At 62.8% G+C, this 115,343-nt stretch carries 91 protein-coding genes, 1 tRNA gene and 3 pseudogenes (1 of these 95 running past the window's edge); 55 read left to right on the top strand and 40 right to left on the bottom strand.

The window, feature by feature from the left end; all coding sequences use genetic code 11:
* The 12 genes in view from ACCQ08_RS04550 to ACCQ08_RS04495 are tightly spaced (at most 54 nt apart) and all read left to right on the top strand, a layout consistent with a single transcriptional unit that may run on beyond the window.
* On the top strand, window positions 1-325 hold the 3' portion of the coding sequence (locus tag ACCQ08_RS04550; RefSeq protein ID WP_312530490.1) for a hypothetical protein. The gene continues 110 nt to the left of window position 1, outside the view; 325 of the gene's 435 nt are visible here — the last part of the coding sequence; its start codon lies off the left edge, out of view; the stop codon is at window positions 323-325.
* 11 nt (window positions 326-336) lie between these two features.
* Window positions 337-1,350: a hypothetical protein gene (locus ACCQ08_RS04545; RefSeq protein ID WP_373449028.1), complete on the top strand. Its 1,014-nt coding sequence runs from the start codon at window positions 337-339 to the stop codon at window positions 1,348-1,350.
* Entirely contained in the window at window positions 1,347-1,643 is a 297-nt protein-coding gene (locus ACCQ08_RS04540; RefSeq protein ID WP_312530494.1) for a hypothetical protein, read from the top strand. The genes ACCQ08_RS04545 and ACCQ08_RS04540 overlap by 4 nt, the downstream gene beginning before the upstream one ends.
* Window position 1,644: 1 nt before the next feature.
* On the top strand, window positions 1,645-2,814 hold the full coding sequence (locus ACCQ08_RS04535) for a tail fiber domain-containing protein (protein WP_373449027.1): 1,170 nt from the start codon (window positions 1,645-1,647) through the stop codon (window positions 2,812-2,814).
* A gap of 5 nt (window positions 2,815-2,819) precedes the next feature.
* On the top strand, window positions 2,820-3,386 hold the full coding sequence (locus ACCQ08_RS04530) for a hypothetical protein (RefSeq protein ID WP_373449026.1): 567 nt from the start codon (window positions 2,820-2,822) through the stop codon (window positions 3,384-3,386).
* Between the two features lie 21 nt (window positions 3,387-3,407).
* Window positions 3,408-3,791: a hypothetical protein gene (locus ACCQ08_RS04525; protein WP_312530502.1), complete on the top strand. Its 384-nt coding sequence runs from the start codon at window positions 3,408-3,410 to the stop codon at window positions 3,789-3,791.
* Between the two features lie 54 nt (window positions 3,792-3,845).
* The gene (locus tag ACCQ08_RS04520) at window positions 3,846-4,214 is read left to right on the top strand and encodes a hypothetical protein (protein ID WP_373449025.1); all 369 of its coding nucleotides are present in this window, start codon (window positions 3,846-3,848) and stop codon (window positions 4,212-4,214) included.
* Window positions 4,207-4,842, top strand: a complete 636-nt coding sequence (locus ACCQ08_RS04515) for a glycoside hydrolase family protein (RefSeq protein ID WP_373449024.1) — start codon at window positions 4,207-4,209, stop codon at window positions 4,840-4,842. The genes ACCQ08_RS04520 and ACCQ08_RS04515 overlap by 8 nt, the downstream gene beginning before the upstream one ends.
* Window positions 4,839-5,429, top strand: a complete 591-nt coding sequence (locus tag ACCQ08_RS04510) for a hypothetical protein (RefSeq protein WP_373449023.1) — start codon at window positions 4,839-4,841, stop codon at window positions 5,427-5,429. The genes ACCQ08_RS04515 and ACCQ08_RS04510 overlap by 4 nt, the downstream gene beginning before the upstream one ends.
* Window positions 5,430-5,432: 3 nt before the next feature.
* On the top strand, window positions 5,433-7,961 hold the full coding sequence (locus tag ACCQ08_RS04505) for a hypothetical protein (protein WP_373449022.1): 2,529 nt from the start codon (window positions 5,433-5,435) through the stop codon (window positions 7,959-7,961).
* Window positions 7,954-9,840, top strand: coding sequence for a DUF1983 domain-containing protein (locus ACCQ08_RS04500; protein WP_373449021.1), 1,887 nt, complete (start codon window positions 7,954-7,956; stop codon window positions 9,838-9,840). Before ACCQ08_RS04505 ends, ACCQ08_RS04500 begins: the two co-directional genes overlap by 8 nt.
* Window positions 9,837-10,235: a tail fiber assembly protein gene (locus ACCQ08_RS04495; protein WP_373449020.1), complete on the top strand. Its 399-nt coding sequence runs from the start codon at window positions 9,837-9,839 to the stop codon at window positions 10,233-10,235. Before ACCQ08_RS04500 ends, ACCQ08_RS04495 begins: the two co-directional genes overlap by 4 nt.
* Here ACCQ08_RS04495 and ACCQ08_RS04490 read toward each other — a convergent pair.
* Window positions 10,225-10,524: a hypothetical protein gene (locus tag ACCQ08_RS04490; protein WP_373449019.1), complete on the bottom strand. Its 300-nt coding sequence runs from the start codon at window positions 10,522-10,524 to the stop codon at window positions 10,225-10,227. The genes ACCQ08_RS04495 and ACCQ08_RS04490 overlap by 11 nt on opposite strands.
* Window positions 10,525-10,645: 121 nt before the next feature.
* Here ACCQ08_RS04490 and ACCQ08_RS04485 point away from each other — a divergent pair, with 121 nt between their 5' ends.
* The 4 genes from ACCQ08_RS04485 (at window position 10,646) to ACCQ08_RS04470 (ending at window position 15,407) form a co-directional block, all read left to right on the top strand.
* The gene (locus ACCQ08_RS04485) at window positions 10,646-11,278 is read left to right on the top strand and encodes a hypothetical protein (protein ID WP_373449018.1); all 633 of its coding nucleotides are present in this window, start codon (window positions 10,646-10,648) and stop codon (window positions 11,276-11,278) included.
* Window positions 11,279-11,315: 37 nt separating this feature from the next.
* Complete coding sequence (locus ACCQ08_RS04480) at window positions 11,316-12,065, top strand: hypothetical protein (protein ID WP_373449017.1); 750 nt, start codon at window positions 11,316-11,318, stop codon at window positions 12,063-12,065.
* Window positions 12,066-12,070: 5 nt separating this feature from the next.
* Window positions 12,071-13,462 carry a methyltransferase domain-containing protein gene (locus ACCQ08_RS04475; RefSeq protein WP_373449016.1) on the top strand — a complete coding sequence of 464 codons (1,392 nt, stop codon included), beginning with the start codon at window positions 12,071-12,073 and terminating at the stop codon, window positions 13,460-13,462.
* A gap of 61 nt (window positions 13,463-13,523) precedes the next feature.
* Complete coding sequence (locus ACCQ08_RS04470; protein WP_373449015.1) at window positions 13,524-15,407, top strand: transglycosylase SLT domain-containing protein; 1,884 nt, start codon at window positions 13,524-13,526, stop codon at window positions 15,405-15,407.
* A gap of 520 nt (window positions 15,408-15,927) precedes the next feature.
* On the opposite strand, the gene ACCQ08_RS04465 is transcribed toward ACCQ08_RS04470, so the two are convergent.
* Entirely contained in the window at window positions 15,928-16,398 is a 471-nt protein-coding gene (locus tag ACCQ08_RS04465) for a hypothetical protein (protein ID WP_373449014.1), read from the bottom strand.
* A 157-nt stretch (window positions 16,399-16,555) separates the two neighbouring features.
* On the opposite strand from ACCQ08_RS04465, the gene ACCQ08_RS04460 reads away from it, so the two are divergent.
* Both ACCQ08_RS04460 and ACCQ08_RS04455 read left to right on the top strand, forming a co-directional pair.
* On the top strand, window positions 16,556-22,462 hold the full coding sequence (locus ACCQ08_RS04460) for a hypothetical protein (protein WP_373449082.1): 5,907 nt from the start codon (window positions 16,556-16,558) through the stop codon (window positions 22,460-22,462).
* Window positions 22,463-22,549: 87 nt separating this feature from the next.
* On the top strand, window positions 22,550-24,793 hold the full coding sequence (locus tag ACCQ08_RS04455) for a PLxRFG domain-containing protein (RefSeq protein WP_373449013.1): 2,244 nt from the start codon (window positions 22,550-22,552) through the stop codon (window positions 24,791-24,793).
* 290 nt (window positions 24,794-25,083) lie between these two features.
* Here ACCQ08_RS04455 and ACCQ08_RS04450 read toward each other — a convergent pair whose 3' ends face one another.
* The 4 genes from ACCQ08_RS04450 to ACCQ08_RS04435 form a co-directional block, all read right to left on the bottom strand.
* Window positions 25,084-26,145: an IPTL-CTERM sorting domain-containing protein gene (locus ACCQ08_RS04450; protein WP_373449012.1), complete on the bottom strand. Its 1,062-nt coding sequence runs from the start codon at window positions 26,143-26,145 to the stop codon at window positions 25,084-25,086.
* A gap of 193 nt (window positions 26,146-26,338) precedes the next feature.
* On the bottom strand, window positions 26,339-26,566 hold the full coding sequence (locus ACCQ08_RS04445) for a hypothetical protein (protein ID WP_373449011.1): 228 nt from the start codon (window positions 26,564-26,566) through the stop codon (window positions 26,339-26,341).
* Window positions 26,567-27,799: 1,233 nt separating this feature from the next.
* Window positions 27,800-28,294: a hypothetical protein gene (locus ACCQ08_RS04440; protein ID WP_373449010.1), complete on the bottom strand. Its 495-nt coding sequence runs from the start codon at window positions 28,292-28,294 to the stop codon at window positions 27,800-27,802.
* A gap of 242 nt (window positions 28,295-28,536) precedes the next feature.
* Entirely contained in the window at window positions 28,537-28,758 is a 222-nt protein-coding gene (locus tag ACCQ08_RS04435; RefSeq protein WP_312530544.1) for a hypothetical protein, read from the bottom strand.
* A gap of 545 nt (window positions 28,759-29,303) precedes the next feature.
* On the opposite strand from ACCQ08_RS04435, the gene ACCQ08_RS04430 reads away from it, so the two are divergent.
* Window positions 29,304-29,380, top strand: a tRNA-Arg gene (locus ACCQ08_RS04430).
* Between the two features lie 193 nt (window positions 29,381-29,573).
* On the opposite strand, the gene ACCQ08_RS04425 is transcribed toward ACCQ08_RS04430, so the two are convergent.
* The gene (locus tag ACCQ08_RS04425) at window positions 29,574-31,115 is read right to left on the bottom strand and encodes a M14 family metallopeptidase (protein WP_373449009.1); all 1,542 of its coding nucleotides are present in this window, start codon (window positions 31,113-31,115) and stop codon (window positions 29,574-29,576) included.
* Between the two features lie 58 nt (window positions 31,116-31,173).
* On the opposite strand from ACCQ08_RS04425, the gene ACCQ08_RS04420 reads away from it, so the two are divergent.
* Window positions 31,174-31,422 carry a hypothetical protein gene (locus tag ACCQ08_RS04420; RefSeq protein ID WP_373449008.1) on the top strand — a complete coding sequence of 83 codons (249 nt, stop codon included), beginning with the start codon at window positions 31,174-31,176 and terminating at the stop codon, window positions 31,420-31,422.
* A gap of 176 nt (window positions 31,423-31,598) precedes the next feature.
* Here the strand turns inward: ACCQ08_RS04420 and ACCQ08_RS04415 are convergent, their stop codons facing one another.
* Window positions 31,599-32,711 carry an endonuclease/exonuclease/phosphatase family protein gene (locus ACCQ08_RS04415; RefSeq protein ID WP_373449007.1) on the bottom strand — a complete coding sequence of 371 codons (1,113 nt, stop codon included), beginning with the start codon at window positions 32,709-32,711 and terminating at the stop codon, window positions 31,599-31,601.
* A gap of 115 nt (window positions 32,712-32,826) precedes the next feature.
* Window positions 32,827-34,605, bottom strand: a complete 1,779-nt coding sequence (locus tag ACCQ08_RS04410; RefSeq protein ID WP_312451330.1) for a DEAD/DEAH box helicase — start codon at window positions 34,603-34,605, stop codon at window positions 32,827-32,829.
* Between the two features lie 254 nt (window positions 34,606-34,859).
* On the opposite strand from ACCQ08_RS04410, the gene ettA reads away from it, so the two are divergent.
* The 6 genes from ettA (at window position 34,860) to recD (ending at window position 49,597) form a co-directional block, all read left to right on the top strand.
* Window positions 34,860-36,521 (top strand): energy-dependent translational throttle protein EttA, encoded by a 1,662-nt coding sequence (gene ettA / locus ACCQ08_RS04405; RefSeq protein WP_230778157.1) that lies wholly within the window; start codon window positions 34,860-34,862, stop codon window positions 36,519-36,521.
* 63 nt (window positions 36,522-36,584) lie between these two features.
* Window positions 36,585-38,612 carry a DUF1631 family protein gene (locus ACCQ08_RS04400; protein ID WP_373449006.1) on the top strand — a complete coding sequence of 676 codons (2,028 nt, stop codon included), beginning with the start codon at window positions 36,585-36,587 and terminating at the stop codon, window positions 38,610-38,612.
* A 195-nt stretch (window positions 38,613-38,807) separates the two neighbouring features.
* Entirely contained in the window at window positions 38,808-39,830 is a 1,023-nt protein-coding gene (locus ACCQ08_RS04395; RefSeq protein ID WP_312451336.1) for a tripartite tricarboxylate transporter substrate binding protein, read from the top strand.
* 136 nt (window positions 39,831-39,966) lie between these two features.
* Window positions 39,967-43,560, top strand: coding sequence for an exodeoxyribonuclease V subunit gamma (gene recC, locus ACCQ08_RS04390; RefSeq protein WP_373449005.1), 3,594 nt, complete (start codon window positions 39,967-39,969; stop codon window positions 43,558-43,560).
* A complete protein-coding gene (recB, locus tag ACCQ08_RS04385; protein WP_373449004.1) occupies window positions 43,557-47,378 on the top strand; it encodes an exodeoxyribonuclease V subunit beta in 3,822 nt (1,273 codons plus the stop codon). The genes recC and recB overlap by 4 nt, the downstream gene beginning before the upstream one ends.
* An 11-nt stretch (window positions 47,379-47,389) precedes the next feature.
* Complete coding sequence (gene recD, locus ACCQ08_RS04380; protein WP_373449003.1) at window positions 47,390-49,597, top strand: exodeoxyribonuclease V subunit alpha; 2,208 nt, start codon at window positions 47,390-47,392, stop codon at window positions 49,595-49,597.
* A gap of 122 nt (window positions 49,598-49,719) precedes the next feature.
* Here recD and ACCQ08_RS04375 read toward each other — a convergent pair whose 3' ends face one another.
* Window positions 49,720-50,070: a hypothetical protein gene (locus ACCQ08_RS04375; protein ID WP_373449002.1), complete on the bottom strand. Its 351-nt coding sequence runs from the start codon at window positions 50,068-50,070 to the stop codon at window positions 49,720-49,722.
* On the opposite strand from ACCQ08_RS04375, the gene ACCQ08_RS04370 reads away from it, so the two are divergent.
* From ACCQ08_RS04370 to ACCQ08_RS04360, 3 genes are all read left to right on the top strand, one after another.
* Window positions 50,069-50,398 carry a hypothetical protein gene (locus tag ACCQ08_RS04370; protein WP_239812190.1) on the top strand — a complete coding sequence of 110 codons (330 nt, stop codon included), beginning with the start codon at window positions 50,069-50,071 and terminating at the stop codon, window positions 50,396-50,398. The genes ACCQ08_RS04375 and ACCQ08_RS04370 overlap by 2 nt on opposite strands.
* A 134-nt stretch (window positions 50,399-50,532) precedes the next feature.
* On the top strand, window positions 50,533-52,074 hold the full coding sequence (rlmD, locus tag ACCQ08_RS04365; RefSeq protein ID WP_373449001.1) for a 23S rRNA (uracil(1939)-C(5))-methyltransferase RlmD: 1,542 nt from the start codon (window positions 50,533-50,535) through the stop codon (window positions 52,072-52,074).
* 128 nt (window positions 52,075-52,202) lie between these two features.
* Window positions 52,203-52,610 (top strand): heme-binding protein, encoded by a 408-nt coding sequence (locus ACCQ08_RS04360; RefSeq protein WP_312409210.1) that lies wholly within the window; start codon window positions 52,203-52,205, stop codon window positions 52,608-52,610.
* Window positions 52,611-52,700: 90 nt separating this feature from the next.
* Here the strand turns inward: ACCQ08_RS04360 and ACCQ08_RS04355 are convergent, their stop codons facing one another.
* From ACCQ08_RS04355 to ACCQ08_RS04325, 7 genes and pseudogenes are all read right to left on the bottom strand, one after another.
* A complete protein-coding gene (locus ACCQ08_RS04355; RefSeq protein WP_239812188.1) occupies window positions 52,701-53,786 on the bottom strand; it encodes a metallophosphoesterase in 1,086 nt (361 codons plus the stop codon).
* A 137-nt stretch (window positions 53,787-53,923) separates the two neighbouring features.
* The gene (locus tag ACCQ08_RS04350; RefSeq protein ID WP_239812187.1) at window positions 53,924-54,448 is read right to left on the bottom strand and encodes a dihydrofolate reductase; all 525 of its coding nucleotides are present in this window, start codon (window positions 54,446-54,448) and stop codon (window positions 53,924-53,926) included.
* Complete coding sequence (locus tag ACCQ08_RS04345) at window positions 54,445-55,524, bottom strand: acyltransferase family protein (RefSeq protein ID WP_373449000.1); 1,080 nt, start codon at window positions 55,522-55,524, stop codon at window positions 54,445-54,447. Before ACCQ08_RS04345 ends, ACCQ08_RS04350 begins: the two co-directional genes overlap by 4 nt.
* A 113-nt stretch (window positions 55,525-55,637) precedes the next feature.
* Window positions 55,638-56,306, bottom strand: coding sequence for a glutathione S-transferase (locus ACCQ08_RS04340; RefSeq protein WP_373449081.1), 669 nt, complete (start codon window positions 56,304-56,306; stop codon window positions 55,638-55,640).
* A 42-nt stretch (window positions 56,307-56,348) separates the two neighbouring features.
* A pseudogene (locus ACCQ08_RS04335) lies at window positions 56,349-57,263 on the bottom strand (rhodanese-related sulfurtransferase); the annotation flags it as partial.
* A gap of 284 nt (window positions 57,264-57,547) precedes the next feature.
* Window positions 57,548-58,078 carry a DUF3617 family protein gene (locus tag ACCQ08_RS04330; protein WP_239812185.1) on the bottom strand — a complete coding sequence of 177 codons (531 nt, stop codon included), beginning with the start codon at window positions 58,076-58,078 and terminating at the stop codon, window positions 57,548-57,550.
* A gap of 162 nt (window positions 58,079-58,240) precedes the next feature.
* Window positions 58,241-59,116, bottom strand: a complete 876-nt coding sequence (locus ACCQ08_RS04325; protein ID WP_312451357.1) for a LysR substrate-binding domain-containing protein — start codon at window positions 59,114-59,116, stop codon at window positions 58,241-58,243.
* Window positions 59,117-59,273: 157 nt separating this feature from the next.
* Here ACCQ08_RS04325 and bla point away from each other — a divergent pair, with 157 nt between their 5' ends.
* Window positions 59,274-60,122: a class A beta-lactamase gene (gene bla, locus ACCQ08_RS04320; protein ID WP_373448999.1), complete on the top strand. Its 849-nt coding sequence runs from the start codon at window positions 59,274-59,276 to the stop codon at window positions 60,120-60,122.
* Between the two features lie 84 nt (window positions 60,123-60,206).
* Here bla and argA read toward each other — a convergent pair whose 3' ends face one another.
* Window positions 60,207-61,553, bottom strand: a complete 1,347-nt coding sequence (gene argA, locus ACCQ08_RS04315; protein WP_312409205.1) for an amino-acid N-acetyltransferase — start codon at window positions 61,551-61,553, stop codon at window positions 60,207-60,209.
* 264 nt (window positions 61,554-61,817) lie between these two features.
* On the opposite strand from argA, the gene ACCQ08_RS04310 reads away from it, so the two are divergent.
* From ACCQ08_RS04310 to hrpA, 4 genes are all read left to right on the top strand, one after another.
* The gene (locus ACCQ08_RS04310) at window positions 61,818-62,813 is read left to right on the top strand and encodes a tripartite tricarboxylate transporter substrate binding protein (RefSeq protein ID WP_312409204.1); all 996 of its coding nucleotides are present in this window, start codon (window positions 61,818-61,820) and stop codon (window positions 62,811-62,813) included.
* Window positions 62,814-62,879: 66 nt separating this feature from the next.
* The gene (locus tag ACCQ08_RS04305) at window positions 62,880-63,485 is read left to right on the top strand and encodes a flavin reductase family protein (protein WP_373448998.1); all 606 of its coding nucleotides are present in this window, start codon (window positions 62,880-62,882) and stop codon (window positions 63,483-63,485) included.
* 48 nt (window positions 63,486-63,533) lie between these two features.
* Window positions 63,534-64,292, top strand: a complete 759-nt coding sequence (locus ACCQ08_RS04300; RefSeq protein ID WP_373448997.1) for a hypothetical protein — start codon at window positions 63,534-63,536, stop codon at window positions 64,290-64,292.
* A gap of 80 nt (window positions 64,293-64,372) precedes the next feature.
* Entirely contained in the window at window positions 64,373-68,443 is a 4,071-nt protein-coding gene (hrpA, locus tag ACCQ08_RS04295) for an ATP-dependent RNA helicase HrpA (RefSeq protein ID WP_373448996.1), read from the top strand.
* Between the two features lie 55 nt (window positions 68,444-68,498).
* On the opposite strand, the gene ACCQ08_RS04290 is transcribed toward hrpA, so the two are convergent.
* From ACCQ08_RS04290 to ACCQ08_RS04270, 5 genes and pseudogenes are all read right to left on the bottom strand, one after another.
* The gene (locus ACCQ08_RS04290) at window positions 68,499-69,164 is read right to left on the bottom strand and encodes an isochorismatase family protein (protein WP_373448995.1); all 666 of its coding nucleotides are present in this window, start codon (window positions 69,162-69,164) and stop codon (window positions 68,499-68,501) included.
* 40 nt (window positions 69,165-69,204) lie between these two features.
* Window positions 69,205-70,047 carry an ABC transporter permease gene (locus tag ACCQ08_RS04285; RefSeq protein ID WP_239812177.1) on the bottom strand — a complete coding sequence of 281 codons (843 nt, stop codon included), beginning with the start codon at window positions 70,045-70,047 and terminating at the stop codon, window positions 69,205-69,207.
* Between the two features lie 2 nt (window positions 70,048-70,049).
* Entirely contained in the window at window positions 70,050-70,838 is a 789-nt protein-coding gene (locus ACCQ08_RS04280) for an ABC transporter ATP-binding protein (protein ID WP_312451375.1), read from the bottom strand.
* Between the two features lie 9 nt (window positions 70,839-70,847).
* Complete coding sequence (locus ACCQ08_RS04275; protein WP_373448994.1) at window positions 70,848-71,855, bottom strand: ABC transporter substrate-binding protein; 1,008 nt, start codon at window positions 71,853-71,855, stop codon at window positions 70,848-70,850.
* A gap of 267 nt (window positions 71,856-72,122) precedes the next feature.
* Window positions 72,123-72,761, bottom strand: a pseudogene (locus ACCQ08_RS04270) (Tn3 family transposase); the annotation flags it as partial.
* Between the two features lie 194 nt (window positions 72,762-72,955).
* Between ACCQ08_RS04270 and ACCQ08_RS04265 the strand changes: the two are divergent.
* The 5 genes and pseudogenes from ACCQ08_RS04265 to ACCQ08_RS04245 all read left to right on the top strand — a co-directional run bounded on the left by ACCQ08_RS04265 (window position 72,956) and on the right by ACCQ08_RS04245 (window position 77,318).
* The gene (locus ACCQ08_RS04265) at window positions 72,956-73,519 is read left to right on the top strand and encodes a TetR/AcrR family transcriptional regulator (protein ID WP_373448993.1); all 564 of its coding nucleotides are present in this window, start codon (window positions 72,956-72,958) and stop codon (window positions 73,517-73,519) included.
* A gap of 210 nt (window positions 73,520-73,729) precedes the next feature.
* Complete coding sequence (locus ACCQ08_RS04260; protein WP_373448992.1) at window positions 73,730-74,149, top strand: cupin domain-containing protein; 420 nt, start codon at window positions 73,730-73,732, stop codon at window positions 74,147-74,149.
* 345 nt (window positions 74,150-74,494) lie between these two features.
* Window positions 74,495-74,872, top strand: a pseudogene (locus ACCQ08_RS04255) (recombinase family protein); the annotation flags it as partial.
* Between the two features lie 170 nt (window positions 74,873-75,042).
* On the top strand, window positions 75,043-75,525 hold the full coding sequence (locus tag ACCQ08_RS04250) for a hypothetical protein (RefSeq protein ID WP_373448991.1): 483 nt from the start codon (window positions 75,043-75,045) through the stop codon (window positions 75,523-75,525).
* 71 nt (window positions 75,526-75,596) lie between these two features.
* Window positions 75,597-77,318 (top strand): long-chain-fatty-acid--CoA ligase, encoded by a 1,722-nt coding sequence (locus ACCQ08_RS04245; protein WP_373448990.1) that lies wholly within the window; start codon window positions 75,597-75,599, stop codon window positions 77,316-77,318.
* A gap of 342 nt (window positions 77,319-77,660) precedes the next feature.
* Here the strand turns inward: ACCQ08_RS04245 and ACCQ08_RS04240 are convergent, their stop codons facing one another.
* Together ACCQ08_RS04240 and ACCQ08_RS04235 are read right to left on the bottom strand one after the other, a co-directional pair.
* A complete protein-coding gene (locus ACCQ08_RS04240) occupies window positions 77,661-77,975 on the bottom strand; it encodes a cupin (RefSeq protein WP_239812171.1) in 315 nt (104 codons plus the stop codon).
* A 16-nt stretch (window positions 77,976-77,991) separates the two neighbouring features.
* Window positions 77,992-80,043 (bottom strand): ABC-F family ATP-binding cassette domain-containing protein, encoded by a 2,052-nt coding sequence (locus ACCQ08_RS04235; RefSeq protein WP_373448989.1) that lies wholly within the window; start codon window positions 80,041-80,043, stop codon window positions 77,992-77,994.
* A gap of 241 nt (window positions 80,044-80,284) precedes the next feature.
* Between ACCQ08_RS04235 and ACCQ08_RS04230 the strand changes: the two genes are divergently transcribed.
* The gene (locus ACCQ08_RS04230; protein ID WP_373448988.1) at window positions 80,285-81,163 is read left to right on the top strand and encodes a ferritin-like domain-containing protein; all 879 of its coding nucleotides are present in this window, start codon (window positions 80,285-80,287) and stop codon (window positions 81,161-81,163) included.
* Window positions 81,164-81,193: 30 nt separating this feature from the next.
* Here ACCQ08_RS04230 and prmB read toward each other — a convergent pair whose 3' ends face one another.
* The 9 genes from prmB to ACCQ08_RS04185 form a co-directional block, all read right to left on the bottom strand.
* Entirely contained in the window at window positions 81,194-82,105 is a 912-nt protein-coding gene (gene prmB / locus ACCQ08_RS04225; protein ID WP_373448987.1) for a 50S ribosomal protein L3 N(5)-glutamine methyltransferase, read from the bottom strand.
* A gap of 82 nt (window positions 82,106-82,187) precedes the next feature.
* Window positions 82,188-83,336, bottom strand: coding sequence for a succinyl-diaminopimelate desuccinylase (gene dapE / locus ACCQ08_RS04220; RefSeq protein ID WP_239812167.1), 1,149 nt, complete (start codon window positions 83,334-83,336; stop codon window positions 82,188-82,190).
* A 104-nt stretch (window positions 83,337-83,440) separates the two neighbouring features.
* Complete coding sequence (locus ACCQ08_RS04215; protein ID WP_373448986.1) at window positions 83,441-84,601, bottom strand: PilT/PilU family type 4a pilus ATPase; 1,161 nt, start codon at window positions 84,599-84,601, stop codon at window positions 83,441-83,443.
* Window positions 84,602-84,890: 289 nt separating this feature from the next.
* Window positions 84,891-85,715 (bottom strand): 2,3,4,5-tetrahydropyridine-2,6-dicarboxylate N-succinyltransferase, encoded by an 825-nt coding sequence (gene dapD / locus ACCQ08_RS04210; RefSeq protein ID WP_312409189.1) that lies wholly within the window; start codon window positions 85,713-85,715, stop codon window positions 84,891-84,893.
* A gap of 3 nt (window positions 85,716-85,718) precedes the next feature.
* The gene (gene dapC, locus ACCQ08_RS04205) at window positions 85,719-86,927 is read right to left on the bottom strand and encodes a succinyldiaminopimelate transaminase (RefSeq protein ID WP_239812165.1); all 1,209 of its coding nucleotides are present in this window, start codon (window positions 86,925-86,927) and stop codon (window positions 85,719-85,721) included.
* Window positions 86,928-87,030: 103 nt separating this feature from the next.
* Window positions 87,031-87,762: an RnfABCDGE type electron transport complex subunit B gene (locus ACCQ08_RS04200; RefSeq protein WP_373449080.1), complete on the bottom strand. Its 732-nt coding sequence runs from the start codon at window positions 87,760-87,762 to the stop codon at window positions 87,031-87,033.
* 38 nt (window positions 87,763-87,800) lie between these two features.
* A complete protein-coding gene (locus ACCQ08_RS04195; RefSeq protein WP_373448985.1) occupies window positions 87,801-89,129 on the bottom strand; it encodes a polyhydroxyalkanoate depolymerase in 1,329 nt (442 codons plus the stop codon).
* 286 nt (window positions 89,130-89,415) lie between these two features.
* Window positions 89,416-90,486: a GTP pyrophosphokinase family protein gene (locus ACCQ08_RS04190; protein ID WP_239812163.1), complete on the bottom strand. Its 1,071-nt coding sequence runs from the start codon at window positions 90,484-90,486 to the stop codon at window positions 89,416-89,418.
* 53 nt (window positions 90,487-90,539) lie between these two features.
* Window positions 90,540-91,625: an AI-2E family transporter gene (locus tag ACCQ08_RS04185; protein WP_373449079.1), complete on the bottom strand. Its 1,086-nt coding sequence runs from the start codon at window positions 91,623-91,625 to the stop codon at window positions 90,540-90,542.
* A gap of 247 nt (window positions 91,626-91,872) precedes the next feature.
* Between ACCQ08_RS04185 and ACCQ08_RS04180 the strand changes: the two genes are divergently transcribed.
* From ACCQ08_RS04180 to ACCQ08_RS04140, 9 genes are all read left to right on the top strand, one after another.
* Window positions 91,873-94,752, top strand: coding sequence for a 2-oxoglutarate dehydrogenase E1 component (locus ACCQ08_RS04180; protein WP_239812162.1), 2,880 nt, complete (start codon window positions 91,873-91,875; stop codon window positions 94,750-94,752).
* Between the two features lie 39 nt (window positions 94,753-94,791).
* Window positions 94,792-96,054, top strand: coding sequence for a 2-oxoglutarate dehydrogenase complex dihydrolipoyllysine-residue succinyltransferase (gene odhB / locus ACCQ08_RS04175; RefSeq protein ID WP_312530614.1), 1,263 nt, complete (start codon window positions 94,792-94,794; stop codon window positions 96,052-96,054).
* An 18-nt stretch (window positions 96,055-96,072) separates the two neighbouring features.
* Window positions 96,073-96,582: a hypothetical protein gene (locus ACCQ08_RS04170; RefSeq protein WP_373448984.1), complete on the top strand. Its 510-nt coding sequence runs from the start codon at window positions 96,073-96,075 to the stop codon at window positions 96,580-96,582.
* Window positions 96,583-96,584: 2 nt separating this feature from the next.
* Entirely contained in the window at window positions 96,585-98,012 is a 1,428-nt protein-coding gene (gene lpdA, locus ACCQ08_RS04165; RefSeq protein WP_230778264.1) for a dihydrolipoyl dehydrogenase, read from the top strand.
* Window positions 98,013-98,125: 113 nt separating this feature from the next.
* Window positions 98,126-99,229, top strand: a complete 1,104-nt coding sequence (gene zapE / locus ACCQ08_RS04160; protein WP_373448983.1) for a cell division protein ZapE — start codon at window positions 98,126-98,128, stop codon at window positions 99,227-99,229.
* A 14-nt stretch (window positions 99,230-99,243) separates the two neighbouring features.
* Window positions 99,244-99,951 carry a hypothetical protein gene (locus ACCQ08_RS04155; RefSeq protein WP_373448982.1) on the top strand — a complete coding sequence of 236 codons (708 nt, stop codon included), beginning with the start codon at window positions 99,244-99,246 and terminating at the stop codon, window positions 99,949-99,951.
* A 119-nt stretch (window positions 99,952-100,070) separates the two neighbouring features.
* Window positions 100,071-102,695, top strand: coding sequence for an alanine--tRNA ligase (gene alaS, locus ACCQ08_RS04150; protein ID WP_373448981.1), 2,625 nt, complete (start codon window positions 100,071-100,073; stop codon window positions 102,693-102,695).
* A gap of 195 nt (window positions 102,696-102,890) precedes the next feature.
* Entirely contained in the window at window positions 102,891-104,309 is a 1,419-nt protein-coding gene (locus ACCQ08_RS04145) for a short-chain fatty acid transporter (RefSeq protein WP_373448980.1), read from the top strand.
* 133 nt (window positions 104,310-104,442) lie between these two features.
* On the top strand, window positions 104,443-105,186 hold the full coding sequence (locus tag ACCQ08_RS04140; protein WP_373448979.1) for a DUF3011 domain-containing protein: 744 nt from the start codon (window positions 104,443-104,445) through the stop codon (window positions 105,184-105,186).
* Between the two features lie 30 nt (window positions 105,187-105,216).
* Here the strand turns inward: ACCQ08_RS04140 and ACCQ08_RS04135 are convergent, their stop codons facing one another.
* The gene (locus ACCQ08_RS04135; RefSeq protein ID WP_373448978.1) at window positions 105,217-106,635 is read right to left on the bottom strand and encodes a glycerate kinase; all 1,419 of its coding nucleotides are present in this window, start codon (window positions 106,633-106,635) and stop codon (window positions 105,217-105,219) included.
* Between the two features lie 111 nt (window positions 106,636-106,746).
* Here ACCQ08_RS04135 and rlmB point away from each other — a divergent pair, with 111 nt between their 5' ends.
* The gene (gene rlmB, locus ACCQ08_RS04130) at window positions 106,747-107,508 is read left to right on the top strand and encodes a 23S rRNA (guanosine(2251)-2'-O)-methyltransferase RlmB (protein ID WP_116925577.1); all 762 of its coding nucleotides are present in this window, start codon (window positions 106,747-106,749) and stop codon (window positions 107,506-107,508) included.
* Between the two features lie 95 nt (window positions 107,509-107,603).
* On the opposite strand, the gene ACCQ08_RS04125 is transcribed toward rlmB, so the two are convergent.
* A complete protein-coding gene (locus ACCQ08_RS04125; protein ID WP_373448977.1) occupies window positions 107,604-108,254 on the bottom strand; it encodes a PepSY domain-containing protein in 651 nt (216 codons plus the stop codon).
* 141 nt (window positions 108,255-108,395) lie between these two features.
* Between ACCQ08_RS04125 and ACCQ08_RS04120 the strand changes: the two genes are divergently transcribed.
* Genes ACCQ08_RS04120 through ACCQ08_RS04110 form a run of 3 tightly spaced genes read left to right on the top strand, consistent with a single transcriptional unit; the run spans window position 108,396 to window position 111,277 of the window.
* Window positions 108,396-109,136: a PepSY domain-containing protein gene (locus ACCQ08_RS04120; protein ID WP_373448976.1), complete on the top strand. Its 741-nt coding sequence runs from the start codon at window positions 108,396-108,398 to the stop codon at window positions 109,134-109,136.
* Between the two features lie 6 nt (window positions 109,137-109,142).
* On the top strand, window positions 109,143-109,808 hold the full coding sequence (locus ACCQ08_RS04115) for a response regulator transcription factor (protein ID WP_373448975.1): 666 nt from the start codon (window positions 109,143-109,145) through the stop codon (window positions 109,806-109,808).
* Between the two features lie 20 nt (window positions 109,809-109,828).
* A complete protein-coding gene (locus ACCQ08_RS04110; protein ID WP_373448974.1) occupies window positions 109,829-111,277 on the top strand; it encodes a sensor histidine kinase in 1,449 nt (482 codons plus the stop codon).
* A 40-nt stretch (window positions 111,278-111,317) separates the two neighbouring features.
* On the opposite strand, the gene ACCQ08_RS04105 is transcribed toward ACCQ08_RS04110, so the two are convergent.
* From ACCQ08_RS04105 to ACCQ08_RS04095, 3 genes are all read right to left on the bottom strand, one after another.
* Window positions 111,318-111,680 carry a DUF1428 domain-containing protein gene (locus ACCQ08_RS04105; protein WP_239812148.1) on the bottom strand — a complete coding sequence of 121 codons (363 nt, stop codon included), beginning with the start codon at window positions 111,678-111,680 and terminating at the stop codon, window positions 111,318-111,320.
* A gap of 73 nt (window positions 111,681-111,753) precedes the next feature.
* Entirely contained in the window at window positions 111,754-112,221 is a 468-nt protein-coding gene (locus ACCQ08_RS04100; RefSeq protein ID WP_239812147.1) for an SRPBCC family protein, read from the bottom strand.
* A gap of 42 nt (window positions 112,222-112,263) precedes the next feature.
* Window positions 112,264-112,722 carry a VOC family protein gene (locus tag ACCQ08_RS04095; protein WP_239812146.1) on the bottom strand — a complete coding sequence of 153 codons (459 nt, stop codon included), beginning with the start codon at window positions 112,720-112,722 and terminating at the stop codon, window positions 112,264-112,266.
* A 183-nt stretch (window positions 112,723-112,905) separates the two neighbouring features.
* Here ACCQ08_RS04095 and ACCQ08_RS04090 point away from each other — a divergent pair, with 183 nt between their 5' ends.
* Complete coding sequence (locus tag ACCQ08_RS04090) at window positions 112,906-113,679, top strand: NAD-dependent deacetylase (RefSeq protein ID WP_373448973.1); 774 nt, start codon at window positions 112,906-112,908, stop codon at window positions 113,677-113,679.
* A gap of 19 nt (window positions 113,680-113,698) precedes the next feature.
* Here ACCQ08_RS04090 and ACCQ08_RS04085 read toward each other — a convergent pair whose 3' ends face one another.
* The gene (locus ACCQ08_RS04085; protein WP_373448972.1) at window positions 113,699-114,661 is read right to left on the bottom strand and encodes an aldo/keto reductase; all 963 of its coding nucleotides are present in this window, start codon (window positions 114,659-114,661) and stop codon (window positions 113,699-113,701) included.
* Window positions 114,662-114,859: 198 nt separating this feature from the next.
* Between ACCQ08_RS04085 and ACCQ08_RS04080 the strand changes: the two genes are divergently transcribed.
* Window positions 114,860-115,297, top strand: a complete 438-nt coding sequence (locus ACCQ08_RS04080) for a universal stress protein (protein WP_239812143.1) — start codon at window positions 114,860-114,862, stop codon at window positions 115,295-115,297.
* The last annotated feature ends 46 nt before the right edge of the window (window positions 115,298-115,343 follow it).

Here is a 115,343-nt window from a genome sequence, read left to right as displayed (position 1 = left end):
GTCGCTGCATACCGCTGACCCGCTCGCGGCCGGCACGCAGACCACCAGCGAGGTGAACTACTCGGGCTATACCCGCATCGCTCTGCAGCGCGGCCCGCTGGGCTGGACTGTCACGGGCAACGTGGTGAACCCCACTGGTACGGCCGAATTCCCAGAAATGACCGGCGGCGCAAACCAGACGGCCACCCACCTGTGTGTCGGCACAGCCGCAAGCGGCTCCGGCAAGGTCCTGGTGCGCATGACGATCAGCCCATCCATTGAGTGCAAGCTCGGTGTTGTGCCTCGCATCCGCCAAACCTCCACGCTCACGCTGGTCACCTCGTAAGGCATCTGCATATGGCCATACTGGCGGAGCTGGGCTTTGCGGAACTTGCAGTTCTGCAGATCGGTCAGGACGCACGCAACTATGTTGACGTGACGGCCTCGGCCGTGCTCGCTCTGCCTTCGGCTGCATTCGGTCAAGCGGTGGCCAATGTAACAGCACTCGCCTCAGCTGGACAGGCCAGCGACAACCGCCCCCAGGCCGTCAATAACACGACGGCGGAAGCAGTCCTATCTGTTCTGCAGGACTGGAGCACTACAGAGGCATTCCTTGCATCTGCCGGCGGCACGCTGCGTATGGCGCCGCTCACAAGCTCCGGAGTGGGCCTTACGGCCACAGCCTCGGCCACTTGGATGCTGGCCAGCAATATCCAGCCTTTGCTGGACGGTGGTTTCGACGGTCTTTGGCAGCTGGTCACCAACTTCTACACCTCTGTGTTCGCCCATGCCGTCGCTTCTGGAAATGCTTTGGCCATCGCCGCTGCACAAAGCAATTCGATCTTGCTGACGAAAGGCGCAGCATTCTTGACTTTGGCTGGAAAGCTCGACGCGGTTTCGGTGAGCCAGACCTTTAGTCAAGGATTTCTGAGGGGTAGCGCGCAGGCAACCGCTCAAAGCCTGGCTCTCTCAACGATGAGTGCAGATCTCATGGCAAGTGGCGAGGCGAAAGCAACTGCAGCGCTGCATGCCAGATTCAACCGGCAGCTTCTGCTGGTTGGAATTGCATTCGGCAACCCATTTTCCTATTCGCCCGGGGAGGTCGTGGCGGCTGCGCAGATGGTTGCGCAGGGCTACTCCAGCGTGATCGCCCATTCCAAGGCATCCGCTCCCTGGCGCGTCTCTGCGAATGCAATCGCTCACACAGCTGCTGTTGGAACTGCCACCGGATTGCTGCGCTTAAACGCCTCGGCAGAGCGAGGCACAAACCGCCTGAATTTCATGCCGCAGGGCTACGCCACCACGGCCCGCCCTTACGAAAACAGAACCTCTAACCGTCCTGCTGAAGCAAGAGAGGCGGTATCGACATGAGCCTAGAGAAATACAACAAGCAGCCTTGGGAGCGCAAGGACTATGACACCACTTTCCAGGATTGGCTCAATGGAGGCGACATCTTGGATGGGGTCACAGCCTCTGTGGTCTGCCTCACAGACCCCGATGACTCTTCATTGCAGGTCGACAAGGTGGAATTCACTGCTGATCGGGTGAAGCTCTGGATCTCCGGAGGCACTGACGGTCAGCGCTACAAGGTGACAGCGCGCGTCACGACAGAGTACGGCCGTCAAGACGAGTACGAGCTGGTTTTCAAGATCAAGGACGAATAGCATGGCGCAGAAATTCATTAACGCCGGCCGCTATGAGCTTCTAAGCTCCGTGACAGCTGCAGACACTACGCTGAACCTGCTTTCGAGCGGTGGCCTTCCTGTTGCTAATGTGGATGCTGGAGCCCTCACTAGCGGCGATTGGTTCCGCATGGTCCTGCAGGACACAGATGGTATCGAGGTGATCACGGTGCGGACCCGCCCCTCTGATTCGGATCAGCTTTCAAACGTGCTGCGCGGCCAGGAGGGCACGCCAGCTCGGGCATGGAACGCTGGAACTGTAATCGGTGTCCGCTGGACAGCAGCGGACGCAGCTGCTGCGTTGGCACCGGAAACAGTTGCTTCAGTACAGGGGCTGCAGGCAGCTCTTGACACGAAAGTCAGCCAGGAAACGGGCAAGGGCCTCTCGACGCAAGACTACACAACTGCTGAAAAGAACAAGCTCGCTGGCGTGGCAACCGGTGCGACAGTCAATTCCACCGATGCAGCTCTGCGAAGCCGCTCCACGCATACCGGTACACAGGAGATTGTTACGGTGGCCGGTTTGCAGGCCGCTTTGGACGCCAAACTGCCTCTGTCTGGCGGGACTATGAACGGTCAGCTGACAGGACAAAAGCGGAGCATGTCGATGTCGGGGGCTGCGGCTGATGGCGGCGATGGCAATGGCAGCTTCGTCGCGCGGTCGTCTTCGACAGGAGGCGACGCGAACCTTGCTGGAATGACCTTCTGGCACGACGCCTATGCCATACGCATGGGGGTGCGCAACGATGGCTATTTCGGCCTTGGAAGCTACTCGCGTGCGGCTTGGTCGTTGTATTCCGACCCCGCTGGAAACTTGGTCGCTGCGGGAAACATCCAGGCCTATTCCGATCCGGACCTCAAAGACAACGTAGTGCCTATCACCAATGCTCTGGAGTTGATCGCAAAGCTTGACGGTGTGCGCTTTGTTTGGAACCGCAAGACCGAACTGATCGGCAAGCCAGGCCAGGCTGATGTTGGTGTGCTCGCCGACCAAGTGGAGGCAGTTTTGCCCGAGGCGGTGGGCCGTTCGATACCTGATGAAGCAAATGACGGTTACCAATGGCGGACAGTTGATTACTCCAAACTCGTTCCACTTCTCATTCAAGGGCTTAAAGAAGTGGTAATGGAATTGCAAGCGCTCAAAAAGGAGTAATCAATATGGTTATGCCATCTTCTGGTCCCATTTCCATGCCGCAGGCACATGCTGAATTTGGCCTTGGTTATAGCCTTAGTGCATATTATGGCTGTGATTCTGGTGTGCCTACTTCTGGGGCGATTACCCTGGGTCACTTGTACGGCAAAGGTTATAAGCCTTATAGGTACTGGGAGTTAATGTTTGATAGCCTGTTGCCAGGTAATCATGTAACGCCTCAATTATATGAGCTTGAGCTGCATGAAGCATTCGGCGGGGCTGATATAACAACGCCGGCGACCCCGGTTTCGGCATCCTACGGCACATGGTATGGCAGCACTGCCAGCATCGTGGACAACAATACTGTTTCTTCCTGGTATCAGGGGCAGTACGCTGGGGATAACCGACTCGGTGGAACTATAACCATCGATTTAGCCACGCCTCGAATTGTTAAAGAGTTTGCCTTGTTTTATGGGCAAGGTTGCCCTGGTAATTTCAGAGTGACGGTGTATAACGATTTCGCAAGTAGACGCACTACTTCTTTTAGTACCGGCGTGTGGAGCGGTTGGCAAACATTCAGAATGAAACCGTAAATAAAAGCGATGGAGCCAGATATGAACCAAGACGAATTGAAACCCTATAAGCCTGCGATTAACCCTGGTGCAGCGCGCATCCGAGTGCGCACCGCGATGCTCGATAACACCTATGGCAAGGACCCTTCCATTCTCTGGCAGCGGGAAGAGCAAATCATGGGTGAGGACGGGGTGTATCGCTACGTGCCTATGCCGCCTATTTACACGGCGGTGACGCCGGAAATGCTCGCTTCGACAATCGACCTCATAGATCTGGACACTGGAGAGCCCCTCGGTCAAAAGCTGGCGTCGGTGATCCTGGTGGCCGGTCTTGGCTCGCTGTTCATCCGGGAGGACATCGAGAAGGCAAAGCAGACGCTCACTGACCCGGCTCAGCGGCCAGCCGTCGCTGTGGCAGCGCCATGAATATTCCAAGTCTGGTTTTGGCAGATCAGCCAGATCAGCAACAGAAGGACATTGATGTCTGAAATTTTCAAAGAAGCGGCTGAGTCCACTATCAGCACCTGGGGCCAGTGGATCGGCAAATCGATGACCTACGGGTCGGCAGGTGCCATGACATTTTTTGGTGCCCTCAGCTCGGACCTGGTATTCGGTGCCTTGGGGGTTGGCGTGGCATTGGCCGGCTACCTGCTCAACCGGTTCTACAAGCGAAAAGAGGACGCACGCGCAAGTGTGCGCGCGCGCCGGGACCAGATCAGCTGGGAAATGTCCATGATCGACCGCTACGGCGAGGAGACCATGGTCATCCGCTACGGCTCCAACTGGCGCAAGCTGGGCAACATGATCCGGACGGGCACCACCGACTTTGGAGCGCTGGCCGATGAGTGATTCCAAAGTGCCCAAGCTGCTGCAGAGCAGCCTCATGGCCCTGATGCTGCTGCTGGGCGCCGGCGGTGCCTACCTCGGTAACGAGGCGGCAATCAGGGAAGCCAACAGCAACGAGTATGTCCAGGCCGTGGCGGCCGACGAGACGACATCCATGGCCGTCAAGATCGCCATGGTCATGGGCAACTACTACGAGTCCAGCAACCGGCACATTGGCCGTCCTTACGTGGACAAGGCCGGCCGTGGCGAGCCGCTGACGGTGTGCAACGGCGTCACGGGGGCCGGTGTCGTGCCGGGCAAGTTCTACTCGCCCCAGGATTGCTACCAACTCGAGCGCGCGCGCTACATCATGACCGAGGCCGCAGTGGCGCCGCTGTTGCGCTACTGGGGCAGCTACGACCCCTTTGTGCAGGCCACCTTTATAGATTTCGGCTGGAACAAGCCTCTGTCTTCGTTCAGGACCAGCACCATGCGGGCCAAGGCCAATGCAGGGGACCTGCCGGGGTCTTGCGCAGAGAACCCCCGTTGGAACAAGGGCACCGTCAAGGGGGTGCTTACCGTTTTGCCTGGCCTGCAGACGCGTGGTGACTCCAACGCTGAGCTGTGCGCGATGTGGAGGGTGCCATCGTGATCGTTGACCAGGTGACGGCACCCATTCGCCTCTGGAGCTACGCGGCCGTGCTGCTGGCCGGCCTGGCCGCAGGTTCAGCAGCAGGCTGGCAGGTGCAGGCCTGGCGGCTGGGCAGCACCATCGCAACCCTCAAGCAGGACCGCAGCGACCAGGCAGCGGCCGACCAGCGCGCCACGCGCGAAAAAGAGCAGACAGACCGCAGGAAGGAGCAGCAGCATGCCACAGCCTCAAACACCAATGAAGCTCAGTTCATCGACGACCTCAAAAAGCTGGCTGGGTCAGAAGCTCGGCGAGCTGATGACGCTGATCGGCGTGCTGATGAGTATCGGCGGCTGCGCGACGGCGCCGCCAGCCGGGAGGCCACTACCAGGGCCTGGGCCAAGGCCGAGTCCACTGCCCGTGACGATCTCGCAAATCGACTCGTCACCCTCGAAGGCCAGCTTGAACGAGGCATCGGCGTGGTCGACAGAGGGCTCGTCGTGGTCGGCAGACTCCAAGGCGATCTTGAAAGGCGCGACGCTGAAGTCGCGGCCCAGCAGCGACAAATCCGCATCGAGCGGGAATTGAATGGATCTGAGAAGGATTGATCGATGGCAGTTCTAAAGGTTGGCAGCTTCCCGGGCCTGGTGCCCCGGGCAACCGCGCGCGGCATGGGCGGCGCCGGCGCACAGATCAGCCACAACCTGCTGCAGACCTCTGCGGACTTTCGGCCACTGATGGGTGATTCCCAGGTGGCCAGCTGCCCGGTGGGAGTGAAAAGCCTGTACCGCATGATGCGGGACGCCAATGGCGTGATCCAGCAAGGCGACAGCACGGGCTGGATTACCTCCCCTGAAGCCCGGCGCTACGTCCGCGGCCAGATCAACGATGACGCCACCGAGCGCACGGTGGTTTTCTCGCGTGACGGCAAGCAGGCGCCTCAGATGACCACGGTGGCCGGCGACTTCCGGCTGCTGGGCGTGCCCGCGCCCGCCAAGCCAGCGGTGAAGCTCAACGAAACCAGCCAGTTCACTGCGGAGGATGCTCGCACCTGGCTGTCCGGCACCATGGTGCCTGCGGTGCTGAAGGCGATCCAGACGGCCACCAAACCTGTCAACCAGGTAACCGGGCGGATCACGGCAGGTAAGCCCCGGGCCGGTGCCTATGAAATGTTCGGCCTCACGCAGTCCACCACTGAACAGTGGTTTGGCGAGCTGGCTCTCACGCTGGCCGACGCCAAGGACAAGGGCCTGAATGTCACGGGAACCAGTGGGTTTCAGTCCGGGGGGAACTGGGTTATCCGTCTGATGTGCCTGCCGTTTTGGGGTGAGTTGGACACCACGGTGTTGGCGGCCGAGCTGCGCAAGCTCGAAAGTCCCAAGGATGGGAGCCAGATCTTCAGCGATGCCCAGATCACATCCATCGTCAATGAGTTCGGCAAGTTCCTGGATCCCGCTGATGCCAGCATCAAGAGCTACCGCGACCAGATGGACGTGGTGGTGCGCAAGTTCAAGAAGGCCATCGATGAGGCGGTGCGCGCCTCTACCGCTGCAGCGCGGCCGACAGAGCCGACCAAGCCCACGGTGCCTGAGTTCGTACCCGACTATTCGGGCGAGACCATGTCTATGACTCGGGCGCCCGAGTGGATTGCCTACGATGCCGCCATGGCGCAGTACCGCAAAGATCTGCGGGCCTGGGAGGACCAGAAAACCGGCAGCGCCACCCAAAATACCGATTCGGTGGCCGTGATTCAGGAATGCCAGAAAGAGGCGACCCGCCTGACCAGTTCCGTGATTGAGGCCGAGTACCTCAAGCGGATGAACAACCTGCAAACCTACATTCAGGAGTGGGCCTCCGGAAAGTCGCTGTCGAAGAAGGATGATCCTAACGGGCTGCTCGACGTGGATCCGGACCGCATCATCGAGGACCGCTTTTACCTGGTGACCTTCAAGACCGATCGTGGTGAAGAATCCGCCCCGAGCGAGGTTACCGATGTGCTGCAGGTCGACCAAAACGACACAGTCGATGTGCAGCGGCCGCCCGTGCCCGCCGGGCGCAACATCTTGACCTGGTGCGTGTACCGGTTGGCCACCGGCAATGTGGCGGCCTCATGGCGCCTTGTCGATGAGGTGGTAATCACGCAAGGCCTGTTCGTTGACAAGGTGCCCAGCTCCATGCTGGGCCAGCAGTGCCCATCCATGACCTGGGCAGAGCCGCCACTGCGCCGCGATCCCAACAGCGCCGCGACCATCAAGCCGCCGAAGGGAGAGGATCCATACCTGCGCGATGGTGTGGCCATGCCAAACGGCATTGTGGCGGCATACCTGGACAACTTCGTGGCGTTCTGCGTGCCATACCGGCCGTTTGCCTGGCCCGTGGAATTCCAGATCACCACCGACACTCCTATCGTTGGGCTGGGCGTCTTCGGGCAATCCCTGTTCGTGGGCACCCGGGCTCACCCCTACATCATCAGCGGCTCCAGCTCCGGCTCGATGACTTCGGTAAAGCTCTCCCAGGAGCAGGCCTGCGTCAGCGCCGACTCGATTGTGTCGGCCGACGGCGGCGGCGTTCTCTATGCCTCTCCGGATGGTTTGTGTCTGGCCAACGCTTCCGGCGTGCAGGTCATCAGCGAAACGCTGTGGGCCCGCGAGGACTGGCAAAGCCTCAATCCATCCAGCATTGTGGCCGTCTGCCAGGATGGCGTGTACTACTTCTGGTGCGACGGCGGCACCTTCGCGCTCGACTTCAAGGCCATGCGCCTTGGCACGGTCGACCTGCCGCGCGGGCCCGTGCACAAGGACTACATCACCGATGCTGTCTACGTGGCACAGGCCGGTGCGGTCATGAAGCTGTTTTCGCAAGGGCGCCGCACGGGGCGCTACAAGACGGGCATCATGCTGCTGGCCGCGCAGGCGCCGATGGCCTGGGTTCAGGCGGAGGGCGAGCAAAGCCCCGCAGCGCCTGCCACTATTCGCTGGCTGGGAGAAGGCCAGCTGCGCCACACCAAGCAGCTGAGCAGCGTGGAGCCCAAGCGCATGCCGCCGGGCCGCTGGCGTGAGCACGTCCTGGAAATCGAAGGGGAGTCGCGTGTGGTGAGCGTGGTGATGGCCGGCACGACCGAGGAGCTGCGCAATGTCTGATGAGTTCCTGCTCACACCTGATACCGGAGCGGTCAAGCTGCCGGCCCTGGTGTTCGCGCCCACGGGCAACGCGGCCACCGACGAGGCGCTGGCCTTGTTCAAGGAGCACCTGGAAGTGCGCAACGGCGCCCGGGGCAATCCCTGGGACCGTGCAGTCACGGTGCGCGACATCCAAGGCATGCAAGAGGCCTTTGCCGCCCTGCAGCAGCCCAAGGAGGCCAAGGACAATGAGGTGGTGCTCGACCTGGGCAAGGCCGGCTCGATCCCGCTGGCGGTCGACAAGTTCATTGAGGAAATCAAGAAGACCAAGCTCTTCAAGGACCTGCTCAAGAGCCTGGACGATCCAACCCGCTTCGATGACTTGCCGGCCGAGATCCGCGACATCGTGAGCAAGAGCGTGGCCGAGGCAGCGCTTGAGCAGGGCACCAAGATCACCCAGGTTAAGAAGCTGATCGAGGACCGTTATCGCAAGCTGGCCTACCAGGTTGACGAGATGTTTGCGGCCCTGGACGGCAATGCCGCTGGCATCCGCGAAACCAAATGGGTGATCGCGGAGACGAATTTCGCCCAGGCCGGCTACATCAAGCAGCTGCAGGCATCGCTCGGGAACTACTACCAGGATGGCTCGCCTGGCCGTGCCAGCCTGGAAGAGCAGATGACCGTGACGGCCGACCGCGTGGCGGGCCTGCGCTCGCAGTACACGCTCAAGGTGCAAGCGGGCGGCGCGCTGGCCGGCTTTGGCCTGTCCGCTTCCGAGGCAAATGGTGTGCCGCAAAGCGCATTCATCATTTCGGCCGACAAGTTCGCCATCGTGGCGCCGACCTACAACGGCGGCATGACAAACACGCCGGCGCTCAGCATGGTGCCATTCAGTGTGGATGCCAATGGCATCTACATGAACACCAGCGTGTACATCAAAGGCAGCATGCGGGTGGACACCGGTGGCAAGACGCTGATTCAAGGGCTGCGGGGTTCGGTGAATATCGGCGTGTCCGGCGGCACCTGGAGCGACACCACAGCGCGCAATGCGGTCTGGCAGCAGCTGGGCAACGGCGGCAGCGCGGCAAACAACAACCACCTGGTCATCGGCGATCAGGTGATGATCTCCAACGGCTCCAGCTACTCCGAAGCCAGGATGTGGAACGGCTCTTCCTGGGCAAACCCGGGCGTCATCATCAATGGCGATATGGTGGTCAACGGATCGCTGGCCGCCGAGAAGATCGATACCCGGAATCTGACCATCCGTGACGCTTCCGGGAATGTGATTCTGGGCGCGGGTGCAAAGATGGATGTCGCCTGGTTGTCCAACCTGGGAGGGCTCGGGAAGAAAAACAACATCCAGGTGAACTGGGTGGACAGCGATGTCCGGCTACCTGACGGCAGCCAGATGAAGGCGACAGATTTTGTCAACAAGCTGTCCAAGATCGGCAGCGGCAATATAGGCGTCTTCATGGAGAACGCTGCCATTGGGAACGCCTACATTGGCAATGCCGCTGTGAGCACGCTGACCATCCAGGGCAACGCCGTTACGGTCCCTGTGTTTGCCTCGAACCCTTCTGGCAAGTCCGGCACGGGCTTTTCCAACTGGATAGACGTGGTGTCGCTGAACGTTGTCATGGACCAGGCCGGGTGGGTCTATGTGCATGCCACTGCCGTCATCACCTATGGCTCAGGGTTCAGGAAGGTGGGCACCAACCTGCTGGTGAATGGCGCATCCGTTGCGGGCTATGAAGTGGACACGGGCTATATCTCCGTCTCGCATGCCTATGCGTTCTATGCCAGCGCGGGATCCAACAACATCGTGACGCTGCGTTTCAAGGGGGACACCCCCAGCTCGATTAACGATGCCATGCTTTTTGCGATAGGCTCCAAACGATGAGCAGCACAGTCAACTACGCCCACGACGGGACCTATCTTCTGGGATTCGGAAGTGCGGGCGGCGCGGTCTATCCCGAGGGAAGCATTGTGGAGGCGGGATACCCGCCAGGCTGGCCCATCCCGCAGTGCCCGTCGGCGCGGCACCGCTGGAACATTCACACCGCTCAATGGGATGAGACGCCTCTTACCGATGAAGAGGCCTGGGCCCAGGTGCGCGCCAAACGCGACGAGCTGCTCGCGGCCTCAGACCGGGAGGTCATGAAAGCCTACGAGGCCGGTGTGCCGCTGGCCAAGAAATGGCGTGACTACCGGCAGGCTCTGCGCGACATTCCTGCTTATCCAGAACCTTCAGGTGTGGTTTGGCCAGAGCCACCGGAGAGTGGTGTCAGCTCTTAGGCGCGGCCGAACTGATGCAGCGGAATTGAACCTCTGCCGATGAATACTCCATTCCTGCGTCCTTGTGCGTGCTGTTCACAGGGATCATGGTTTGTTCCTTGGACGCGCAAAATTGCTGCGCCTGTTGGAAGAACTTTGCTTTCAGAGCGCTGCCCGAATGATCGAAGGTTCCACCCAATCCACCGATCATGTACAGGTCAGGGCCAATATTGACTGGGCCATCCGTGCCTGTTTTCGTGGCGCACCCCGCCGTAAGTGCTACAAAAAGTATAGCAATCAGACCGCGCATAAGTTTTTGAAGTTTAAGTTGTTTCGGGTTGATTCAACTTTACATCAACCGGCCATACCCACTCGCGTCTTGACATCCTTAAAAGTCCAAATAGGTATTTAGGCTTTCATAGGAGGTCTCCTTGGACGGACTATCGATGGAGCTTGCCAAGCGCGTGGGCCAAGTCCTGACCTTGGACGATGCCAAAGCAATCGCTCGCGCCGTTACGGGCGGGCATTCGCTCGCCCTGGAAAGCATCGCACCGGGATGGCACGCTGATGCGTTCACCCTCCAACCCATATGGCTTGATTCGGAATTTTCTGCCTTGGAGGCGCATCGCCTCAAAGGTCTCTGTGAGGTTCACCCAGGCGAACCGGTGGACGTTTGCTGGGAGAGGATCCGGGAGCTTGAGAGGCTGGGGCGATATGTCATCTTCGTTGCACGCTGGGCGGATGGGCGCTTGGCTGCGAGCCTTTGGTTGTATTTCACTCGCAGCCTGAACAACGGCACCCTTACGGTGACTGATGACATGTTGTACCTGGAGCCGGAGGTTCGGAATTCGCTGCTCGCAGTCGGCCTTTGTCGCTATGCAGAGGCTGTGATGTTCGGCCTTGGGGCCCGTGCATGCACCTTGCAGTCATACAACGTGAACAAGGCTGGTCGGCTGGCCAAGTTCCTGGGCTATCAAAAGGTCGCCGATTTGTACCGCAAGGCGAACTATTCAGGCGAAGCCTCCCTTACTCCAACCAGATACCAAGGATCCACCAATGGCTAGTACACCAGACACCTCAGGACAGCAGCAGGCTGCACTGATGAGCGCCCAACTCTCGAAAGAGCAGCTCGAATGGGCCAAGGAAATTTACAAGGAAACTGCGCCCGACCGGCAGGCCGCGCAAGAGCGGGCCAATCAAATTTCCGACCTGCAAATGAACCAGATGCAGCAAGCATCGGACATGAGCAAGGAGCAGTACGAGCGATATAAAACACGCTTCCAGCCTACCGAAGACCGAATTGTTGAAGAGGCAAACAACTACGACACGGTCGACCGGCAAAACTCCGAAGCGGCTAAAGCCGTCACGGATGTCCAAGCCCAATACACGGCTGCACAAGCCGCCCAGGATTCCGACCTTAAGAGCATGGGCGTCAATCCAAATGACGGCCGCTTTGCAGCCATGAAGCAGCAGGGCAGCACTGCTGCAGCGCTGGCTCAAGCCCAAGCAGCGAACACTGCCCGCCAAAACGTCCAGCAGCAGGGGTGGGCCCGCCGAATGGATGCTGCCGGATTGGGGCGGGGCGTCGTTTCTAACCAAGCAACTCAGGCAGGCATCGCTGCTCAGGCTGGTTCCGGTGCTCTCAATGCCAGTAACTCTGGGCTTGCAGCAGGCCAGAGCGGAGTTGGAATCATGCAGAACGGTTACTCGGGTGCCATGCAGGGCCAGTCTGTAGCCGGAAATATTTACGGCAACATCGCCCAGCAGGATGCCGCAACCAGTTCTGCAAACATGGGCGGAATTGCTGCGGGCATTGGTGCCGCAGGGACCGTGACCGCCGTGGTGATTTAAAAACCATGAACTTCCAAACTATCTCGGATGCGACATCTTCGGTTGTCAATATGGGGATTAAGCAGTTCCAGGCCTTCTTAACGGGGACTGATGAGGAGCATGCTGCTCACCTGCTGCAGTTGATGCAGCCGCCTGCCGGAGCGGTGGTAATTGATGCTGGCTGCGGTATTGGGGAGACGGCAGGCCAGATGCAGCGGCAACGTCCGGACCTGAAATTTGTGTTGGTGAACTTGTCAGCTGCGCAGCTGGCAATGTGCCCAAGCCACATGGAGCAGCACCTTGCAGACTACTGTGCCATGCCGGTGCTTGACGCTTGTGCGGACATGGTGATGTTCAACTATGCCGCATGCCATTGCGACGACTGGACTGCGATGCTGCAGGAGTGCCGGCGCGTGCTGAAGCCGGGCGGAAAGGTGTTCCTGCACGAGCCAGCAGACTATGGCGCAGACCAGGAGCTATGGCGCAGCCTTGGCTCCAACATCAAGACGCCAGACGAAATGGCACGACTGGCAAGACTGGCTGGGTTCGCCGTAGAAAGCGCATACCTGCTGGAGTCCAAGGTTTCGCAATTTCATGCATTGGTGCCCGCAGATCAGGCGGATGCCATCGTGGCGGGCGTTGAATCGTGTGTGCTGAGCTTGCGCATGCTGACGGATCCTGTGGCTCAAGCCTTTAACCGCCATGAGCGTGTAGGCCTGCAGTTTTCCGGCGGCCGAGATTCAACCGCTACGATGTACCTCTTGCGCGAATACTGGCCACTGCTGACCGTTTACCACGTTGACGTAGGCGATCAATTCCCAGAAACGCGTGCCATCGTGCAGAAGGTGCGTGCGGAGGTACTCGCCGCCGGTGGGCGCTTCGAGGTCATCGTTGCTGACGTGCACGAAAGCCGCCGTGTGCACGGGTGGCCCAGCGATCTTCTGCCGGCGGACAACACGCCGCTCGGGCGCCGTGTCTCCGGCGAGCAGATGCAGCTGGTTGGCCGGTACGAATGCTGTGCCCGCAACATCATGCTTCCCATGCACCAGCGCGTGCTTGCTGACGGCTGCACGCTGCTTATCCGTGGCCAGCGCGATTCTGACTATGCGGCTCCGCCGGCGAGATCCGGTGACTTTGCCGAAGGACTCGAGTTTTTGTATCCGGTGCAGAGCTGGACCGGTGACCAGGTCGAGCAATACCTGCGCGAGAACGGTCTGCCTATAGCCGACTACTACCCGGAAGGCATCAAGCGGGCATCGGACTGCATGACTTGCACTGCCTGGTGGGATGACGGCCGCGCGCAGTACCTGCGGCGGTTCTATCCCGAGCAGCACAAGATTTTTATCGACCGCGCCGTGTTGGTGCGCAACGCCATTGCCAAGCAGATGCAGTGGCTCAATCACGAATTGGAGGCTTGATATGGCAGCAGGAGGCTGGGGATATGCATTGGCAGCAGCCGTGAACGGTGGGCTCCGGGGTATGCAGCTGACCAAGGACTGGGTGCGGCAAGAGGAAGATGACGCGTTCCGTAAGGAAGAACGCGCACAAAAGCGCCAGGACTGGAACGACCTGGCGAATGAGCGACAAGCGCTGAAGGAGGCGGCACAGCCCGTGGCCGTCCAGCAATATACAGCTGGCCAGCAGGCTGTTGATGCCGCCGGCGGCGCTGATGCGGGACCGCCGCAGATCGACGTGGCGCAACTGCCAGCGAACCCTGCAGAGACTGTAGGGTGGAAGGCTGGTAAGCAGTCATTCACCGATCAGGCCGAAGCGCAAAAGGCGGCTGCTTCCATGAATACGCCTGTTGCCATGATGGAGCGTACCCGAGATGCCTACCTGAAGGTAGGTAAGCCGGAAAAAGCCATGGCGATCAGCTCGCAGCTGATGCAACAGCAGGAAGCCGATCAACGGCAGTCCGATCGACAGTGGCGCAATGACCTGGGCCGTGCCATGCAAACGGGACACGAAGGCCTGGCCAAGCTGGTCAGCGCATCGAGTATTGGCCCGATGTCCGGAATGACCGTGAAGCCCATGGACAACGGCGATGGCACCGTGTCCTATATGGCGGTGGGCAAGGACGGCACAACCAGTGCCATTCCAGGCATTCCCCCATTCAGGAATGACCAGGACGGCGTGACACAGGCAGCCTTCATGCTGGATCGCACCATCACTCCTGAGCACCGGTATTCGGCGATGATGCAGGACCGCCAGCATAAGCAGGCACAGAGCAATGCAGACCGCATGTATAACCTGCAGGTGAGCCAGGACCTTAGGGCGGGCAGGGCCGAAGAGCGTGCAGAGCGTGCACAAGGCCGTCAAGATCGGCTGGCCGACATGCAGCTGGAGGAGGCGAGCATTCGTGTGGAAGGCCTCAAGAGCGATGCCAAGATCCCATCGGCGGTCAAGCTGCAGGTACAGACGGCGCAGGAGGAGCTCAAGACACTGAATAGCGCAATCGTCAAGGCGCAGGCCGAGGGCACTTTCCAGCCTGATTCCGCGCAGGGCAAGGAACTGCTGGATCGTCGAAAGGCGCTCAGCAATGAGATCCGCACAGCCTTGTTCCCATATTCCACCAAAGACAAGGTGGGTGGCGATCCTGCCGGATGGCGCTCGGGCGGCACCGAGAAGGGCAGTGCGCCCAACAGCTACAAGGATGCGGCATGGGATAGCCACGAAGCGGAAGCCGCGAAGGCAGCTGGCATTCCAGCCGAGGTGCTGCGCTCGGTGCGCGTGAACGGTGAGCGCAGCAATGGCGATCAGGTGAGCCCCAAGGGCGCCAAGGGTGTCTATCAGTTCATCCCTGCAACCCGTGATGCTGTGCTGAAGAAATACGGCTACGACGCATACAGCAGCGATCCGAAAGAGCAGACCATGGCCGCTGCGATGCTGCTCAAGGAAATCAACGGCCGCAACGGGGGCGACTGGGGCAAGACCTTTGCAGGGTACAACGGCGGCATCTCGGGCGAGAAAGGGACCAATCCCACCACTGAGAACCGCGAGTACGTGCAGCGCACCATGACCGGCCTGGGCGCTATTGCTGCGAACAGGATGGTGCCCATGTACGGCAACACCCTGGAAGCGCCGGCAGGCACGGCGGTGCGCGCGGCGCAGCAGGCCGGCGCGGCACCAGCGCAAGTCGCAAGCGCCCAGGCTTCGGACCCCAACAACTTCTACAACGCTTCGCGCACCAAGCAGCGCAATGAAGAGCGCAAAGCAAGGGAGGAAGCCGAAGAGAAGGAGAAAGCCGCTCAAAAGGCCGTTGCCGAAGCGCAGGAGGCCCAGAAGAAGGCCGAGCAGGAGGCGCGCCGGCAGGCGGAGCAACAGCGCGTGGCCAACAATGCAGCCTCAATGTGGCAGAGGTAACCGCACTTTGACGATGCCTATCGACCTAGAAGAGCAAAATTTAACCGGACCTCGGAGGCCATTTCTTAATCCTGAGGATCTATCCAATCGCCGGAGGTGATAGGACTTGTTAGTTGCTCAATCTTGGCATCAATAAGTGTCAGTCGGGCCCGACGCGCAACGTCCTCAACAGTACTGCGAATTAGAAGTTCTGCCCCTTCAGACTTCAATTCGTTTAGATAGGAATCCGGCTGCTGTTCAGATTTAACTGAATTAGTCATTTCAGTCTCCACTCTACAAAGGATAGTACATGGTAGCAATAATTGTTCTTTCGGTCAATTTAATGTTTTAAACTATAAGAAAAGAAAAAGCAACAGTTTTTCTTATTTAGGTATAAACTTATAGTTTGTTCAATGAGGCTACATGTATGTAGAACAATCTATCTGTGATATAGAGTGAATATATTGAATAAGTTGAAATAAATATTAAAATCTATTTAAAACCCCTGGTTTCTAAAAATTCTAATGTATCCCGCGAGAACTTAAAACCAATTGATATCCAAGGTAATTAAATATGGAAGTTTTTTGCCATCTAGGCCGGTGCCGCCTTCTCCGATATGAGCGTTGCAGGACGTAGTAGAGAATAAAAGTTTTGCGTGCTGTAGAATAGAATAAAAACTTAAGGTATGTCTATTTGTCAAATGCCCAACAAGTAATCCATCAATATAAACACTAATATTTGGTCTTTTATCATCTTTAAGTTCAGGAATTAAAAAGGCAGCACAATTTCGATTGGCGTAATCCCCAAAAGTATTCCCTGCAACCTTTGTGATATTGGCAGTATAGGTGCCATCGTCAGTTATTTTGATTTTCTCGCCGGTAGGCCAGTGCTTTTTTGATTGGAGGTTTAAAAGAGGTTTGACTACTGTATTTTTAGTAAGCGATGTTCTTCTCTTTAATAATCTATACGTGGCATATGCGATACCGCCATAAAGACTTAGCAAAATTCTCATTCAAATCTCCGTTGTACTAACGCTTAAATATCTGTGAAATGCCAGATCGCTGACCCGGAAGAACGCAAGCAGGCTTTAACCTGCAACCCTTGTCGCCCGTGAAGTTTAGTGATATGAGAGGAGCAGTGATGTAGTTCAATGCCTCAACTTGTCCTTTGTGGAGGTAGGAAAAGATCTATCTTGCTTGAGGAGCACATTTTCTGAAGAAGCACGATCACGGCGAGAAACAGGCTTGACAGGTTCAGAAGTCCTCGTAGGTGTTAAGCCCTGCGAGGATTTTTTTATGGACATCAAAGAGGTCAAGAGCCGGTATCCCATGCTGGCTGGCATGGATGACGTGGATGCTGCCAAGGCGTTCCACCAGCATTTCTACCCTGATTTTTCAGAGGAAGAAGTCGCCAAGAGGCTGGGGGTCGACATGCGGCCCAAATTCCCGGAAGCGCCGGCGCCCGATGAGGGGCGCACTGTTCTTGGCACGGCCAAAGACATTGGCATCACGGCCCTCAAAGGTGCCATGGCGGTGCCAGAGGCTGCTGTGGGTTTGCTTGACATCCCTACAGGCGGCCGGGTGGGCAAGGCCTTGGAGGATGTCGGCCTGCGCTTCAAGGATGCCAATGCCATCCTGGATGACAGCTACAGCCCCGCCCAGAAGAAGGCCAACAAGGCGGTGGCCGACGCAGAAGGGGTCGGCGGCAAGTTCGTGGCCGCGCTGCAGAACCCGTCCACCATCGCCCACACCATTGGGCAATCGGTCCCCTCGATGCTGGCCGGTGGCGTGGTAGGCCGTGGTGTTGCAGCGCTCGCGCCTCGTATCGGTGCGGTGGGCGCTGCAGCGGCCGGTGAGGGCATCACGGCGGCGGGATCGGCCGCTGAGCAGATCCGCCAGGGCACCGACACCGGCGTGATGACCGCCGGGCAGTCTGGCATCGCGGCGCTGAGCGGAGCGGCCACCGGCGCATTTGGCCTGCTGGGCGGCAAGGTGGCCAAGTCCCTGGGCATCGCCGATCTGGATACCGCGATTGTGCGAGCCAGCGCAGAGCCCGCTGTGGCCAAGTCCCTGGTGCGCCGTACCCTTGAAGGCGCCATGTCCGAGGGCGTGCTCGAAGAACTGCCACAGTCCATTTCCGAGCAGGTGCTGCAGAACTATGCCCTGGGCAAACCTTTGGACGAAGGCGTTGACCAGGCTGCAGTCATGGGGCTGTTGTCCGGCGCAGCAATGGGCGGCGGCATGAATGCGCTGCATGGCACGCCAAAAGAGGGGCCACCAGCAGCTCCAGCTGCACCGGATGCGCCTGCTGTGCCCCTGCTGGGCTATGCAGGCACGGACCCGCAAGCAATCCAGGTGGATCCCCAGGGCAACGCTGCCACCTGGCAGGACCGCGCCACCGGCGCTCCCGAGGGCGCGCGCGGCTTCAACGATGTGACGGCTGTTCCACCTGCCCCACCAGGCAGCCCACCTCCTGCCGCTGCGGCGCCCCTGGGCCTGCCCGCGCCCACCATCACGGTGGGGCCTGATGGATTGGCCCGCACGGCCGAAGACCGGAATGATCGGATCCAGAGAATCGCCAACGGCGATGTCATATCCGAAGTTGGCCAGCCCGTGCCGCGCCCGCTGGGGCCGCTGGCCCGTGCGGCTGCCAAGGCCAAGCCTCAGGACATCATCGATGTGCCGGCGGTGGTCGCACCGGCCCAGCAGCAAACCACCATGTTCCAAGATCAGGCCAGCGACGCCGAGGGCACTCAGCCGGGCGCGGTGGACGAGCACGGGGTCATTGACAGCCCAGATAACACCAGCGGCATTGCCGGCTGGAGCGATGAGCAGCTGCGCGCCCAGCTCCAGAACGCGCAGGCGCCTGAGGTGCGCCGCGCGCTGTATGAGGAGATTGGCCAGCGCGAAGTGGCCACCGAGCAAAGCTCTTTGCAGGATGAGCTGGATGCTGAGCAGTCGGCAGTGGCCAACACCCAGGCCGACGACACCGCATTTGCCAAGTTGGATGTGGAGGATGCGGCCGACAGTCCGCAGCCATCGGATCTGCTGAACGCCGAGGGCAAGCCTTTCACCATTCGTGGCGCCGCAGCGCGCGCCGGCGCAAAGGCGGGCAGCGGCTATGAGCCGGTGAAGATCAAAGGCGGGTGGGTGGCGCGCAAGCTGGCCGCCACCGCCACTCCAGGAGACGGAAATGGCGCTCAAGCCACTCAAAACCAGCAGACTGGCTCGCAACCGCCGAAGGCTGGAGGAACGCCGGGCCAGGCGCAGCGCAATCCTGCAGAACCGAAAAAGGATGCACGGCAAGTACCAGCTGACGCTGGAATGACCGCCTTCCCTGCAGAGACTGGTACTTTGGGCATCCCTCGGTCTGAAATGCCGCAGGTGGCAACGCAGTCCCATGGTGGGCTTGTGAAGCATTTGAATGCCCAGGGCATCGGGCATGAAACCAAGATGGTGGACGCAGGAAACCTCAAGCCCACCCAGGCCGAGTATTCGCCCGCCAAGGTTGAGCAGGCCAAAAGCGCCACGGGCGACAGGGCAGTGATCGTGTCCGGCGACGGTCATATCATCGACGGCCATCATCAGGCTGTGGCTGCTGCAGAAGAGGGCAAGGATGTGAAGGCCATCGTCCTGGATGCTCCAGTCGCCGAGGCTCTGGATGCTGTCAAGAATTCTCCAAGCGCTGTTGATTCGTCAGGGAGTGCATCGCCGGCGCGCGAAGCCAATGAAGGAACAATTCAGGAATTCCCTATCAAGGAGGCATCTGCAAGCTACTCGGGTATCTCCCACAGCGGTAACCGCCGCGCCAAGGCAGATGCCGATGAATTTCAGGCCTATCTGGATGCGGCGCGCGCAGATGGCACTGAAGTGGCCAAATCCGAAGCTCAAAAAGCTGCGGTGGAACAGGCCTTGGACAGTCTGCGCAGCGACTACCTGAAGCAGTATGGCCGACTGATGGATGTTCGGGCTGCGACCTACAGCGGTTTTGTTGCCGGGCGCTCCGGGCTCAATAGCAACCAGGCAGCAAAGCGCAATAGCGCCTATGACAGGGCAATCGAAAGCTTTGTGTCTTGGCAGAAGGCAAACCGTGCGCGTGTCCGGCGGGCAGCGCTCGATGCGCGAACTGAGGACGAAAAGGCGGCCGATCGGCAAGCGGTCGTTCAGGCCAATGCGGAGAAGGCACAGCGCAAAGAGGAGGTTGACCGCCGTTTGATGCGAAAGGTCCTGGCTTGGAAGAAGGGGAGCGAGGTGGTTTCGTTCGTCAAGACGGCCAACCTCGCAGGTGTGAACCTTGGCCGAGATGGCTACCCAACCAGCATCAAGTTAGTTCCTACTGATGGTGTGGCACTTACTGACGACAAGTTTGATCTTGCAAGTCTCTTCCGCGCCAAGGGCATGAGTGTGGAAGACGCCAAGAAACGGGTTCGTGAATTGGTGGATGCCGTTCGAGCAGAGGATTTGCGCTCAAGCGATAACACACCTGCACCTGCACCTGCACCTGCACCTGCACCTGCACCTGCACCTGCACCTGCACTTGCAGCACTTGCAGCACCTGCAGCACCTGCAGCACCTGCAGCACCAGAAGTTCCTGCAGTTCCTGCAGTTCCTGCGCCGGCACCCGCTGGAGATGATTCCGGTGTGCCCTTCAGCCGTGCACCCAAAGACCCGACTGATTCACCTGCTTTCAAGCGCTGGTTTGGCGACAGCAAGGTGGTGGACGGTGAAGGTAAGCCGATGGTGGTTTATCACGGCTCCCCAGAGGTGTTCACTGAATTCAGCGACGAATTCAGCGGCGAGGGCGACGGCAACACAGACTGGGGCACTGGGTTCTATTTCGCCAGCGCGCGCGCGGCCGCAGAGACTTACACCCAAGGCTCGGGCAACGTGATGGAAGTCTATCTGTCCATCCAGAACCCGGCACCGCGCAGCGTGGTGGAGCGGGTCATGGACCAGCCAGGCGCGGAAATGGATACCGAGCATGTGCGCGACACGCTCTCCAAGATGGGCTACGACGGGATCATCATCGAGCACAAGGGCGGCGAAAAGGAAATCGTCGCCTTCCGCCCTGAACAGATCAAGAGCGCAACCGGCAATGATGGGTCTTTTGATCCGGCAAATCCTGACATTCGATTCAGCCGCACTGAGGCGACCCAGCAGCAGTATGAGAAGCGCATTCACGAACTGTTTGCCGGTGGCAAGGCCAACACTACGGGCGTGCGCGTGCTGGATAGCTCCGACATGCTGGGCCTGCTGGGCTTGGGTAACGGTCCGGTCATACTTGCCGAGGGCAAGGTGTTGGCAGGGCAGAGCAAGCACCCCAACATGACGGCGGCAGAGTGGAAGAAGATTCCCGAGTGGCTGGACAATCCTGCTGCGGTTTTTGACTCGGATACGGTGCCCGGGCGCTTGGTGTTGATCGCGCCTGACCTGGTGAATGGATCGCCAGTGCGCCTGATCGTGCAGCCCAATTCCACCGATTCGCGCGCGGGCACCACGGTGCATGTGCTGGTAAACGCCTATGACGCCGGTGGGCAAGCGCCATTTCTGCACTGGCTGCGCGCCGGGCTGGGCCGCTTCGTGGACCAAAGAAAATTCCCGGCTATCCTGGGACGGCTTGGGCTGCAATTGCCCAATACGGTACTCCAAAATAAACCGGGAACGAAACGGATTTTAACGGAAAAGCAGCTTGGTGGCTACCGTAAGGCGCAAGCCGCCGCAGCTCCTGACGGCCCGGCAATGAGCCGCTCGCAGCAAGAGAATGGTACAAGCGCCGAGGTAAAGCGCGTCCAGTCTCAGGTTGATGCTATCAAATCGCGTTGGTCCAACGCTCCGGAGGTTGTTGTTGCTGCGCACATGCAGGATGACCTCATTCCTGAGCCAGTGCGCCAGGCCGATGAGGCCCAGCGCAGCGCCGGCGCCGAGGGAGCGCCCGAGGGCTTTTTCTACAAGGGCAAGGTCTACCTGGTTGCTTCCGAGCTGCGGACGCCAAAAGATGTCACCCGGGTGCTATTCCATGAAGCCCTGGGCCATTTCGGCTTGCGTGGCGTGTTTGGCCAGGACCTGGCCAGCATCTTGAACCGTGTCGCCCTGAACCGGCGCGCCGAAGTGGTTGCCAAGGCCCGTGAATATGGGCTGGTGGGCGAGAACGTGGATCCAGAGACTGCCACCGACAACCAGGTGTGGCAATCCATGACCCAGCAGCAGAGGCAGTACGCTGCCGAGGAAGTTTTGGCCGTCATGGCCCAGGAGTCTCCCGGCCAGCCCTGGGTGCAGCGCACCATTGCCGCCATTCGTACCTGGCTGCGTGAGAACGTGCCCGCGTTCCGCCAACTGCGCCTGACCGACGCGGAAATCATCCGCGACTACATCGTGCCGGCCCGCCAGTTTGTGGCTGGTGGGCAGAAGGCCGGACGCCAGGCGGCCATCGGGCCCTTGCGCACAGCTGAAGCACCCATGTACAGCCGGGCACCATCGGTCATGCGTGACATGCGCAGCCAGGTGCGGGATTCCCTCAACAGCCGGTTTGCTCACCCGGGCACCTTGTCCTGGTGGCACAAGACCATTGGCACCATGTACAACCTGGCAGAGCAATCCCCAGCGTTCAAAAAGGTGTACCAGTCGGCCCAGGCCTATATCGATGACATCAGCCAGTACGCGCTGGACGCCGCTGATCGCGCGCCCAACCTGATCCCGCGTCTGGAGGATTGGCGCGATGCCGTGCCGGGCCTGAGCAAGAAGCAGCCCATTTCCACCGAGGACGCTGGAGCGATTGCCGCACCCATCTTCGAGGGCACGCTCAACTGGGTGCGTGACCTAAGCGGAAAACCTGTCCGGCTGGATGATGCGGTGAAGGAGGCTCAGGGCCTGGGCGTGGAGCAGAAGGTATCCCGGATGATGAAGGCCGGCACCATCGATCCCGGAATGCTCAACGCCTGGCGCGCTCTGCCTATCTCCCAGTACGAGAAGAATGTCGCAAGCCGCTTTGTATCCCAGCATTTGACCGGTGGAGTGGTGTGGAGCGATGCGGAGCTGCGCAGCCTGTTCAAGCTGAATGATCGCCAGGTCGGCTTGTAAAAGGAATACCGCACGGCAATCGACCGCAGCCTGGACACGACCACGCGCTCGGACATCGTCCGCATTGGCGGCACGCTGCTTGCCCCAGTGCGCGACATCATCATGGATGCGGCCAACATCGGCGATGCCATGATGGCCATCGACTCTTTCGTCAAACAGGAGGTGGCTGCAGATCCAGGCAAGGCGAACGCCTATGCGGATGTCCTGCAAGGGGTGAAACGGGGTGCTGATCGCCTGGCTGACCTGCAGGCGCGCGGCTACGCGCCGCTGCAGCGCTTTGGCGAATTCACCGTGCATGTGGCAGGCGAGAAGGAGGGCGATGCGAGCCGCTACTTCGGAATGTTCGAGACTAAGCAGGAGGCCAACGCCATGGCCGCCAAGCTGCGCAAGGAGTTCGGCGATTCCGTGGTGCAGGGCACCCTCTCGAAGGAGGAGTACAAGCTGCTGGCCGGCATTACGCCGGAAAGCCTCGAGATCTTCGGCGACATGCTGGGCCTGGCCGGTGCTGAAAACGGCACCGACCATGTGTACCAGGAGTTTCTGCGCAAGGCCAAGAGCGACCAGTCTGCGCTTAAGCGCATGATCCACCGCCAGGGTATTGCCGGGTTCAGCGAGGATGTGGGCCGGGGCCTGGCTTCGTTCATCTACTCCAATGCCCGCATGACCTCGGGCGGGCTACATATCGGCGACATCGGCAAGGCCGTGGCCGACATCCCCAAGAACCAGGGCCAGATGCGCGACGCGGCCGAGCGGCTGCGTCAGCATGTGCTGGAGCCCCAGGAGAAGGGCGCAGGTATCCGCGCATTCATGTTCGCGCAGTACCTGGGCGGCTCGCTGGCCAGCGCCGCGGTCAACCTGACGCAGCCGCTGACTACCAGCTTGCCGTACCTCAGCCGGTTTGGCGGGGCGGCCAAGGCCGGCCAGGCGCTGGTCCAGGCCTCCATCGACATGGCCAGCGGCGGCAAGGCCTACGGGCCAGAGCTGTCCGCCGCGCTCGAGCGCGCAGAAAAGGCGGGCGTGGTGTCTCCCCAGGAGATCCACTACCTGATGGGCCAGGCGCGGGGCTCAGGATCCCTGCGCTCGGGCGACGGCACCAAGGCCGGCCAGGTCAACGCCATGCGCCACAACGCCTGGCAGCGCACCAAGCTGCTTTGGGGCACGGCATTCGGCTGGGCCGAGCAGGTGAACCGCCGCATGACCTTCGTGGCGGCCTACCGCATGGCCAAGGAGAACAAGGTCGAGAACCCCTATGCCTTTGCCGCCAAAGCGGTGGATGAAACCCAGTTCGTGCAGAACAAGGCGAACAAGATGGAATGGGGCCGGGGGGCGGTGGGCGGCACGCTGATGACTTTCAAAGGTTTCAGCATCGCCTACCTGGAGCTGATGTACCGCATGTGGAATGCCGGCGAAGCTGGATCCCGTGAGCGCGCTGACGGTCGCAAGGCCGTGATGATCGCGCTGGGCACGCTGATGCTGTTCGGCGGTGGCGGAGGCATTCCTTTTCTGGAAGATGCCGAGGACGTGGCGACCGGCTTTGGCCAGATGCTGGGTTTCAACTGGAACGCCAAGAAGGCGCGCCAGGACTTCCTGGAGCGCACCTTTGGCCGCGAGCTGGCCCAGTTCATGGACAAGGGCTTGTCCGGCGTGCCGGGCGTGCCCATCGATGTGTCTGGCCGGCTGGGCATGGGCAACCTGATCCCGGGCACCGGCCTGCTTCAGGAGAAGACCAGCTACACCCGCGATTACATGGAGATACTTGGGCCAGCAGGGGACTTTGTCAGCCGCGTTGCGGAAGGTGGAAAGCAGGTGCTGGGTGGAGCGGTGACGGGGGACGCCTCCAAGGTGATGAGCGGCGTCATGCAGATGGCCCCCAAGGCGGTGGCCAACCTGGAGAAGGGTGTCGATATGGGTGCCTCGGGCACGTACAAAGACACGCGGGTCGGAAAGGTTTCAGATGTCAACATGACCGAGGCGATCATGAAGGCTATCGGTTTCCAGCCCAGTTCGGTGGCCGACATCCAGGAAGGGAACTATCTGCGTCAGCAGGCGAAGAACTTCTACAACATGAAATCCCAGGAGATTCGGGCACTTTGGGCCAAGGGTATTGCTGAGAAGGATCAGGACATCATCGCCCGCGCCCGCGCGGCGCTCAAGGACTGGAACACCAAGAACCCCGATCAGCCGATGGTGGCGAACCTGCCGGCCATCATCAATAAGTCCAAGGAGCTGCAGCGCGATAAGGCTGACCGAATCGCTGCCACCGCGCCCAAGGCGATGCGCACGCAAATGAAGCGTGAGATTCTGGAAGCCAAGGGGGAGCTACTGCACTGATCGCCTAAAGCTCCAAGTCCTCTTCAACCCATGCCTTGATAGCGATGCATGGGTTTCTTTTAGCAGGGCGAGACGCCGAAGTATCCGCGCTGTGCGACTAGGTGAACATCGAGCGCTGGCTGAGCGGTGACGACAGCGACCAGGCCTGCAGCCAGAAATAGAAAAGCCACCCAAAGGTGGCTTGTCTTGGATGAATCAACCTATGCGGTGATGCGCTTTTCTGTCGCCAGCGAAGAGCTTCAAGACATCCTCAACGCCAAGTCTGATTCATAACTTTCCGCGACCTTCTATTAATCGCGTCGGCCCATACGAATAGCGGCAAAACCCGCAATCAACAGTGCCATCGCTGCTACTCCCCATTGGCTGAGTGTGGGGACAGGAGTTGCAGCAGTAGCAGGAGGAGCAGTAATGGCCTTGAAACTCGCGTTAACACTACATTCAGCAGTGATAGGGGCTGTGGTGAAAGCTGTACCACTTAAGGTTCCGCCGCAGCCACTCACAGTGTCCACTTCATATCCTGCATCAGGGATCACTTGAATGATCAACGTCTCACCTTCGTTGACTGTCTGCACACCGGACGCGGGAGTTGTAGTGCCGTTTGCACCTGCATCAATGGTGACAGGGAACTGTTGCGGAAGCACTTCGAAATTGCTCTCCAACGAAGCAGCAGATCCGCTAAAAACTACATTGTCTGCTGCGCCTACAAATGCCCCGCTCCATCCCCCGGATCCAAAACCGATCTCCACGGCTCGAACTACCAGATCTTTATACCGATCATCTGTGGCTAGACCGCTAAAAGAACCCTCGTATGGAAGTTGATTTCTCATAGCGCGTACCACCCCGTTGGAGACATTCGCAGATGCCCAGGCACCAGTGGTAACTGTTATTCCATTCAGGGCGGGAGTCCACAGCAATGTTTCCACATGAGTATCTGTGCCTGGCTCAAACACAAAGATACGCATGATGGGAGTGCTATCCGTATCTGCGCCCTCGGCGCGCATGTAATCGAAAGATGCCTCTGTGATGCTAGACAGAGTGCCAAAGCCTTCGCGAGAGTCCGGATAATAGGCCACTCCAGCCTTAGCATTGACACCCCCGTTAGCCGCCAATTTCAGAGAGCCATTGCCGAGATGTGGATAGTCTGCAGTGACTTCTGCCGATCCGCCCCGGGTTAGCCCAATCTGGCCCCACTGGTTGTTGAAATCGTCGGACGTAAGATAGTTGCCATCTGCACCGGTTGACCAGTTGAAGGTGGCGTCCGGCACCACATCGGCAGGCAATACAGTGGCTGCCTGCGAACCCAAGGAAACTGCCATTGCGGCACAGACAGTTATCATAAACTTGAAACGCATCTGAAACTCTCCTAAATTTTAGTTACAGATCGATACTAATACACAATTGAGTGTTTAGCCAAAAATTAGGTTCTATCGAGGAAGCTAGCTTGATGAAAAAAGGTAAACTCCAAGCAAAAGCTCATCCGTGACAATAGCTGCCAAGCCTTCCAAAGACGGTTCAGGACGGCCTCAGATCGGCCGAGTAAGGACCCTATCTCGCGCTGCCTTCTATTCTGTGACGAAGTCCCTTTCGGGAGAGGTGTGCTCCGATCTCGGCTAGGGAGAACATTCTTTCTTCCGAGATGCTTCCTTCGATCTCGGCCATGAACTGCGCAAGGAGAATGATTGCAGCGTCCGGGTCACATGGTATGCCCAGCTCGTCCATGCGCTCGGCCTGCAGGCGGAAGGTCTCGATGTATGGGTCTGTTGGTTTTTTCATGAGTTCCTCCTGCGTTTTGGCAGGCAAAAAAAATGCCACCCAAATGGGTGGCGAACGTTGGAAAGAACAAAGCCGACCTGCAGTGCAAGACCGCGTGAAAAGAAAGAGGGATGTCGGAGGGTACGCACGACTTCGGCATAAAGCTATGGACACATCATAGACCGTCTGGCCCTGAGCGTTAGTCTCCAGTGCGTTGGTTTCGCAATTTCACGCATAAAAATCACGGTGTGCCAGTGAGCGGGATCAACTCGTGTTTGGTGAAGGCTATTCCCATAGCTGCATCGCTTAGTAAATGATTCGTGCGAACACGCGCTCAATCTCCCGAAGCTTCGTAGGTCCCAAGGCTTTGATGGAGAGCAGATCGTTGCGGGTAGTTGGGCGCAGTTGCTCGACTGTCGTGATGCCACCCCGGTCAAGGGTTTTGACAGTCCCAGGTGAAAGGACGCCGTGGAATGACCAGCCTGGAGCTTGCGGAATTGGAGGCGCGAACCGGGGCGGGGTGAAAGACCTCCCAGGGAAGAGAATTCGCTCCAGGTGCCTGAACCTGCTGATACCCATGCCATGGAGCTTAAGCAACTGATCTGGGTAGGCCCTGAACGCTGCCTCCACTGCGTAGCTCCCGTTGCCTTCAAGAACGTTCTTAAGGCGCGGCGGAAGCAGATTGCCCAGGGCAGTTCAGGTGGAGGTGAGGGTTCATCCAGCATCTCAACCATCATAGATGTCGTCGGAGAAGAACTCAAATGTTCTTTAACCGTTTGCCAGTGCTATCTCGTAGCGTCGGCGCCGGTTGCCGGACGCGCGGAGGCTCATACTTTTGACTAGGAAAGAATATTTTCTCGATCTCCCTGAGCTTTGCGATGCCCAAGCCCCTAATCTTCAACAGACCTGCAGGCTCCAAGTCTACAAGCTGTTCGGCTGCCAAGACGCCTCCACGAGCGAGGGCTTGAACAGTTGCAGGGGATAGAACGCCGTTGAGAGACGAGCCTTTAACTCGGCTTATCGGGTCGTAAATTCGCTCTGGCATGTAAAACTGACCTGGGAATAGAGCGGTCTCAATTTGCTTGAAGCGAAGCAATCCCAAACCCCATATCTTCAAGAGATCGTGCGGATAGGCCTTTCGAACACCCTCAACTGTAGTGATTCCGTTCCGCGCTAGCACTCGTGTCACATACTTGGGAAGCAAATCGCCCAATTGGGTCTCAGTTTTTGGTTCTTCGTTCAGTATTTTCGCCATCATCTAACCCTTCGGGAGGAGGTCGGCACCCCAATCGGTCCATTCGGAAGCATTGGTAGTGGCTTTTTACCAGAGGGAGATTCGTAGCGCTGCCCCGGAAAGAAAATACGTTCTACTTCGCGAAGTGAACCTATCCCAAACGAATTAATTCCCATAAGCCTCTCAGGGTAAGCGTCGCGAAGTTGCGTCTCGTTAAAAATTCCGTTTCTAGCTAAGAGTCTCACTAACGCCAGCGGTAAAAATGAGGTATTGAGGGCCGTGTCATGAACGTCCGGGAATTGAGGCGCAGCATATACAGGTTGGTAAATTTCGATAGGATTCAACATGGCTTCAATTTGGCGAAAGCGAACGATGCTAATACCCCGCATACGCAGAAGTGCTTCCGGGTACACTCGCTTAACCGCCTCCAAAGTATGAATATTGTTCTTTGCAAGCACTCGGATTAAACTAAGAGGAAGTTTGCCATCGAGTGGAGTTGCTGGTTCATCTGACATCTTCGTTAAATGCTATTACTTGGAGGCCTGCCTGTCCTCTCCATTAGGGAAATGCAGGTGCAGGGTTGTTTCAGCGTGAGGCGTCAGCCAATAATGCTATTTCTCTATACCCAAGACTACCCAAGGTGGAAAAAATCGTGCATCTGCTGGATAAGCCATCTGGAGTTGCTCCGGAGTGGCGATAGCTTGATCGGTGTCCTGCTGAAGTTGGCACCGATCAAATTGTTCGCGGCAGGACTGGCCTAACCCTCCATCTCCTCAGCAATCCACAGGTGGATAGTTTGGAATGCCTGACCTGGCATGTCCAGTAGGTGAGGGTGGCTGACCTGCAGATACTCATAGAAGAGATGGATCTGCTTGCCCGTGTCGTAGTACGGGAACCAGCCGTCGCTCAGGTCGCGCATGTTCTGGCGCCAGGCTTGCCAAAGACCAATGACTACACCGCGGCGTTCAAAAAGGGACATTAGGCTGCAAGCTTTCATAAAGTGCCACCGCATCAGAAGAGAGTGGCGAACTGTGCAAGATCATAGTGTCTAAACCAGGGATAGCTTTAGGAAAGTTCTGCTCGATGCCATCCCATCGTTCGTGTTCGGTGGTCTGCGACCACCCCTAATCGTCCATAACGTGCAACCACCAGTATCTTGATTGAACCATAGATACCTCCAGAAGACTGTATATTTATACAGTCTATGGAGCGAACTAAGGAAGCAGTCAGCGAAGTTGAGCGAGAGGTTCTGCCCGGATATTCCAGTGCCCTTGGCTGCCCTGGATCTCCAGTAGGTCTTGAGGGACGGCCCCGATTTGGGGCAATCAAGTTGCCTCTAATTGGCCGTCCACTTGTTGAGAGTTGGAGGTAATTTGCCATGGCCACGACACGGTTGGACTAGTAGATTCGGTGCATAATAACGCGCAGTCATAAAAGACGAATAATGGCATTTGCGGAGCGCTCCGCAAATTCGCAAATTCTGGACTTGCCGGATTTGCCAAAAAATCCATATAAATCAAGCATCTGCCCGTAGCTCAGTTGGATAGAGCAACAGCCTTCTAAGCTGTGGGTCACAGGTTCGATCCCTGTCGGGCAGGCCAAACTCCTCGGCTGTGTTGAGTCCGCTGCCAGACTGCAAAATTGCATTTCCCCCATAGCAGGGCAGTCACGTCGTATCGAGTCGTGCCTAGAATGCACAAAGCAATGCCCGCAGTGCGATCACACTGCGGGCATTGTCAATTCCGACCCAGCCATGCATCGATCCATGCATGGCCGAAGAGGGCAGGGCAGCGCTTACTCGGTCTCTTCGTAAACCAGCGAAGGGTTGTTCATCGACCGTGCCACATCGTTGAGGCCGGCAATGATGTGGTTGGCGAAAAAGCTGCTTTGGGTGTCTGGCTCCAGGGCCGCGATGGCCACATTGGCCAGCGACTGGTTCAGGGGCACGTAGTAGCTGCCCTCGGGCACATCGATGGCAACGCGCTCCAGGCCGACCTTGACCCGCTCCACGCTTTGCTGTCCCGGGCCCAGTACATCGCTTTTGGCGTTGCTGCTGCGTTCTTGCTCCTGGTAGGTGTCGGCCAGCAGGTTGCCCGGTTCGGCGACGCGCAGCACCTGCAGCCCCAGCGCGCGGAGCTTGTCGACCGCATCGGTGGCACTGCTGGCCAGCCAGTATCCGCAAGGGCGAGCACGCTTGGGGCCAGGGCTGAGCTTCACCGAGGAATGCCAGTCCACTTCCTGCTGCATGTCCTCACCCGTTTGCGGATCGAGGAAGAGGACGCGGCGCTTTTCGGTGGTCTGCTTCGCCTCCAGCGTGAACTCACCTCGGCACGCCTGGGAGGCGATGTCGCGGTTGACGAAGGTGCGCACCTGCTCGAGCTCCTTGGTGCGCTGAGCGGTGGTCTCCAATGCAGACGCCAGTGCCACATACTGCGCATGCACGCGGCGCTGGATGTGCGCGCGGCCAATTCCGACACCGCGCGTCTCGATCAGCATTGTGGTGGCGTTCTTGAGTGCGTTCACGTTGCGGCCGGTGTCGGGGCGTACGCCGCCCATCGACAGCGACAGGTCCTGCGGATCACGGGTGGTGGTGTAGTACCAGTTAGTCGCCATCCCTTGCTCGGTCAGCGCCTTTTGGATCGGCAGCAAATACCATTCGTTGGCCGCCTTGCTGACGAACTCATGGACATTCGCGGTCGTCGGGGGTTGGAGAAGGGCGTCATAGCGCTGCACGCCCTTGAACTTTTCCAGGTAGCGGCCGGCGACTGTGAACTCATGGGCATCCAACACTGCCAGGGGCCGGTAATTCCGGCTGAGCTTGGCAAGGGCCTGGGCTTCGGGCGTCTGCAGCAGCAGGTGGTCGCGGTTCATGTCCAGGCCGTTGGCAGTGGTGCGCCGTCCGGTGGCAGCCCCATCCGGATTGGCACGTGGCACCAGCAGTACGTTGATCTTGTCGAGGACGGCCGACAGCGGGCCTTGTTTCAAATCCTGCGCCAGGGCCAGCAGCGCTTCGCTGCCGGCGGGCTCATCACCATGCTGCTGGCCAATCAGCAGCACGGTAGGGCGCTGGCTTTGGTCCAGGTCGTGCAGGCTGGTGCTGGCAGCGCGGGTCAGCAGCAGCGCCAAAATGGGCTGGCCTTCCTGGGAGGTGCCGGCTGTGACCAGCTCGGTCTTGGTGCCGGACTGGTCTGGCGTCGCCAGCTGGCGCAGCCACTGGCCCAGTTCGGCATTGCTGGTATAGGTGGTGCGGCCCGCACTCAATCCAGGGGTGATGTAGTTGCGTTGGGGATCGGGAAATCGGGCAGCGACTTCGTCGCTCTCCTTCCATCCGCTCAAAGGACTGCCCTGCAGGGGCACCGTTTCAACTGGGGTTGACACCACGCCGGAGTTGCTGATGCCCGGAATCTGCACGGGGCTGGGACCACTGGCCGGCCTGGTTGTGACCGTGCCCGGCGCCGGTTGGCCGCCGGCTATCGGCGTGCTGTTCCAGGCAGGCAGCGGCGTGCTCGAGCACGCGCTCAGCGCAAGCGCTGCCGCAATCACGGTCACGCTGGTCCAGGCGGGCATCGTGCGCTGGGTGGATGGGGATGCTGCGTCGGATTTCATCATCATTGTCGTGCGTGACGAATCACGCCCCTCCTGAAAAATACGTTGCCATTATGCAAAGCTATGCACGGCTTTCACGTAGGATGGGTGCGAAACAATAAGTTTCCGTGCGTAACTGGCGCAGGCTGATCCGCCGCCGTAGTGTGCGCCGCAGTGCCGACCTCCAGCGAGAATCGGCGCGGTTTGCAGTCGTTTGCATTGGACGCTATGTTGCTAGGCCCCATCACTGGGCCGCTCGAAAGTGCCTGCCGTCTCCAAATCCGGGGCTACATCCCCGGGCGCGGCGCCAGGTACCGGCGCCTGCATGCGCAGCAATGCGCGAACAAATCCATGGTCGGAGCGGCTGCGGTCGCGCCCTTCATGCAGGTGGTCGTTGAAGTAATCCACGCGGCGCACATCGCCCACCGCATGGCGGCTGCGCGGATCGAACTCCTCGCTGACCAGCACCTGGTCCAGAACGGCCGGCGCCCCCTGGTGGATATGGGAGTAGGCCACGTCTTTTTTCAGCGCCGCATCGCCCAGCAGATCGAAGGCATTGAACAGCGCGCGATCACGGGCCTTGCGGTCATAGGCCACTTCGGCGCTGGCCGAGATCATCTGCGTGGTGACGCTATCGGGCGTGTCGTTGAAATCGCCCAGCACCACCAAGGGCATGCGGGTGTGACGCAGCAGGTCGATGACCAGGCAGCGCAGCGCCGTCGCTTCCACACCCCGCATCACCAGCGAGCGCAACGAAGCGAGTGCGGCAATCTTGGGGTTGTCGCGGTCTTCCAGAGGGTTGCCGTTGGCATCGAGCAGGAACTTCGGGCGCTTGGATTTGAGATGGCAGGTCAGCACCGTCAAGATCTGGCCGCGCTTCATCTGCAACGTGGCCACGAGCGGGGGACGCTCAAAACGCGTGTGGACGCCCAGCCCCGGAATGGGCTGGCCCAGCCCGGCAGGAAAATCGGTGAACGAGCGCGTGGCCAGCACCTTCAGGCGGGTGGCCAGTCCCACGCGCGGGGTGCCGCTGGCGCCTGACCGGCCCTCGCTGTTTTCTGCGCCGGGCACAGCCGCATAGTGGTAGTGCAGACCGCTGGCGGCCAGCGATTGAGCAAAGGCAGCCTCGTCCCAGACTTCCTGCACCGCCAGAATGTCGGCATTCAGCGCCTGAAAGCGGTCACCCAGCCATTGTGTTTTGCGCTCGTACTGGGCCCGGGTGTAGGGCGCCTGGTTGGCGTAGAACTCCCGCTCAGGCAGTGCCAGATTGAGAACATTGCAGGTGGCGACCGTCAAGGTGTCGGGTGCCAAAGAGGGCGCTGCAGGGTGGGCAGCGGAAGAGGGCATAGAAAAAGGCCGCATGAAACTCGCTTTCGAATGCGGCCTAACCCTAGCGGAAGTGGGCGTCCAAATCAACTGCCATCAGCAATGACAGTTGGGATTCGCCCCCACTTCACGCTGCTTATCGCGAGAACGAGTGGTTGCGGCCACCTCGGCCAGCACCACCACCGCCGCCATTGCGGTTGCCGCCGCCGAAGCCGCCACGGCGGCCGCGTTCGGCCATGCTGTCCACGCTGGTGCGCATCGGATCGGGCTGTGCCGCGCCGCTGCGGCGGTGGTCACGGCCATCGACCGTGCCGCCAAACTGCGTGCCCAGGTGGGCATCAGCGCGGGGCTGGCGTTCGCTGTCCTGGCGGGGGCCACGGGCAGCACCAGCGCCGCCTTGGCGCGGGCCTTGCGACTGGCGTTGTGGGCCGCGTGCCTCACCCGATGGGTGGCGTGGGCCTTGGCGGCCGTCGCGGCGTGGTGGGCGCTGCTCGCGGCGTGCCTGGTCCATGCCTTCGCCGCCAAAATCAGCACCGCCTTCGGCGCGTTCACCGCGTGGGCCGGGGCCGCGCTTGGCATTGCCGCCGCGCTGGCCACCACCTGCGTTACCGCCGCCGGGGCCGCGTGCCACCTTGTTGGTACGCACGCGTTCCATCATTTCCTGGCGCGCTGCCTTGGCCGCTGCCTGCATCACATCACGGCCAGGGGCCTTGCCCGCGCCGCCCCAGATCGTCTGGCGGCCCATGGCGATGGGCTCGGCCTTTTCGCCTTCTTCAGGGCCAAAGCCTTCGAGCACCTGCACAGGGATGTCCTGCTTCGTGAAGCGCTCGATGTCCATCATGAAGCCTTCTTCATCCATGCACACCAGGCTCACGGCGTTGCCTTCGCGGCCCGCGCGGCCAGTGCGGCCAATGCGGTGCACGTAGTCTTCCGAAACATTGGGGATTTCGTAGTTGACCACGTTGGGCAACTCGTCGATGTCGATACCGCGCGCTGCGATATCGGTGGCCACCAGCGCACGCAGGTCGCCCGACTTGAAGCCTTCCAACGCCTGGGTGCGGGCGCTTTGGCTCTTGTTGCCGTGCAAGGCCATGGCCGAGACGCCATTCTTGCTGAGGTATTCGGCCACGTTGTTGGCGCCGAACTTGGTGCGGGTGAAGACCAGCACCTGGCTCCAGTTGTTCTCCTGCACGATGTGCAGCAGCACCTGCTTTTTCTTGCCGCGGCCCACCGGGTGGATCACCTGCTTGATGCGCTGCACCGTGGTGTTGCGCGGCGTCACCTGGATGGACTGGGGATTCTTCAGAAGGCCGTTGGCCAGCTCGCGGATCTCATCGCTGAAGGTGGCGGAGAACAGCAGGCTTTGCTTGTCCTTGGGCACCAGAGCCAGCACCTTCTTCACGTCGTGGATGAAACCCATGTCCAGCATGCGGTCGGCTTCGTCGAGCACCAGGATCTCGACCGTGGACAGGTCCAGAAAGCCTTGTTGCTGCAGATCGAGCAAGCGGCCAGGTGTGGCCACCAGCACATCCACACCCTTTTTGATGCGGTCGATCTGGGGGTTCATGCCAACGCCACCAAAGATGACGGTGGACTTGATGTCCAGGTGTGCAGCGTAGAGGCGCACATTTTCTTCCACCTGGGCGGCCAGTTCGCGGGTAGGGGCCAGGATCAGGGCGCGGATGGCCTTGTTGCCCCATTTGTTGAGGCTGCCTTGGGACTCGGTCAGGCGCTGCAGCATCGGCAGCGTGAAGGCGGCCGTTTTGCCGGTGCCGGTTTGTGCGCCGGCCAGCAGATCGCTGCCTTGCAGCACCAGCGGGATAGCCTGGGCTTGGATGGGAGTAGGCGTGTCGTAGCCTTGTTCGCGCACAGCCTGCACAATGGCAGGTGCCAGATTCAGTTCTTCAAAGTTCATTGGATCAGATGCGTCCAACCTGGACGCTGGGTATCGGCCTCGTCTAAGCAATTTTTTGGAATAATTGCAGCCAGTCAGATAGGCAGATGGGTTCAAAGAGGGAGCCCGGAACTGTGTCCATCGTCCCCAGCATAAGCGCTGAAGTCCTAGGCAACTGGAGCCTTTGACTGCAGGTATTGTCGCATGCACCGATAATCCCAGGGTGGCCGCGATCAAAAATCGCATATTTTTTTACTGATTTACCAAAAGAACACATGGCTCAATACGTTTTTTCGATGAACAACGTCACCAAGACGGTTCCTCCGAAGCGACAGATTCTGAAGGGTATTTCTCTGAGCTTCTTCCCGGGCGCCAAGATTGGCGTGCTGGGTCTGAACGGTTCGGGAAAATCCAGCTTGCTCAAGATCATGGCAGGCGTCGACAAGGAATTCGAAGGCGAAGCGATCCCGATGGCAGGCCTGTCGATCGGCTATCTGCCGCAAGAGCCCCAGCTCAACCCCGAGCACACCGTACGCCAGGCGGTGGAAGAGGCGATGGCGGAGGTCAACAACGCCAAGGCACGCCTGGAAGAGGTCTACGCCGCTTACGCCGAAGAAGACGCCGACTTCGATGCGCTGGCTGCCGAGCAAGGCCAGCTGGAAGCGGTGATCGCCGCTGCCGGCACCGACTCCGAGCACCAGCTGGAGATCGCTGCAGACGCGCTGCGCCTGCCTGCCTGGGATGCCATCGTCGGCCAGCTGTCCGGCGGTGAAAAGCGCCGCGTGGCGCTGTGCAAGCTGCTGCTGTCCAAGCCTGACATGCTGCTGCTCGACGAGCCGACCAACCACTTGGACGCCGAATCGGTGGATTGGCTCGAACAGTTCCTGCACCGTTTCACCGGCACCGTGGTGGCCATTACCCACGACCGCTACTTCCTGGACAACGCGGCCGAGTGGATTCTGGAACTGGACCGTGGCCACGGCATTCCCTACAAGGGCAACTACTCCGACTGGCTGTTGCAAAAGGGCAACCGCCTGGAGCAGGAGCAAAAGGGCGAAGAAGCCCGTGCCAAGGCGCTGAAGAAGGAACTGGAATGGGTGCGCCAGAACGCCAAGGGGCGCCAGGCCAAGTCCAAGGCCCGTATTGCCCGCTTTGAAGAGCTGAGCGACTACGAATACCAGCAACGCAACGAAACGCAGGAAATCTTCATTCCTGTGGCCGAACGTCTGGGCAGCCGCGTCATCGAGTTCAAGAATGTCTCCAAGGCCTTTGGCGATCGTCTGCTGATTGACAACCTCAGCATGAACATCCCTGCGGGCGCCATCGTCGGCATCATCGGCCCCAACGGCGCAGGCAAGTCCACGCTGTTCAAGCTGATCGCCGGCAAGGAGCAGCCTGATTCGGGCGAGGTCGAAATCGGCCAGACCGTGAAGATGGCCTTTGTGGACCAGCACCGTGATGCGCTGGCCAACGACAAGACCGTGTGGGAGGACATCTCCGGTGGTCTGGACATCATCAACGTGGGCAAGTTCCAGATGGCCTCGCGTGCCTATGCGGGCCGTTTCAACTTCAACGGCCAGGACCAGCAAAAGAAGGTCGGCAACCTCTCCGGCGGTGAGCGCGGCCGCCTGCACCTGGCCAAGACCTTGATCCAGGGCGGCAACGTGCTGCTGCTGGACGAACCGTCGAACGACCTGGACGTGGAAACCCTGCGTGCACTGGAAGACGCGTTGCTGGAATATGCGGGTACAGTATTGGTCATTTCCCACGACCGCTGGTTCCTGGATCGCATCGCGACCCATATCCTGGCGGCGGAAGGGGATAGCCAGTGGGTATTTTTTGATGGAAACTATCAGGAATACGAGGCAGATAAGAAGAAGCGGTTGGGAGAAGAAGGGGCGGCACCCAAGCGGATGCGCTACAAAGCCCTGAAGTAAACCCACACCGTACGCCCGTCGCTTTACAGAAGCGGCGGGCGTTTTAACTGGGAGAGGTGAAGCGTGGAGCAACGGGCCGTATCGGTATTTGACACCTGTCTGGAGCAGGCATTGCAGGAGGCGGAGCCTTTGATGGCCGCCATGGTCAATGCTGCATTGGCTTCCCTGGCTGCGCAATTGTCGTCTTACAGCAACGCTGAAGATCAACAATTGTTGCGCCACGCGCAAGGCCAACTCGCCAGCAAGAAGGCACAGCTGCCGCTCGCGTATGCGCTGCGTCTGCGCCAGGCCGTGTTTGCCATTGCCGAAGGCAAACGTGAGGACTACCACGCCCAGATGAGCAGCCAGGGCCTGCCCGAGGACCGCAATGCGCTGCGTGCCCAGATCGAGTGGGGGCGCATGCAGATCAACCTGCTGCAGCAGACCGAGCAGAGCCTGACAGGCCTGGAGCGCGTCTACCGCCCGTTGCGCAAGATCACCCGTTACTGGCGCAATGGCAACCCGTTGCACCATACCGTCTACCTCGACAGCCTGCAGGCCACGTTGAGCGATGTGGAGATGTCTGCAGACGCCACGGCGCTGTTCTTGCCGGACATGGTGGGCGTCATGGCGGACCACCTGCAGACGAACTACCAGCGCATCATGACCTTGGCGATGAACAGCTATGCCGAACTGCTGGCCAGGGCCGAGCTCAAGCGCCGCGCTGCCAAGGACAACACCCGCAGTTTTGTGCAGCGGATCAAGACACTGTTCGACATCCCCGCGCATTGTCCTGTGGGTGCCGTCAGAGCCTACAAAACCCTGATCCCGGTGATGGAGCGCATGGCCGCCCAGGATGCATCGTTCTGGAGTGATTCCGACCACCCTGCGCGCGTGCTGGTGCAGACCATTGTCGACAAGGCCACCGTGCTCAAGGAAGAGGGGCGTGCGCTGTCCGACCCGCAGTTTCCCCAGCTGGTGAGCGAAACCGTAGAAACGCTGTCGGCTCTGGCCCACCCCAGGGCCGAGGATTTTGCCCAGGCGCTCAGCCGCTTCGGGGTGCGGCTCAAGCCCCGCTTGTCGTCTGCGCTGCAGGATGTCGATGACTCCGGTTACGCCAGCAGCATGCTGCTGGAGAGCCAGTGGGGCGCATCAGGGTTGATCAGCATCAGCCCCGAGTCTGACTGGGCGCAACTGGCCCAGATGCAGGCAGAGCGTGATGCCCCGGTACCGCCCACCCCGCAAGCCGTGCCACTTCAGGCCCCGGCGGCAGGCGCATCCGTGGCGTCTGCTGCACCGATTAAGGTCGCAGCCGCCACGGACGACAGCGCCTCGGCCAGCCTCGAAAAGATCGAGGCCGACGTGATGCTGCGACTGGCAACCAGTCTGCACAGTTTTGATGTAGACCCCGCGCTGCTGGCGGCATTGACAGGTGCCTGGCCCAAGGTGCTGCAGCAGGCGGCCGAGCGCTCGGGCATCTCGTCATCGCATTACCGCGCCTACCAGGAGGCGGTGGACGATGTGCTGGCACTGGCCGGCGCCAATGCCAGCGCAGGCATGCACCACGATGCGGACATGCTGATCCCCTCGCTGCTCACGCGCCTCAAGGCTGGGCTGACCAGCATCGGATGGATGCCGGAGCGCATTGCACCGGTGCTGACCGCCGTGGCGCAGATGGCGCCGAGCGCGCTGGTCGAGCTGCAGATGGTGCAGGAAGAGGGGCTGCACCCGGTGCCCGCTGTGGCACGCGCCCTGCCGGCTTCATCGGCGGCCGCCGGCGTGTCGCCTGCGCCGTCTCCTTCGGCATGGGCACAGCTGCCCGATGCCATCGATGCGATTGGCGAGGATGAGCCCGCGATCATCGTGACCGGCTCGATGCTGGATGCGCCCAAACCCGATAGCGTAGGGCTGTGGATTGGTGGCAAGCGGCTGGAAGCCGGTGTCTGGCTGGAGTTTTTGGGCCAGGGCGGTGGCTGGGTGCCCAAACAGCTGAGCTGGACCAATGCGCGCTCGACGATGTTCCTGTTTGTCGCCAGCGGAGGCGCGAGCCAGTCGATCACGCGCCGCATGCTGGAGAAGCTGGCGCAAGAGCAGGCCGTGCGGCCGGTCTGAGATCGTTGTACGGCTCTTCGGACCTTTGCACGCCGTGCAAAGGTCATAGCGTCTCAGGCGCACGCCGCCGTGGCACAATCTTGCGGTTTGGGGTGATCAGCCCCGAAGGTCTGCCGCCGCATCAGGCTGCAGCCGCTACAAGCCTATAAGCCAACCGCCTGGATGTGCTCAGCGTCCAGGTGCCAAGGAGACACCATGAGCCCCTCTTCGTGCAGCCGCATCGCGGCCGCCTGCATGCCCTCGCGCCGTCACGTGCTGGCCGCCACCCTGCTGGGTGCCGCCGCGCTGCTGCCCCTGGCCTCGCAAGCCGCAGACCCCAAGAAATACCCCGAGCGCGCCGTGCGCGTGGTGGTGGGCTTTTCTGCCGGCGGCACCACCGACGTGGTGGCACGCATCATGGCCAAGGAGCTGACCGCCGAGCTGGGCCAGTCCTTCGTCGTGGACAACAAGCCAGGCGCCGGCAGCAACATCGCCACCGAGCAGGTCGCACGTGCCGAGAACGACGGCTACACCTTGCTGTTTGTCGCGGTCACCAGTGCCATCAACCAGACCCTCTACCCGAAGGTGCGCTTTGACCTGGAAAAGGACTTTGCACCGGTCGCGCTGGGCGCCAAGGTGCCCAATGTGCTGGTCGTGAACCCCAGCGTGCCTGCCAACAACGTGCAGGAGCTCATCGCCTTTGCCAAGGCCAACCCCGACAAGGTCTCCTATGCCTCGTCGGGCAGCGGCACGTCGATCCACATGGCCGGTGAGCTGTTCAAGCTGCGCACGGGTCTCAAGACCCAGCACATTCCCTACAAGGGCAGCTCGCCTGCGCTCACCGATCTGATGGCCGGCCAGGTGCAGTTCATGTTCGACAACATGCCTTCGGCCTGGCCCCATGTGAAGGCGGGCAAGCTCAAGGCGCTGGCGGTTACCACCACCAAGCGCTCGCCCACCGCCCCCGATCTGCCGACAATGGAAGAAAGCGGGATCAAGCCTTTTGATGTTTCGTCCTGGTTCGGCCTGATTGCACCGGCTGGCACGCCACCTGAAGTGGTGGCAAAGCTCAACGCCGCGATGAACCGTGCCTTTGACAAGCCCCAGGTCAAGGAAGCCTATGAAAAGCTGGGCGCCGTGGCCGAGAAAAACACGCCCGAGCAGTTTGGCGCCTTCATCAAGTCCGAAGTGGCGGCCTGGGCGCCAGTCGTCAAATCCTCGGGCGCGACCGTGGATTGAGCCGGGCCGACTCCCCTTCCGCACAGGCAGCTTCGGCTGCCTTTTTTATCGGCCTCACCGACCTTTGCAATCGCGGTGGGCTGGGCCTGCGTTACAGTCCCAAGCTGGCACAGCCCGACCGATCTTTCCCCCTCTGATGCAATCTTCCCCCGTCCCAGCGATGACCCCCGGCCTGATGGTGATACACAGCAACCATCCGGAGGCTCTGCGTGACCTGGTCGTGGCCTGGATGCAGCGCTACCCGCTGCGGCCCCTGGAGAGCGAGACGATCCTGGTGCAGAGCAATGGCATTGCGCAGTGGCTCAAGCTGTCGATGGCGCAGCCGGTTGCGGAAGGGGGATGCGGCATCACTGCCGCCGTCGATCTGCAGTTGCCCGCGCAGTTTCTGTGGCAGGCCTACCGGGCAGTGCTCGGCAAGCATGAGGTCCCCGAAATCTCGCCGTTGGACAAGCAGCCGCTGACCTGGCGCCTGATGCGCCTGTTGCCCGGTCTGCTGGCCCAGCCAGCGTTCGCCGCGCTGCAGCGGTTTCTCGCCGAGGACCATGACCAGCGCCGGCGCTTCCAACTGGCCGAGCGCATCGCCGACCTGTTCGACCAGTACCAGGTCTACCGCGCCGACTGGCTGCGCGACTGGGCGGAAGGCCGTGACCAGCTGCGCAGTGCGCGCGGCGATGCGAAACCGCTGGAGCAGGAGCAGCGCTGGCAGGCACAGCTGTGGCGCAGCTTGCTGGACGACGTGGGAGCTGCCGGCATGGAGACCAGCCGCGCCGCCGTGCACCAGCGCTTCGTGCAGTACTGGCAGTCGCCCCAGGCCCGGCACATGCCCGGGCTGCCGCGCCGGGTGGTGGTATTTGGCATTTCTTCGATGCCGGCGCAGACCTTGCAGGCGCTGGCTGCCATGTCGCGCAGCAGCCAGGTGCTGCTGTGCGTGCACAACCCCTGCCGCCACCATTGGTCGGACATCGTTGCCGACAAGGATTTGCTGCGCCACCAGTACCGGCGGCAACAGCGCAAGGGCAGCATGCAGGGGCTCATCCACGACGATGACCTGCACCAGCATGCCCACCCGCTGCTGGCCGCCTGGGGCAAGCAGGGGCGCGACTATATCCACCTGATTGACGAATTCGACCAGCCTGACCAGTACGCCGCGCTGCTGAGCCCGGTCAACGGCGGGCGCATTGATCTGTTTGGCGAGGCCGAGCCCCGCCACATGCTGGCCCAGTTGCAGGACGACATCCTGGACCTGCGGCCGCTGGCCGAAAGCCGCGCGCTGTGGCCGGAGGTGGACCCGGCGCAGGATGGCTCCATCCGCTTCCAGACCGCGCATAGCCCGCAGCGCGAGGTGGAGGTGCTGCACGACCAGTTGCTCGCCCGCCTGGGCGCCGACCCGGGCCTGCGCCCGCGTGACATCATCGTCATGGTGCCCGACATCCAGGTCTATGCACCGCATATCGATGCGGTGTTTGGCCGCATAGCCCGCAGCGATGCGCGTTTTATTCCCTATTCGCTGGCCGACCAGAGCCAGCGCGGGCGCGAGCCGATGCTGGTTGCGCTGGAGCATGTACTGGCCATGCCCGAGAGCCGCTTTGCCGTCAGCGAAGTGCTCGATCTGCTGGCCGTCGATGCGGTGCGCCAGCGCTTTGGCATTGACCCGGATGATCTGGCCTTGCTGCACCGCTGGATTGAAGGCGCCGGTGTGCGCTGGGGGCTGGATGCCGCGCAGCGCGCACGCATTGGCCTGGCCCAGGCCGGGGAGACCAACAGCTGGCGCTTCGGCCTGCGCCGCATGCTGCTGGGCTTTGCCGTGGGGCGCGGTCAGGCGCTGGACGATATCCAGCCCTACGATGAGATTGGCGGTCTCGATGCCGCAGCACTGGGTGGCCTGGCGGCCCTGCTGCGCGCACTGGAGCAAGCCTGCAGTCTGCTGGACCAGGAGGTATCGCCCGGTGCCTGGGTGGAACGAGCACGAACGGTGCTGGAGCTGCTGTTCGATCCTCAGCAAGACCATGAAAAACTGCTGCAGATGCAGCTGCTGCAAGGCTTGGAACGCTGGCTGGGCCAATGCGAGGCGGCAGCGTTTGACGAAGCGTTGCCGCTGTGTGTGGCACGCGAGGCCTGGCTGGCAGGCCTGGATACCAGCAGCTTGAACCAGCGCTTCATGGCGGGGGCGGTGAGCTTTTGCAGCCTGATGCCGATGCGCGCGATTCCTTTTCGCGTGGTGTGCCTGTTGGGCATGAACGATGGGGCCTATCCGCGCCCGGTGTCGGTGCTGGACTTTGACCTGATGCGCCAGCAGTACCGGCCCGGCGACCGTTCGCGCCGCGATGATGACCGCTACTTGCTGCTGGAAGCTGTGTTGTCGGCCCGCGAGCAACTCTACATCAGTTGGGTAGGGCGCAGCATCCGTGATAGCACGGCCCGCCCGCCATCGGTGCTGATCGGCCAGCTGCGCGACCATCTTGCCCAGGGCTGGCAGTTGGCAGGCGCCCCCGCCGGGCTGTCGGGCCCTGCCTCGGGGCAGGCGCTGCTGCGCGCCCTCACGCAGGAGCACCCGCTGCAACCCTTCAGCCCGCGCTACTTCGCACAGCCCCCTGCGCAGGCGGGCAGCGATGGCCTCTATACCTATGCGCAGGAGTGGCATGGTGTGCACGGTGAAGGCCTGCCGACCGGGGCAGACGAAGACGCGTTGGAGGCCTTGCCGGAGATGGGGCTTGACGCAGCGCTGAACCTGCGCCAACTGCAGGACTTTGCGCAAAAGCCCGTCGCCGCATTCTTCCGCCAGCGCCTGCGCGTGTTTTTTGAAGACGAGGACCTGACCGGCCAGGACGAGGAGATGTTTGCCCCGGACGGCCTGCAGGCCTGGAGCCTGCAGGCTGGCTTGCTGAGCGCGCTGGAGCCCTGGGTGCGCGACAACCCCGGTGCGGCGGCCGATGCGCCCCAGCTGCGCGCGCAGCTCGATGCTGCGGCCCAGCGGCTGCGGCTGGAAGGGCGGCTGCCGCTGCGCGCCTTTGCCGATTGCGCGCTCGAGCCCGCCTGCGACGCGGCCCTGCGTGCGCTGCAGGTGTATGCGGCAGCGCTGCGCTATTGGCCGCAGGCGGGCAGCGATGCGCTGGAGCTGCGCTACAGCGGCGGCACGCAGGGCCCGGCGGTGGCCGACTGGCTGCGCGGTCTGCGCTGGACTGATGCCGCCGGCCAGCGGCATGCCGCCAAGATCAGCCTGTCCGCCGGCCGCTTGCATGCCGGCGAGCAGCTGCGCTATGACCGCCTGGTGCGCGCCTGGGTGGAGCACCTGGCCTGGCACAACGCCGGCCAGGCGCTGACGACCGTGGTCTGCACCGAATCGGGCATTGCAGTGTTTCCTGCGCTGGCCGCTGGCGATGCCCGGACGGCGTGGCGCCAGTTGCTGGCGCTGTGGCAGCAAGGCATGCGCGCGCCCTTGCCGGCAGCGGTTCGTACCTCCATCGCCAGCCTGTCACCGGCCGCATCGACCGGGCAGCTGGCGTCGCTGTACGACGACAGCTACCGGGGCACGGGCGAGCTGCAACGCTCGGCCGAGCTGGCCCGGGCGTTTCCGGATTTTGATGCGCTGCTGGCTGCCGGTCTGCTGGACGTGGCCCAGCAGCTGTATGGCGACATGCTCGCCCATGTGCAACTGGTCAATGGCCAGCATCCGCAGGCGCTGGCGCGCTTTGCAGAGGGTGGTGCGGGCGATGGGGAGGGGCCGCGATGAGCGCGATGCCACCCGATACCACCTTGGCATTGGATCCCCTGCGTTTTCCGCTGTGGGGCAGCCGGCTGATCGAAGCCAGTGCCGGCACCGGCAAAACCTATACGATTGCTGCGCTGTACCTGCGGCTGGTGCTGCAGCATGGAGGAGAGCAGGCCTTTGGGCGGCCTCTGGCGCCGCCCGATATTCTGGTGGTGACCTTTACCGATGCGGCCACGCAGGAACTGCGCGACCGCATTCGTCACCGCCTGTCCGAAGCGGCCCAGCTGTTCGCGCGGGACCCGGAGGGCAGCGGCAGCGAAGAGGCGACGGACCCCTTGCTGCTGGCGCTGCGGGCCGATTACCCCAGCAGCCGCTGGCCTGCCTGCGCCCGTGTGCTGCATGAGGCCGCCAACTGGATGGATGAGGCAGCGGTATCCACCATCCACAGCTGGTGCTACCGCATGCTGCGCGAACATGCATTTGACAGCGGCAGCCTGTTCCAGCAAAGCCTCATCACCGACCAGAGCGAATTGCTGACCCAGGTGGTGCAGGACTACTGGCGCCGCCAGTTCTACGACCTGCCCGCGACGTCGCTGCGCAGCTTGCTGCAGGTGGTGGCCACGCCCCAGGTCTTGCAGCAGGCCATCCAGCCCATGCTCAGCCGCCAGGATGCCGACTGGCGCTACGAGGGCGCGCAACTGGCGCCTGCCGGCCAGGTCGACCTGCCGGCTTTGCTGGCCCAGGCCAGCGAGGCTGCCGCCCGCCATGGTGCGCTGGAGAATGCCGCCCGCCAGTTGTGGCAGCAGCACCGGGCCGAGCTGGAGGCGTTGCTCATCGCGCTGGTGCCGGGCCTCAACGGCGTCACCTATCCCAAGAAGGACGAGCCAGGCGTGTTCGAGGCCTGGTTGGCCGCGATGGCGGCCTGGAGTGCTGGCGAGCCGGCGCCCGCCAAGATTCGGGCCTTCGGCCAGTCGGGCATCAAGGCCAAAAAAGGGGTCGTGGTGCCCGAGCATGCGGCCTTTGCTGCGATCGACGCCTGGCTGGAGGCGGTGGCGCAAGACGCACAAGCGGCCACGCCGCTCAAGCCGCTGCTGCTGCGCCATGCAATGGCCCACATACAGCGCGCGCTGGAGGGCGAGAAGCAGCGCCGTGGCGAACTGGGGTTTGACGACCTGCTGCAGCGCCTGGATGCAGCGTTGCATGCGCCCGGGGGCGACGCTCTTGCGCAGCGCATCCGCAGCCAGTTTCCGGTGGCAATGATCGATGAGTTCCAGGACACCGATCCACTCCAATACCGCATTTTTGAACGCATCTACCGCATCGCGGACAACGACCCCGCGCAGGGCCTGTTCATGATCGGCGACCCCAAGCAGGCGATCTACGCGTTTCGCGGTGCCGATATCTACACCTACCTGCGCGCCCGCGCTGCCACCCAGGGGCGCCATTACTCGCTGGGCACCAACTACCGCTCCACCCAGGCGGTCGTGGAGGCCATCAACCATTGCTTTGTGCATGCCGAGGGCCATCCCCGGGCGGCCTTTCGCTTCCGCGAGGACGCGCAGCGCAACCCGGTGCCCTTTGTGGCGGTCGGTGCGCACGGGCGGGCCGATGCGCTCTTCTTACAAGGCGCAGCCCCTGCGGCGATCACCCTGTGGACCATGGAAGCGGGCATGCAGCCGCAGGCTGAAGCCTCCGACGAGTATGGCGATGCCGCAGGCACTGGCAAGAGCGCGCGTACCGGCGTGGCCGAATCCGCCTACCGCCAGCGCATGGCACAGTCGACCGCCAGCCAGATCACCGCCTGGCTCAATGCTGCCCGGGCCGGGCAGGCCGGTTTTGGCCAATCGCCGGATGCGCTGGGCCGGCCGCTGCGTCCGGCCGACATCGCCATTCTGGTGCGGGGCCGTGCCGAGGCCGAGCTGGTGCGCGATGCGCTCAAGGACCGGGGCCTGGCCAGTGTCTACCTGTCGGACCGCGACTCGGTGTTCCAGACGGGCGAGGCCGCTGACATGCTGCGCTGGCTGCGCGCCGTCAATGCGCCTGGCGATGACGGCCTGCTGCGGGTGGCGCTGGCCACCGCGTCGATGGACTGGTCGTGGCAGGAACTGGAGCGGCTCAACCATGATGAACAGCATTGGGAGCACCTGGCGCTGCGCACACGTGTACTGCAGCAGCTGTGGCAGAAAAAAGGCGTGTTGCCGATGCTGCGCCAGTGGCTGCTCGATTTTGACCTGCCCGCCCGCTGGCTCGGCCAGACCGGCGGCGAGCGGCGCCTGACCAATGTGCTGCACCTGGCCGAATGGCTGCAGCGTGCTTCGACCGAGGTGGAGGGTGCGCAGGCGCTGATCCGGCGCCTGGCCGAGCAGATGGACAGCCCCGAGGGTGAGGAGGAGATCCTGCGCCTGGAGAGCGATGCGGACCTGATCAAGGTGGTCACCATCCACAAGTCCAAGGGCCTGGAATACCCGCTGGTGCTGCTGCCCTTCATCAGCAGCTGGCGCGATTTTGACGGCAAGAGCCGGGGCTATGCGCAGTACCACGATGCTGCTTCGGGTGACCTGGTCGTGGAGCTGAACAACAAGCATGCCGAGGCGGTCAGCGCCCACAACGACGAGCGCCTGAGCGAAGACATGCGCCTGCTCTATGTGGCACTGACGCGCGCCCAGTACGCGCTGTGGCTGGGCGTGGCGCCGCTCGCCAAGGGCATGAGCCGGGCGGGCAGCCTGGAGAAAAGCGCTGTCGGTTACCTGCTGGCGGGCGGGCAAAAGCTGCCCGATCTGGCGCTGCATGCCTACCTGCAGGAATTTGCCAGCCGCTGCCCGCAGATGGCAGTGCAGCCGGTCCCCGAGGTCAGCCTGCAGCGCTACCAGCCCGAGCGGCCGCCGGCCGTCCACCCGGCGCGCCGCCCCCGCAGACAAGCCGATGAGCACTGGTGGATCGCCAGTTTCTCTGCACTGACCGAGCGGCTGGGCCTGGCGCTCCCCTCGCAAGGCCTGTGGACCGAAGAAGCCGTCACTGCGGCCGAGCCCGAAACCGCAGAGCAGGACCAGTACCTCGAGCCCCAGGAAGCACTGCCCGAGGCCACCGCGCCCGGCCAGCCGCAGCCGGGCAGCCTGCATGCGTTCCCCAAAGGCCCGGATGCGGGCAACTTTCTGCACGGCCTGCTGGAGTGGTGCGCGCAAGAGGGTTTTGCCACGGTAATGAGCAAACCAGCGGCATTGGATGGCATCATCGCCTACCGCTGCCAGGTGCGCGGCTGGGGGGACTGGGCCGCACCCTTGCAAGGCTTCGTCCGGCAATGGCTGCAGACGCCGTTGCTGCTGCAGGGTGCCCCGAGCGAGACGCCTGCCGCACTGCAGTCGCTGGGCGATTACCAGGTTGAGATGGAGTTCTGGCTGTCGATCAACCGGGCCTCGACCGGTCAGCTCGACACGCTCGTGCAGCAGCATGTGCTGCCGGGCCAGCCGAGGCCGGCGCTGCTCCCCAATCAGCTCCATGGCATGCTCAAGGGCTACATGGACCTGGTGTTCGAGCATGGCGGCCGCTATTACATGATGGACTACAAATCCAACTGGCTGGGCGCCGACAGTACGGCCTACACGCCGCAGGCCATGGCGGCTGCTGTGCTGCAACACCGCTATGACCTGCAGTATGTGCTGTACACCTATGCGCTGCACCGCTTGCTGCAGCAGCGCCTGCCCGGTTATGACTACGAGCGCGATGTGGGCGGCGTGCAGTACTGGTTTTTGCGAGGCGTGGGTGCGGAGCACCAGGGTCTCTACCAGGACAAACCCCCGCGCGCGCTGATGGATGCGCTCGATGCGCTGTTTGCGCAATGATGAAGAATGCAATGACGACAGAACCCGAGGACGGCATGCCCCCGCAGGGCGTGCCCCACCAGCAATCCGCAGTACGTACGCCGGCCGTGCCGGACGGCGCGACCGCCAGCCTGCTGCACACGGTAGAACGCTGGACCGCCCATGGCTGGCTGCGCAGCCTGGACCAGGCGCTGGTGCTTTTTCTGCATGAACTCGATCCCGGCGCATCGCCACTGGTGCTGCTGGCCGCTGCACTGGCCAGCCACCAGCTGGGCCGTGGCCATGTCTGCCTGGATCTGCAAGCCACGTTGGACAACAGCCGTTTTGCGCTGTCGCTGCCACCCGATACCGCTGCGCAGGGCAGCGGCGCGACCGAGCCTACGCCATTGCCGCTGCCCAGCGAGCTGCTGGCCCAGGTCAACTTGCTGCAATGGCAGTCGGTGCTGCAGGCCAGCGCGCTGGTGGCGGCACCGGGCAAGCCCAGCCAGGGTGGCACACCGCTGGTGTTGCAGGGCGATCGCCTCTATCTGCGCCGCTACTGGCAGTACGAGCAGGACGTGGCGCAGGCCATTGGCCAGCGCATCACTGCCAGCCAGCATTTGCGCCAGGGCCGCAGTGCCGCGCAGGATGCGATGCTGCGCCAGGCACTGGACCAGGTGTTTGCACCGGCACCGCACCAGGTTCCCGATTCGCCCGACTGGCAAAAAATGGCCTGCGCCTTAGCAGCATCGAGCGCGTTTTCGATCATTACCGGCGGCCCGGGCACCGGCAAGACCACCACCGTCGTCAAGCTGCTGGCGCTGCTGCAAAGCATGGCCTTGCAGCAAGGCGGCCGGCCCCTGCGCATTTGCCTGGCGGCGCCCACCGGCAAGGCGGCGGCGCGCTTGTCCGAATCCATCGTGCAGGCCTTGCAGCGCCTCGATGATGCGCAGCTGCCTGCCTTGCCGCCGGCAGAGGGTGGCGGGCCCCGGAGCTTGAAGCCGCTGATCCCGTCGGAAGCCCAGACCTTGCACCGTTTGCTGGGCAGCCGGCCTGACAGCCGGCATTTTCGCCATGATGCCCAGCACCCATTGGCGCTGGATGTGCTGGTCGTCGATGAAGCGTCGATGGTTGACCTGGAGATGATGGCAGCCCTGCTGTCGGCGCTGCCGCCGCAGGCCAGTCTGGTGCTGCTGGGCGACAAGGACCAGCTCGCATCGGTGGAAGCCGGCGCGGTGCTCGGGGAGCTTTGCGCCCAGGCCGAGCGCGGCCTCTACTGGCACGAGACGGCGCAATGGCTGCAGCAGGTGACCGGCCAGCAGGTGCCTGCGGAGCTGCAAGATATCGCAGGCAAGCCGCTGGACCAGGCGGTGGTGATGCTGCGGGTCAGCCACCGTTTCCATGCCGACAGCGGCATCGGCCAGTTGGCCGGTGTCGTCAATGCCGGAAGGCGCAAGGCCATCAAGCCGCTGCTGAAGGCAGGCTACCCCGATCTGGCCGCGTATGCGGTACCGGACCCGACACATTCATCTCTCGCGCAACTGGTGCTCGATGGCGGCGGCAAGCGCTTTGTCGACAGCGCCGCCAAGCGCGATGCCGGGCCCGTGGGCTATGGCCACTACCTGCAGGTGCTGCGCGAGATGCCGCCCAACCCCGGCCCCGAGGCCTTGAATGCCTGGGCGCTGCGGCTGTTGAAGGCGCATGGCGAGTTCCAGGTGCTCTGCGCGCTGCGCAGTGGTCCCTGGGGTGTGGAAGGGCTCAACGAGCGCATTGCCCAGCTGCTGGCCCACCGCGAGCTGATTGCACAAAGCAGCGGCTGGTATGCCGGCCGCCCGGTGCTGGTGACCCGCAATGACTACAGCCTCAAGCTGATGAATGGCGATATCGGCATCACCGTGCAGATGCCGGCGAACCAGGCGCCCGTGACCGGCGGGGCCGGTATGGCACCGGGTGCGCTGCGCGTGGTTTTTGCGACCAGCGAAGGTCTGCGCTGGGTGCTGCCCAGCCGCTTGCAGGCCGTGGAGACCGTCTATGCGATGACGATCCACAAGTCGCAGGGCTCGGAGTTCAGCCATGCGGCCGTGGTGTTGCCGCCCAGCCTGTCGCCCATCATGACCCGCGAGCTGGTCTACACCGGCATGACCCGGGCCAAGCGCTGGCTGACCGTGGTGGCAGGCGGCAGCAGTAACTTCTCGGTGTTGGAAGAGGCGACGGAACGCCAGGTGAGGCGCTCGAGCGGATTGCGGCAAGGCGAGCTGTAGCAGCGGGTGGTGGAGATTGCGGAGCCGTGGACAACGCGGGCCGGTGCAGCAGGGCAGAGCCATCGTTCAGCAAACACCGTCGCGGCGGCGGCGATGGGCAGCGGCCATGGACTGCGCGGGCTTCATCGAAAAAATGCGTGGCTGTGCGAAAAGATCGTTGGCTGGCCAAAACGACCCTGGGGCTGAACGCGCCCCAAGAGTCGCCCCACGATGAAACCATCACCGTTGCGAGGGCCGGGGGCATGTCTGCATGCACCCAGCCCCTGACAGCGGCGATAGGCGAATCTTAGCACTGGATGAGAATAATTATCAATATCAAGTGTGAATAAAACTGCGCCAGGCGCTCGTTTTGTGTAAGTTTTTGTTTTTGGTTGATTTTTCTTGACCTTTCCCCGGCAAATGGGGATGCGCCGTTTGGGAAAATTTGGTAACTTCACCGGATCGATAAAAAATATTGCGGGAGTCTCCACCATGCCTGGTTCCAGTTACAGCTTCAAATCCACAGCACTTGCGATGCTGGCGCTCACCGCCTCGGCCTGGGCGCAGGCGACCTGCTACACGGTCTATGACAGCAAGAACGAAGTGATTTACCGCAGTGCGGAACCACCGGTCGACATGTCCAAGCCGCTGCACCAGACTGCAGGCGAGCTGCCCAGCGGCAGCCGCGTGGTCTTCACGCCCAACAACAGCGTCTGCGTCACCGAAGTCCATGCGCTGCCGGGCGCCAAGAAGCGCACATCGAGCAGTGCCAACATGGTGACGGACCAACTGAACATGGGCAGCATGATCACTGCGCAGTAAATGGGCGGCCTGGCACCACGCCGGTGCCTTGGATACCGAGCAGGGCAGCCGAGAGGCTGCCTTTTTTGCGTTCGCCCACGCCAAATTGCCAGAGGTTGGCCGCAGGCCATTGTCCAGCCTGCGAAAATACCGGGATGAGCGAAGCGCAGACCCCACAGACCATTTCCGAATCCCCCGATGCCGCCGAGGCGGCCCAATTCCCCGCAGATGCCTTGAAGATCATGTCCATGGACATGGATGCCCAGGGTGTCGCGCGCCGTGCCGACGGCAAGGTCGTCTTTGTTGACGGTGCCTTGCCCACCGAATGGGTGAGCGCCAAGACCCGGCGCAAGAAAAACAACTGGGAGCAGGCCGATCTGCTGCAGATCCACCGCGAGTCGTCGCAGCGTGTGCGGCCCGGCTGCCCCAACTTTGGCTTGCATGCCGGTGCCTGCGGTGGCTGCAAGATGCAGCATCTGCATGTGGGCGCCCAGATTGCGACCAAGCAGCGCGTGCTGGAGGACAACCTCTGGCACCTGGGCAAGGTGGTGCCCGAGACGGTGATGCGCCCCATTGAAGGCCCCAGCTGGGGCTACCGCTTCCGCTCGCGCCTGTCGGTGCGCTATGTCGCCAAGAAGGGCAAGGTGCTGGTGGGTTTCCATGAGCGCAAGAGCCGCTACATCGCCGACATGGAAACCTGCAAGATCCTGCCTCCGCATGTCGATGCCTTGCTGATGCCGATGCGCGCGCTGATCGGCAGCCTCGATGCCCGCGAGACCTGCCCGCAGATCGAAGTGGCCTGCGGCGACCATGTCACCGCGTTGGTGCTGCGCCATTTGGAGCCGCTGAGCGACGCCGACATGCAGCGCCTGCGCGATTTTGCCGCAGCCCATAACGTGCAATGGTGGCTGCAGCCCAAGGGGCCGGACACCGTGCACCTGATGGACGGCATCGGCGAGCAGCTCTCCTATGCACTGCCCGATTTCGGCATCACGATGCCGTTCAAGCCCACCGACTTCACCCAGGTCAACCCCCACATCAACCAGGTGCTGGTGACGCGCTCGCTGCGCCTGCTGGATGCGAAGAAGACCGAGCGCGTGATCGACTGGTTCTGCGGTCTGGGCAACTTCACCCTGCCCATCGGCACGATGGCCGGTGAGGTGCTGGGCATCGAAGGCTCGGAGACGCTGGTGCAGCGCTCGCACGAGAACTATGCCGCCAACAATGCCAGCCGCCCCGCAGGCAATGCGCTGGCGCCCACGCGCTTTGTGGCCCGCAACCTGTTCGAGATGACGCCGGAGATGCTGCTCGCCGATGGCCAGGCTGACAAATGGCTGGTCGATCCACCGCGCGAAGGCGCATTCGCACTGTCCAAGGCGCTGGCTGATATCCACAAGGCCCGCCACCAGGTGCCCGACACGGCGCCGCTGCCCGACAGCGCCAAGGACTGGACACCGCCCAAGCGCATTGTGTATGTGAGCTGCAACCCGGCGACCCTGGCACGCGATGCCGGTCTGCTGGTGCACCAGGCCGGCTACCGCTGCGTGGCTGCCGGTGTGGTCAACATGTTCCCGCATACGGCCCACGTCGAGAGCATGGCGGTGTTTGAGTGGGATGGCCATGCGCCGTCGGTCAAGACCGAGACCGAGATGGCCGATGCCGAGGCCCCGGCTGCTGCAGAAGGTGCAGCCGCCTAAACCGATGGGGATTACCGACGTTTTAGGCACAAATGCTGTGATGCCGCTGATCAATTAGCGCGCTGTAATGCCGTTATGCTGGCATGCTGAACAACGGGGTTTCCCCCCATCTTTTCCAAGGAGTCACCATGAAAACCAAAGCAGTGCTGGAGTTGGCCGATGTCAAGGCGGTGTTGAATGCGGCCGAGGCCGAAGCGGTCAAGAACCAGTGGATTGTGAGCATTGCCGTGGTGGATGACGGCGGCAACCTGCTGGGCATGATCCGCCGCGACGGCGCAGCCCCCGTGTCGGCCCACATCTGCGTGGCCAAGGCCCGCACCTCGGCACTGGGCCGCCGCGAGAGCAAGGGTTTTGAAGACATGATCAACGGTGGCCGCACCGCTTTCCTGAGCGCCCCGCTGATCGATGGCATGCTCGAAGGCGGCGTGCCGATCATGAAGGACGGCGAATGTGTGGGCGCTGTGGGCGTCAGCGGTGTCAAGGCACCGGAAGATGCGCAGATCGCCAAGGCGGGCATTGCAGCCCTGGGCCTGTAAGGCACGAGCACTCCAAACAGGGCAGCGAGCCCATCAACGACGAAGCGGCCACTGGCCGCTTTTTCCATGCATCAGGGGCTGACCCAGGCGTCACACCAGCGCTGGCACGGCCGCCTGCATAAAGCCGGTGGTGGGCTCTGCACTGCCGTCATCGAGCACCAGCACCCGCTCCGGCCAGCGCAGCGCCGCGAGCTTGAAGTCCTGCTCCGGCGGCTGGCCGGCGAGCCGGGCCGTCCAGCGCGCGCCCACGGAAAAGTCCACGCAAAACACATTGCCGCGCAGCCCGTGCCAGGCGTGGGGGTCGATATCGGCGAACAGGTCCTGGTCCCCCTTGCCCAGCACCGAGCGGTCGAGCTCATGGATGCGGCGCCAGTAATGGCCGACGACGACAGGTGTGCTGTCCGTATAGGCATCCCACCAGGCCACCCGCTCGACAAAACGCCATTTGCCGCCCGCAAAGAAGGGTTCGCTGCCTCTGCGCTCCACCCCGCAACTCAGCACCTTGAGGGGGTTGTACTGGGATTTGTTCAACTCGCTGTCGGCATGCGCAGGCATGAAGGGCGGGCAATGGGCGCCATCTTCGAGGTGGTAGGGCCAGGCCTGGTTTTCGGCCTTCAACTGGGCGGGGATGCCCAGCGTTTTTGCGTGCAGATAGGCCTCTTGCTCCAGCCGGTCATAGTCCTGCGCCACCCGCCCAAGCGGCAGTGCCCGGGCCTGGTCGATCTTGTCGCCGATCCATGCGGCATGAACGATGCGCAGGTCTGCGCGCTCCAGCGCGAGCGGCAACTGGCGCAAAAACGGCAGCATTTCGTCGTCAAAGGCCCTGTCCGCACGCGCATAGGGTGCATATTTGAGGTTGTCGGCCTCGATGCGCTCGTCAAAGTACCAGCCCGAGCCGTCCTTGGCGTCTTCGCGCAGCAGGTTGATCTCGTGGTTGCCGAGCACGGCGCAGGCATTGCCGGCTTCCACCCAGCGGCGCACGAGGGCCAGCACGCCAGGGCTGTCGGGGCCTCTGTCACAGAAATCGCCGACGAAGACCAGCGTACGGCCGGCCGGATGGATGCCATTGTCGTCATAGCCCAGATGCCGGACCAGCGCTTCCAATGCCAGGCGCTCGCCGTGCACATCGCCGATCACATCCAACGGGCCGGCGGGCAAAGCTTGTACCAGGCTCATCGTCACAGTGTTCCGTCTTGTTGCGTCGCCCCAGCGCTTGGTCCGGCACGCCGCAGATTGCTATTTGATGAAATCCATTTTGCATCAATTTGCTGCGCTGCACCAGCGTGGTGCCTTGAGACCTCGGCCTGTCCTACTCAGGACTTTGGGGCTTGCCTACGCTGGTAGCAGACAAACGCAAACGGCAGACCATTGCTGCTGGTCTGGGCTTCGCGCGAGACCTCGTGCCACTGGTCATCCAGCCCGGGTGCATGGGCGTCGCCGTCAAAATCCTGGTCGATCTCGGTCACCCAGACCTCGTCTGCCAGCGCGAGCGACTGGGCATAGATCTGCGCGCCGCCAATCACCCAGACCGGTTGGCCCAGCCCCTGGGCGGTGGCCAGCGCCTGCGGCAGGTCAGCAGCGACATGCACCCTTTCGCTGGCAGGGCTGGGCTGCCAGCCGCTCTGGCGGGTGACGACTACATTCTCGCGGCCCGGCAGCGGGCGAAAGCGCGGCGGCAGCGAATCCCAGGTCTTGCGGCCCATGACGACGGTGCCCCCGGCTGTCTTTTGCTTGAAAAAAGCCATGTCCTCGGGCAGGTGCCAGGGCAGTTGGTTGTCGCGGCCGATCACGCCATTGCGGGCGCGGGCATAGATCAGATGGATACGGGCTTGGGTCATGGCTTGGGAGCCGCCCAGCGCGCAATGGCGCGGCGGCAGGCTTGGTAGATGGGGTGTTCGATGGCGTGGTAGTACAGCGCAGACAGCGCGACCAGCGCCGCCAGCATCAGCAGCAGGCTGAAGGCGCGGTGCGGTATTTCCAGCGCCATCGAGGTGATGGAGTGCTGCGCGAGCTGGAACACCAGCAGATGCAGCAAATAGATGGCAAAGGCGTAGTCGCCCAGCTTGGCGAGCAAGCGCCATGCCGCATGCCGGGGCACTGGCAACAGCAAGGCGGCACCGACCAGGGCGGTGGCGGCAGCCCCCACCAGCAGGGCACGCTCCGGCCAGTGGAAAAAGCCGACGATGCCCGGCGCATACAACGTGGCGGTGACGCTGTAGTAAACGGCAGCCGCGCAGAGCAGGGCGCTGGCCAGCAGCCAGGCCCACCAGTGTTGCTGGGGCCTGCGCTGCAGCCAGCGGTACAAGAAGTACCCGGCAAAGAACTCGAGCACCAGCGGCGCGGCATAGAACCAGACCAGCGGCGTCGCTTGCGAGAACATGTCCGGGCGGTAGCGGCCTGTTGCGGCGTAATACAGCACCAGCACGGCGATGACCAGCGCCCAGAGCGCCAGCGCGCGGTCGCGCCAGGGCTTGGCCAGCAGCAGGCTGGCGCCGATGAGCAGGTAGAAATACAGCTCGTAGACCAAGGTCCAGATCACCGCATTGATATGGAGGCTGAAATTGGCCGGGTAGAGCAGCGCGGACGACAGCAGATGCACATCGGGCGGCATGGTGCCCAGCGCCTGCAAACCGGCTGCATAAAGCAGCATCGCGGGCCACCAGCCCGTGTAGATGCGGGCAAAGCGGGTGGCGACAAACTGGGCCGAGGGCCGCAGGCCGGTGGCGGTGTGGGTAGTGGCCAGCGCCATGATGACGCCACTGATCACAAAGAAGATGTCGACACCGACAAAGCCCCCGTCGGCGATGGCGCGCAGCCAGGGGGGGAGTTCGGGGAAGAAACGGTAGTTCCGCGCGTGGTAGAGCGCCACCCACAGGGCGGCGGCAAAACGCAGGATCTGGATGGACTGGATCATGGCACGGGGGTGGGCGCAGGCGGTCGGTGCCGGGCAAGCGCTGCAGCGGGCGCAGGGCTGCGGATCCGCGGGCAGTGCCTGTCACTCGCGTGCCGGGAGCGTGCGGCGCCCGCTCAGCGGAACAGCACGCCCGCTTCGTCCGGGTGCCAGGCAGGGTATTTTTCCATCACCTGCTCAAAAAGTGCCGAGTCGGTCAGACGCAGCAACCAGGCTTGCAGATGGGGCCAGGGGTGATTCTGCCATGCGGCTTCGTCGATACCGGCAAACTGGCGCACAAAGGGACGGATGGCCATGTCGGCCAGGCTCGGGTCGCGGCCAAACAGGTAGCCGGTGGCAGTCAGTTGCTGGTTCAGGCCGTCCAGGAACGCATGGGCAGTGGCCGCTGCGGCAGCCGCATCTGCTTGCGGATAGCGGCTGGGGTATTTGCAGCGGTCCAGCGCGGGCTTGAATACGCTGTCGTGGCGGGCGATGAGCGCGAGCATCTCGTCGAGGCTGCCGTCGGTAGGGCTCAGCCACTGGTCGGGGTCATTCTGGCGCAGCGCCCAGAGCATGATCTCCAGGCTTTCTTCCAGCACGGTGCCATCGGCCAGCACCAGCACCGGCACGGTCGCCTTGGGCGATGCATCCAGCAGCGCCTGCGGCTTGTCCTTGAGCACCACTTCGCGCAGCTGGCAGGCCACGCCGGCGTAGGCGAGCGCCAGGCGCGCCCGCATCGCGTACGGGCAACGGCGGAAGGAGTACAGCACCGGCAGGCCCTGCAAGGCCTCTTGCTGTGCCGCCATTTTTTGCTGGCGCGACTGCTGCGAGCTGGCCTGGGTGTGGCCCAGGTGGGTGTCACCGCGCTCATGCGCCAGGTCCATCTGCCGCTGGCGCTCGGCCAGCGAAGCGAGTTGCTCAGGCGTGCGGCTGCCATGGCAGTAGGGGCAACTGACGCCGCGCACATAGTGGGCATGCGCCAGTTCGTCCGCCCCCAGCGGCATGCGGCAGCTGCGGCAGAGCTGGTGCGGACCGCGCACCAGGCCATGGCCGACCGACACGCGCTCGTCAAACACAAAGCAGTCGCCCCACCACATCGATGCGTCAGCGTCCACCGTCTCCAGGTATTTGAGAATGCCGCCTTCAAGATGGTAGACCTCGTCAAAGCCCTGGGTCTTCATATAGGCGGTGGATTTTTCACAGCGGATGCCCCCGGTGCAGAACATCGCCACCTTTTGCTTGCCGTGCAGCGCGCCACCCGGTTGGGACTGCTCGGCCACCCATTGCGGAAACTCGGTGAAGCTCTTGGTGCGTGGATTGATCGCGCCCTCAAAGCTGCCAATGCCCACTTCGTAGTCGTTGCGGGTGTCGACCAGCACCACATCGGGCTGGCTGATCAGCGCATTCCAGTCCTCAGGCTTCACATACTGGCCGGCGTTGAGCGCCGGGTTCAGCTCGGGCACGCCCAGCGTGACGATCTCCTGTTTGAGCCGCACCCGCATGCGGTAGAAAGGGTTGCTGTCGGCAAAGGCTTCCTTGTGCACCAGTTGGGCCAGGCGCGGGTCGCGCTTGAGCCAGTCCAGCACCGCATGGACATCGCCGGGCAGGCCGGCGATCGTGCCGTTGATACCTTCATGGGCGAGCAGCAGCAAGCCCTTGACCTGGTGCTGGTCACACAGCGCCTGCAAAGGTTGCTGCCACTGGGCAAACTCCGGCAGGTCGATGAACTGGTAAAGCGCGGCGGTAAGGTATTGCTGGGACATGGAGAAAATCTACGAAAGATGCCTGCCGGTGGGCAGCATCTGTCGGGTATGGCAGAGGAAAAGCCGGGTGGACGCGAGGAGGGCCCTGGCATGCCATCTTGGGACGGCTGCATGGCGCTGGCGGGCAGCGCCAGCGCAGGCAGCACAGGGCGGGCCGCAGTCCAACGGCTGAACATCGTACTGTATCTGAATCACCCATTTCTAGATCTGGATCAGCAAAATGGCCCGGCGTGCAGACGTAAAAAAAGCCCGGCATGGCCGGGCTGTTGGACAGGTGCCAAACCTTACTTGGGGCTCAGGCCCGTGACGTCGTAGAAGTTGATCTTGCCGCCACCGTCGAATACGCGGTCGCCAGGATGGATGCCGGCGGGGCAGGCGCCCAGGTATTCGCCCTTGATATTGCGGGTGGTCTCCACGGTGCTGCCATCGGGCATCTGCTGTTTGGTGACCGACAGCACATGGAAGTTGTGCTGGAAATCGCCGCTGATCTTGCGGCTGCTCTCGATGCGCTGCTCCGTCTGGCCTACCTTGCAGTTGGAGGTGAACTGCCAGCCATTGCTGTCCCGGAGGCTGCTCGTCTTGCATTGCTGCACATCGTACTTGGCCTTCTGCAGCTCACGTGTCTTGTAGAAAGTGTCCTTGTCCATGCAGTCCTGGAACTGGACCGTCTGGCCATCCTGGTCGGTGGAACTGATTTGCCAGTGGCCCGACTTGGGGCGCGGCAGGTCTTCGATGTCGCCGGTAGAGGCGCAACCTGCAGCCAGCAAGGCGGCAGCAACAGCGGACAGGGAGGCGATATAGCGGGTGGAAAGCATGGATGTCCTCTCGGTGGTTGTGGTTCTGCGTAGACGCAGACTTGTAGTACAGGAACGCGTCACTGCCTATCGTAGGCGTGGCCTGGTTTACCCACTGTCTGACAAGCGCCGGGGCCTTTGTAGGAGATGGCCCGGCCTGGGTCCCGAGACCATCGCGGCCGGCTACTGGCCAGCGGCGGCTGGGCTGCACTGCTCCAGCAGCCAGCGCTCGAACGTCTGCATGGCCAGCGAGGGGCTGCGCGACTTCAGCTGGGTCAGCCAGTAGCTGCCGGTGTCCAGACATTGCGCCAGCGGCGCCACGAGGCGGCCGGCCTGCAGATCGCGGGAGAACAGCCGCAATGGCAGCAGCGCGACGCCTAGTCCTTGCGCAGCTGCCTCGGCCAGGGTCAACGAGGAGTCGAAGACCGTGCCACGCAGCGTCGGACAGGTCTGCCGGGTATGGGCAAACCACTGCTCCCACTCTCCGGCGCGGTAGGAGCGCAACAAGGTCTCATGGGCCAGGTCGGCCGGTTGCTGTATCCGCGCGGCAATGGCTGGTGCACACATCGGCGTCAGCGGTGCCTGCAGCAGTTGCCGGGCCGCTGTGCCATGCCAGGCACCGTCGCCAAAGCGGATCGCACAATCCCAGCCCTCGCCAGCCAGGTCCACCCGGTTGTTGTGGGTGAACAGCCGCAGGTCGACAAAGGCGTGGGCTTCCTGAAAGGCTCGCAGCCGGGGCAGCAGCCAGCCCACGGCAAACGTGCCCACCACGCCCACGGACAGCACCTCGTGCGGCCTCCGGTCTTGTACCTGCGCCAGCGCCCGCGACAGGCTGCCAAAGGCCTGGGCCACCACCGGCACCAGGGCCATGCCCTCATCGGTCAGTGCCAGGCCGCGTGGCAGGCGGCGAAACAGCGGCTTGCCCAACTGGTCCTCCAACTGTCGTATGTGCTGGCTGATGGCAGCCTGGGTCACATGCAGCTCCAGCGCCGCCCGCGTCAGGTTGAGGTGGCGTGCAGCGGCATCGAAAGCGCGCAGGGCATTCAAAGGCAGGTGCATAAGCTATAAGTTTTTCTTGTGGGTTTTCTTGGTTTTCATCGTTGGTAAAAACGTCGCTAACCCGGTAAATTCAGTGTCATCTATCGATGAACCATGAATTCTAAGGAGTGAATCAGTGTACAGAAGAAAGTTTTTCTTGACTATGGGTGCGGCGAACATGATAGCGACCTCGTCGCGCGCCTGGGCGGCCACACCTGCGCTTCGTTCGCCCGCGGAGCGGGCGTTTCTACGCGCGATGGAGGCGCTGGAGCGCTCGGTGGGTGGGCGGCTGGGGGTGTCGGTGCTGAACACCGGCACGGGCGTGGCACTGGGCTGGCGCCAGGATGAGCGTTTCCCGATGTGCAGTACCTTCAAGATGCTGCTGGCGGGCCAGGTGCTGTCCCGCGTGGATGCAGGGCAGGAAAAGCTGGATGCACAGGTCACCTTTGACCGGTCGGCGCTGGTGAGCTATTCGCCGGTTATCGAGAAGTTTGCTGGCAAGGCGCCGATGACGGTCGACGCGCTTTGCGACGCCATTGTCACGGTGAGCGACAACGGTGCTACCAATCTGCTGCTGGAGCGTGTCGGCGGCCCCGCAGGCTTTACCGCCTACATGCGCAGCTTGAAAGACCAGGTCACGCGGCTGGATCGCATCGAGCCTGCCATGAGCGAGTCCAAGCCTGGCGATGTACGTGATACGACCAGCCCGCTGGCCATGCTGACCAGCATGCAGACCTTGACCCTGGGTACCGCCCTGAGCCCGGCAAGCCGCGACAAGCTGGTAGCTTGGCTGCTTGCCAACACCACCGGGGACAACTGCCTGCGCGCGGGCGCCAAGGGTTGGAAGGTAGGCGACAAGACCGGAGCCGGTCCTGACACGCGCAATGATGTGGGCTTGCTCTGGCCGCCAGGCGGTGGTGCCCCCATCCTGGTGACCAGCTATCTGACCGAATGCAAGGCCGAGCCCAAGGCCCGCGATGCCGCACTGGCCACCGTGGCGGCCGAAGTGGTCAAGCTCTGGGGCTAAGGCGGCACCGATAGCGCCGGCATCGAAAAAAAACTGCCCCGGGTCAGGGGGCAGTTTTGCTGTGCGCGCTTCAAGCCCGCGCGATCACAGGTACTTGACCAGCACCTGGCTCTTGCGGCTCCAGTTGTACTTGGCCTTGCGCTGCTCGGGCAGCCAGTCGGGATCCACCGGCTGGAAGCCGCGCTTGAGAAACCAGTGCATCGTCCGGGTGGTGAGCACAAAAATGCTCTTCAAGCCCGTGGCGCGGGCGCGTTGCTCGATGCGCTTGAGCAATTTTTCGCCGTCGCCGGTGCCCTGGCTCTGGGGCGATACCGTCACGGCGGCCATCTCGGCGGTGCCCGCTTCCGGGTACGGGTAGAGGGCGGCGCAGCCAAAGATCACGCCATCGTGCTCGATGATCGTGTAGGCAGAGATGTCGCGCTCGATCTCGGTACGGCTGCGCTTGACCAGGGTGCCGTCCTTCTCGAAGGGCTCGATCAGCTGCAGAATGCCGCCGACATCATCGGGCTTGGCTTCGCGCAGCTCTTCCAGGCGCTCGTCGATCACCATCGTGCCAATGCCATCGTGCACATAGATTTCCAGCAGCAGCGCGCCGTCGGTGGCAAACGGCAGAATGTGGCTGCGCTCCACACCTTCCTTGCAGGCCTTGACGCAATGCTGCAGGTAAAAGCCCACATCGGTCGGCACGGTGGCAGGGGGCAGCTCGGCCAGCAGCTTTTGCGCTGCATCCAGCGGCAGCTCGGTGTCCACCGGGTTGTCTTCTCCTTCGGCTTCCAGCGGGTTCAGACGGATACCGGCCACTTCGGTCAGGAACATGAGCTTGTCGGCCTTGAGCTCGATCGCCACGCGCGTGGCCACTTCTTCCATGCTGAGGTTGAAGGCTTCACCGGTGGGCGAGAAGCCAAACGGCGAGACCAGCACCATCGCGCCCATGTCCAGGGTGCGGTGGATGCCGCCGACGTCCACCTTGCGCACCAGGCCCGAGTGCATGAAATCCACGCCATCGACAATGCCAACCGGGCGCGCGGTGACAAAGTTGCCGGAGATCACCCGCACCGTGGCGCCCGCCATCGGCGTATTGGGCAGACCCTGGCTGAAGGCCGCTTCAATCTCGAAGCGCAGCTGGCCGGCGGCCTCCTGGGCGCAATCGAGCGCGACCGAATCGGTTACGCGGATGCCATGCGAATAGCGCGGCGCATGCCCTTTGGCTGCGAGCTGCTCATTCACCTGGGGCCGGAAACCATGCACCAGCACGATCTTGACACCCAGCGCCTGGATCAAGGCCAGATCCTGGGCAATGGATTGCAGCTTGCCCGCTGCAATCGCCTCACCTGTCACGCCCACTACAAAAGTCTGGTTGCGAAACTTATGGATATAAGGCGCCACCGAACGGAACCAGGGCACAAAGGTGAAATTGAATACAGCGGACATGGGGGGTGGGGGTGGGGTATTTCCTAGAAGCACGCCAGATCGGCGGTTTGCGGCTGCCGCTATTGTTATACAAACATGGCGCCCCTGCATGCAGTTCGCACCGGAATCGGGCCTGTGGCCATGGGAAAAAACCATCAATGGCGCCTGTTTCATTTCTGCTGGCGCGAAGTGGAGGTTTCGCAATCACAAACGGCACGGGTGTGGGCAAAGCAGCGCGCCGGGCCGATGATGGCGGTTTCGCAAAAAAACAGCCTGGAGACAAGCATGACCACCACCATCAACCGCCGCCAGCTGCTGGCCCTGGGCGCAGCGCCCCTGGCCGCCGGCCTGCCCCTGCTGCATGCGGGGGCTGCGCATGCGGCCGACTACCCCAACAAGCAGGTCAAATTCATCGTTCCGTTTCCGCCCGGTGGCCCGGTCGACACGACGGCGCGGGCCTTTGTACCGCCGCTGGGCCAGCTGTGGGGCCAGGGCACCTTTATCGACAACCGCGCCGGTGGCGGCGGCATCATCGGTGCGGAGACCGCAGCCCGCCAGCCCGCCGACGGCTACAGCCTGTTTGTGGGTGCGATCCACCATTCGGTCAACCCGTCGCTGCATGCCAGGCTGGGCTATGACATCCAGAAGGACTTTGTGCCAGTGAGCTTTGCCGCCATGTTCCCGGTGTTTCTGGTCGTCAACCCCAGCGTGCCGGCCAAGAATGTGCAGGAGCTGATCGCGCTGGCCAAAAAGCCTGGAAGCAACCTGGCCTTTGCGTCTTCGGGCAATGGCGGCGGCACCCATTTGGCGGGCGAGCTGTTCAACATGCATGCGGGCACCCAGCTGCTGCACATTCCGTACAAGGGCAGCGCTCCGGCGATGACCGATGTGCTGGGTGGCCAGGTGGCGATGATGTTCAGCGATGCGCCCACCGCCATTGGCCATATCAAGAGCGGCAAGGTGCGGGTGCTCGGTGTTGCCAGCCCCAAGCGCTCGGCGCTGATGCCCGAGGTGCCGACCATTGCCGAGCAGGGCCTGGCCGGCTACGAGGCCTATTCCTGGGCAGCGCTGTTTGCGCCGGCCGGCACGCCCAAGGAGGTGGTCGCCAAGGTCAATGCCGATTTCAACCAGGTGATGCGGAACCCGGAGGTGCGCCAGCGCCTGTATGTCGCCGGTGCCGAGGCCGATCCCGGCACGCCCGAAGAGATGGCGCAGCGCCTCCAGTCCGAGATCGACAAATGGGCACGGGTGGTCAAGACCGCGAAGATCCGCATCGATTGAGCCACAACCCGCGCAGCGCGACGCAGACATGCACAATGGAGGGATCTTGTACTTGCAGACCCACCTATGGACCTGATCTCTGGCAGTGCCGACCCCCATTTTCAACCCGTCGCACTGGAGAAGGCCTACCGCCTGCTCAACCACGGGCCCACGGTGCTGGTGTCGGCCGCCGATGGCGCCGAGCGCAATGTGATGGCCGCTGCCTGGGCCTGCGCGCTTGATTTCTCACCGCCCAAGGTGACCGTGGTGCTGGACAAGGCCACCCGCACCCGCGCGCTGGTGGAGGCCAGCGGCCGCTTTGCGCTGCAGCTGCCCACCGTGCCCATCGCCGCCTTGGCGGTGGAGCTGGGCACCGTCAGCGCGCTGCAGCACCCGGACAAGCTGGCCCGGTTGGGTGTGCAGCTGTTCGATGCGCCAGGCCAGCAGACCCCGCTGGTGGCGGGATGCGCCGCCTGGCTGGAATGCCGGCTGGTGCCCGAGCCCCATAACCAGCAAAGCTATGATCTGTTCATTGGCGAGGTCACCGGTGCCTGGGCCGACGACCGGGTGTTCCGCGACGGCCACTGGCATTTCGAAACCGCGCCACAGGCGCTGCGCACGCTGCACTATGTCGCGGGCGGCCATTTCTATGCCATCGGGGAGGCCATTGATGTACCGGTGCCCAAGGTTTGATCGCGTTCCTGGCTGCTGCCGCGCCCAAGCCGGCGCGGGGCGGGTCTGATGTTTCTGATCTTTGCTGCCATCGTTGCGGCGCTGTTGGCCGTGCTGGGCTGGCGCATGCTGCGCAAACGCCGGCAACTGCGTTTTTTGCAGCAGTACCGGCTGGACGCCGCCTACCGCAAGGCGATCTGGCGTGACCACCCCTACCTGAACGATGCAAGCCTGGCGCAGGCCGAAGAGGCGCTGCGCCAGTTTTTCATCATGCACTGGCTGGCGCCGCGCGCGCAGCTGCAGATGCCTTCGCGCCTGGCCGATGCGCTGTGGCATGCGTTCATTCTGGATACGCGGCGCTACCAGCAGTTTTGCCAGCGCGCCTTTGGGCATATGTTCCACCACCTGCCGGCGCAAGCATCCAGCGCTGGGGCTTCGCTGGACCGGGCTTCGCAGATGCAGCCAAGCTGGAATGCGGCGATGCACACCCGGCGCTATATGGTGGGTGCGCTGCTGGGCGGCATTCCGCTGCTGTTTGCGCTCGACGCCGCTGCGGCCATCGAGGACGGCTGGCATTACCCGCCGGAGCTGCTGGACCAATGGGCAGCGGCCTTTGCGCAGGCGTCTGCTGCGGCCAGCAGCAGCACCGACACCATGTCCAGCCCGGTATCGGGCAGCGACAGCAGCCACCACCGGGGCGACAGCAGCAGCGCTGGTGATGGCGCCGATATGGCCAGCAGCACGAGTGCAGACAGCGAGGGCGGCTCGTCCGGCTGCAGTGGCAGCAGTTGTGGCGGTAGCAGCTGCGGGGGTGGCAGCAGCGATTGAGCGGCAAAGCCTGCGCGGGCCAAGGCGTTGTTGCGGCTTCGCAACCGGCGGAGGCCTGCTGCGGGGATAATGCTGCCCCTATGTCGCTCAAGATTACGTTTCCCGAATCCCTGCCAGTTTCCGCCCGCCGTGATGAAATCATGGAGGCCATGGACCGCCACCAGGTCATCATCGTCTGCGGCGAGACCGGATCGGGCAAAACCACCCAGCTGCCCAAGATTGCGCTGGCCCTGGGCCGAGGCAAGATCAATGCCACCCCCAATGACAAGGGGGAGGTGCGCGGCCACCTTATCGGCCACACCCAGCCCCGGCGTATTGCGGCCAGCAGCGTGGCCAAGCGCATTGCCGAAGAGCTGCAGACCCCGCTGGGCGATGTGGTGGGCTACAAGGTGCGTTTCCAGGACCGTTTGTCCAAGGACGCCTCGGTCAAGCTGATGACCGACGGTATCTTGCTGGCCGAGACCCAGACCGACCCGCTGCTCAAGGCCTACGACACCTTGATCATTGACGAGGCCCATGAGCGCAGCCTCAACATCGACTTTCTGCTGGGCTATCTGCGCCAGATCCTGCCAAAGCGCCCGGACCTGAAAGTGGTGGTGACCTCGGCCACCATCGATGCCGACCGCTTTGCCAAGCACTTTGCCGGCCCGCAGGGCCCGGCGCCGGTGATCATGGTTTCGGGCCGCACCTTTCCGGTGGAGATGCGCTACCGCCCCTTTGAGGATGCGAAGGACTATGACCTCAACGATGCGATTGCCGATGGCGTCGACGAGCTGTGGAGCGGTGGGGCCGGCGGCGACATTCTGATTTTTCTGCCGGGCGAGCGCGAGATCCGCGAGGCCGCTGACCACCTGCGCAAGCACCTGCAGCATTCGCCGGTACTGCGCAATGCCGAGGTGCTGCCGCTGTTTTCGCGCCTGTCGCAGGCCGAGCAGGACCGCATCTTTGAAGGCCATACCGGCCGGCGCATCGTGCTGGCCACCAACGTGGCCGAAACCTCGCTCACCGTGCCCGGCATCCGCTATGTGATCGATGCCGGCACTGCCCGGGTCAAGCGCTATTCCTTCCGCAGCAAGGTCGAGCAGTTGCTGGTCGAGCCGGTCAGCCAGGCAGCGGCCAACCAGCGCGCCGGCCGTTGCGGCCGCGTGGCCAACGGTATCTGCATCCGTCTCTATGACGAGGCCGATTTCCAGTCGCGCAGCCCCTTCACCGATCCGGAAATCCTGCGCTCGTCCTTGGCCGGCGTCATCCTGCGCATGAAGGCCTTGCGCCTGGGCGATGTGGTGAACTTCCCGTTCCTGGAAGCGCCGTCCGGCCGCGCGATTGCCGATGGCTACCAGCTGCTGGCCGAGCTCGGTGCGGTCGATGAGCAGGGCGAGCTGCTGCCGATGGGCCAGGCCTTGTCGCGCCTGCCGCTGGACCCGCGCGTGGCCCGGATGATTGTCGAGGCGCGCGAGCGCGGCGCACTGGCCGAGGTGCTGGTGATTGCCTCGGCGCTGAGTGTGCAGGATGTGCGCGACCGCCCGCTGGAAGCCCAGCAGCAGGCCGACCAGCAGCATGCCAAGTTCGACGACGAGAAGAGCGAGTTCAGTGGCTACCTGCGGCTGTGGAAATGGCTGCAGGATGCGCGCGGCGGCAAGGTGGTGGCCAAGAGCCGCAAGGACATGGCCCAGCAATCGGCCCCGGCCAAGGGCCAGGCAATGGGGCGCAATGCCGCCTTTTTGCCGGTGGCCCAGCGCAGCACCGGTGCGACCGCAGCGCTGGAGTCGGCCGCGCCGCTGGCCGCCTTCACGCCGCAGGACAGCGTCGCCGACGAGGCCAGCCACAAGCTGAGCAACCGGCAGTGGGAGCAGCTGCTGCGCCAGAACTTCATCAACATCCGCCGGGTGCGCGAGTGGCGCGACATCCATTCGCAGCTGCTGACGGTGGTCAAGGAGCAGCGCTGGCCGATGAACGAGGAGGCTGCCGGCTATGAGGCCGTGCATCTGTCCATGCTCTCGGGCCTGCTGGGCAATATCGGCTTCAAGACCGAGGAGGGCGATGGCTACCTGGGCGCGCGTGGCATCCGCTTCCATCCGCACCCCGGCGCGCATCTGTCCAAGAAACCGGGCCGCTGGATTGTGGCGGCCGAGCTGGTCGAGACCTCGCGCCTCTACGGGCGTGGCATTGCCGCCATCGAGCCCCAGTGGCTGGAGCAGGTAGGCGCGCACCTGCTGCGCAAGCAGTTGCTGGACCCGCATTGGGAGAAAAAGCAGGGCGAGGTGGCCGCCTATGAGCGGGCCACCTTGTATGGCCTGGTGGTCTACAGCCAGCGCCGCATCAGCTACGGCAAGATCGACCCGCAAGGCGCGCGCGACATCTTCATCCGCCAGGCGTTGGTCGAGGGCGACTGGGAGACACGCCTGCCATTTTTGCAGGCCAACCAGAAGCTGATTGCCAAGGTCGAGGAGCTGGAGCACAAGAGCCGCCGCCAGGACGTGTTGGTCGACGATGCACTCATCTATGCGTTCTACGACCAGCAGATTCCGCAAGACATCTGCACCGGCCGGGCGCTGGAGCGCTGGGTCAAGGACGAGAGCGCGCGCAACCCCGATCTGCTGCGCCTGTCGCGCGACGAGCTGATGCGCCATGAGGCCGCCGGCATCACCACGGCCGCCTTCCCCAAGACCATCAAGATGGGCGGGGTCGATTGCACGGCCAGCTACCTGCACCAGCCCGGCGATCCGCGCGATGGCGTGACCGTGACGGTGCCGCTGTTCGTGCTCAACCAGGTCAGCGAGGAGCGTGCCGAATGGCTGGTGCCGGGCATGCTCAAGGACAAGATCCAGGCCCTGCTCAAAAGCCTGCCCCAGCGCCCGCGCAGCCGCTTTGTGCCGCTGGCCGAAAACGCCCAGCGCCTGGCCGAGCTGCTGGGCAGCGCCGAGCGCTTTGGTGCCGGCAGCCTGGTCGAGGTGCTGCTCAAGCAGGCGCGCGATGAGACCTCGCTGGACATCAAGCGCGCTGATTTCAAGCTGGACATGCTCAGCCCCCACCTGTTCATGAACTTCCGCATCAGCGACGAGCATGGCCGCCAGCTGGGCCAGGGCCGCAACCTGGGTGCCTTGAAGGCCCAGTGGGGCGCCAAGGCGCGCGGCGCCTTCCAGGCGCTGGCCGAGCTCAAGATCGCGCCGCAGGCCGATGGCGCGGCCGCGCCGGCACCGGCGCAAGCCCCAGCCGCCGCTGCGAAGCAGGGTGGCAAGGCGGCCCCGGCGCCCAGCAGTGGTGCAGCCCAGGCCAAGCCGTCGGGGCCCGTACATGCGGCCGACAAGCTCTGGACCGATTGGAGCTTTGGCGCCTTGCCCGAGCTGATGGAGATCAAGAAGGGCAACCAGACGCTGATTGGCTTCCCTGCGTTGATCGACCACGGCACCGGTGTCGGCATCGAGGTGTTCGACGAGCCCGAGGTGGCAGCCAGCCGCCATGCGCTGGGCCTGCGCCGCCTGTTTGCGCTGCAGATCCGCGATGCGCTCAAGTACCTGGAGAAGAACATCCCCGATCTGCAGAAGATGGCTGTGGGCTATATGCCGCTGGGCACGCAGGAGGAGTTGCGCGAGCAGATCATCAATGTGGCGATTGACCGCGCGTTTCTGCAAGAGCCGCTGCCCGCCGATGCCGAGCAGTTCAAGCAGCGGGTGCAGGAGGGGCGCGGGCGTCTGACCCTGATCGCCAACGAGGTGGCGCGCATGGCCGCCGGCGTGCTGCAGGAGTACATGGCCGCCGTGCGCAAGATCAAGGATACCAAGAACGCCCCCGAAGCCACGGCGGATGCCCAGCAGCAGCTGCAAAAGCTGGTGCCCAAGAACTTCATCGCCATCGCGCCCTGGGCCCAACTGGGCCACTATGCCCGCTACCTCAAGGCGATCACCGCGCGCCTGGACAAGTACAGGGCCGACCCGGCACGTGATGCCGCCAAGCTCAAGGAGCTGCAGCCGCTGGAGCAGCGCTACTGGCGCCTGGTAGCAGAGCGCAAGGGCCAGGTGGATGCGCGCATGCAGGAGTACCGCTGGATGCTGGAAGAGCTGCGGGTGAGCTTTTTTGCGCAGGAGCTGCGCACGCCGTACCCGGTCAGCAGCAAGCGGCTGGACAAGGTCTGGCAGCAGCTGCAGCAGTAAGGATGCAGCGACACCGGCCATGCTGCGTGGCGCACCATGGCCGGGTTTTTTGGGGTCAAACCAGGCGGGTGACCACCTCGTCCACCGTCAGAACATCGCCAAAGAACAGCATCCAGTTGTTCAAACTGTTGACATGCTCATGGGGCGTAACAGCGGCCAGCGCGTCGTCAACCATCACGGTGGCGTAGTCCAGCATCATCGCGTCGCGCGCGGTGGATTCGCAGCAGACATTGGTGACAGTGCCGCCGATCAGCACCGTGCGCACGCCCCGTGCCTTGAGGACGGCGTCCAGGTCCGAGGCGCCGGGGGCGAGGGCGCTGTAGCAGCGCTTGACGACGGTGAGATCGCCCGGCAATACCTCCAGCGCTGGCGGCATCGCAAAGCCGGCATGGCCACTGCCCAGCTCCAGCAGCCGTCGCGCACTGCGCTCGGGCGTCAGCATATGACGGTGGTGGTGGGACCAGAACTGGTCGGCGCCGTCGGCACTGGTCTTGATCCACACGACGGTGCCGCCCTTGGCGCGCAGCGCCGCAGCCAGCTGGTTGACCTGGCCAAAGATGGCGCGGGCCGGTGCGCATTCGCCCTGAAAACCGGGCTGGGTATAGTAGTTCTGCAGATCCACGATGACAAAGGCCGTGGTCGCGGCATCGAACTGGTCATAGGGGTGGAGCACCCCCTGGCGGGCCAGCACGCGTTCTTCAATCCAGGGTTCAAACTGCATGGGGTGGTCGTTTCTTGAAATGGGGGATCATGATCAGCGCTCAGGCGTAGCGGTGCTGCACGCTTTTCTCCAGCCGGGTGACCGCCATGTACATCACCGCTGACAGCAGCGCCAGCACGACGATCGAGGCCATCACCACATTGAGCTTGAACACCTGGCTGCCATTGACGATCAGAAAGCCCAGCCCGGCGCTGGAGGACTGGAACTCGCCGACGATGACGCCGATCAGCGACAGGCCGATGTTCATCTTGATCGCGGCGATCACTGCCGGCACGCTGCCCGGGAAGACCACATACTTCATGACCTGGAACTTGCTCGCGCCCAACGTGGTGGCCAGCTTGATCTTATTGGGGTCGATGGCCTGAAAGCCTTCATAGACCACCATGATGGTGATGAACAGCGAGATGGCGACCGCCATGCCGTAGACCGAATATTCCGAGCCCAGCCAGATGTAGAAGATCGGGACAAAGGCAATCTTGGGCATGGCATTGGCGATCACGAGGAAGGGATCCAGCACCTTTTTGACAAAGCTGCTCCACCACAGCAGGGCGGCCATGCCGATGCCCAGCAGCATGCTGATTGCGAAGCCGATTACCGTGGCCTTGAAAGTGACCCAGGTGTGGCCCAGCAGGTCGCCGCTGCGGGCCAGATCGACCAGGGTGGGCAGTACCGCAGACGGGTAGCTGGTGAGCATGGGGTTGAGGATGTGGCTGCGCGCCAGTACCTCCCAAATCAGCAGGAATGCCAGCAACAGGCCGGCGCGGCTCAGCGCCACCAGGCGCTTGCGGCGCTGGATCTGGGCCAGCCACTGGCGGTATTCGGGGCTGCGGGTGTCGGCCTGGGCCGGGGCCGCCGTGTTGGTGGTGTTCATGACGGTGCTCATGCTTATCCTTCCACGTGGGCGTCGATCTCGTCCCACAGCACATTGAAGTAGTCGTTGAATTCCGGGCAGCCCCGGGCCTCGAAGGGCGTGGGCCGTTTGCCTCCCTGCGAGGGGAAATCCATGTGGTGTACCGATTTGATGCGCCCGGGCCGGCGCGAGAGCACGATGACACGGTCGGTCATCGCAATGGCCTCGCCAATGTCGTGTGTCACCAGGATCACCGACTTGCCTTCGTCGCGCAGCACATCGACCACCTCATCGGCAATCGACAATCGGGTTTGCGAGTCGAGCGCGGAGAACGGTTCGTCGAGCAACACCACATCCGGGTTGGTGACCAGGGTGCGGGCCAGCGCCACCCGCTGGCGCATGCCGCCCGAGAGCTGGCGCGGGTAGTGGTGCAGGTAGTCGCCCATGCCGCATTTGTGCAGCAGTTGCGTGGCGCGCTTTTCGGCGGCGGCCAGGTCCTTGTTCTGGATCTGGGCGCCCAGCAAGGTGTTCTCCAGAATGGTGCGCCATTCGAACAGGTAGTCCTGCTGCAGCATGTAGCCGATGCGCGGGTTGGGGCCGATGATGGTCTGACCGTCCACCAGCACCGAGCCGCTGGACGGCGGCAGGATGCCCGCCAGGATCGACAGCAAGGTGCTCTTGCCGCAGCCGGACTGGCCGATCAGGCTGATGAATTCCCCGGCCTTGACCGAGAGGTTGATGTTCTGCAGCGCCTGGGTTTCGCCCTGGGGCGTGAAGTAGCGCAACGAGACGTTGTCGACATGGATACGGTAGGGGTGGTTCATCGCAGTTCCTTATTTTTGGGCCAGGCTCTGCACCAGGCCCATGTCCACAAAACGCGCGTAGTCGACTTTCTTGCTCGCCTCCAGCACACCGCCTTGCACCAGCATCTCTTGCAGCTGGTCCATCGCCTGCTTCTCGACCATCGGGGTTTTCTTCCACAACTGCAGTTGCTGGTAACGCTCGATCGCACTGACCAGTTCAGCCTTGTTCACGCCGGTGAAGTACTCAGCCACCAGGTCCGCCAGCTCGCCTGCTGGAGCGGCCGCCGTGTACTGCTGGGCCTTGGCCACCGCCTGGGTCCAGGCCTGCACGGCGGCACGGTTTTTCTTCAGGTAGGCATCGGTGGTGGTGAACACGGTGTAGTCGACCATGCCGGCTTCCTTGCCCACCGACCCCAGCGGAAAGGCCTTGCCTTGCTTCTCCAGGCTGCTGGCCTCCGGCTCCAGGAAGGTCGCATAGTCGTTTTGGCCGGCCAGCCAGGCACCAGTGCGGGCGGCCGGGCCGATGTTGCTCACGAGCTTGACATCCTTCTTGGGATCCAGCCCCTTCTTGCGCAATGCCGCTTCCAGAAAGATATCGGGGTTGGAGCCTGGACGGAAGGACATGATCTTGCTGCCCTGGAGCTGCTTCCAGTCAAAGTTGGGCTCGGGCTTGCGGCCCATCAGCAAGAAGCCGTCGGTGGCGGTCAGCCCGGCAAAAACAATGGGTTTGACGGGCGACTCGCTGTTGGCGACATAGATTGAGGCCTCGGGTCCTATCAGCACAATATCGGCGCTGCCCGAGAGCAGGGCGGCCATGCCCTTGTCGGTGCCCTGGGAGGTTTTCATGCTCATCTCGATGCCGGCCTCCTTGAACATGCCTTTCTGGATACCCACATACATGGGAACATAGAGCACGGAGCGCACCACCTCTTCGTAACGGATCTTGTGCGTTGCCTGCGCCTGGGCCTGGGACAGCGGCAGCAGCGCTGCCAGCAACGAGGCGGCGAGGGCCGCGCGGCGGCGAAACATGAACTTCATTTCCACTCCTTGTATACAGAAAATGCAAACGGATGACTGAAAACAGCTAGATTTACTATCAGGTCAAAAAGAAATTCTAGAAAGTCTCTATATTTTCTTATTTATGTATTCAGTATCCAATTTATTGGGGGTGCCGAGGATCGGTGTTAACCATCAGGCTCAGGGCGCAGAATTGCTTGTAGGTTCGGGCTGCTCGGACGCAGATCAGCGCCTCGGATGGAGCGCTGCTTGATGGGGGGAGCCTCAGAAAACGGAAAATAAAGCACGCTAATCCGGTTGCAGCGGTTGCAGCGGTTGTAGTGGCCTGAACTTGCCCGCGCCAATCCTGGGGCCGGTGCGCCAGAGGTCATCGCCGGTGCGGTGATGTGCCCCCACCCGGGCGGAGCCAGGTACTGAAACAGGCCGTCATCGACGGTGTGGCCGTTGCTGCGCAGTCTGTGTGCTGCCCGCTCCAGATAGACCATGTTCCACAGCACGATGGCCGCCGTCACCAGATTAAGGCCGCTGGCCCGGGAGCGCTGCTGCTCGACACTGCGGTCGCGGGTTTCGCACAGGCGGTTGAAGAACACGGAACGGGCCAGCGCGTGGCGCGCCTCGACCTCGTTCAGTTCCGCATGCACGTGGCGGCGCAGCTCGACGCTTTGCAGCGCTCGCTGTGGCCCAACTCGCGCCGGTCTACCGCCACGCCATTCTGGCGCGGGTAGCTGCCGAGCTTCCGCAGCATTAATACGGCCGTCACCGTACCCAGCTTGATTGAGGTGGCCAGCCACAGGATTTCGTCCCAATGGGCGCGTGCTCATCGATGCGTAGGTCGTACGCGTGGTAAAGCAGGCCATCGAGCACATAGGTCGAATCGTGCATACCTACGCTCACCACCTTGGTGTGGAACGGCGCGGGCCTACTGGACCACCTCCAGATCCAGCGCATTGCGGCTCATTGAGCCCCGTTCAACGACGCGTACGGAGTAGCGCAACTGGCACAGTTCCATGGTGGGGTTGGGTCCGAAGTCGCACCCGCGAGCGTGTGTATCCCCCGAGATACAGTATTTGTACAATGCAATTGACATCTACTGATAGATAGATAAAATCTAAAAAATGCGCATGCCTGCCCACAACCGTACTTTGATACTTGGTGCTGCAAGCGAATTACTCAAAACGCGGGGTTTCAACGCCTTTAGCTATCGTGATCTGGCAGAGCGGGTGGGAATCAAGTCGTCGAGCGTGCACTACTACTTTCCCACGAAGCAGGACCTCGCCCAAGCGCTTTTGCAGGAGTACCGCGAGGCCATGCGCAAAGCGCTGACCAGTCTGGATCTCCGAACCGGTGTGGCTGTGCGATTGCGTGGTCTGGTGGCACTTTTTGCTAGCACCGCCGAACAAGACCAATGGTGCTTGGCAGGCATGCTTGCAAGCGACTATGCAACCTTGGGCGAGCCATTGCGCCAAGAGGTACGCGGCTTCTTTGCTTTGATTGAGCAATGGTTGGCGCATCAAGCGCAGGCTGCGGTACCGGGACGGGACCTGCCAAGTGCCATGTTATTGGGGCAACTCGCGTTCTCGCTACTTGAAGGTGCGCTGTTATCGGCGCGCGTACATGGAGATCCATCGCAAGTGACTGCTGCGGGTGACTTGCTTGTTCAATGGTTTGAATCCCAATCCTTGTAAGTTTGGCAGGGCCGAGCCTGAATGGATGGGTGTTCTTTTTTTGTCGCTGCAATTCTATCTATGGATAGATAACTTAGGAGGGAAACAGTGAAGATTGTAATTTTTGCCACTGGTAGTGTGGGCAGCCGTCTAGCTGGGAGGAGGCACCAACGCTGCGTTCCTGTACCACCAACTGAAGTAAATCTTTAATCCACCAACCGGAGTCACCCTATGCTCAAAACTATTGCTGCCGCGCTTGCATTTGCGGCCACCATCAGCTTTGCACAAGCGCAAAGCAGTCCCGTCTTCAAACTTGATCAGGTCAAATGGCAACCAGCCGGCCTCGAGGGTGCGGAGATGGCCATGTTGTGGGGCGATGATGCCAAAGGCACCGCAGTGTGGGCGTTTCGCCTGCAGCCGGGCGTGGCCATCCCGCCCCACACCCACACGAACGACTATTGGGGCTTTGCCATCCAGGGTCGCTGGGCGCACATCGATGGGAACGGCCGAACGGAAGTGACGGCGCAGGATGCCTACGTACGTATCAGGGCTAACGAACTCCATGGCGACCGTTGCGTCGGCCCTGAGGTATGCATCAATATTCTTCAGTTCCAGGGACCTCGGGACATTCACTTTCCGGCAGCCCGATAACCCAAGCAGACCTGTGTGCGCACCGCGGTCCATGCGGGATGCGGCGCGTACCGCAGACCGCCAGAACATTTGCTGAGGGTGCTTGAGCCAATGCTCGCGTCCTTCGGCGTCAGAACGACTTCTGGTCGTTTAACTACACTTACCCCACACTACTCGATGATCTCGAATACAAAAAGGAAACAGTCATGCGCCGCGAGCGGCTAGCACTCATCGGCCTTGGCAGCGTCGGCGCCGCGATAGGCAAGAACCTGCTTCGTGCGCGAAAAGACGCCGAGCTTGACAAGACAGAACCCTGAACAGTAGCCAACCGGCCTCAGAAGGGCAGTGTCGCAATAAGACGGTAGGGAGGTCGTTTCAGGAGCGAAAGCGGATCGTTCCGGCCTGATGGCCGCTTTGACCTATCTGTGCACGACTGCGACGTGCTGGCCGTTTGGCCGCTGGATTGGCTGGGACACTCGCTGCCCCAGCTGATTGAAACAATTGGGAGCTGGAGCCGTTTGAGCGCGACCGGATCCGTGACCACACCACGTGTGGATGGACACTATCGCTTCATGCGGGCGAAAAGGCGGACGCAAGCCCGTTGTCACCGCCGAGAAATTGCAGCGGGCGCAGGAGCACATCGCCAACGGATTGCATGCGTGCGAGGCAGCCTCACGACTCAAAGTGGGCAAAACGGCGCTATATGCCGCACCGCAAACGGCCTGGGCGACCATCATCTGTTAGTGTGGATTATTTTCCGTTTTCTGAGGTAACCCCTGATAAGTAGGCAAGCAACCAGGCCATGGGCCCAGCGGCTGCGGCGCGCACTGTTTTGGTCCCGGCCGCTGAACGCTGCGGAATGGGCGCTGCTGGCGCGCTACTTTGGCCAGCCGCAGCACCCGGGCTGGGCGCGCATGCGGCTGCACCTGCGCCGTCTCGGCGATACGCGGCGGGCGCTGTCGTTCAATGGCGGCTTTGTGTCGATGCCGGCCAGTTGCTTTACCGGATCGGACCCCCGGCAATGCCTGCGCCTTGACGAGCCACTGATGGCCGGATGGCTGGCCCATGAGGCTTTTCACCACTGGCAGCGGCTGCAGGGCCGCGCGGTGACCCGGCAGGCGCTGCATCTGCAGTGGCGCTTCTGGCGCCATGGCATCAACCCCTATGTCTACACCCCGGGCGAGTCGCCAGCGGCCTTGCTGGCCCAGTTCCAGCACGCCCAGGTGGAGCAGCAAGCGCAGATGTGGCAGGACGCCGTGATGGCCGACATCGCCTGGCGCCAGGCCGCCCCAGGTGCGGACCAGCAGCGCCTGGCTGCCGCCGCCCGGCGCTGGCATGCGGTGTTGCATTGGGTGCAGATGCAGGCGGAGCCGCCGCCGGCCCCGCTGGTCCCCTAAGCGACGGGGTGCTGCCCCGGCCGCTGGGCATACTGGCCTGAACCTCGCTTTTAGACTGTTCGGAACACGCCATGACCTCTGCTGCAGACCTGCCTGCACCGACCTCCACTTCCCCATACTGGCCTGGGCGCGTGCCCCGGCGGTTGACCGTGCCGGCCACCTCGGTCTGGGACAACCTGGCCGTCAACGCCCGCCGCTATCCGGACCATGCCGCACTGGTGTTTTTTGACCAGTCCATCAGCTATGGCCAGATGTGCGAGCAGACCGAGCGCCTGGCCGCCCATTTGCACCAGCAGGGCGTGCGCAAGGGTGACCGGGTGATCCTGCTGATGCAGAACTGCCCGCAGCTGGTGCTGGCGCACTACGCCATCCTGCGTGCCAATGCGGTGGTGGTGCCCGTCAACCCGATGAATACCGCCGCAGAGCTGGCCCACTACATCAGTGACGCCGATGCACGCGTGGCCATCACCACCGCCGATCTGGCGCCTGCGCTGTGCGAGGCCAGCGCCAGTCTGCCACCTGCGCAGCAGCTGGTGCATATGCTCATCAGCCATCTGTCAGATACGATGCCCGCAGATGCCGCAGCGCAGCCGGATTTTCCACGGGGCTGGGTGCCCTGGTTGCTGGGCAACCCGCCTTTGCCAGCTGCGGACCGGCTGGGTGCGACCACCGTCAGCCGCTGGCGGGATGCGGTCCAATGCACTGCCGAGCCACCGGCGATCGCGGTGGCGGCGGGCGACATGGCCATCCTGCCCTATACCAGCGGTACCACAGGCCTGCCCAAGGGCTGCATCCATGCGCACAGCCATGTGCAGCATGCGGCGATGGCGGGTGTGCTCTGGGGCCGGCAAAGCACCGAGAGCGTGAATCTGGTGGTGGCGCCGATGTTCCATATCACCGGCATGGTCTCCATCATGCATGTGCTGGTCTGTGCCGGGGCCACCTTGGTGATCATGCCGCGCTGGGACCGGCAACTGGCGGCTGCACTGATGGCGCGCTACCGGGTAACGCACTGGGCCAATATCCCGACGATGGTGGTCGATCTGCTGGCCAGCCCGAACCTGGCGCAGATGGATACCCGCAGCCTGGTCTACATGGGCGGCGGAGGCGCGGCGATGCCGCAATCGGTGGCGCAAAGGGTCAAGGAGGTTTGGGGCCTGGACTATATCGAGGGCTATGGCATGACCGAGACCTGTGGTGCCTCCCACGCCAACCCCTATGAGCACCCCAAGCAGCAGTGCCTGGGGCTGCCGCATATCGGCATGCATTCATTGGTGATCGACCCTGACACCGGGCAGCCGATGGCCGACGGCGAGGTGGGAGAGATTGTGGTGCAGGGCCCGCAGGTGCTGCAGGGCTACTGGAAGCAGCCTGCGGCCACGGCCGCCAGCTTTGTCGAGGTGGCGGGTCAGCGCTTTTTCCGCACCGGTGACCTGGGTTACCGCGATGCCGATGGCTATTTCTTCCTGACCGATCGCTTGAAGCGCATGATCAACGCCAGCGGCTACAAGGTCTGGCCGGCCGAGGTCGAGAGCCTCATGTACCGCCACCCGGCGATCCTGGAGGCCTGCGTGATCTCCGCCCGCGATGACTACCGGGGCGAGACCGTCAAGGCCGTCGTGGTATTGCGGCCAGAGCAGCAGGGCATGGTCAGTGCACAGGACATCATCGACTGGTGCCGCGAACACATGGCGGTGTACAAGGCGCCGCGCCTGGTGCAACTGGTGGACCAGCTGCCCAAGAGTGGCAGCGGCAAGGTGATGTGGCGCCTGTTGCAGGAAAAGGAGCAGTGACTGGCGCGCAGGCGGCCCGTCTGCGCAGTGGAGGAATGCGCTACCACCAGCGCATCAGCTGCAGGGCCCTGTGCCAGAAACCATCGCCATAGTGGAGCGCAAGCCAGGCGCAAACCGCTGCGCAGATGACGCAGAGCAAGGCCCATGCCGTCCAGCTGGGTTCGGCATGAAAACCGATGACAGCGGCAATGAACAAGCCCAGCAGGCTACCAAAAAAGAGGCGTACGTTGCGCTCGCTGCTGTCGCGGGGTGGGTCTTCATGCATGGTTTGGAGGGGCAGTGCCGGGCCTGGCAGTGTAGGCGGATGCAGTCTGCGCTGCCAAGCCTGACGTAGGGTGCAGGCTACACGCTGCCCGCCTTTTCAATTACCAAGATGCGTGCCTCGCCCTGCGGGTGGGCCACATGCTCGCAGCCCACACCGGCGTGGAAGATATCGCCGGCCTGCAAAAGCGCTTGCTTTGCTTCGCCGGCCTCGCGCCAGTGCATCACCACCTGGCCCTGCATCACCGCAAAGACTTCCTCGCCGTCGTTGACATGCCAGATGTAGGGCTGGTCCGTCCAGTGCAAACGGACGCTGGTGCCGTCCATCTGGGCAATGTCCTGGGCGCCCCAGGGGCGTTCGGCAGTGAAGTCCTGGCTGCGGATGATGCGTTGCATGGTGTCTTAACGCCCTTTACGCGGTCGCGTTCAGCTCCTGGCTGATCGCCTCGATCTGCTCGGACAGTTCCAGCCAGCGCTCTTCGAGCTGCTCGATCTCGCCATTGACGGCGCTCAGCTGCTTGCCGGCGTCGACGATGTCCGCGCCCGACAGACCGGGGGTTGCCAGCTTGGTCTCCAGCGCATCGCGCTGGGTGTTGAGCTGGGGCAGCTTCTTGTCGATCTGTTCCAGCTCTTTCTTGAAGGGCTTGGTCTTGTCGGCCAGTTGCTGGCGGGCCAATGCAGCGAGGCGGCGCGCTTCCTTGGGGTCGCCCACGGGCTCGGCCTTGGCGGGGGCAGGCGCGGGGGCGGGCGCGGGTGCTACTGCCACCGGTGCAGCGACAGGCGCAGCCTGGGGTGCGGGTGCTGCATCCTTGCTGCGCGATTGCATATCGGCCTGGCGGGCCTCTTCGCGCAGGCGCTTGGATTCGTCCAGCAGGTAGCGCTGGTAGTCGTCCAGGTCGCCATCGAAGGGGCCGACCTGGCCCCGGCCGACCATCCAAAAGTCTTCGCAGACGGCGCGCAGCAAATGGCGGTCATGGCTGACCAGCATGACGGTGCCGTCAAAGTCGTTCAGTGCCATCGCCAGCGCTTCACGGGTGGCCAGGTCCAGGTGGTTGGTTGGCTCATCGAGCAGCAGCAGGTTGGGGCGCTGCCAGACGATCATCGCCAGCACCAGACGGGCTTTTTCGCCACCGCTCATACTGCCCACGGCTTGCTTGACCATGTCGCCGCTGAAATTGAAGGTGCCCAGGAAGTTGCGCAGGTCCTGCTCGCGGGCGCTGTTGCCTTCGCTGCCGATTTCCCTGGCCAGGCGGATCATGTGCTCCAGCGGGTTCTCGCTGGGGCGCAGCACGTCCAGCTCCTGCTGGGCAAAGTAGCCGATGTTGAGGCCCTTGCCCTCGGTCACCGTGCCGGCCAGCGCCTTCATCTCGCGGGCAATGGTCTTGACCAGGGTCGATTTACCCTGGCCGTTGGCGCCCAGAATACCGATGCGCTGGCCCGCCAGCACCGAGCGGTTGACACCTTGCAGAATCGTGGTCTGCTTGCCGTCCTCGTCCTCGTAGCCAAAGGCGGCATCGGTGATGGCCAGCATCGGGTTGGGCAGGTTGGCCGGTTCCTTGAACTCGAAGGTGAACTCGGCCTCGGCCAGCACCGGCGCAATCTTTTCCATGCGGTCGAGCTGCTTGACCCGGCTTTGCGCCTGCTTGGCCTTGCTGGCCTTGGCCTTGAAGCGGTCAATGAACTTCTGCAGATGCGCCATCTTCTCTTGCTGCTTGGCAAAGCTGGCCTGCTGCAGCTCCAGTTGCTGGGCACGCAGCTCTTCGAAGCGGCTGTAGTTGCCGCCGTAGCGCGTCAGCTGTCCACCCTGGATCTGCAACGTGACATTGGTGATCGCATCGAGAAACTCGCGGTCGTGGCTGATGGTGATCAGGGTGCCGGGGTAGCGCTTGAGCCAGGCTTCGAGCCAGACGAGGGCGTCCAGGTCCAAGTGGTTGGTCGGCTCGTCGAGCAGCAGCAGATCGCTGGGGCACATCAGCGCGCGGGCCAGCTGCAGGCGCATGCGCCACCCGCCCGAGAAGCTGTTGACCGGGTGTTCCAGCTCCTGCACCTTGAAGCCCAGGCCCAGGATCAGCGCCTGTGCGCGGGGCACGGCATCGTGGGCACCGGCATCGGCCAGGTCGGCATAGGCCTGGGCAAGCGCCATGCCGTCGCCCGATGCTTCAGCGGCCTCCAGCTGGGCCTGCACTTCCACCAGACGGGTGTCGCCTTCCAGCACGAACTGGGTGGCTGATTCATCGGTTTCGGGCATGTGCTGGGCCACCTGGCCCATGCGCCACTGGGCGGGGATGTGGAAATCGCCACCGTCTTCCGTCAGCGAGCCGTTGAGCAGCGCAAACAACGTGGACTTACCGGCGCCGTTGCGGCCGACCAGGCCCACCGATTCGCCCGGGTTGATGGTGGTGGTGACGCCGTCAAGCAGCACTTTGGTGCCGCGGCGCAGGGTGATATTTTTCAGCGTAATCATGAATGGCTCCGATTATCGCCGCCCTGGGCTTGGCCCAGGGGCTTGGAGGGCATAGCCGTTGGTGGGCCGGCCCTAGCGCTGGCGCTTGCAAAATGCGTGTAGGCCGCCGCCTCGACCTGTTGTCAGTGGAAATGGGAGTAGGAATCAGTCACATGCTCAGGCTATCCAAGCGGCCGCAGCAGGGCCATACTGCCATGTGCAAACGCCATATTTCAGCGATGGCAATCACAAGGACAGTGCTATGACGACAGCCTCTGAAATACATGGACGGTCCGCCGATGGCCACCAGGATGCAGGAGAGGCGGTTTCCGCCCGGCACCACTGGCGGCTGGCCGACATTGACTATGCGCATATCGACCATGCTGCGGTCGCGCAGGACGAGGACATGTTCTACCTGCTGATGAGCGCCTCCTTTGTCGAGACCGGCTCGGACACCTATGCGGCCAACCTCGGCGCGCACTACGCCCGCTACCCGGACATCCAGCACTGGCTGGAAGACCGCTGGGAGCATGAGGAACTGCAGCATGGCGAATCGCTGCGGCGCTATGTGGAGACCGTGTGGCCCAGTTTTGACTGGCAAAAAGCCTATGACAGCTTTTTTGCCGAGTATTCACTGCTGTGCACGCAGGAAGCGCTGCTGGAGGATCCGCGCCTGGAGATGGTGGCACGCTGCGTGGTGGAGACCGGCACCACCGCCTACTACCATACCCTGCGCTCGCTCAGCAACGAGCCGGTGCTCACGGGGCTGCTGGGCCATATCCGCAATGACGAGGTCGGGCACTTCAAGCATTTCCTGGCCTACTTCAAAAGCCTGCAGGCCCAAGAGCCGGTAGGCCGGTTGCGCATTGCCCAGGCGCTGTACAGCCGTCTGAAGGAATTGCGCGAGAGCGACTCGGATGTTGCGCTGCGCCATGTGTATGCCAACAAGGGCCAGCTGTTCAGCGACCGGCAGCGCAGCTTCGATGCGGTGGCCCAGCGCATCTACCACCTGATCAGCACCGGCCTGCCGGCCCAGCTGGCGGTGCAGATGCTGCTCAAGCCCATGCTGCTGCCGCCCAAGCTGGAATCGTGCCTGCACCGGCCTATCAGCCGGCTGGCCTGCCGAATGCTGGCTTACTGAGCCAGAACAGGGTTCGCTTAGAACAGGTTCTTAAAGCTGGGTGGGTTGCTCCTGCGACCAGTGCATCAGCGCCTCGCGGGTCAGCAGCAGCACCTGGTCGTCGCCGGCGCTGGTGTCCATCCAGAACACCGGCAGGCCGGGAAAGGCGGCCTCGAAAAAAGCACGCTCGTTGCCGATCTCGAGCACCAGCACACCGTCTTCGCTCAGGCGCTGGGGCAGCTCCAGAATCAGGCCGCGCACAAAGTCCATGCCATCCTCGCCACCGGCCAGCGCCAGCACGGGTTCGGCTTGGTATTCCAGCGGCAGGCTGGCCATGCTCTGGGCATTGACATAGGGCGGGTTGCAGAGGATCAGATCCCAGGGGCCGCGTGCGTTGGCCATGCCGTCCGACTGCACCAGCTGCACACGCTCCTGCAGGCCATGCTGGTCCACGTTGATGCGGGCCACGGCCAGCGCATCGGCCGACAGGTCGGCGCCGGTGACCTGCACATCGGGGTAGGCCATGGCCGCCAGGCAGGCCAGGCTGCCATTGCCGGTGCACAGGTCCAGCACCTGGCGGGTCTTGTCGCTCAGCCAGTCGTCAATGCTGCCATCGGCCAGCAGCTCGGCGATCAGGCTGCGCGGCACGATCGAGCGCTCGTCGATGTAGAAGGGCACGCCCTGCAGCCAGGCCTGCTGGGTCAGGTAGGCGGCGGGCTTGCGGCTGCGGATGCGCTCGGCCACCAGTTGTTCGAGCTTGACGCGCTGTTCATCGCTGACCGCTTGGTTCGCGACCGAGCCGGCGCCATCCGGGCTGGTGTCGATGTCCACCGGCAGGCCCAGCGACCAGAGCACCAGCCAGCTGGCCTCGTCTTCCGCATTGGTGGTGCCATGGCCAAAATGCACGCCAGCAGTGCGCAGGGCAGCTGCGCTGTCATCAATCAGGGTGCGGATGGTGGTCATGGCTCAACTCAGGCAAAAATCAAAGACCGCCATTGTAGGCTTGATGACAGCGGCAAGGCGCCACGGCTATCCGACTGCTGGCTTAGCGTGCCAGGTTTTCCAGAATGCGGCGGTAGATGTTCTTCAGCGGCTCGATATCGGCCACGGCCACACACTCGTCGATCTTGTGGATGGTGGCATTTGACGGGCCGATCTCGATGACTTCCGGGCAGATGTCGGCGACAAAACGGCCATCGCTGGTGCCGCCGGTGGTCGAGAGGGCGGTTTCCAGCCCGACTTCGTCGCGGATGGCCTGCTGCACGGCAGTCACCAGCACGCCTGGTGTGGTCAGAAAGGGCTTGCCGCCCAGGGTCCATTTGAGGTCGTACTCGAGCGCATGGCGCTCCAGGGTGGATTTGACACGGGCCTTCAGGTTCTCGGCCGTCGATTCGGTGCTGAAGCGGAAGTTGAAATCCACCACCATCTGGCCCGGGATCACATTGCCAGCACCCGTGCCTGCATGGATATTGCTCATCTGGAAGCTGGTGGGCGGAAAGAAGGCATTGCCTTCGTCCCACACCGTGGCGGCCAGCTCGCCCAGCGCGCCCAGGCCCTGGTGGATGGGGTTGCGGGCCAGCTGCGGGTAGGCGATATGGCCTTGCACGCCATGGATGGTGAGCTTGCCGGTCAGGCTGCCGCGCCGGCCGTTCTTGACCATGTCCCCCAGCTTCTGCACCGCAGTGGGTTCGCCCACCAGGCAATAGTCCAGCACCTGGCCGCGCTGGCGCAGCTGCTCGACGACCACCGCCGTGCCATCCACGCTCGGGCCTTCTTCGTCGCTGGTCAGCAGCAGCGCAATATCCAGCGGCGCTGCGGCGTTCTGGGCGACAAACTCCTCGGCGGCCACGACAAAGGCGGCGATCGAGGTCTTCATGTCGCTGGCGCCCCGGCCGTAGAGCTTGCCATCGCGGTGCGAGGGGGTGAAGGGGTGCGAGTTCCACTGTTCCAGCGGACCGGTGGGCACCACATCGGTATGGCCGACAAAGACCACGGTCTTGGCGCCCGCCACGCCGCTGCGGCGCAGCGCCCAGAGGTTGCTCACCCGAAAGCTGTCGGGGCCGCTGTCCATGCGCTCGCAGGCAAAACCCAGCGGTTGGAGCAGGTCGGAAATCATTTCCAGACAGCCTTCGTCGTTGGGCGTCACGGAGGGACGGGCGATCAGTTGCTCGGTCAGTTGCAGGGTGCGGGACATGGCGTCAAAAGAGTGGGGGCGGGGAGGTCAACAACAATGCGGCCCGCAGGCCGCATTCAAGGCGTATTGCCACGGGGGCGTGGTGCAGGGCAACGGCCGCTATCTTACTCTTGGTTCACGTCGAGCACGATTTCCGTGAACGAGGCCGCGTCGTCCAGCTCGGGCTTGGCGGCCACCTGGGCCTTGGCCGCATTGGCCGCCATCTGGAAGTCGTTTTGCAGGCGCCACATCAGGTTGGTGGGCGAGTCGGAATTGGCCAGGCCTTCTTCGCGGCTGATCTTGCCACTGTGGATGAGCGCGGCCAGCGCGCCTTCAAAGGTGACCGAGCCTTCGGCCATGGACTTTTCCATCGCCTCGCGCACGGCCGAGAAGTTGCCTTGCTCGATCATCTCGCCCACCAGCTTGGTGTTGAGCATCACCTCGATGGCCGCCGTGCGCTTGCCGGTGACGGTCTTGACCAGCCGTTGCGACACGACCGCGCGAAGCGCCGATGCGAGGTCGCCCAGCATCGTGGGCCGGACTTCGACAGGGTAGAAGCTCAGGATCCGGTTGAGCGCGTGGTAGCTGTTGTTGCCGTGCAAGGTGGCCAGGCACAGGTGGCCCGATTGCGCATAGGCAATGGCGGCCGACATGGTTTCGCGGTCACGGATTTCGCCGATCATGATCACGTCAGGCGCCTGGCGCAGTGCATTCTTCAGCGCGGTTTGCAAAGAGGCGGTATCGCTGCCCACTTCACGCTGGTTGATGATGGAGCGGCGGTTGGAGAACTGGTACTCGATCGGGTCTTCCACCGTCAGGATGTGGCCGCTTTGCTGGCCATTGCGGTGGTCGATCATCGCCGCCAGCGAGGTGCTCTTGCCCGAGCCGGTGGCACCGACAAACAGCACCAGGCCGCGCCGGGCCATGATGAGTTCCTGAAAGATCTCGGGCAGCTCCAGCTGCTCCAAGCTGGGAATGTCCTGCGGAACATAGCGGATGACGACGGAGCAGCTGCCGCGCTGGTGCATCGCGCTGACCCGGAAGCGGCCCACGCCCTCGAGCGGCACGCCGATGTTGAGCTCACCGGTTTCGTCGAGCTCTTCAATGCGCTCGGGCGGTACGATCTCGGCCAGCAAGGTGCGTGGCGCATCGGGCGTCAAGGTCTGGTTGTTGAGGGGAATGCACTCGCCCTGGATCTTGACCAGCGCGGGCGCATTGGCTGACAGATAGACATCCGAGGCTTTGTTGTCCGCCATCAGGCGCAAGATTCGCTCCATGGTTCCCATGTCAGTTCCCTCCAGTGATTTGTGCTTAGAACGTATTTACAAATTCACTACAGTCCGCAGGGACCGTGGCGTTGAAATGCTCGGCCAGGTGCCGCCCGAGCGTGTCCCATCCCGCAAAACTGCTGTCGCGGCGCGAGGACATCGTAAACACGTTCTTGGATTGTAGGCTTAGCCAGGCGCTGAATAAACGATGTTGCATCCTCGCCGCAGCCTGACAGGGCGCAAAGCGGCGACAAAAAAGCCCTGCAGCGCAAAGCTTGCAGGGCTGGTTGATTGCCTCGGCGGCAGATCAGTCGCGCAGCAGGTCGTTGATGCTGGTCTTGGCGCGGGTCTCGGGCGTCACTTGCTTGACGATCACCGCGCAGTACAGGCTGTGGCTGCCGTCCTTGGCAGGCATGGAGCCGCTCACCACGACCGAGCCTGAAGGCACGCGGCCGTAGCTGACTTCGCCGGTCATGCGGTTGTAGATCTTCGTGGACTGGCTGATGTACACGCCCATCGAGATGACGGAGTTTTCTTCGACGATCACGCCTTCAACGATTTCGGAGCGGGCGCCGATGAAGCAGTTGTCTTCAATGATGGTGGGGTTGGCTTGCAGGGGTTCGAGCACGCCGCCCAGGCCCACACCGCCCGACAGGTGAACGTTCTTGCCCACTTGTGCGCACGAGCCCACGGTGGCCCAGGTGTCGACCATCGTGCCTTCGCCCACATAGGCGCCGATGTTCACGTAGGAAGGCATCAGGATGGCGCCCTTGGCCACAAAGCTGCCGCGGCGTGCCACGGCAGGCGGCACCACGCGCACGCCGGTGGCGGCGATGTCGGCTTCGGACATGCCGGCGTACTTGGTCGGCACCTTGTCGTAGAAGTTCAGGTCGCCGGCCTGCACCAGCGCGTTGTCCTTGAGGCGGAACGACAGCAGCACGGCCTTCTTGATCCACTGGTGCACGGTCCATTGGCCCACGCCTTCACGGGTGGCCACGCGCAGCTCGCCCTTGTCCAGGGCGTTGATCACATGGTCGACTGCATCGACGATTTCTTTGGGTGCCGAGGCAGGCGAGAGCGTCGTGCGGGCTTCCCAGGCGGATTCGATGATGGTTTGCAGTTGTTGCGTCATGGTTTAGGCTTTTTTCCAGGATTGAATGAATTGGGCAATGCGCTGGGCGGCTTCCAGGCATTCGGCGGTCTGGGCGACCAGGGCCATGCGGATGCGGCCAGCGCCAGGATTGCTGCCATTGAAGTCACGGGCCAGATAGCTGCCTGGCAGAACCGTGACATTGTATTGGGCATAGAGTTCGCGCGCGAACTCGGTGTCTGACAAGCCCATATGCGCGGGCACGCCGGCCCAGAGGTAGAAGCTGGCATCGGGCAGTTGCACGTCCATCACCGCCGACAGCACCGGCGTGACTTCGGCAAATTTGCGGCGGTACTGCTCGCGGTTGTCCTCGACATGGCGCTCGTCGCCCCAGGCCGCAATGCTGGCCGCCTGCACCGGCGGGCTCATCGCGCCGCCCTGGTAGGTGCGGTAGAGCGTGAAGGCCTTGATCAACTCGGCGTCACCGGCGACAAAACCGCTGCGCAGGCCCGGCACATTGCTGCGCTTGGACAGACTGGTGAACGAGACCAGGCGGCGGAAATCGCTGCGGCCCAGCTGCGCTGCCGCCTGCATGCCGCCCAGCGGTGGCTCGTCGCGGAAGTAGATTTCGCTGTAGCACTCGTCCGAGGCAATGACAAAGCCATAGCGGTCGGAGAGTTCAAACAGCTTTTTCCACTCGTCGAGCGGCATCACGGCGCCGGTGGGATTGCCGGGCGAGCAGACAAAGATCAGCTGGGTGCGCTGCCAGATGTCCTCGGGCACGCTGGCCCAGTCCACCGCAAAGTTCTTGCTGGCGATGCTGGGCACGTAATAGGGCGTGGCGCCTGCAAGCAGGGCCGCGCCTTCGTAGATTTGGTAGAAGGGGTTGGGGCAGAGCACGACCGGGTCAGGCTTGCTGCTGTCCACCACCGTTTGCGTAAAGGCAAACAGCGCCTCACGGCTGCCATTGACCGGCAGGGTGTGCTTGTGCCCATCGACCTGCAGGCCATAGCGCGTGGACAGCCAGTTGGCAAAGGCTTCGCGCAGTGCAGGCGTACCCGCGGTGGCCGGGTAGACCGACAGACCGGCCAGATTGCCCGAGAGCGCCTGTTCGATGAATGCGGGGGTGGGGTGGCGGGGCTCACCGATACCCAGGCTGATCGGCGCCTGGTCTGCGGGCGGTGTCACACCGGCAAACAACTGGCGCAGGCGCTCAAACGGGTAGGGCTGCAGTTTCTGGAGCAAGGGGTTCATAAGCCAGCCATTATGGTGCACAGGCGCGCGTTTTTTTGCGCCGTTCTGTCATGCCCGGTAGGGGCTTGGCGGCCTTGGGCGACGTCCCAGCGCCAAGCGGCCATTAAGACGAGCGGTTGCCGCCTTGTTGCTGCTGGGCTTTGGCCAAAATGGCGGCCAGGATTGCCTTTTTGTCCGCTGCGGCCGGGGCTGCCACTGTGGCCTTGCTGGCCGCGTTATTTTGCGCGGCAGCTGCACTGACGGCTGCGGCCTGGGCCGCTTGGGCACTGATGGCTGCGCTGGCGATGCGGGGCGAGAGCGGTGCATCGGCTGCCGGGCTGGGCGCCGGCGTCCGGTCGCCATGTCCGAGTCGCTGTTGGTGTTTCTGGTAGCGCAGCCGGGCCTGCTGGGCCTGTGCGGGGCTCCAGGCGGCCCAGCCGGTGGCTTCGCCGCTGGCATTGTCCAGCACGATGCAATCGACCGGGCAGACCGGCAGGCAGAGCTCGCAGCCGGTACAGGCCTCTGGGATCACGGTGTGCATGCGCTTGTTCGCACCCAGGATGGCATCGGTCGGGCAGGCCTTGATGCACAGGGTGCAGCCGATACACCAGTTCTCATCGATGCGGGCAACCGTGCGCACGGCTTCGAGGCCGTTGTCCGGGTTCAGCGGCAGCGCGGGCTGACCGGTGATGGCCGCCAGGCGTACCACGCCTTCCTGGCCGCCGGGCGGGCATTGGTTGATCGGCGCCTGGCCCTGGGCAATGGCCTGGGCATAGTGGTGGCAGTCGGGGTAGCCGCAGCGCGTGCACTGGGTCTGCGGCAGGGCCGCATCAATGGCGCCAATGAAAACAGCCAGCGCAGAGGCTGGCTGGTGGCTGGTTTTGAGAAGGTCGGTCACACCGTGTGCAAGGTATTTTGCTTGGAAGTCGCCGATTTTACGTTGCCTGGGCGTTCCTCGGCGCGGTTGTTGGCGAGGATGAAGTCCTTGAGCATCGGATAGACCATGGTGCGCCAGCGCTTGCCGCTGAAGATGCCGTAGTGGCCTGCGCCCTTGACCTCGAAGTGACGGGTGTCGACCGCCTTGAGGCCGGTGCACAGATCATGCGCCGCCTGGGTCTGGCCGGAGCCGGAGATGTCATCGAGCTCGCCTTCAACCGTCAGCAGCGCGCTGTGGCGGATGTCCTGCGGTTTGACCAGCTCCAGGTTGCCCTCGGGCGAACGCACCTCCCAGGTGCCCTTGACCAGCGCAAAGTCCTGGAACACGGTCTTGATGGTTTCCAGGTAGTAGGCCGCATCCATGTCGAGCACGGCGTTGTACTCGTCGTAGAACTTGCGGTGGTGCTCGGCGCTGTCTTCGTTGCCCTTGAGCAGGTCCTTGAAGTAGTCGTAGTGGCTCATCGCATGGCGGTCGGGGTTCATGCTGACAAAGCCCATGTGCTGCAGGAAGCCGGGGTAGACCAGGCGGCCGGCACCCGGGAAGTTGCCTGGTACCGGATGGATCACATTCGACTCGAACCACTGCAGGTCGTGCGTGGTGGCCAGGTTGTTCACCGTGGTGGGCGATTTGCGGGCATCGATGGGGCCGCCCATCATCGTCATCGACAGCGGTGTCTTCTCGCCACGGCTGGCCATCAGCGACACGGCAGCGAGCACCGGCACCGTGGGCTGGCAGACGCTCACCACATGGCAGTTGCCATAGATACCCTGGATGTGGCGGATGAACTCCTGCACATAGTTCACATAGTCATCAAGGTGGAAGATACCTTCGCTTTGCGGCACCAGGCGCGCATTGGTCCAGTCGGTGATGTAGACCTTGTGGTCCGCCAGCATGGTGCGCACGGTCTCGCGCAGCAAGGTGGCGTAATGGCCCGACAACGGTGCCACAACCAGTACCACGGGCTGCTGCTTCATCGCCGCCAGGCTGGTCTGGTCATCGGAGAAGCGCTTGAAACGGCGCAGCTCGCAAAAGGGCTTGGTCAGCTCGACGCGCTCGTGGATTGCGATCTCATGGCCATTGGCCTCGACGGTATTGATGCCGAAAGCGGGCTTCTCATAGTCCTTGCCGAGCCGGTAGAACAGGTCAAAGCCCGCCGAGGCGCGCTGGGCCGTGTTGGTCTGGCTGATCGGCCACAGCGGATTGCTCAGCATCTTCGATGTGGCGTGGGCGTATTCTGCGAAGGGCTCCATCAGGGCCCGCTGGGTTTCATACAGTTGGTACAGCATCAAAACTCCGTGGATGTTGCGTTGCAATATAGCAGCAGCCTGTGTCAAAAAGCACGGTCGTGCATGCTCGTAAACACGGGGAGAGGCCTGAAAACCGGGTTCTGCGCCTTTGTCTGCATTGTGCTAACCGCGCCTGGCAGCCGCATGGCCGCTGCAATGCGGCAGGGCGGCTGGCCCGGTTGACAAAGATTGACTTTAGCTAATGGCTGAGAGCCTTGCTAGAGTATTGTTCCGGCGTATGCGTAGGTCCCTGGCGCACGGCCTGAGGCGGCCAGCGCTGCGGTGATTAATCTTCGCTGGTGCTGTTGGCCGGCTGCCGCTGCAGCCACTCTTCAAAGGCCTCGCGGGCGGAGTTGCGCAGCGTTTTGCGAAAGCGCTGCTTGTCTTCCAGATAGAGGCAGTGGCGCATGACCGTGAAGGGGTTGAAGCTGCTGGATGGATAGCGGTGCTGGAAGTCTGCCTTGTAATGGCGCACTGTGGTGACATGCTTTTGCACCACGGCAAACAGCCAGCCCGCGTGGCGCACGGCAAAGTCATGCAGCAGCTCGTCGAGGAAGAACTCCACCTTCTGCGGGTCGAACTCATAGCCCGGAAAGTGCTTGTGGCCAAAGGCGACAAAGCTGAAGGCATCGAGCGGTTCGTTGTTGTCGCTCAGTCCGTCGCCAAAGGCGCCCTCGGCCTCGTCCTCGGCACGCGAGAGCGCCAGGGCCTGGCTGGTTTCGTTGCGGATCTGCAGGAACTCGCGGTCCGCCAGTTCAAACAGCGCAGACAGGATGTTGATGCGGCGCTTGAGATTGGTCGGGATGGACTTCTTGTACTTGATCTTGTGGTCCAGCTCACTCCAGGAGTCCTGGATGATCGTGCGGATCTGCAGCTCGAACGCCTGGTCGGCATAGGCCTGGTGTTCGGTCAGCTGCGCTTGCTGCGCATTGAGCCGCAGGTCCATGTGGATGCCCTTGTAGCCAAACTCGGACTCCGAGTCTTCCATCGGCGAGGTCTTGTCGGTGATCTCGATCACATCAAAGTACTCGCGCACGCGGGACATGATCGCCGGTGGTTCGTCCTCATAGAGACAGACCACGCGCACGCCGATCAGGTCGGTGATGTAGTCCTGGATGGCATAGTCTTCGGACTGGTCTTCGACGAAGTTGCGGTACTTGCGCTTGAACTTGCGCACGCATTCATCGGCAGTCTTCACCCGGCACTCGAACTTGGCGATGTTGACGCCTTCGAGGTTGCTCAAAATGGCGTGGATCAGCGCATTGAACGAAGCCGCCGCTGCCTTGAGGGTGGGCAACTGGGCGGCATAGAAATCCAGGAACTCCTGTTTGCGGGATTCAAAATCGCGAGCGGGCATGGGTCGGGGCAGCAAAGAATGGGCAGGCGCCGTGCGCCCACCAGAAGAAAAGGTTACCTGGCGCTATTGTCTACCTCAGCGGAATCGCTGATGTGGGCCTGGGGCGCAAAAAGATCCCAGACGGCAATGAACAGCGCGGCAATCAGCGGGCCGATGACAAACCCGGTGAGGCCGAACAGCGACAACCCGCCCAACGTGGAGATCAGGATCAGGTAGTCGGGCATCTTCGTGTCCTTGCCCACCAGCAGCGGCCGCAGCACATTGTCGACCATGCCCATGATGCCGGCACCGTAGGCCGCCAGAATGAGGCCCTCAGTCGTGGAGCCTGTCGCAAAGTAATAAATGGCGACGGGGCCCCAGACAATGGCTGCACCGACGGCAGGCAGCAGCGACAGGAAGGCCATCACAACCCCCCACAGCAGCGATGCCTCAATGCCCAGAATCCAGAAAATGATGCCGCCCAGCGCGCCCTGCGTGGCAGCAACGGCCAGGTTTCCCTTGACGGTGGCGCGCACCACGGTGATGAATTTGGCGCCGAGCTTGCGCTTGTGCGCATCATCGAGCGGCGTGGCGGCCAGGATCTTGCGGATCAATGTCTTGCCGTCGCGCAGGAAGAAGAACAGCAGGTAGAGCATGATGCAGAAGCTCACCAGAAAGCCCATCGTGTTCTGGCCGATGGCCAGCATCTTGGTGGCCACATACTGGCTGGCCTGCACCGAGATGCCCGAGACCTTCTCCTGCACGACCTTGGGATCGTTCAGGTTGAAGCGGGCCAGCAGGTCCAGCACCCACTGGGGCATGGCGTTGTAGATCTGCTGGAAGTACTGGCCGAAATTCATCTCGCCCGAGTGCACGCTTTCATAGATGGTGGCCGCTTCCTTGGCCAGGGAGATGCTCAGCAGGATCAATGGCAGGATCACCAGCACCAGGCACAGAATCAGCGTAATCAAGGCCGCGATAGTCGGGTATTTGGGGAGGCGAACCAGTATTTTTTTGTGTAGAGGCGTAAACACAACAGCGAAGATCACGGCCCAGAAAACGGCGCCCTGAAAGGGGAAAAGCACGGCAAAAAAAGCAATGCTGACGCCTATTAGCAGCAAGATGAATGCTTTGTCGTGAAGAGAGTGGTTGTTGAACATCGAGCGCATCGGTGTGAATGGATAGCGCAAATGTATCTGGTTCCTGCATAAACCTACGCTATTCCAGGCCTGTGGCCGCTGGCGCAAGGCCATCGAAGGACAAGCCCAGACGGAAGTGGCACAATACCGGTTGATCGGCCCTTCCCAGCCACAGTCGCATCCGCCAATCGGTTCAGCCGTGTCGCGGAAGGTTGTTTATATGCACCAGCTAATGCTTTCCAGAGGAAAGCGGAGGTCAGCGGAGAAAATGAGCGATACAAACTCTGTGTATCAAGCCTACCAAGGCAACACCTATCTTTTCGGCGGCAATGCCCCCTATGTCGAAGAGATGTATGAGAACTACCTGGCCAACCCAGGCAGCGTACCAGACACCTGGCGCGCTTACTTTGATGCACTGCAAAACGTCCCCGCATTGGACGGCAGCAACGCCAAGGACGTCCCTCATCTTCCCGTAGTCAATGCCTTCGCCGAGCGCGCCAAGCAGGGCGTGACCAAGGTGGTGGTAGCGTCTGGTGCTGATTCGGAACTGGGCCGCAAGCGCACCGCAGTGCAGCAGCTGATCGCTGCGTACCGCAACGTCGGCGCACGCTGGGCCGATCTGGATCCGCTCAAGCGCCAAGAACGCCCCGAAATTCCTGAGCTTGATCCCGCCTTCTACGGCTTCACCGACGCCGACCAGGAAACCGTGTTCAACATCAGCAACACGTTCTTCGGCAAGGAATCGATGACGCTGCGCGAGCTGCTCAATGCACTGCGCGAAACCTATTGCGGCACGCTGGGCGCGGAGTACATGTACACCGCCGAGCAGAACCAGAAGCGCTGGTGGCAGCAAAAGCTCGAAACCATTCGCAGCAAGCCCGCCTTCAACGCCGACCAGAAAAAGCGCATTCTCGATCGCCTGACGGCGGCCGAAGGCCTGGAGCGTTTCCTGCATACCAAGTATGTGGGTCAGAAGCGCTTCTCGCTCGAAGGCGGCGAGTCCTTCATCGTTGCGATGGACCAGCTGATCAATGCCGCTGGCCAGACCGGCGTGCAGGAAATCGTCATCGGCATGGCCCACCGTGGCCGTCTGAACGTGCTGGTCAACACCTTGGGCAAGATGCCCAAGGACCTGTTTGCCGAGTTCGACCACACCGCTCCTGAAGAGCTGACCGCGGGCGACGTGAAGTACCACCAGGGCTTCAGCTCCGACGTGTCGACCGTGGGTGGCCCCGTCCACCTGTCGCTGGCCTTCAACCCCTCGCACCTGGAAATCGTCAACCCCGTGGTCGAAGGCTCGGTGCGCTCGCGCATGGACCGCCGCAACGATCCCCAGGGCAAGCAAGTGCTGCCCGTGCTGGTGCACGGTGACGCGGCCTTTGCGGGCCAGGGCGTGAACCAGGAAACGCTGGCACTGTCCGAAACCCGTGGCTACACCACGGGTGGCACGGTGCACATCATCATCAACAACCAGATTGGTTTCACGACCTCCGATCCCCGCGATCTGCGCTCGACCACGTATTGCACGGACATCGTCAAGATGATCGACTCGCCCGTGCTGCACGTGAACGGCGATGATCCGGAAGCGGTGGCGCTGGCGATGCAGATGGCTTTGGACTTCCGCATGGAATTCTCCAAGGATGTCGTGGTCGACATCATCTGCTACCGCAAGCTCGGTCACAACGAGCAGGACACGCCTGCGCTGACCCAGCCGCTGATGTACAAGAAGATTGCCCAGCACCCCGGCACGCGCAAGCTGTACGCCGACAAGCTGGCCACGCAAGGCCTGGGCGAGACCTTGGGCGATGACATGGTCAAGGCCTACCGCGCTGCCATGGATGCGGGCAAGCACACGGTGGATCCGGTGCTGACCAACTTCAAGAGCCAGTACGCCGTGGACTGGAGCCCCTTCCTCAAGCAGAAGTGGACCGACAGTGCCGACACCGCCATTCCAGTGGCCGAGTGGAAGCGTCTGGCCGAGCGCGTCACGACCCTGCCTGACTCGGTGAACCCGCACCAGCTGGTCAAGAAGGTGTACGACGACCGTGCAGCCATGGGCCGTGGTGATATCAACGTCGACTGGGGCATGGGTGAAACCATGGCCTACGCGTCGCTGGTGGCATCGGGCTACCCCATCCGCCTGTCGGGTGAAGACAGCGGCCGTGGCACCTTTACCCACCGCCATTCGGTCGTGCACGACCAAAAGCGTGAAAAGTGGGACGAAGGCACCTACATCCCACTGCAGAACGTGGCCGACAACCAGGCTCCGTTCACCGTGATCGACTCCATCCTCTCGGAAGAGGCAGTGCTGGGCTTCGAATACGGCTACGCGTCCAACGATCCCAACACCTTGGTGATCTGGGAAGCGCAGTTCGGCGACTTCGCCAACGGCGCCCAAGTGGTGATCGACCAGTTCATCGCCTCCGGTGAAGTCAAGTGGGGCCGTATCAACGGTCTGACCTTGATGCTGCCTCACGGCTACGAAGGCCAGGGCCCTGAGCACAGCTCGGCTCGCCTGGAGCGTTTCATGCAGCTGTCGGCTGACCAGAACATGCAAGTGACCCAGCCCACCACGGCTGCGCAGATCTTCCATTTGCTGCGCCGCCAGATGGTGCGTCCGCTGCGCAAGCCGCTGATCATCATGACCCCCAAGTCGCTGCTGCGTAACAAGGACGCGACTTCGCCCGTGTCGGAATTCACCTCCGGTGGCTTCCAGACGGTGATCGGTGAGCGCGATGAGGCCATCGTCGCCAATGCCGCCAAGGTCAAGCGCGTGATCGCCTGCTCGGGCAAGGTCTACTACGACCTGGTCAAGAAACGCACCGAAGAAGGCAGCACCGATGTGGCCATCATCCGCGTCGAGCAGCTCTATCCGTTCCCCCACAAGGCCTTTGCCGCTGAACTGAAAAAGTACAGCGCCGCCAAGGAAGTGGTGTGGTGCCAGGACGAGCCGCAAAACCAGGGTGCATGGTTCTTCGTGCAGCACTACATCCACGAGAACATGCTCGACGGCCAAAAGCTGGGCTACTCCGGCCGTGCCGCTTCGGCATCGCCTGCAGTGGGCTATTCGCACCTGCACCAGGAGCAGCAAAAGGCGCTGGTTGAAGGCGCATTCGGCAAGCTCAAGGGCTTTGTGCTGACCAAGTAAGCACGACCTCAGCATTTAACGAATACAGAAAGAATTGTTATGGCAATCGTAGAAGTCAAAGTCCCCCAGCTGTCCGAGTCGGTCGCTGAAGCCACCATGCTCACCTGGAAGAAGAAAGCCGGTGAAGCTGTTGCTGTCGACGAAATCCTGATCGAGATCGAAACCGACAAGGTCGTGCTCGAAGTGCCAGCACCCGCCGCTGGCGTGCTGACCGAGATCGTGCAAGGCGATGGCGCTACCGTCATCGCTGACCAGCTGATCGCCAAGATCGACACCGAAGCCGTAGCCGGTGCCGCTGCCGCCCCTGCAGCCGCAGCGCCTGCCCCAGCTGCTGCCGCTCCAGCCCCCGCCGCTGCGCCTGCAGCTGCCGGTGGCAACAAGGGCGACGTCGCCATGCCTGCCGCTGCCAAGCTGCTGGCGGACAACAACCTGTCGGTCGGCGCCGTGGCCGGCTCCGGCAAGGATGGCCGCGTCACCAAGGGTGATGTGCTGGCCGCTGTGGCCGGTGGCGTCAAGTCCACTGCTGGCGTGATCCCGACCGGCGCACCGACCAAGTCGCTGCCCCAGGTGGCATCGCCCGCCGCTGCCCAGGACCTGGGCGAGCGTCCAGAGCAGCGCGTGCCGATGAGCCGTCTGCGTGCCCGTATTGCCGAGCGTCTGCTGCAATCGCAGTCGACCAACGCGATCCTGACCACGTTCAACGAAGTGAACATGGCACCGGTGATGGCGCTGCGCAAGAAGTTCCAGGACGACTTCACCAAGGAACACGGTGTCAAGCTGGGCTTCATGTCCTTCTTCGTGAAGGCCGCAGTGCACGCACTGAAGAAGTACCCCGTGCTGAACGCCTCGGTCGATGGCACCGACATCATCTACCACGGCTACTTCGACATCGGTATCGCCGTGGGCTCGCCACGCGGTCTGGTGGTGCCCATCCTGCGCAATGCAGACCAGATGAGCTTCGCCGACATCGAAAAGAAGATTGCCGAGTTCGGCAAGAAGGCTGCTGACGGCAAGCTGGGCATCGAAGACATGACCGGCGGCACGTTCTCCATCTCCAACGGTGGCACCTTCGGCTCGATGATGTCCACCCCCATCATCAACCCGCCCCAATCGGCCATCCTGGGCGTGCACGCGACCAAGGACCGCGCTGTGGTCGAAAACGGCCAGGTGGTGGTGCGTCCGATGAACTACTTCGCGATGTCCTACGACCACCGCATCATCGACGGCCGCGAAGCCGTGCTGGGCCTGGTGGCGATGAAGGATGCGCTGGAAGATCCATCGCGTCTGCTGTTCGACCTGTAATCGGGTCGCCGGGCAGTGATGCTACGTGTTCTGGTGGCTGCAGCGTCCGCACTCGTGCTGGGTGCCTGCGGCACCTTGCCCCGTCCTGCTGTGCAGGATGTGGCCACGCAAAGCTGGAGCGGTGACTACCGCTTCCAGTGGGCAGCAGGCACACAGGCCGCGCGCCGTGGTGTGTCCGCTCCCGCACAGGTTCGCATCCGCCCGATCACATCCGCCAAGGAGGTGCCCGGCGCGAAGGCGGACGGAAATGGCCCGCAATGGGCCATTTCGTTTGTCGGTGAGCCGGGAGCGCCGCTGCCGCTCATCCCTTTCAAGGCCAGGGGCTATGAAGAGATGGGCTGGGCCGCAATGCGCGCTGGCGGCAAGATTGCGTGTCTGGAGTCCGGCTCCTTCATGTTCGTCTGCCGCACCCATCCCGGCACCACCTTGACGTTCGGTCGCCAAAACGACGAACAACTGACTACCAAGACGGGCCTCTTCGGTGTGGCATTGCACCAGGGCAGTTTTGAACTAACACCATTGGATTAATCATGAGCAAGCAATTTGATGTCGTCGTGATCGGCGGCGGCCCCGGCGGTTATGTAGCGGCCATCCGTGCAGCCCAGCTGGGCATGCAGGTGGCATGTATCGACGAGTGGAAGAACGCAGCCGGCGGCCCTGCACTGGGCGGCACCTGCACCAACGTCGGTTGCATTCCGTCCAAGGCACTGCTGCAGTCGTCCGAGCATTTCGAGCACGCCAATCTGCATTTTGCGGACCACGGCATCTCGACCGGCAAGGTCAGCATGGATGTGGCCAAGATGATTGCCCGCAAGGATAACGTCGTCAAGCAGAACAACGACGGCATCCAGTACCTGTTCAAGAAGAACAAGGTCACCTTCTTCCACGGCCGTGGCTCCTTCGTGAAGGCCGCCGATGGCGGCTATGAAATCAAGGTCGCGGGCAAGGAAGAGGAATCCATCACCGGCAAGCAGATCATTGTGGCCACCGGCTCCAATGCCCGCGCGCTGCCTGGCGCGCCTTTCGACGAAGACCGCATCCTGTCCAACGATGGCGCACTGCGTCTGGGCGCCGCGCCCAAGAAGCTGGCCCTGATCGGTGCTGGCGTGATCGGCCTGGAAATGGGCTCGGTCTGGCGCCGCCTGGGCACCGAAGTGACGGTGCTCGAAGGCATGGACAAGTTCCTGCCTGCCGTGGACGAGCAAATCGCCAAGGAAGCCAAGAAGTCCTTTGACAAGCAAGGCCTGAAGATCGAGCTGGGCGTCAAGGTCGGCGACATCAAGGCCGACAAGAAGGGTGTGCAGATCAGCTACACCAACGCCAAGGGTGAAGCCCAGCAGCTGGACGTGGACCGCCTGATCGTGTCCATCGGCCGCGTGGCCAACACCATTGGTCTGAACCCCGAAGCCGTGGGCCTGGCGCTGGACGAGCGTGGCGCGATTGTCGTCGACGAGAACTGCAAGACCAACCTGCCTGGCGTGTGGGCAGTGGGCGATGTGGTGCGTGGCCCGATGCTGGCACACAAGGCCGAGGAAGAGGGCGTTGCCGTGGCCGAGCGCATTGCCGGCCAACACGGCCATGTGAACTTTGCGACCATCCCATGGGTGATCTACACCAGCCCTGAAATCGCCTGGGTGGGCCGCACCGAGCAGCAGCTCAAGGCCGACGGCGTCGCCTACAAGGCAGGCACCTTCCCGTTCCTGGCCAATGGCCGCGCACGTGCGCTGGGCGACACCACCGGTATGGTCAAGTTCCTGGCAGACGCCACGACCGACGAAATCCTGGGCGTGCACATGGTAGGCCCGATGGTCTCGGAGCTGATCTCCGAAGCCGTGGTGGCGATGGAGTTCAAGGCATCGAGCGAAGACATCGCCCGCATCTGCCACGCCCACCCATCGCTGTCGGAAGCGACCAAGGAAGCGGCACTGGCCGTGGACAAGCGCACCCTGAACTTCTGATCCTGAAGATTTAGGTGAAAATAGCCTCTGGTGCAGATGGGTTCTGCGCCAGAGGCTATGTCATTTAGAAGACCGTCAACAGGTTCTTAGAGCAACAAGAGATTGAGACACCCATGGGTACAGCGGTAAGAGATGCATACGAGGCCGAACTCAAGGCCAAGGGTTTTCAAAGTGATCCGGCACAGATGTGTGCGGTGGAGGCCTTGCAGCGCTGTGCCGATGCCTGGGAGCAGTACAAGAACAAGCGCTCGAACCCGATCAAGAAGCTGATCAACCACCCCGACATTCCGCGCGGGGTCTACATGTACGGCGGGGTGGGGCGCGGCAAGAGCTTCATCATGGATTGCTTTTTCAATGCCGTGCCACTGCGCCGCAAGGTGCGTCTGCATTTCCATGAGTTCATGCGCGAGGTGCAGCGCGAGCTGACCTTGCTCAAGGGCACGCAGGACCCGCTCGATGTGCTGGGCGCCAGGGTCGCCAAGAAGTACAAGCTCATCTGCTTTGATGAGTTCCATGTGGCGGACATCACCGATGCGATGATCCTCTACCGCTTGCTGTTGGCGCTGTTCAACAACGGCGTGGGCTTTGTCACCACCTCCAACTTCACGCCCGATGGCCTCTACCCCGACGGCCTGCACCGCGACCGCATCCTGCCGGCCATCGATCTGCTCAACGAGCGCATGGATGTGATCAACGTCGACAATGGCACGGACTACCGCCGCCGCGCACTGGAGCTGGCCCAGCTCTACCATTGCCCGCTGGGGCCCGAGGCCGATGCGGCGATGGAGCAGACCTTTGGCCAGCTCGCCGAAGTGCCCGACGAGAAGCCGGTGTTCAAGATCGAGTCGCGTGAGCTCAAGCCGCGCCGGCGTGCGGGGGGCGTGATCTGGTTCGATTTCCATGAGCTCTGCGTCAATCCGCGCTCGCAGAACGACTACCTGGAGCTGGCCACCCAGTTCCACACCGTGCTGCTGTCCAATGTGCCGCAGATGTTCGTCAACATGGCCTCGCCCGCCCGCCGCTTCACCTGGCTGGTCGATGTGCTCTATGACCGCCGGGTCAAGCTCATCATGTCGGCGGCGGTGCCACCCGAGCAGCTCTACACCGAAGGGCCGCTGTCCCATGAGTTTCCGCGCACCGTCTCGCGCCTCAACGAGATGCAGTCGCAGGAGTATTTGTCGCTGGAGCGGCGCGTGGTCGACACTGCGCTGACCTGACAGGAGAGGGCACCATGCCTCGTTTGAACACCCTGACTTTGTTGCTGCTGCTGACTGCCGGCAGCCTGGCCCATGCGGCCTCCGGCAAGACCTCGAATGCGCAGGAGCGCACGCAGGCGCGTGCCCAGATTTCGCAGGAGCGCAAGGATAGCGAAGCGCGTCTGGCCAACAACGAAAAGATCTGCTACCAGCACTTTGCGGTAACGGACTGCCTGCAGAAGGTGCGCAGCCAGTACAACACCGAAGAGCGCGCGCTGCGCCAGCGCGAACTCGCCATCAACGCGCAGGAGCGCGAAGAGAAAACCGCCAACCAGCGTGCTTCGCGTGCGTCCAAGCAAAACGATTTTGAGCGCAAGCACCCCACACTGGATGGTGGTGCGCTGAACCAGCCCGATCTGGAACAGCGCCAGAAGGCGCATGACGAGCAGGCGGCCCAGCGCAGCAGCCATGCGCCCAAACGCAATGCCGAGAGTATGGCCGAGCAGCAGCAGCGCCGCGAGCAGGACGCTGCCCGCCGCGCTACCAGCCAGGCGGGCAAGCTCGACAGCAAGCAGCGCGCGCAGCAGCGCCAGAATGCCGAGCGCCCCGACAACATCAGTGAAGCCCAAGAAGAATACGATGCCAAGCAGCAGGCCGCGCAGCGGCGGCTGGAGGCCCATGAAAAACGCATGAAGGAGCACGAGGGCAAGCGCAAGGCGGCTCCTCTGCCCGTGCCCCAGTAAACCGCAGCGCAGGGCCCGGTACGGGCTGCGCCTCTGGTAACGACCAAACCCTATAATGGAAGATTCGCGCCTGCACCGCTTCAACGGAAGCCGGGCAGGCGCCACCACCGCTTCACACCATGAGTACACCCACTTTTTCCGTCGCTGAGATCCGCAAGACCTTTCTGGACTTTTTCGCGTCCAAGGGGCACACCATTGTTCCGTCCAGCCCGCTGGTGCCGGGCAACGATCCCACGCTGATGTTCACCAACTCCGGCATGGTGCAGTTCAAGGATGTGTTCCTGGGCACCGACAAGCGCCCCTACACCCGGGCGACCAGCGTGCAGACCTGCCTGCGCGCCGGCGGCAAGCACAACGACCTGGAAAACGTGGGCTATACCGCGCGCCACCACACCTTCTTCGAAATGCTGGGCAACTGGTCGTTTGGCGACTACTTCAAGCGCGAATCGCTGAAGTGGGCCTGGGAGCTGCTGACCGAGGTCTACAAGCTGCCGGCCGAGAAGCTACTGGCCACCGTCTACGAAGAGGACGACGAGGCCTACGACATCTGGACCCAGGAAATCGGTCTGCCCCCCGAGCGCGTGATCCGCATTGGCGACAACAAGGGTGGCCGCTACAAGAGCGACAACTTCTGGATGATGGCCGACACCGGCCCTTGCGGCCCTTGCTCGGAGATCTTCTACGACCATGGCCCGCACATTGCCGGCGGCCCTCCAGGCTCGCCCGATGAAGACGGTGATCGTTTCATCGAAATCTGGAACAACGTGTTCATGCAGTTCGACATGGCCGAAGACGGCTCGGTCAAGCCGCTGCCCGCCCCTTGCGTCGATACCGGCATGGGCCTGGAGCGCCTGGCCGCCATCCTGCAGCACGTGCACAGCAACTACGAGATCGACCTGTTCCAGGCACTGATCAAGGCCGCTGCACGCGAGACCCATATCGACGATCTGGAAACCCCATCGCTGAAGGTGATCGCCGACCACATCCGCGCGACCGCGTTCCTGGTGGCCGATGGCGTGATCCCATCGAACGAAGGCCGCGGCTATGTGCAGCGCCGCATCATCCGCCGCGCCATCCGCCACGGCTACAAGCTGGGCCAGAAGACGCCGTTCTTCCACAAGCTGGTCAAGGACCTGGTCGCCGTCATGGGCGATGCCTACCCCAAGATCCGCGAGCAGGAAGCGCGCATCACCGAAGTGCTCAAGGTCGAGGAAGAGCGCTTCTTCGAGACCCTGGCCAATGGCATGGACATCCTGGACAGCGCGCTGGCCGGCGGCGCCAAGGTGCTGCCCGGTGATGTGGCCTTCAAGCTGCACGACACCTACGGCTTCCCGCTGGACCTGTCCAACGACGTGGCGCGCGAACGCGGCCTGAGCGTGGACGAGGCAGGCTTCCATGCAGCGATGGAGCAGCAAAAGAGCCAGGCCCGCGCAGCGGGCAAGTTCAAGATGGACCGCGCGCTCGAATACACCGGCGCGGCCAATGCCTTCACCGGCTACACGCAGCTGAGCGAGCCCGCCAAGGTCGTGGCGCTGTATGTCGACGGCAGCAGCGTCAACGCGATCGAAGCGGGCCAGACGGCCGTGGTGGTGCTGGACACCACCCCGTTCTACGCCGAATCGGGTGGCCAGGTGGGCGACCAGGGCGTGATCTCGGCCGGTGCGAACCGCTTTGTCGTGGAAGACACGCTGAAGATCAAGGCCGATGTGTTTGGCCACCATGGCCAGCTGGCTGCGGGCAGCCTCAAGGTGGGCGATGCAGTGCAGGCCGAGGTGGACACCGCCTTGCGCGCCGCCACCATGCGCAACCACTCGGTCACCCACATCATGCACAAGGCGCTGCGTGAGGTGCTGGGCGAGCACGTGCAGCAAAAGGGCAGCCTGGTCAACGCAGAACGCACCCGTTTTGACTTTGCGCACAACAGCCCGGTGACCGATGCGCAAAAGCGCGAGATCGAAAAGCGCGTGAATGCCGAGATCCTGGCGAACACTGAAACCGGCGCGCGCGTGATGGACATCGAGAGCGCGCAGAAGACCGGCGCGATGATGCTGTTTGGCGAAAAGTACGGCGAGACCGTGCGCGTGCTGGACATTGGTTCGAGCCGTGAACTCTGCGGCGGCACCCATGTGCAGCGCACCGGCGATATCGGCCTGTTCAAGGTCGTCGCCGAAGGCGGCGTGGCCGCTGGCGTGCGCCGTATCGAAGCGGTGACCGGCGAGAACGCGCTGGCCTACCTGCAGTCGCTGGAATCGACCGTGGACGAAGCCGCCGCCACGTTGAAGGCGCCTGTGGCCGAGCTGAACCACCGCATCGGTGGCGCGCTCGACCAGATCAAGGCGCTGGAGAAGGAGCTGGCGCAGCTCAAGGGCAAGCTGGCTTCGAGCCAGGGCGATGAGCTGGCCGGCCAGGCGGTGGACGTCAAGGGCATCAAGGTGCTGGCCGCTACGTTGGATGGCGCCGATGCCAAGGCGCTGCGCGACACGATGGACAAGCTCAAGGACAAGCTGGGCACCGCCGCCATCGTGTTGGCGGCTGTAGACGGCGACAAGGTGCAGCTGGCCGCAGGCGTGACCAAGGACAGCATTGGCAAGGTCAAAGCCGGTGAACTGGTGAACTTTGTGGCCCAGCAAGTGGGCGGCAAGGGTGGCGGCAAGCCAGACATGGCGATGGCTGGCGGCACCAACCCGGCCGGCCTGGCGCAAGCGCTGGCGGGCGTTCAGGCCTGGGTGGCCGAGCGGGTCTGATCGCGCTTCAACCCGCTTCGCACTCCCCAACGAGCCTCCTGCAGAGCAGGAGGCTTTTTTGCGTCTGCACGGCAGCCATGCCTTCGCCACTCTGACTATTTCGCATGGCGGTACGTAGTCGCACTTAACGAAATTGACCTGCCCGCGTGAGAAGATCGCCGCGCTTTGAATTTAACGAGAGACAGAAAGGTGACTATGTCGGTGCAATTGGAAGAGAGCCGTTCGGCGCGGTTTGCGATGCGGTGTGCGGCTTGGGCCGAGAAGTGGTTTCCCGATTCCTGGGTGTTTGCGGTCGTGGGTATTGCGATCGTGGTGCTGGCTGCGCTGGCCATCGGTGTGCCGGTGCAAGAGACCAGCAAGGCCTTTGGCAAGGGTTTCTGGAGCCTGATCCCGTTCACGATGCAGATGGCCTTTGTGGTGATTGGCGGCTATGTGGTGGCCAGCTCCAAGCCTGCATCGCGGCTGATTGAAGCGCTGGCCAAGGTGCCGGGCAATGGCCGCAGCGCGGTGGCCTGGGTGGCACTGATCTCGATGGTCGCCTCGCTGCTCAACTGGGGCTTGAGCCTGGTGTTTGGTGGCCTGCTGGTCAAGGCACTGGCCCGCCGCACCGATCTGAAAATGGACTACCGCGCCGCTGGTGCCGCTGCCTACCTGGGCCTGGGCGCTGTCTGGGCGCTGGGCATTTCCTCGTCGGCAGCGCAGCTGCAGGCCAATCCGGCCAGCCTGCCGCCGTCCATCCTGGCGATCACCGGTGTGATCCCGTTCACCGAGACGATTTTTCTGTGGCAATCGGGCGTGATGCTGCTGGCGCTGGTGCTGATCTCGCTGGTGATTGCCTACGTGACGGCGCCCGGCGCTGCCAACGCCAAGGATGCCGCCGCCTGCCAGGTGGACATCAGCGCCGAAGCGCAGCCGGTGAGCAGGCCCACCCGCCCGGGTGAATGGCTGGAACACAGCCCCATCCTGATCATTTTTCTGGTGCTGCTGGCGGTCGGCTGGATGGTGGAAGAGTTCTCCAGCAAGCCGGCGATTCAGGCCATCTCGGGCCTCAACACCTACAACCTGATTTTTCTGATGGTGGGTGCCTTGCTGCACTGGCGCCCGCGCAGCTTTCTGGATGCGGTGGCACGCGCCGTGCCCACTACCACCGGTGTGCTGATCCAGTTCCCGCTCTACGGTTCGATCGCCGCGATCATGACCGAGGTCAAGGGCGTGGATGGCCATACGATTGCGCACTACATCTCGACCTTCTTCACCCAGATCGCCACGCATGACACCTATGCGCTGCTGATGGGCGTCTACTCGGCCATCCTGGGCTTCTTCATCCCCTCGGGCGGCGGCAAGTGGATCATCGAGGCACCGTATGTGATGCAGGTGGCCAACGACCTGCAGTACCACCTGGGCTGGGCCGTGCAGATTTACAACGCCGCCGAGGCTTTGCCCAATCTGATCAACCCCTTCTACATGCTGCCGCTGTTGGGCGTGCTGGGTCTCAAGGCACGCGATCTGATCGGCTTCACCTTTGTGCAGCTGCTGGTGCATATCCCGGTGGTGCTGTTCCTGCTGTGGTTCCTGGGCCAGACGCTGGCCTATATTCCGCCGGTGATGCCCTGAGCATCATTGGGTGGCAACCCACCGTGACCCAGGCGAGCGACGGTTCGCCTTTTTTGCTGGCTTGGCTTACAAAACCGCCTCTGATTTCGGGTTAACCTTGGCCCCCATCGACGACAACAACGAGGAGAGAGCAATGGCGACAACGACATGGAGCGGCGCCGCGCTGGGCGCGTTGGCACTGGCATTGGCGGCCATCGCCCCTGCGGCGCAGGCGCAATACGGGCGCGATGGTGAGGTGACCTGCGAGAGCCAGGACGGACGCACGCGCGAATGCCGCACCCCCTTCCGCGACCCGGTGGTGAGCGAGACCTTGTCGAGCGCCTCCTGCGTGGAAGGCCGCAGCTGGGGCCACCGTGGCGGAGGCGTGGTCTGGGTGACCGACGGCTGCCGCGCCCGTTTTGCCGATGGCCGAGGTGGTGGCGGCTGGAGTGGTGGTGGCTGGGGAGGCGGCGGCAGCAACCAGCTGGTGCGCTGCGAAAGCAATGACGGCCGCATGCGCGAGTGCGCGATTCCACGCGGTGCCCGGGTCGAGGTCGCCCGCCAGCTCTCGGATTCGCGCTGCGATGAGGGCCGCAGCTGGGGCCAGAGCGGTGATTCGGTCTGGGTCAGCCGTGGCTGCCGCGCCGACTTTGCAATCAGCAGCGGCTACGGTGGTGGCCGGCCCAACCCCGGCTATGACCAGGGCCGTGAGCTGACCTGCAGCAGCGATGACCGCCGCGACAACAGCTGCGAGTGGAATGCGCGCTGGGGCCGCCCGGTGCTGCTGGAGCAGCTGTCCAGCGACAGCTGCCGCGAAGGCTACACCTGGGGCTATGACGACCGCGCGCGCCGCATCTGGGTCACGCGCGGTTGCCGTGGCCGTTTTGGCAGCCGCTGAGCCAGGCAAACGATGACGAAGCGGTCAGCGTCAGCTGGCCGCTTTTTTCATCGCGGCATCCATCGGCTGCAGCACCAGCAGCGCCCGAAAATCATTCACATTGGTGTGGGTCGGGCCGGTCACCACCAGGTCGCCCAGCGGGCCAAAAAAGCCATAGCTGTCATTGCGGTGCTGGTAGGCGGCGGGTTTGAGCTGCAGCGCAGCGGCCCGGGCCAGGGTGTCCGGCGTCACCACGGCGCCGGCATTGTCTTCCACTCCATCAATGCCATCGGTATCAGCGGCCAGCGCCCATACGCCGGGCACGGCCTGCAGCGCCTGGGCCAGGCCCAGGCAGAACTCGCCCGCACGGCCGCCCCGGCCCCGCGCGGCGCCGTCGGCCGGTTTGCGCACCGTCACCGTGGTCTCACCGCCAGACAGAATCACACATGGCCGTGCAAAGGGCTGGCCATGCAAGGCCACGGCACGGGCCAGCGCCGCATGCACCTTGGCCACCTCACGCGATTCACCCTCCATCTCGTCGCTGAGCACATGGCAGGCGATGCCGGCATCGCGTGCGGCAGCGGCCGCTGCCTGCAAGGACTGCTGCGGCGTGGCGATCAGTTGCACCTGGTGGCCGGCAAAGCGCGGGTCGCCGGGCTTGGGGGTTTCCAGCGCGCCGCTGTGCAGCGCTGCACGCACAGGCTCGGGTAGCGCAATCGCATAGCGCTCCAAAATCGCCAGCGCATCGGCGCAGCTGCTGGGGTCGGGCACCGTGGGGCCGCTGGCGATGACGGCGGGCGAATCACCAGGCACGTCGCTGATCAGCAGGCTGACCACCTGCGCCGGGTGGCAGGCGGCACCCAGGCGCCCGCCCTTGATGCGCGAGAGGTGCTTGCGCACGCAGTTCATCTCGCCAATGTGGGCGCCGCTCTCCAGCAGCTCCCGGTTGATGCGCTGCTTGTCGGCCAGGCTGAGGCCTTCGGCCGGCAAGGTCAGCAGCGCGGAGCCGCCGCCCGAGATCAGGCAGACCACCAGGTCATCGGCGCTCAGCCCCTCAGTCAGCGCCAGCATGCGCTCTGCCGCAAGCAGGCCGGCGGCATCGGGCACGGGGTGGGCGGCTTCCACCACCTCGATGCGCTGGGCCAGGCCCGGCGGGCGCGGCGGTATATGCCCGTAGCGGGTAACAACCAAGCCCGACAGCGGCGCCTGCGGGGGCCACAGCTGCTCCATCGCCTGCGCCATTGCCGCGCCCGCCTTGCCCGCGCCAATCACCAGGGTGCGGCCCTTGGGCACTGCGGGCAAATGCTGGCTCAGGCCTTCGAGCGGCAGTGCATCGCGCACCGCCACCTGGTACAGGTACTGCAGGAAGGGCAGGGGATGCAGATGGGGATCGGGCACAGGCTGGGCGCCATCGCTGCCATGGATATCGATCACGTGGGCCGCAAAGGCTGCGGAGGGGGTAGAGGTCATGGGCTGGGAGCGTCGCTGAGTGAGCCGTTTTGCGAAGGCGCGGCTGGTCGCCCTTGCGCAGGATTGTCGCTGTGCCCCCGGGGTATGGGCAAGCAGCGATAATGCTGCCCTATGTCATCCCCCAAAGTGTTGTTCGGCTTCCATGCCGTTGGTGTGCGCATGAAGACTGCGCCCAAATCGATCATCGAAGTCTATTTCGAGTCCACGCGCCGCGATGCGCGCATGCGCCAGTTCCTTGAGCGCGCCAAAGAGGCGGGGGTGCGGCTGATCGAAGCGGATGCCCCACGCATCGCGAAGCTGGCAGGCTCGCATGGCCACCAGGGCGTGGCTGCCCGCGTCGAAGAGATCAAGGACACCCGCACCTTGGATGAGCTGCTCGACGACCTGGAAGAAGCCGGCGTCACCTCGCCGCTGCTGCTGGTGCTGGACGGCGTGACCGACCCGCACAACCTGGGTGCCTGCCTGCGCGTGGCCGATGGTGCCGGCGCCCATGCAGTGATTGCGCCCAAGGACCATGCCGTGGGCATCAACGCCACGGTGGCCAAGGTGGCCAGTGGTGCCGCCGAGACGGTGCCGTATTTCATGGTGACCAACCTGGCGCGCACCTTGAAGGAGCTCAAGGAGCGCAATGTCTGGATCATTGGCACCAGCGACGACGCCCCCAACACCTTGTACCAGGTGGACCTGAAGGGCCCCGTGGCCCTGGTGCTGGGCGCCGAAGGCGACGGCATGCGCCAGCTCACGCGCAAGACCTGCGATGAGCTGATCGGCATCCCGATGATGGGGGCCGTCTCCAGCCTCAACGTGTCGGTGGCCAGCGGCGTTTGCCTGTATGAAGCGCTGCGCCAGCGCACGCCTGCCAAGGCAGGTTAACAACCCCTTCCCGCTGCGCAGCGTCCCAGGCGCCGCGCCATAAAAAAAAGGCTGAACCCCATCGGGCTCAGCCTTTTGCTTTTGTGGGGGGCGGCTTAGTCGTCCAGCTTTTCACGCAGCACCACACCGGTTTCGGGGTGGATCTTCAGCTCCACGCGGAAACCCTGGGCATTGATCGCATCGGCTTCCCAGATGCCGTCATCAAGCTCCAGGTCGCGGATATGGGTGTAGCCCGCCTGGGTCAGCAGCTGGTGGATCTGCGCTGCGCTCAGCATGGCGCTGCCCGCACCGGCACCCGGGTTGGGGGCAGGCTGGCCGGGCTGGGACAGCACCTCCAGGCTTACCGGGTGCAGCACCAGCTTTTGCTTGATGCCATTGGTGCCGCGCACCTTGGCCTCCCAGAAACCATCGTCAAACTCCACCTCCTTGATCTGGCCATAGCCGAGCGACTGCAGCTTGGCAGTGACCTGGCTCGCACCTGGGTAGGTGGTGCCCAGCTCGGCCTTGCGAATGGCCAGCAGGCTGCCGTCAGCATCGTTCACCAGCACATAGGCGCGGTTGCCGTCCTGCTGGGTGGCCTTCGCGGTCCAGTAACCGTATTGCTTTTCCAGGTCCTGGGGGGCAACCAGACCGCTGGCGGTGATGCTGTTGAGCACTTCCTGGGCGTTGTAGGCCTGGGCGGCAAACGGCAGGCTGGCAGCGACGCTGGCGGCACCCAGGATCCAGGCAATGGTGGTCTTCTTCATGGTTCAATCCCTTCAATGTTGTGGCATGCAAACCAGCAGGTGGCTGATTCGTCATGGCCTGAAGTATTGAAAAACGGCCCTAAACGCCGTGTGAAGCAGCCGTTCATGGTCTGTTTAATCGCGCTTGTCATAATGCCAGCCATGGCGCAAATTCCACCCCGCTTTTCTTGCATCGCTGCCTGGTCGCTGGCCGGCAGCTTGCTGCTGGGCGGCGCCAGCCAGGCCGCCGAGCATGATGCCGTGCGTGCGGCGGTAGCCACCGGCCAGTACAAGCCCCTGTCGGCCATCCTGAGCGATATTGCCACCAGCCAGGCCGGCCGCGTGGTGGATGTCGAGACCAAGCGCGGCCCCAAGGGCGAGCTGCGCTACGAGATCAAGCTGGTGGACCACCAGGGCCTCAAGCAAGAGCTGCTGATCGACGCGGCCAGCGGCCAGACCGTGCAGCAAGTTGCCAAGGACCGCTCGCAGGCACTGGGTATGCTGGAGCTGGCCCAGTACCTGGCCAAACTGGCCCAGCAGCACACCAGCCGCATCACCGATGTGGAGTTCGAGCGCGATAGCCAGGGCCGGGGCGTCTATGAAATCAAGCTCAGCGCGGACCAGCAGGGCTACCGCAAGCTGGTGATGGATGCGGCCACTGGCCAGGTGCTGCCATCGGCCCAGGCCAAGGCCCGCAACCCGGCGCCGCTCAAGCGGGTGGACGAGGTATTGCACGCGCTGGCGCCCCGGTTTTCCGGCCAGGTGCTGGAGGTGGAGCTGGAGCATGACGAGAGCCAGGGCTCTTATTACGACATCGAGTTGCTGCAGGGCAACGGCAACACCTTGAAGCTCAAGGTAGACGCTCGCAGTCTGCAGGTGCTCAAGCAAAAAATAGAGGATTGACGGCGGATGCGCATTCTGGTCGTGGAAGACGATGCCGAACTGGCGGCACAGATGGAGCAGGCGCTGGTGCGTGCTGGCTTTTCGGTCGATGTGGAGGCCGATGGCGATGCCGCATCCTTTGCCGGCAGCACCGAGCAATACGATGCAGCCGTGCTGGACCTGGGTCTGCCCCAGCGCGATGGTTTGACGGTGTTGCGCGATTGGCGCGAGGCGGGCTGCCAGTGGCCCGTGCTGATCCTGACCGCCCGCAACCGCTGGAGCGACAAGGTGGCGGGATTTGGTGCGGGCGCCGACGACTACCTGACCAAGCCCTTCATGCTCGATGAGGTCGTACTGCGCCTGCGCGCCATGCTGCGCCGCACCTCGGGCAGTGCTGCCACGGTGCTGCGGGCAGGCTGCCTGGAGTACGACGTGACGGCTGGCCGCTTCTTGCAGGTCGGCCAGAGTCTGCAACTGACGGCGCAGGAGCACAAGATTCTGGCCTATCTGATGCACCACCCCAACCGGGTGCTGACGCGCACCGAGATCAGCGAGCATGTCTATGCCCGCGATCTGGACCCGGACTCCAACACCATCGACGTGCTGATCGGCCGCATACGGCGCAAGCTGCGCCAGTCCGATCTGCTGGTAACCGAGCGCGGGCAGGGCTTTCGCCTGAACGCGCCCAGCTAGCGCTGCCGATGCCCAGCACCATGGTCTTGCCTCTGAGCCCTGCCTCCCGGCGCCCGCATGTGCGGCGCTGGTCGCTCGCTGCGCGCATGGCTGCGTTGGTCATCGTGCCCAGCCTGCTGGTGATGGTGCTGGGCGGCTGGTGGCTGCGCTACGAGGTGCATGCCAGCCTGCTGGGCAGCATGTCGCGCACCTTGGAAGAGAAATCCGAGCGCATCAACGCCCGCCTGGCGTTGCTGCCCGATGGCAAGGTGCAAGAGGCGGCTGGCGGCAGTGACGAGTTCAGTGCCATTTTCTCCGGCTGGTACTGGCAGCTGCAGGGTCAGGCGCCTGCGCAGTTGCGCACTGCGGCTGCACCGGTAGTGCTGGCCCGCTCACGATCGCTGTGGGACCAGCCGGACCTGGTGGTGGAGCAGGGCGGGCTGTGGGGCAGCGAACGCCTGCAACAGGCGGCCGGCCCACAACGGGAGGCGCTGTTGGTGCAGCATTTTCCGGTGGCACCCGGCGCAGGCGCAGCGCCGATGTATTTGCAGGTCTTTGGTCCCGCGCAGCCATTGATGGCCAGCCTGCGCCGCATCGACCAGGTCCTCGGGGTCACTGGCGCGGTGCTGCTGTTGCTGATTGGCGCGCTGGTCTGGCTGCAGCTGCGCGTGGGCCTGGCCCCGCTCAAACGCCTAGTCGATGTGATTGCCGGCCTGGGCAAGCCGTTGCCAGGGGCGCCGTCTGCCACCGAGCAGATTGCCCAGTTGCCGCTGGGCACGGACTTGCAGCCCTTGCAGCAGGAGTTGGCGGCCTTGCTGGCACGCAACACCCTGGTGGTGGAGCGCTCGCGCTCGCACGCGGCCGATCTGAACCATGCGCTGAAAAAACCTTTATCGCTGCTGATGGCCCATGCCGGCAGCGGCGCAACCGTACCAGCGCAGCTGGTGCAGCAGCAGACCACGGCGATGGCGCGGCTGATTGACCGCTACCAGGCCCGTACCTTCAGCGATGCGACCTTGGTACATGGCGCAAGCGCGGGCTTGCCGATCGACGTGCTGGCCTGCGCGCGGCAGATGCTGGCGATGCTGCGCCAGCTGCACCAAGCCAGCGGCCTGGACTGGCAGCTGGTGGAAGCGGGCAACGCCTTGTGGTGGCGGGGTGAGCGCGCCGATCTGGAAGAGTTGCTGGGCAACCTGCTGGACAACGCCGGCAAGTGGGCTGCCTCCCAGGTGCGGCTGACGGTGCAGGGCAACGCCACCCAGGGCCTGGTGCTGCAGGTAGAGGACGATGGTCCGGGCATGACGGGCGCACAGATGCAGGCGGCCGGTGCGCGGGGCAAGCGCTTTGACGAAACGGTCGCAGGCACGGGCCTGGGCCTGGCGATTGCGCAGCAGATTGTGCAGGGCTATGAGGGCCAGCTGCAGCTGCGCAAGAGCGAGGCCTTGAAAGGGCTGCTGGTGCGGGCCGAGATGGCCGGGGTTTTGGGCTGACGGCGCTCAGCCTGGCTTGGCCGGGCCGGGGCCGGGGCTATCAGGTTCCCAGTTGCACGACCGGTGTAAAGCCGCCAAAAATCATACGCTTGGCATCGAACGGCATGTTCGCCGGTTGCATGTCGGCCAGGCGCGGGTCGGCCATCACCGCGGCATTGATGCGGTCGCGCTCGGCGCGTGAGGTATAGACGATCCAGGAAAAGCAGGCGACCTCATCAGGCTGCAGCTTGACGGCCATCGGGAACGAGGTGACTTCGCCATCGGGCACATCGTCGCCCACACATTCCCAGTACTGCAGCGCGCCATGTTCCATCCAGACTTTGCCGGCTGCCTCGGCCATGGCGCGGTAGGCATCCAGCTTGGCGCGGGGCACCGGCACTACAAATCCATCGACATAGGGCATGGGGGTCTCCTTGGCGCACAACGGCGCTGTGATGCATAGCCGCTACATGGCAACGGCAGCGGCCACGCCTTGGCTACAGCGTGGCAGCCAGGGCCACCAACTGGTCGGTGGCCAAGCCCCAACCGGTGTGAAAGCCCATGGCCTCATGCTGCTTGCGGGTCTCTTCGCTCCAGTGCCGCACGGTAGCGGTGTAGCGGGTCTGGCCGCCATCGGGCTCAAACTCGATGATGGCCGTCATGAAAGGTTTGGTACTGGGCACCCAGCCAGCCGTGTAGGCATCGGTAAAGACCAGCCTGCGGTCCGGCACCACCTCCAGGTACACGCCGGCATTGGGGTACTCGTTGCCTTGCGGGTCGCACATGACGATCTGGCTGCCGCCGCCGACGCGCACATCGATGTCGGCGCTGGCAATCGTCCAGGGCCTGGGCACAAACCATTGGCTAAGCAGTGCAGGCTCGGTCCAGCAGCGGTAGAGGGTGGCGGCGGGGGCGTTGATCTGGCGGCTGAGTACCAGATCATGGAGATGGGGCTGTACAGACATGGTGGGTGGCTCGGTTCGGTGGTTGGGCCTCAGACAGCGGGATCAGGCAGCGGGCTGCGTTTGGACGTTCACCATCCACGGCGTGCCAAAACGGTCGGTCACCATGCCAAAGCCCGGTGACCAGAAGGTGGCGGAGAATGGCATCGCGACCTGGCCACCGTCCGCCAGGCCGTTGAAGATGCGCTGGCCATCGGCTGCGGAATCCACACCGATGGACACCCACATGCCCTGGGGTTTGACATAGCCGCCACCACAGGTCTCGGGACCGCCGCCTGGCACTGCAGGCATCGTGTCCGAGGCCATGATGGCCTGGCTGCCCACCTGCAGATGCGCGTGCATCAGCCGGGATTGCGCTTCAGGCGGAAGCGGCGGCATGCCCTCGCTGGGCGGCATGTCGCTAAAGCGCATCTGGTGCATGATCTGGCCGCCAAACAGCTGGGCGTAAAAAGCCATGGCCTCGGCACAATGGCCATCGAAGTTCAGATAGGGAATGAATTGCATCTTTGTCTCCTTGTTATGGTCAGCCATTCTGGGCGCCAGCGCGGGCATCTGTCCATCACCAAATGGCAGCGGCCGTTTCAGAATGTAAGTCGCGTTGCGGTGGCAGCCAACACCAAGCCGCAGTGCGGCGGCAGTGCTTGCGGCTTGCCGTATGCTGGGCACTCCGAATTTGACTTGGCATATATGACTTTTGACTCCTTGCATGCGCCCGCAGGCCCGCCTATTGCTGATACAGAAATTGCCAGCCTGCGACAGCGCTTGCAAAACGCGCGGCATGTGCTGGTGCTGACGGGCGCGGGGGCGAGTGCCGAGTCGGGTGTTCCCACGTTTCGGGATGCGCAGACGGGTTACTGGGCCCAGTTCAGCCCGGAGGAGATGGCCAGCGAGGCGGGTTTTCTGGCCCATCCGCAGCGGGTCTGGGACTGGTACCAGTACCGCCGTGATCTCATCGGCCGGGTGATGCCCAATGCCGGCCATGTGGCGCTGGCGCAATGGCAGGCGCGCCATCCTGATCGGATGACCCTGGTCACACAGAATGTGGATGGCCTGCACCAACGTGCCGGCAGCAGGCCGGTGCTGTGCCTGCACGGCAACCTGATGGACAACCGCTGGCTGCTGCCGCCCAAGGCCTGTTGCGATGCCCATTTCACCGAAGGCGATGCGCCGCCGCAGTGCCCTGGTTGCGGCAACTACCTGCGCCCGGGTGTCGTCTGGTTTGGCGAAGCTCTGCCACAGGCCGAGCTGCAGCAGGCGCAAGATGCGGCCAAGGGCTGTGACCTGATGCTGGTGATTGGCACCTCCGGCCATGTGTACCCTGCGGCTGGCCTGGCCCATATTGCGGCCCGCGGTGGCGCCCATGTGGTGGTCATCAACCCCGAGCCCACCGAACTGGACAGCGTGGCTGACCAGTGCTGGCGCCTGCCTTCGGCGCAGATTTTGCCGGCTCTGCTGGCCTAGCCTGTCTAGCCCAGGGGCTTCAAGCCTCGGCGCTGGCGGCGTTGAGCGTGGCCATGGCATCGGCATCCAGCTGCAACTGGCTGGCGCGGATCAGCGACTGCAGCTGCTCCAGGTTGCTGGCACTGGCAATCGGCGATGCAATGGCCGGCTGGCGCATGACCCAGGCCACAGCCACTTCGCCCATCGGTGCAGCGACACGGGCGCTGACCTGTTCCAGCGCGGCCAGAATACGCAGGCCCCGGTCATTGAGGTAGAGCTGGGTGGTCTTGGCGCCGCGCGGGCTTTTGCTGGCATCTTCGGCCTTGCGGTATTTGCCGGTCAAAAAGCCGGCGGCCAGGCTGTAGAAATTGATGACGCCTACGCCATGCGCAACGCACAGCGGCTGCAGCTCTTTCTCGAACACGGCACGGTCGTAGAGGTTGTAGAGCGGCTGCAGACTCTCATAGCGGGCCAGACCATGCTGTTCGCTGGTCTGCAGCGCCGCTGCCAGCCGTGCAGCGCTGTAGTTGCTGGCACCTACCGCCCGCACCTTGCCTTCGGCGATCAGCTCGCCAAAGGTGCCCATCACATCGGCCAGCGGCACCTGCGCGTCGTCGTCATGCGATTGGTAGAGGTCGATGTAGTCGGTCTGCAGGCGCTGCAGTGAGGCATCGACCGCCTGGCGAATGTACTCCGGGCGCAGGCCGACCTTGCCATCGCCCATGTCCTTGCCGACCTTGGTCGCCAGCACCACTTGCGCGCGTTTGCCCGTGCTGCGCAGCCATTTGCCCAGCACGCGCTCGGACTCGCCACCGCTGTGGCCTGGCGCCCAGCGCGAGTACACGTCAGCGGTATCGACAAAGTTCATGCCGGCATCCAGCCAGGCGTCCAGCAGCCTGAAACTGGTGGCCTCGTCGGCCGTCCAGCCAAATACATTGCCACCCAGGCACAGAGAAGAGACCTGCAGCGGGGATCGACCAAGAGAGCGCAGCGGTGTTGTCATGGTTTCAAGAGGCGTAGGTGCCCAGCAGGGCGGAGCAGACATTATGCGGCGCGGGCAACGGGCCCGGCCACCATTTGATGCAGCGCAAACCCCGCGCAACCACCGCAGGGCGCTGCTGCGCAACCGGGTGCGCGTCCGTTTGCCGGGGCATGCGTTTTAGAGTAAGTTATGCATGGAACAACTAAAAGGAGTGACACTATGTTCAAACATATTCTGGTGCCGGTCGATGGGTCTGCCACCTCCATGCTCGCAGTCAACAAGGCCGCCGGTCTTGCCAAGGCCTTTGGCAGCCAGGTCACGGCGGTCTATGTGATCGATCCTTATCCCTTTACCGGCGTGGGCGCCGACTTTGCCTATGGCCAGGCGCAGTACCTGTCGGCCGCCACGGCCGATGCGCACACCGCGCTCGACGCCGTCAAATCCGCGATGGAGCAAGCGGGCATCCCCGTCGACACCGTGATGGGCGAAGGCCACTCCGTACACGACGGTGTGATGGAAGCCGTCAAAACCACCGGTGCCGACCTGATCGTCATGGGGTCGCATGGCCGCAAGGGCCTGGAAAAGCTGGTGCTGGGCAGCGTGACCCAGCGGGTGCTGAGCGACAGCCTGATCCCGGTGCTGGTCGTGCGCCAGTAAGACCGCGCGCGCCGCCCGGCGACAGGGATGGCGCGAACCGGGCCCC

It is taken from the genome of Comamonas sp. SY3, assembly GCF_041730275.1.
In the GTDB taxonomy this organism is placed as follows: Bacteria; Pseudomonadota; Gammaproteobacteria; order Burkholderiales; family Burkholderiaceae_C; genus Comamonas; species Comamonas sediminis.
This window is presented reverse-complemented; position numbering and strand designations above follow the sequence as displayed.

Excerpts from the sequence above, each read along its gene's own strand:
- ACCQ08_RS04525 (WP_312530502.1), top strand. The coding sequence starts at position 3,408 with ATGAACCAAGACGAATTGAAACCCTATAAGCCTGCGATTAACCCTGGT.
- ACCQ08_RS04265 (WP_373448993.1), top strand. The coding sequence starts at position 72,956 with ATGCCTGCCCACAACCGTACTTTGATACTTGGTGCTGCAAGCGAATTA.
- ACCQ08_RS04530 (WP_373449026.1), top strand. The coding sequence starts at position 2,820 with ATGGTTATGCCATCTTCTGGTCCCATTTCCATGCCGCAGGCACATGCT.
- ACCQ08_RS04350 (WP_239812187.1), bottom strand. The coding sequence starts at position 54,448 with ATGACCCAAGCCCGTATCCATCTGATCTATGCCCGCGCCCGCAATGGC.
- ettA (WP_230778157.1), top strand. The coding sequence starts at position 34,860 with ATGGCTCAATACGTTTTTTCGATGAACAACGTCACCAAGACGGTTCCT.
- ACCQ08_RS04370 (WP_239812190.1), top strand. The coding sequence starts at position 50,069 with ATGCCTGGTTCCAGTTACAGCTTCAAATCCACAGCACTTGCGATGCTG.
- ACCQ08_RS04140 (WP_373448979.1), top strand. The coding sequence starts at position 104,443 with ATGGCGACAACGACATGGAGCGGCGCCGCGCTGGGCGCGTTGGCACTG.
- alaS (WP_373448981.1), top strand. The coding sequence starts at position 100,071 with ATGAGTACACCCACTTTTTCCGTCGCTGAGATCCGCAAGACCTTTCTG.
- rlmD (WP_373449001.1), top strand. The coding sequence starts at position 50,533 with ATGAGCGAAGCGCAGACCCCACAGACCATTTCCGAATCCCCCGATGCC.
- ACCQ08_RS04520 (WP_373449025.1), top strand. The coding sequence starts at position 3,846 with ATGTCTGAAATTTTCAAAGAAGCGGCTGAGTCCACTATCAGCACCTGG.
- ACCQ08_RS04085 (WP_373448972.1), bottom strand. The coding sequence starts at position 114,661 with ATGACAACACCGCTGCGCTCTCTTGGTCGATCCCCGCTGCAGGTCTCT.
- dapE (WP_239812167.1), bottom strand. The coding sequence starts at position 83,336 with ATGTCCCGCACCCTGCAACTGACCGAGCAACTGATCGCCCGTCCCTCC.
- ACCQ08_RS04190 (WP_239812163.1), bottom strand. The coding sequence starts at position 90,486 with ATGCCCGCTCGCGATTTTGAATCCCGCAAACAGGAGTTCCTGGATTTC.
- ACCQ08_RS04290 (WP_373448995.1), bottom strand. The coding sequence starts at position 69,164 with ATGCAGTTTGAACCCTGGATTGAAGAACGCGTGCTGGCCCGCCAGGGG.
- ACCQ08_RS04275 (WP_373448994.1), bottom strand. The coding sequence starts at position 71,855 with ATGAAGTTCATGTTTCGCCGCCGCGCGGCCCTCGCCGCCTCGTTGCTG.
- ACCQ08_RS04505 (WP_373449022.1), top strand. The coding sequence starts at position 5,433 with ATGGCAGTTCTAAAGGTTGGCAGCTTCCCGGGCCTGGTGCCCCGGGCA.
- ACCQ08_RS04155 (WP_373448982.1), top strand. The coding sequence starts at position 99,244 with ATGCCTCGTTTGAACACCCTGACTTTGTTGCTGCTGCTGACTGCCGGC.
- ACCQ08_RS04375 (WP_373449002.1), bottom strand. The coding sequence starts at position 50,070 with ATGGTGGAGACTCCCGCAATATTTTTTATCGATCCGGTGAAGTTACCA.
- ACCQ08_RS04195 (WP_373448985.1), bottom strand. The coding sequence starts at position 89,129 with ATGCTGTACCAACTGTATGAAACCCAGCGGGCCCTGATGGAGCCCTTC.
- ACCQ08_RS04185 (WP_373449079.1), bottom strand. The coding sequence starts at position 91,625 with ATGTTCAACAACCACTCTCTTCACGACAAAGCATTCATCTTGCTGCTA.
- lpdA (WP_230778264.1), top strand. The coding sequence starts at position 96,585 with ATGAGCAAGCAATTTGATGTCGTCGTGATCGGCGGCGGCCCCGGCGGT.
- ACCQ08_RS04115 (WP_373448975.1), top strand. The coding sequence starts at position 109,143 with ATGCGCATTCTGGTCGTGGAAGACGATGCCGAACTGGCGGCACAGATG.
- ACCQ08_RS04285 (WP_239812177.1), bottom strand. The coding sequence starts at position 70,047 with ATGAGCACCGTCATGAACACCACCAACACGGCGGCCCCGGCCCAGGCC.
- ACCQ08_RS04340 (WP_373449081.1), bottom strand. The coding sequence starts at position 56,306 with ATGGCGGCACAGCAAGAGGCCTTGCAGGGCCTGCCGGTGCTGTACTCC.
- ACCQ08_RS04355 (WP_239812188.1), bottom strand. The coding sequence starts at position 53,786 with ATGAGCCTGGTACAAGCTTTGCCCGCCGGCCCGTTGGATGTGATCGGC.
- rlmB (WP_116925577.1), top strand. The coding sequence starts at position 106,747 with ATGTCATCCCCCAAAGTGTTGTTCGGCTTCCATGCCGTTGGTGTGCGC.
- ACCQ08_RS04420 (WP_373449008.1), top strand. The coding sequence starts at position 31,174 with ATGCCCGGAATCTGCACGGGGCTGGGACCACTGGCCGGCCTGGTTGTG.
- ACCQ08_RS04535 (WP_373449027.1), top strand. The coding sequence starts at position 1,645 with ATGGCGCAGAAATTCATTAACGCCGGCCGCTATGAGCTTCTAAGCTCC.
- ACCQ08_RS04440 (WP_373449010.1), bottom strand. The coding sequence starts at position 28,294 with ATGTCAGATGAACCAGCAACTCCACTCGATGGCAAACTTCCTCTTAGT.
- ACCQ08_RS04435 (WP_312530544.1), bottom strand. The coding sequence starts at position 28,758 with ATGTCCCTTTTTGAACGCCGCGGTGTAGTCATTGGTCTTTGGCAAGCC.
- ACCQ08_RS04345 (WP_373449000.1), bottom strand. The coding sequence starts at position 55,524 with ATGATCCAGTCCATCCAGATCCTGCGTTTTGCCGCCGCCCTGTGGGTG.
- zapE (WP_373448983.1), top strand. The coding sequence starts at position 98,126 with ATGGGTACAGCGGTAAGAGATGCATACGAGGCCGAACTCAAGGCCAAG.
- recB (WP_373449004.1), top strand. The coding sequence starts at position 43,557 with ATGAGCGCGATGCCACCCGATACCACCTTGGCATTGGATCCCCTGCGT.
- ACCQ08_RS04080 (WP_239812143.1), top strand. The coding sequence starts at position 114,860 with ATGTTCAAACATATTCTGGTGCCGGTCGATGGGTCTGCCACCTCCATG.
- ACCQ08_RS04545 (WP_373449028.1), top strand. The coding sequence starts at position 337 with ATGGCCATACTGGCGGAGCTGGGCTTTGCGGAACTTGCAGTTCTGCAG.
- ACCQ08_RS04325 (WP_312451357.1), bottom strand. The coding sequence starts at position 59,116 with ATGCACCTGCCTTTGAATGCCCTGCGCGCTTTCGATGCCGCTGCACGC.
- ACCQ08_RS04110 (WP_373448974.1), top strand. The coding sequence starts at position 109,829 with ATGGTCTTGCCTCTGAGCCCTGCCTCCCGGCGCCCGCATGTGCGGCGC.
- ACCQ08_RS04450 (WP_373449012.1), bottom strand. The coding sequence starts at position 26,145 with ATGCGTTTCAAGTTTATGATAACTGTCTGTGCCGCAATGGCAGTTTCC.
- ACCQ08_RS04495 (WP_373449020.1), top strand. The coding sequence starts at position 9,837 with ATGAGCAGCACAGTCAACTACGCCCACGACGGGACCTATCTTCTGGGA.
- ACCQ08_RS04310 (WP_312409204.1), top strand. The coding sequence starts at position 61,818 with ATGACCACCACCATCAACCGCCGCCAGCTGCTGGCCCTGGGCGCAGCG.
- ACCQ08_RS04360 (WP_312409210.1), top strand. The coding sequence starts at position 52,203 with ATGAAAACCAAAGCAGTGCTGGAGTTGGCCGATGTCAAGGCGGTGTTG.
- ACCQ08_RS04300 (WP_373448997.1), top strand. The coding sequence starts at position 63,534 with ATGTTTCTGATCTTTGCTGCCATCGTTGCGGCGCTGTTGGCCGTGCTG.
- ACCQ08_RS04475 (WP_373449016.1), top strand. The coding sequence starts at position 12,071 with ATGAACTTCCAAACTATCTCGGATGCGACATCTTCGGTTGTCAATATG.
- hrpA (WP_373448996.1), top strand. The coding sequence starts at position 64,373 with ATGTCGCTCAAGATTACGTTTCCCGAATCCCTGCCAGTTTCCGCCCGC.
- ACCQ08_RS04395 (WP_312451336.1), top strand. The coding sequence starts at position 38,808 with ATGAGCCCCTCTTCGTGCAGCCGCATCGCGGCCGCCTGCATGCCCTCG.
- ACCQ08_RS04215 (WP_373448986.1), bottom strand. The coding sequence starts at position 84,601 with ATGGGAACCATGGAGCGAATCTTGCGCCTGATGGCGGACAACAAAGCC.
- ACCQ08_RS04180 (WP_239812162.1), top strand. The coding sequence starts at position 91,873 with ATGAGCGATACAAACTCTGTGTATCAAGCCTACCAAGGCAACACCTAT.
- ACCQ08_RS04090 (WP_373448973.1), top strand. The coding sequence starts at position 112,906 with ATGACTTTTGACTCCTTGCATGCGCCCGCAGGCCCGCCTATTGCTGAT.
- ACCQ08_RS04105 (WP_239812148.1), bottom strand. The coding sequence starts at position 111,680 with ATGCCCTATGTCGATGGATTTGTAGTGCCGGTGCCCCGCGCCAAGCTG.
- ACCQ08_RS04100 (WP_239812147.1), bottom strand. The coding sequence starts at position 112,221 with ATGTCTGTACAGCCCCATCTCCATGATCTGGTACTCAGCCGCCAGATC.
- ACCQ08_RS04145 (WP_373448980.1), top strand. The coding sequence starts at position 102,891 with ATGTCGGTGCAATTGGAAGAGAGCCGTTCGGCGCGGTTTGCGATGCGG.
- ACCQ08_RS04490 (WP_373449019.1), bottom strand. The coding sequence starts at position 10,524 with ATGCGCGGTCTGATTGCTATACTTTTTGTAGCACTTACGGCGGGGTGC.
- prmB (WP_373448987.1), bottom strand. The coding sequence starts at position 82,105 with ATGACCACCATCCGCACCCTGATTGATGACAGCGCAGCTGCCCTGCGC.
- odhB (WP_312530614.1), top strand. The coding sequence starts at position 94,792 with ATGGCAATCGTAGAAGTCAAAGTCCCCCAGCTGTCCGAGTCGGTCGCT.
- ACCQ08_RS04120 (WP_373448976.1), top strand. The coding sequence starts at position 108,396 with ATGGCGCAAATTCCACCCCGCTTTTCTTGCATCGCTGCCTGGTCGCTG.
- ACCQ08_RS04500 (WP_373449021.1), top strand. The coding sequence starts at position 7,954 with ATGTCTGATGAGTTCCTGCTCACACCTGATACCGGAGCGGTCAAGCTG.
- ACCQ08_RS04330 (WP_239812185.1), bottom strand. The coding sequence starts at position 58,078 with ATGCTTTCCACCCGCTATATCGCCTCCCTGTCCGCTGTTGCTGCCGCC.
- ACCQ08_RS04410 (WP_312451330.1), bottom strand. The coding sequence starts at position 34,605 with ATGAACTTTGAAGAACTGAATCTGGCACCTGCCATTGTGCAGGCTGTG.
- ACCQ08_RS04095 (WP_239812146.1), bottom strand. The coding sequence starts at position 112,722 with ATGCAATTCATTCCCTATCTGAACTTCGATGGCCATTGTGCCGAGGCC.
- ACCQ08_RS04305 (WP_373448998.1), top strand. The coding sequence starts at position 62,880 with ATGGACCTGATCTCTGGCAGTGCCGACCCCCATTTTCAACCCGTCGCA.
- ACCQ08_RS04240 (WP_239812171.1), bottom strand. The coding sequence starts at position 77,975 with ATGCAACGCATCATCCGCAGCCAGGACTTCACTGCCGAACGCCCCTGG.
- ACCQ08_RS04445 (WP_373449011.1), bottom strand. The coding sequence starts at position 26,566 with ATGAAAAAACCAACAGACCCATACATCGAGACCTTCCGCCTGCAGGCC.
- bla (WP_373448999.1), top strand. The coding sequence starts at position 59,274 with ATGATAGCGACCTCGTCGCGCGCCTGGGCGGCCACACCTGCGCTTCGT.
- dapD (WP_312409189.1), bottom strand. The coding sequence starts at position 85,715 with ATGACGCAACAACTGCAAACCATCATCGAATCCGCCTGGGAAGCCCGC.
- ACCQ08_RS04170 (WP_373448984.1), top strand. The coding sequence starts at position 96,073 with ATGCTACGTGTTCTGGTGGCTGCAGCGTCCGCACTCGTGCTGGGTGCC.
- ACCQ08_RS04125 (WP_373448977.1), bottom strand. The coding sequence starts at position 108,254 with ATGAAGAAGACCACCATTGCCTGGATCCTGGGTGCCGCCAGCGTCGCT.
- ACCQ08_RS04230 (WP_373448988.1), top strand. The coding sequence starts at position 80,285 with ATGACGACAGCCTCTGAAATACATGGACGGTCCGCCGATGGCCACCAG.
- recD (WP_373449003.1), top strand. The coding sequence starts at position 47,390 with ATGACGACAGAACCCGAGGACGGCATGCCCCCGCAGGGCGTGCCCCAC.
- ACCQ08_RS04470 (WP_373449015.1), top strand. The coding sequence starts at position 13,524 with ATGCAGCTGACCAAGGACTGGGTGCGGCAAGAGGAAGATGACGCGTTC.
- ACCQ08_RS04280 (WP_312451375.1), bottom strand. The coding sequence starts at position 70,838 with ATGAACCACCCCTACCGTATCCATGTCGACAACGTCTCGTTGCGCTAC.
- ACCQ08_RS04480 (WP_373449017.1), top strand. The coding sequence starts at position 11,316 with ATGAGCGCCCAACTCTCGAAAGAGCAGCTCGAATGGGCCAAGGAAATT.
- ACCQ08_RS04540 (WP_312530494.1), top strand. The coding sequence starts at position 1,347 with ATGAGCCTAGAGAAATACAACAAGCAGCCTTGGGAGCGCAAGGACTAT.
- ACCQ08_RS04235 (WP_373448989.1), bottom strand. The coding sequence starts at position 80,043 with ATGATTACGCTGAAAAATATCACCCTGCGCCGCGGCACCAAAGTGCTG.
- ACCQ08_RS04415 (WP_373449007.1), bottom strand. The coding sequence starts at position 32,711 with ATGCCCTCTTCCGCTGCCCACCCTGCAGCGCCCTCTTTGGCACCCGAC.
- dapC (WP_239812165.1), bottom strand. The coding sequence starts at position 86,927 with ATGAACCCCTTGCTCCAGAAACTGCAGCCCTACCCGTTTGAGCGCCTG.
- recC (WP_373449005.1), top strand. The coding sequence starts at position 39,967 with ATGCAATCTTCCCCCGTCCCAGCGATGACCCCCGGCCTGATGGTGATA.
- ACCQ08_RS04260 (WP_373448992.1), top strand. The coding sequence starts at position 73,730 with ATGCTCAAAACTATTGCTGCCGCGCTTGCATTTGCGGCCACCATCAGC.
- ACCQ08_RS04515 (WP_373449024.1), top strand. The coding sequence starts at position 4,207 with ATGAGTGATTCCAAAGTGCCCAAGCTGCTGCAGAGCAGCCTCATGGCC.
- ACCQ08_RS04250 (WP_373448991.1), top strand. The coding sequence starts at position 75,043 with ATGCGGCTGCACCTGCGCCGTCTCGGCGATACGCGGCGGGCGCTGTCG.
- ACCQ08_RS04465 (WP_373449014.1), bottom strand. The coding sequence starts at position 16,398 with ATGAGAATTTTGCTAAGTCTTTATGGCGGTATCGCATATGCCACGTAT.
- argA (WP_312409205.1), bottom strand. The coding sequence starts at position 61,553 with ATGTCCGCTGTATTCAATTTCACCTTTGTGCCCTGGTTCCGTTCGGTG.
- ACCQ08_RS04135 (WP_373448978.1), bottom strand. The coding sequence starts at position 106,635 with ATGACCTCTACCCCCTCCGCAGCCTTTGCGGCCCACGTGATCGATATC.
- ACCQ08_RS04245 (WP_373448990.1), top strand. The coding sequence starts at position 75,597 with ATGACCTCTGCTGCAGACCTGCCTGCACCGACCTCCACTTCCCCATAC.